This window comes from Nocardia sp. NPDC051750 (genome assembly GCF_044453135.1).
In the GTDB taxonomy this organism is placed as follows: domain Bacteria; phylum Actinomycetota; class Actinomycetes; order Mycobacteriales; family Mycobacteriaceae; genus Nocardia.
In genome coordinates, this window is sequence record NZ_JBITCK010000004.1 from 1 (window position 1) to 115,343 (window position 115,343).

The 115,343-nt window shown below is 65.7% G+C and carries 72 protein-coding genes and 2 pseudogenes (1 of these 74 running past the window's edge); 43 read left to right on the forward strand and 31 right to left on the reverse strand.

The genetic code is table 11. The features are described 5' to 3' along the window. Nucleotides 1-313 precede the first annotated feature (313 nt). The 5 genes from ACIA75_RS18495 to ACIA75_RS18515 all read left to right on the forward strand — a co-directional run bounded on the left by ACIA75_RS18495 (nt 314) and on the right by ACIA75_RS18515 (nt 4,354). The gene (locus tag ACIA75_RS18495; protein WP_397105437.1) at nt 314-799 is read left to right on the forward strand and encodes a hypothetical protein; all 486 of its coding nucleotides are present in this window, start codon (nt 314-316) and stop codon (nt 797-799) included. Between the two features lie 326 nt (nt 800-1,125). Next, on the forward strand, nt 1,126-1,488 hold the full coding sequence (locus ACIA75_RS18500) for a nuclear transport factor 2 family protein (RefSeq protein WP_397105439.1): 363 nt from the start codon (nt 1,126-1,128) through the stop codon (nt 1,486-1,488). A 261-nt stretch (nt 1,489-1,749) separates the two neighbouring features. Then, nucleotides 1,750-2,301, forward strand: coding sequence for a TetR/AcrR family transcriptional regulator (locus ACIA75_RS18505; RefSeq protein WP_397105441.1), 552 nt, complete (start codon nt 1,750-1,752; stop codon nt 2,299-2,301). Between the two features lie 451 nt (nt 2,302-2,752). Then, nucleotides 2,753-3,586 carry an NAD(P)H-binding protein gene (locus ACIA75_RS18510; protein WP_397105443.1) on the forward strand — a complete coding sequence of 278 codons (834 nt, stop codon included), beginning with the start codon at nt 2,753-2,755 and terminating at the stop codon, nt 3,584-3,586. A 402-nt stretch (nt 3,587-3,988) separates the two neighbouring features. Beyond that, nucleotides 3,989-4,354 carry a hypothetical protein gene (locus tag ACIA75_RS18515; protein WP_397105445.1) on the forward strand — a complete coding sequence of 122 codons (366 nt, stop codon included), beginning with the start codon at nt 3,989-3,991 and terminating at the stop codon, nt 4,352-4,354. Nucleotides 4,355-4,517: 163 nt separating this feature from the next. Here the strand turns inward: ACIA75_RS18515 and ACIA75_RS18520 are convergent, their stop codons facing one another. Both ACIA75_RS18520 and ACIA75_RS18525 read right to left on the reverse strand, forming a co-directional pair. After that, nucleotides 4,518-5,237 (reverse strand): response regulator, encoded by a 720-nt coding sequence (locus ACIA75_RS18520; protein WP_397105447.1) that lies wholly within the window; start codon nt 5,235-5,237, stop codon nt 4,518-4,520. Further along, nucleotides 5,234-6,340 carry a sensor histidine kinase gene (locus ACIA75_RS18525; protein WP_397105449.1) on the reverse strand — a complete coding sequence of 369 codons (1,107 nt, stop codon included), beginning with the start codon at nt 6,338-6,340 and terminating at the stop codon, nt 5,234-5,236. Before ACIA75_RS18525 ends, ACIA75_RS18520 begins: the two co-directional genes overlap by 4 nt. A gap of 121 nt (nt 6,341-6,461) precedes the next feature. On the opposite strand from ACIA75_RS18525, the gene ACIA75_RS18530 reads away from it, so the two are divergent. Continuing rightward, complete coding sequence (locus tag ACIA75_RS18530) at nt 6,462-6,968, forward strand: DUF6223 family protein (protein ID WP_397105451.1); 507 nt, start codon at nt 6,462-6,464, stop codon at nt 6,966-6,968. Nucleotides 6,969-7,347: 379 nt separating this feature from the next. Here the strand turns inward: ACIA75_RS18530 and ACIA75_RS18535 are convergent. Together ACIA75_RS18535 and ACIA75_RS18540 are read right to left on the reverse strand one after the other, a co-directional pair. Beyond that, nucleotides 7,348-7,560, reverse strand: a pseudogene (locus ACIA75_RS18535) (MFS transporter); the annotation flags it as partial. 97 nt (nt 7,561-7,657) lie between these two features. Further along, entirely contained in the window at nt 7,658-8,764 is a 1,107-nt protein-coding gene (locus ACIA75_RS18540; protein WP_397105453.1) for a winged helix DNA-binding domain-containing protein, read from the reverse strand. 236 nt (nt 8,765-9,000) lie between these two features. On the opposite strand from ACIA75_RS18540, the gene ACIA75_RS18545 reads away from it, so the two are divergent. The 4 genes and pseudogenes from ACIA75_RS18545 to ACIA75_RS18560 all read left to right on the forward strand — a co-directional run. Further along, nucleotides 9,001-9,243, forward strand: coding sequence for a hypothetical protein (locus ACIA75_RS18545; protein WP_397105454.1), 243 nt, complete (start codon nt 9,001-9,003; stop codon nt 9,241-9,243). A gap of 502 nt (nt 9,244-9,745) precedes the next feature. Further along, complete coding sequence (locus ACIA75_RS18550; protein ID WP_397105456.1) at nt 9,746-10,657, forward strand: hypothetical protein; 912 nt, start codon at nt 9,746-9,748, stop codon at nt 10,655-10,657. An 82-nt stretch (nt 10,658-10,739) separates the two neighbouring features. Continuing rightward, complete coding sequence (locus ACIA75_RS18555) at nt 10,740-11,057, forward strand: helix-turn-helix domain-containing protein (RefSeq protein WP_397105458.1); 318 nt, start codon at nt 10,740-10,742, stop codon at nt 11,055-11,057. Nucleotides 11,058-11,450: 393 nt separating this feature from the next. Then, nucleotides 11,451-11,732, forward strand: a pseudogene (locus ACIA75_RS18560) (ATP-binding protein); the annotation flags it as partial. 847 nt (nt 11,733-12,579) lie between these two features. Here ACIA75_RS18560 and ACIA75_RS18565 read toward each other — a convergent pair. Both ACIA75_RS18565 and ACIA75_RS18570 read right to left on the reverse strand, forming a co-directional pair. Beyond that, nucleotides 12,580-13,833 (reverse strand): hypothetical protein, encoded by a 1,254-nt coding sequence (locus ACIA75_RS18565; protein WP_397105460.1) that lies wholly within the window; start codon nt 13,831-13,833, stop codon nt 12,580-12,582. A 51-nt stretch (nt 13,834-13,884) separates the two neighbouring features. After that, a complete protein-coding gene (locus ACIA75_RS18570; protein ID WP_397105462.1) occupies nt 13,885-14,556 on the reverse strand; it encodes a hypothetical protein in 672 nt (223 codons plus the stop codon). Between the two features lie 757 nt (nt 14,557-15,313). On the opposite strand from ACIA75_RS18570, the gene ACIA75_RS18575 reads away from it, so the two are divergent. Continuing rightward, on the forward strand, nt 15,314-15,532 hold the full coding sequence (locus ACIA75_RS18575) for a hypothetical protein (RefSeq protein WP_397106748.1): 219 nt from the start codon (nt 15,314-15,316) through the stop codon (nt 15,530-15,532). A 154-nt stretch (nt 15,533-15,686) separates the two neighbouring features. On the opposite strand, the gene ACIA75_RS18580 is transcribed toward ACIA75_RS18575, so the two are convergent. Continuing rightward, on the reverse strand, nt 15,687-16,157 hold the full coding sequence (locus ACIA75_RS18580) for an NUDIX domain-containing protein (protein ID WP_397105464.1): 471 nt from the start codon (nt 16,155-16,157) through the stop codon (nt 15,687-15,689). Between the two features lie 355 nt (nt 16,158-16,512). After that, a complete protein-coding gene (locus tag ACIA75_RS18585) occupies nt 16,513-16,815 on the reverse strand; it encodes a hypothetical protein (protein ID WP_397105466.1) in 303 nt (100 codons plus the stop codon). Between the two features lie 1,014 nt (nt 16,816-17,829). Between ACIA75_RS18585 and ACIA75_RS18590 the strand changes: the two genes are divergently transcribed. After that, nucleotides 17,830-20,322 (forward strand): tetratricopeptide repeat protein, encoded by a 2,493-nt coding sequence (locus ACIA75_RS18590; RefSeq protein ID WP_397105468.1) that lies wholly within the window; start codon nt 17,830-17,832, stop codon nt 20,320-20,322. Between the two features lie 548 nt (nt 20,323-20,870). Continuing rightward, nucleotides 20,871-21,332, forward strand: a complete 462-nt coding sequence (locus ACIA75_RS18595) for a hypothetical protein (RefSeq protein ID WP_397105470.1) — start codon at nt 20,871-20,873, stop codon at nt 21,330-21,332. A gap of 455 nt (nt 21,333-21,787) precedes the next feature. Here ACIA75_RS18595 and ACIA75_RS18600 read toward each other — a convergent pair whose 3' ends face one another. Continuing rightward, the gene (locus tag ACIA75_RS18600) at nt 21,788-22,303 is read right to left on the reverse strand and encodes an NUDIX domain-containing protein (protein ID WP_397105472.1); all 516 of its coding nucleotides are present in this window, start codon (nt 22,301-22,303) and stop codon (nt 21,788-21,790) included. 244 nt (nt 22,304-22,547) lie between these two features. On the opposite strand from ACIA75_RS18600, the gene ACIA75_RS18605 reads away from it, so the two are divergent. The 4 genes from ACIA75_RS18605 to ACIA75_RS18620 all read left to right on the forward strand — a co-directional run bounded on the left by ACIA75_RS18605 (nt 22,548) and on the right by ACIA75_RS18620 (nt 27,283). Continuing rightward, nucleotides 22,548-23,843: a helix-turn-helix domain-containing protein gene (locus ACIA75_RS18605; RefSeq protein ID WP_397105474.1), complete on the forward strand. Its 1,296-nt coding sequence runs from the start codon at nt 22,548-22,550 to the stop codon at nt 23,841-23,843. Then, a complete protein-coding gene (locus ACIA75_RS18610) occupies nt 23,836-24,384 on the forward strand; it encodes a GNAT family N-acetyltransferase (protein ID WP_397105475.1) in 549 nt (182 codons plus the stop codon). The genes ACIA75_RS18605 and ACIA75_RS18610 overlap by 8 nt, the downstream gene beginning before the upstream one ends. Nucleotides 24,385-24,913: 529 nt before the next feature. After that, a complete protein-coding gene (locus ACIA75_RS18615) occupies nt 24,914-26,146 on the forward strand; it encodes a DUF262 domain-containing protein (RefSeq protein WP_397105477.1) in 1,233 nt (410 codons plus the stop codon). 96 nt (nt 26,147-26,242) lie between these two features. Further along, a complete protein-coding gene (locus tag ACIA75_RS18620; protein WP_397105479.1) occupies nt 26,243-27,283 on the forward strand; it encodes an MAE_28990/MAE_18760 family HEPN-like nuclease in 1,041 nt (346 codons plus the stop codon). 204 nt (nt 27,284-27,487) lie between these two features. On the opposite strand, the gene ACIA75_RS18625 is transcribed toward ACIA75_RS18620, so the two are convergent. The 7 genes from ACIA75_RS18625 to ACIA75_RS18655 all read right to left on the reverse strand — a co-directional run bounded on the left by ACIA75_RS18625 (nt 27,488) and on the right by ACIA75_RS18655 (nt 36,338). Next, nucleotides 27,488-29,563: a DNA methyltransferase gene (locus tag ACIA75_RS18625; protein ID WP_397105481.1), complete on the reverse strand. Its 2,076-nt coding sequence runs from the start codon at nt 29,561-29,563 to the stop codon at nt 27,488-27,490. Continuing rightward, entirely contained in the window at nt 29,560-30,324 is a 765-nt protein-coding gene (locus ACIA75_RS18630) for a hypothetical protein (RefSeq protein WP_397105483.1), read from the reverse strand. Before ACIA75_RS18630 ends, ACIA75_RS18625 begins: the two co-directional genes overlap by 4 nt. A 312-nt stretch (nt 30,325-30,636) precedes the next feature. Next, complete coding sequence (locus tag ACIA75_RS18635) at nt 30,637-32,337, reverse strand: class I adenylate-forming enzyme family protein (RefSeq protein WP_397105485.1); 1,701 nt, start codon at nt 32,335-32,337, stop codon at nt 30,637-30,639. Then, nucleotides 32,334-33,683: an MFS transporter gene (locus tag ACIA75_RS18640; protein ID WP_397105487.1), complete on the reverse strand. Its 1,350-nt coding sequence runs from the start codon at nt 33,681-33,683 to the stop codon at nt 32,334-32,336. The genes ACIA75_RS18635 and ACIA75_RS18640 overlap by 4 nt, the downstream gene beginning before the upstream one ends. Beyond that, nucleotides 33,680-34,213, reverse strand: a complete 534-nt coding sequence (locus tag ACIA75_RS18645; protein WP_397105489.1) for a 3-isopropylmalate dehydratase — start codon at nt 34,211-34,213, stop codon at nt 33,680-33,682. The genes ACIA75_RS18640 and ACIA75_RS18645 overlap by 4 nt, the downstream gene beginning before the upstream one ends. Continuing rightward, nucleotides 34,210-35,454, reverse strand: coding sequence for an aconitase family protein (locus ACIA75_RS18650; protein WP_397106670.1), 1,245 nt, complete (start codon nt 35,452-35,454; stop codon nt 34,210-34,212). The genes ACIA75_RS18645 and ACIA75_RS18650 overlap by 4 nt, the downstream gene beginning before the upstream one ends. A gap of 17 nt (nt 35,455-35,471) precedes the next feature. Then, on the reverse strand, nt 35,472-36,338 hold the full coding sequence (locus ACIA75_RS18655; protein WP_397105491.1) for an oxaloacetate decarboxylase: 867 nt from the start codon (nt 36,336-36,338) through the stop codon (nt 35,472-35,474). A gap of 153 nt (nt 36,339-36,491) precedes the next feature. On the opposite strand from ACIA75_RS18655, the gene ACIA75_RS18660 reads away from it, so the two are divergent. Then, entirely contained in the window at nt 36,492-37,286 is a 795-nt protein-coding gene (locus tag ACIA75_RS18660) for an IclR family transcriptional regulator (protein WP_397105493.1), read from the forward strand. Nucleotides 37,287-37,331: 45 nt separating this feature from the next. Here the strand turns inward: ACIA75_RS18660 and ACIA75_RS18665 are convergent, their stop codons facing one another. The 3 genes from ACIA75_RS18665 to ACIA75_RS18675 form a co-directional block, all read right to left on the reverse strand. Further along, nucleotides 37,332-38,357 (reverse strand): 3-oxoacyl-ACP synthase III family protein, encoded by a 1,026-nt coding sequence (locus ACIA75_RS18665; RefSeq protein WP_397105495.1) that lies wholly within the window; start codon nt 38,355-38,357, stop codon nt 37,332-37,334. Continuing rightward, nucleotides 38,354-40,228, reverse strand: a complete 1,875-nt coding sequence (locus ACIA75_RS18670; protein WP_397105497.1) for a ThiF family adenylyltransferase — start codon at nt 40,226-40,228, stop codon at nt 38,354-38,356. The genes ACIA75_RS18665 and ACIA75_RS18670 overlap by 4 nt, the downstream gene beginning before the upstream one ends. A 223-nt stretch (nt 40,229-40,451) precedes the next feature. Then, nucleotides 40,452-40,826 carry a DUF4345 domain-containing protein gene (locus ACIA75_RS18675; RefSeq protein WP_397105499.1) on the reverse strand — a complete coding sequence of 125 codons (375 nt, stop codon included), beginning with the start codon at nt 40,824-40,826 and terminating at the stop codon, nt 40,452-40,454. 591 nt (nt 40,827-41,417) lie between these two features. On the opposite strand from ACIA75_RS18675, the gene ACIA75_RS18680 reads away from it, so the two are divergent. The 7 genes from ACIA75_RS18680 (at nt 41,418) to ACIA75_RS18710 (ending at nt 50,453) form a co-directional block, all read left to right on the forward strand. Further along, a complete protein-coding gene (locus tag ACIA75_RS18680) occupies nt 41,418-42,839 on the forward strand; it encodes a family 2B encapsulin nanocompartment shell protein (protein ID WP_397105501.1) in 1,422 nt (473 codons plus the stop codon). 4 nt (nt 42,840-42,843) lie between these two features. Beyond that, nucleotides 42,844-45,180, forward strand: a complete 2,337-nt coding sequence (locus tag ACIA75_RS18685; RefSeq protein ID WP_397105503.1) for a germacradienol/geosmin synthase — start codon at nt 42,844-42,846, stop codon at nt 45,178-45,180. Further along, entirely contained in the window at nt 45,177-46,574 is a 1,398-nt protein-coding gene (locus ACIA75_RS18690; protein WP_397105505.1) for a family 2B encapsulin nanocompartment shell protein, read from the forward strand. The genes ACIA75_RS18685 and ACIA75_RS18690 overlap by 4 nt, the downstream gene beginning before the upstream one ends. A 34-nt stretch (nt 46,575-46,608) precedes the next feature. Further along, a complete protein-coding gene (locus ACIA75_RS18695; protein ID WP_397105507.1) occupies nt 46,609-47,664 on the forward strand; it encodes a family 2 encapsulin nanocompartment cargo protein polyprenyl transferase in 1,056 nt (351 codons plus the stop codon). An 11-nt stretch (nt 47,665-47,675) separates the two neighbouring features. Next, on the forward strand, nt 47,676-48,260 hold the full coding sequence (idi, locus tag ACIA75_RS18700; protein ID WP_397105509.1) for an isopentenyl-diphosphate Delta-isomerase: 585 nt from the start codon (nt 47,676-47,678) through the stop codon (nt 48,258-48,260). A 294-nt stretch (nt 48,261-48,554) separates the two neighbouring features. Beyond that, nucleotides 48,555-48,743, forward strand: a complete 189-nt coding sequence (locus ACIA75_RS18705; protein WP_397105511.1) for a hypothetical protein — start codon at nt 48,555-48,557, stop codon at nt 48,741-48,743. A 165-nt stretch (nt 48,744-48,908) separates the two neighbouring features. Then, nucleotides 48,909-50,453 carry an alanine/glycine:cation symporter family protein gene (locus tag ACIA75_RS18710; RefSeq protein ID WP_397105513.1) on the forward strand — a complete coding sequence of 515 codons (1,545 nt, stop codon included), beginning with the start codon at nt 48,909-48,911 and terminating at the stop codon, nt 50,451-50,453. 86 nt (nt 50,454-50,539) lie between these two features. Here ACIA75_RS18710 and ACIA75_RS18715 read toward each other — a convergent pair whose 3' ends face one another. The 3 genes from ACIA75_RS18715 to ACIA75_RS18725 all read right to left on the reverse strand — a co-directional run bounded on the left by ACIA75_RS18715 (nt 50,540) and on the right by ACIA75_RS18725 (nt 53,796). Next, nucleotides 50,540-52,138, reverse strand: coding sequence for a GMC family oxidoreductase (locus tag ACIA75_RS18715; RefSeq protein WP_397105515.1), 1,599 nt, complete (start codon nt 52,136-52,138; stop codon nt 50,540-50,542). A gap of 96 nt (nt 52,139-52,234) precedes the next feature. Beyond that, nucleotides 52,235-52,921 carry a hypothetical protein gene (locus ACIA75_RS18720; RefSeq protein WP_397105517.1) on the reverse strand — a complete coding sequence of 229 codons (687 nt, stop codon included), beginning with the start codon at nt 52,919-52,921 and terminating at the stop codon, nt 52,235-52,237. 74 nt (nt 52,922-52,995) lie between these two features. Continuing rightward, on the reverse strand, nt 52,996-53,796 hold the full coding sequence (locus tag ACIA75_RS18725; protein ID WP_397105519.1) for a hypothetical protein: 801 nt from the start codon (nt 53,794-53,796) through the stop codon (nt 52,996-52,998). A 269-nt stretch (nt 53,797-54,065) separates the two neighbouring features. On the opposite strand from ACIA75_RS18725, the gene ACIA75_RS18730 reads away from it, so the two are divergent. Continuing rightward, nucleotides 54,066-55,061, forward strand: a complete 996-nt coding sequence (locus tag ACIA75_RS18730) for an alpha/beta hydrolase (protein ID WP_397105521.1) — start codon at nt 54,066-54,068, stop codon at nt 55,059-55,061. Nucleotides 55,062-55,133: 72 nt separating this feature from the next. Here ACIA75_RS18730 and ACIA75_RS18735 read toward each other — a convergent pair whose 3' ends face one another. The 3 genes from ACIA75_RS18735 to ACIA75_RS18745 all read right to left on the reverse strand — a co-directional run bounded on the left by ACIA75_RS18735 (nt 55,134) and on the right by ACIA75_RS18745 (nt 88,575). Next, nucleotides 55,134-86,252 (reverse strand): MFS transporter, encoded by a 31,119-nt coding sequence (locus ACIA75_RS18735; protein WP_397105523.1) that lies wholly within the window; start codon nt 86,250-86,252, stop codon nt 55,134-55,136. A 197-nt stretch (nt 86,253-86,449) separates the two neighbouring features. After that, on the reverse strand, nt 86,450-86,872 hold the full coding sequence (locus ACIA75_RS18740) for a YbaB/EbfC family nucleoid-associated protein (RefSeq protein ID WP_397105525.1): 423 nt from the start codon (nt 86,870-86,872) through the stop codon (nt 86,450-86,452). A gap of 32 nt (nt 86,873-86,904) precedes the next feature. Next, nucleotides 86,905-88,575, reverse strand: coding sequence for a hypothetical protein (locus tag ACIA75_RS18745; RefSeq protein WP_397105527.1), 1,671 nt, complete (start codon nt 88,573-88,575; stop codon nt 86,905-86,907). 264 nt (nt 88,576-88,839) lie between these two features. Between ACIA75_RS18745 and ACIA75_RS18750 the strand changes: the two genes are divergently transcribed. Continuing rightward, a complete protein-coding gene (locus ACIA75_RS18750; protein WP_397105529.1) occupies nt 88,840-89,718 on the forward strand; it encodes a TIGR03854 family LLM class F420-dependent oxidoreductase in 879 nt (292 codons plus the stop codon). 36 nt (nt 89,719-89,754) lie between these two features. Here the strand turns inward: ACIA75_RS18750 and ACIA75_RS18755 are convergent, their stop codons facing one another. The 5 genes from ACIA75_RS18755 to ACIA75_RS18775 form a co-directional block, all read right to left on the reverse strand. Beyond that, nucleotides 89,755-91,344, reverse strand: a complete 1,590-nt coding sequence (locus tag ACIA75_RS18755; RefSeq protein ID WP_397105531.1) for an ABC transporter substrate-binding protein — start codon at nt 91,342-91,344, stop codon at nt 89,755-89,757. Between the two features lie 28 nt (nt 91,345-91,372). Beyond that, nucleotides 91,373-93,310 (reverse strand): hypothetical protein, encoded by a 1,938-nt coding sequence (locus tag ACIA75_RS18760; RefSeq protein WP_397105533.1) that lies wholly within the window; start codon nt 93,308-93,310, stop codon nt 91,373-91,375. A 217-nt stretch (nt 93,311-93,527) separates the two neighbouring features. After that, nucleotides 93,528-94,355, reverse strand: a complete 828-nt coding sequence (locus ACIA75_RS18765) for an enoyl-CoA hydratase/isomerase family protein (RefSeq protein ID WP_397106673.1) — start codon at nt 94,353-94,355, stop codon at nt 93,528-93,530. A gap of 34 nt (nt 94,356-94,389) precedes the next feature. Beyond that, nucleotides 94,390-95,160, reverse strand: a complete 771-nt coding sequence (locus ACIA75_RS18770; protein WP_397105535.1) for an SDR family NAD(P)-dependent oxidoreductase — start codon at nt 95,158-95,160, stop codon at nt 94,390-94,392. 359 nt (nt 95,161-95,519) lie between these two features. Next, nucleotides 95,520-95,987, reverse strand: coding sequence for a polyketide cyclase (locus ACIA75_RS18775; RefSeq protein ID WP_397105537.1), 468 nt, complete (start codon nt 95,985-95,987; stop codon nt 95,520-95,522). A 113-nt stretch (nt 95,988-96,100) separates the two neighbouring features. Here ACIA75_RS18775 and ACIA75_RS18780 point away from each other — a divergent pair, with 113 nt between their 5' ends. The 14 genes from ACIA75_RS18780 to ACIA75_RS18845 all read left to right on the forward strand — a co-directional run bounded on the left by ACIA75_RS18780 (nt 96,101) and on the right by ACIA75_RS18845 (nt 111,704). Continuing rightward, nucleotides 96,101-96,982 (forward strand): LLM class flavin-dependent oxidoreductase, encoded by an 882-nt coding sequence (locus ACIA75_RS18780; protein WP_397105539.1) that lies wholly within the window; start codon nt 96,101-96,103, stop codon nt 96,980-96,982. 343 nt (nt 96,983-97,325) lie between these two features. Next, entirely contained in the window at nt 97,326-97,826 is a 501-nt protein-coding gene (locus ACIA75_RS18785; protein WP_397105541.1) for an NADPH-dependent FMN reductase, read from the forward strand. Next, the gene (locus ACIA75_RS18790; RefSeq protein WP_397105543.1) at nt 97,823-98,323 is read left to right on the forward strand and encodes a flavin reductase family protein; all 501 of its coding nucleotides are present in this window, start codon (nt 97,823-97,825) and stop codon (nt 98,321-98,323) included. Before ACIA75_RS18785 ends, ACIA75_RS18790 begins: the two co-directional genes overlap by 4 nt. After that, the gene (ribA, locus tag ACIA75_RS18795; protein WP_397105545.1) at nt 98,320-99,594 is read left to right on the forward strand and encodes a GTP cyclohydrolase II; all 1,275 of its coding nucleotides are present in this window, start codon (nt 98,320-98,322) and stop codon (nt 99,592-99,594) included. Before ACIA75_RS18790 ends, ribA begins: the two co-directional genes overlap by 4 nt. A 156-nt stretch (nt 99,595-99,750) precedes the next feature. After that, a complete protein-coding gene (locus ACIA75_RS18800) occupies nt 99,751-100,566 on the forward strand; it encodes a UTRA domain-containing protein (protein WP_397105547.1) in 816 nt (271 codons plus the stop codon). 43 nt (nt 100,567-100,609) lie between these two features. Further along, complete coding sequence (locus tag ACIA75_RS18805) at nt 100,610-101,278, forward strand: flavin reductase family protein (protein WP_397105549.1); 669 nt, start codon at nt 100,610-100,612, stop codon at nt 101,276-101,278. A 240-nt stretch (nt 101,279-101,518) separates the two neighbouring features. After that, nucleotides 101,519-102,436, forward strand: coding sequence for an ABC transporter permease (locus ACIA75_RS18810; protein WP_397105551.1), 918 nt, complete (start codon nt 101,519-101,521; stop codon nt 102,434-102,436). Continuing rightward, a complete protein-coding gene (locus ACIA75_RS18815; protein ID WP_397105553.1) occupies nt 102,433-103,284 on the forward strand; it encodes an ABC transporter permease in 852 nt (283 codons plus the stop codon). The genes ACIA75_RS18810 and ACIA75_RS18815 overlap by 4 nt, the downstream gene beginning before the upstream one ends. Then, the gene (locus ACIA75_RS18820; RefSeq protein WP_397105555.1) at nt 103,281-104,945 is read left to right on the forward strand and encodes an ABC transporter ATP-binding protein; all 1,665 of its coding nucleotides are present in this window, start codon (nt 103,281-103,283) and stop codon (nt 104,943-104,945) included. The genes ACIA75_RS18815 and ACIA75_RS18820 overlap by 4 nt, the downstream gene beginning before the upstream one ends. Next, nucleotides 104,942-106,486, forward strand: coding sequence for an ABC transporter substrate-binding protein (locus ACIA75_RS18825; RefSeq protein ID WP_397105557.1), 1,545 nt, complete (start codon nt 104,942-104,944; stop codon nt 106,484-106,486). The genes ACIA75_RS18820 and ACIA75_RS18825 overlap by 4 nt, the downstream gene beginning before the upstream one ends. 280 nt (nt 106,487-106,766) lie before the next feature. Further along, nucleotides 106,767-108,080, forward strand: coding sequence for an NtaA/DmoA family FMN-dependent monooxygenase (locus ACIA75_RS18830; protein ID WP_397105559.1), 1,314 nt, complete (start codon nt 106,767-106,769; stop codon nt 108,078-108,080). 53 nt (nt 108,081-108,133) lie between these two features. Beyond that, complete coding sequence (locus ACIA75_RS18835) at nt 108,134-109,444, forward strand: NtaA/DmoA family FMN-dependent monooxygenase (protein WP_397105562.1); 1,311 nt, start codon at nt 108,134-108,136, stop codon at nt 109,442-109,444. Beyond that, nucleotides 109,444-110,259 (forward strand): alpha/beta fold hydrolase, encoded by an 816-nt coding sequence (locus ACIA75_RS18840; protein WP_397105564.1) that lies wholly within the window; start codon nt 109,444-109,446, stop codon nt 110,257-110,259. The genes ACIA75_RS18835 and ACIA75_RS18840 overlap by 1 nt, the downstream gene beginning before the upstream one ends. Continuing rightward, entirely contained in the window at nt 110,256-111,704 is a 1,449-nt protein-coding gene (locus tag ACIA75_RS18845; RefSeq protein WP_397105566.1) for an MFS transporter, read from the forward strand. Before ACIA75_RS18840 ends, ACIA75_RS18845 begins: the two co-directional genes overlap by 4 nt. A gap of 8 nt (nt 111,705-111,712) precedes the next feature. On the opposite strand, the gene ACIA75_RS18850 is transcribed toward ACIA75_RS18845, so the two are convergent. After that, a complete protein-coding gene (locus tag ACIA75_RS18850) occupies nt 111,713-112,312 on the reverse strand; it encodes a TetR/AcrR family transcriptional regulator (protein WP_397105568.1) in 600 nt (199 codons plus the stop codon). Between the two features lie 97 nt (nt 112,313-112,409). Here ACIA75_RS18850 and ACIA75_RS18855 point away from each other — a divergent pair, with 97 nt between their 5' ends. Next, the gene (locus ACIA75_RS18855) at nt 112,410-114,620 is read left to right on the forward strand and encodes an MMPL family transporter (protein ID WP_397105570.1); all 2,211 of its coding nucleotides are present in this window, start codon (nt 112,410-112,412) and stop codon (nt 114,618-114,620) included. A 59-nt stretch (nt 114,621-114,679) separates the two neighbouring features. Further along, nucleotides 114,680-115,343, forward strand: partial view of a helix-turn-helix domain-containing protein gene (locus ACIA75_RS18860; protein ID WP_397105572.1) — the 5' portion only. The gene runs 146 nt beyond the window's last position; only the first 664 of its 810 coding nucleotides appear in the window; it begins with the start codon at nt 114,680-114,682; the stop codon falls past the right edge of the window.

Consider the following 115,343-nt stretch of genomic DNA (forward strand, 5'->3'; position numbering starts at 1 on the left):
TCCGTCCAGCCATGGTTCCCATAGTCCCTTCTGGCCCTGATCAGGGCCAACGAGACTCTAATTCCGGCTGGTCGCATCCATGGGGGACGGGTCAGCAGCTTAGCGGGACAAAACCGGCTACGTGATCCGCAGTAGAGGTTTATTACACTTCTTTGAGTTTCTCCCGATGTTGAAGCTCTTCGAGCTTTTCGCGCGGGAACTCGACCGCGACACGGCTGATCGTCGGGTTCATCGACGAATACCGCCAGGTCTGTGGCGTCGAGTCGATCTGCCGCGCGCCATCGGCGCATGGTGTGCGGATGACGGTCCTGTGGTGGACACCTCCCGGGACCTGGCCCAGGCCCCGATGGGTTGCGGATTGTTCGCAGAGGCCGAGATTGCGCCGTTGATCCCGGGACGGTTCACCACCGAACCGACCGCTATCTTCGGCGGCAACAAGGAATACGAGAACTCCGCGCAGTGCATGTATTCCAATCAGGACACCGCCCCCGACAGCTTGCCCACTGCATTCCTCACTGTCACCACCCGGCTCCACAAGGCCAATTCCCGCGAGTCCGGGGTCGAGAAGGCGGTGGATGATCTGCGCCGTAAGACAGGCTCGCCCGCCGGTGTTCCGGGGGCCGATGACGACAAGTTCCGGGAAATCGAGAGCAGCAAGAACCGGGTGATCGCGGCCGAGATGACGGTCCGGTACCGCAATGTCGTCATCACTCTGCACTACACCCACTACGAGCTCGGCGAGAATCAGTTCACCCAGCCGATGCCGGCCCTGTCCGCTCTGGGACTGGAGAAGCTGTGACCGCAGCTCCGGGTGAATCCGGATGTCGCCCGCGAGATGATCGAGCATCGCATCTTCGACGGCCGCATCCAGCTGGTCGAGTACAAGCCCCGCGTGCTCGATCACCCGCCGCTCTGCGCCCCTGCGTGACGTCGCCCGGCCGGGACTCTCGCAATGGCGGGTATTACCCGAGTGTGATGCTCAGCCTGGACGCCGGCACGTAGGCGCGGGTGAGGGGCGTTCCGGCTTCGGCGACATCGTTGGGCGGCCGTTGCGCCTGACAGGAGCTGTCAGCGAAACGCAAGGACCGGACCGGCACTCAGCCGGCAGCTGGCATGCTGAGTGCCATGGAGAATGACTTGCGGGAAGCTGAGCGGCGACTCCAGGCTGCGCAGCTGGCCGGGGATGTCCAGGCGCTGGACGAGTTGCTCGATGACCGGCTGATCTTCACTTTCGGCTCCGATACGTTCACCAAAGCCGATGACCTCGAACTGCACCGCACCGGGGCTCAGACCGTGAGCAAGCTCGCGGAAGAACAGCTGACGGTACTGGTGGACGGGACGACCGGGGTCACTTGGTTCCTCGGGGTCGTCGAGGGCAGCGTTCATGGATCACCATTCGCAGCCAGGATGCGCTATACCCGCGCCTGGGCGTACGACGACTCGCGTGGCTGGCGGGTCGTAGCCGCTCATGCCTCGGCGGTCGAGTAATCGAGATTCGTCGTGATCTGGGCGCGCGGCTCTACGCCGACGGCGTCCGGTGAGACCCTGATCGGTCAGGCTGCGCGGAGGCAGAAGGGGTGTCCGGCGGGGCTGGCGTATACCCGAGAGCGTTGAGGGGGGCGGTGATGGCGTCGTCCGTCGGCTGCAGCCGCCGGCCGCCGGCGTCGAGCACTCGCTGGTCCGCAGTTCTCGCGTCATCGGTAGCGAGGTCGAAGTGCATCTGCTGGGAGATTCCGTCGGGCCATTGGGGTGGCCGATGCCCGCCGCAATCGTGAAGCCTTGCTGGGCGCGGCCCGCGCGGCGCTGCTCGCCGACGGTGACGCCTACGTGGAGGAGATCGCTCGGCGAGCCGGCGTGTCTGTCGGAACGCTGTACCGCCATTTCGAAACACGCGAAGCGCTCGTCGCGGAGGTATACCGCCAGGAGGTCGCCGAACTCTGCGCAACCCCTGCCCAGTTGCTCGCGCTACACGCCCCGGACGAAGCTCTGCGCAGCTTCCTGCTACTGCTCGTGGAGCATGCGGCAGTGGGCAGAGGGATGGGCGAAGTGCTGGAGAGCATCATGGCGACCGACTCTCCGATCTACGACGACACCCGCACCGAGATGGCCCGTGCCCTCGACGAACTGCTCGCTGCGGGCGTCGACGCGGGCGTGCTGCGCGGCGGCGTCAGCGGCCGCGTCGTGCTGCGTGCCCTCGGTGGTATCTGCGGAATGCGGACCACCGGCTGGCAGGACGACGCGGTACACATCGCCACCATCCTGTACGACGGATTACGTTACGGTGCAACGAAGCACAGTTAGCCCTGCCGCCGGGTCACGATAACTCGGAATGAAACGTCCTTTATTCCGAGTTTCATCTTGAACCCGGAATAGTGGGTGACCTAATCCGACTTCCCCGGGCATACGACGCCGCGCTTCGGGCCGCTTGAAGCAGCTGCGACCAAGACCGACGATGATCCGAGTGCTGTTCGCGTTCGACCTGTGGCGGTCGCCGGTCATGATGACCGGCGGCGATAAGGCCGGGCACCGCCCTGGTGCGAGCAGGCGCGTGAAACCTGAAGTCGCTTTGTCGCGAATCTCGACATCATTCAGCGGCCTGCGTGCCGATTCTGTGCGAGAAAAGTAACCCCACCGGAAGTGGTGCGAGCCGATCGGCGCGCCTGGATCAGCGTTTCCGCTCTATCTTGACCTCCACTTAAGTTGAGGTCTTAGCGTGGGCGGCGGTTGATCACCACGCGAGAGGACATCGCTCATGATTCTGGTCACGGGAGCCACCGGGAACATCGGAAGCTCATTGCTGAAGCAGTTGCGCGCGTTGGGCGCCGATCCGATCAGGGCACTCACCCGTAACACCGCCAGAGCTGCTTTCCCGGCCGGGGTCGAGGCAGTCGAGGGCGATCTGTCCGACATCTCCTCGCTGACGGATGCGCTGGATGGGGTGCGGTCGATGTTTCTGGTGCCGCGACTCGGTCCGGATACCGAGATCATCGACCGCGCTCGCCGGGCCGGTGTCGAGCATGTGGTGCTGGTGTCGTCGATCACCGTGGCGACCCATCCCCATCTCGGTCCCGCTGCAGACAACGCGGCGGTCGAGAAGCTCCTCGAGGCCAGTGGAATGGACTGGACGATCCTGCGGCCGACGCAGTTCGCGTCCAATGCCCTGATGTGGTCATCGACAATTCAAGCGGGTCGACCCGTTCAGGTGCCTTATGCCGACACCGGGCTGCCCACGATTCACCCCGCCGACATCGCGTCGGTGGTCCGGGTCGCGCTGACCGAGCCCGGCCACCGGGGGCAACGGTATGCGCTGACCGGTCCCGCACCGGTCAGCGCGCGTCAACAGGTCGCAACCATCGCCGAGCTGCTGAACCGGGACATCGAGTTCGCCGAGATCACCCGGGAGCACGCCCGCCCGGGCATGATCGCGGCCTTCGGCGAAGACGCCGCCGACGCGGTCCTGGACGTGACCGGCGGCGACGTCAACGAGGGTCTGCTGCGGGTGCGCGACACAGTCCCGCGGGTGACGGGCTCAGCGGCCAGGACCTTCGCGCAATGGGCCGAGGAGAACATTGACGCTTTCCGATGAAGTGCTGGTGGCGTGGAAAGCGAGTTCGTCGATGCAGAGCAGGTCGACGCGTCCGTAGCGGGCGCTGGTCTTGGTCAGCTGCTACTACAGCCGCTCCGACGTCGACCGCAGTCATGAGGGCATTCCGACAGACTCGACCCGACCCCACGAGGTGCCGGCGGCCGATTCGAGAGTCGGACGGTAACTCCTTCGAGCCGACGACATTGGGGGAGGACGGAAACCGGGGTCTACCTGCGCAGGAGGGGCAGTGGGCAGCCCGGATCATCGGCGAGCACGGTTTCTGGCTTGCTCCGACCGAGATAACGGAAGCAAGCATTACACCGGCCGATACGACATTATGGTCGCAGATCTGGCTACTCAGATCGCACATTTGTTTTCGACTGATCAGGGAACTGCGCGCATATGTTGAAGATATCGACCCGCACCGTGCTCGGCAGCGCCATTGCCGGGCTGCTCATTGTCGGATCAGGGGGTGTCGCGGCGGCCGAGCCCGCCCCGGCGCCCGCACCGGTCGCGCCGGTGCAAGCACCCGATGCTCCGGGCTCCGGGGCGGTGGCGCCCATCGCGGCGTGCATGGCGCCCGGCGACACCATCGAACTCCGGGCCGGCCTGGGCGCCCTGCTCGGGACCGGGAGCGGCGCGGTCGCGGGTCTGCCCGTCTTCTTTGTCGGGGCCATCCCGTTCGGGATCATCGGCGGCGTGATCGGCGCCATGGTCGGCTCGACCACCTATGCGCAGGACGCCTGGCGGGCTCCGCAGAACTGCTGATCGGACGGGGCCGCGGGTTCCTTTACCGGGTAGGTGGCGTCGAGCCATTCGGTGAACGGAGGTCCGCCGATTCGGGCGTGCGGCCGGCCACCACCCCGCGGTTCTCCAGCAACGCCCTATACATACCGATTACGCGGATCAAAGAGCGGTTGCGCATGATGGATCACGATGGATCGCATCGATCGCGCTGAGACCGACGCCGCTCGTCCTCTGCGGGCCGGCCGCCGCGCGGATGCACCAGACCGGATTCGTAGGCGAGGACGACGAGCTGGGCCCGGTCGCGGGCGTGCAGTTTCGTCATGGCCCGATTGATGTGGGTTTTCGCGGTCAGTGGGCTGATCACCATGTGATCGGCGATCTGGTCGTTGGACAGTCCCTGCGCGACCAGGGCTACGGCTTCGCGTTCTCGATTGGTCAGATCCCGCAGCCCGGCCCGAGTACCTGCGCTCAGCGGCGGCCGGGTGACGTAGCGGTCGATGAGTCTGCGGGTGATCGACGGTGCGAGCAGTGCATCGCCCCGGGCGGCGACCCGGATGGAGTGCAGGAAGTCGTCCGGATGGATGTCTTTGACCAGGAACCCGGCCGCACCGGCGCGCAGCGCTTCGTAGACGTACTCGTCCAGCCCATAATTGGTCAGCACGACCACATGCACGCCGGTCAACGCCGGGTCAGCGGCAATACGCCGGGTGGTCTCGATACCGTCGACGACCGGCATCTGGATATCGACGAGCGCGATATCGGGCCGGTACTGCCGGACGGCCGCCAAGCCCGCGCTCCCGTCACCGGCCTCGGCCACCACCTCGATATCGTCCTCCAAGTCGAGCAACGCCCGGAAGCCACTGCGGATCAGCGGCTGGTCGTCGATCAGGATGACCCGGATCATGCCGCGTGCTCCACGGGAAGTTCGGCCAGGACGCGGAAACCTCCTTCGCTGCGCGGACCCGCCCGCAGGCTTCCACCGAGCGCGGCGACCCGCTCACGCATTCCGAGCAGCCCGACGCCGGGAACCGGCGCGGTGCCGGGTGCCGCCCTGCCGTTGTCGTCCACGCGGATCACCAGTGCATCGGGCCGGTATTCGATTCGCACCCAAGCAGATTCGGCGGCCGCGTGCCGGGCGATATTGTTCAGCGATTCCTGCACGATTCGGTAGCCGGTCCGATCTACCGTGGCCGGCAGATCCCGGTGCCGCCCGTCGATCGTCAGGGTCGCGGCCAGACCTGTCGCGCGGGCCCGCTGTACCAGGTCGGCGACTTCGGCGAGGCCGTGCGGCCGGCTTGCGCGATCATCGCGCAGAGCTTCCAGGGTCGCTCGTAGCTCCCGGGCGGCTTCGCGGCCGGCCTCCCGGATCGCCAGCAAGGCCTCCGGAACCTCCTCGCCGCGTTTTCGGGCCACATGGACGGCGGCCTCGGACTGCACCTTGATCACCGAAATTTGATGGGTGAGCGAATCGTGCAGTTCCCGCGCGATATGCAACCGCTCTTCGTCGGCGCGCCGCCGCGCCGTCTCTTCCCGGGTGCGTTCGGCCTCGTCGGCCCGCCGCTCGGCCTGGCGCAGCGCCTCACCCGCCGCCGCGGCCGCGATCAGCCAAGCCAGCTCGAGGGCGCCGCGGGCCTGCGCGAACGCATCGCCCAGGTCGTGCACCGAGACCAGCACCGCCAGTGGCAGCGCGACCACCAGAATCACCGCCCCCAGCGCGGCGGTGACCCGATGCCCGGCCCGGACCGCGGTGTAGACCGCGATGAGGAACGCGACGGCCGGCACATCGAATCCGGTGGCCTGGTAGCCCAGTGCGCAGAGCCCGGTCACGGCCAAGACCGCGTCCGGAGCCCGGTGCCGTGCGGCCAATACCAGACCGCCCGCTGCCAGCAGGAGGTAACCCCAAGGTTCGACCCTTGTGACCGAGTGCTGCTCGGAGAGCCCGGCGAACACCAGAATCGCCGCGACTGCGCCGGCGATCGCCCAGTCGCTGATGGTTCTCCGGCTCATGCGTGCACCATAATCGGATTCTCGCGGGTGCGGATCCCGCGCACGGATGATCCGCGGCCTACTGCACCCGTAGTACTTCCGCTGGTCCGCAGTGCAGTTCGAGCGGCCGGTTACTGCACCGGTGGCAGCACGCATTGTCTACCGCCGCACGATGTCCGGCGGTGCGGTCACCCCGCATGATCGGACGAGTCCCATCGACTCCACCGAGGAGCACACCATGTCCGTCCGTCACCTGCTCACCACCGTGGCAGCCACCTCGTCCGCTGCTCTCGTACTCGCGCTACCGGCTGCCGCCCATGCTTCGGCCGAGCCGGCCGTCACGGGTATGACTTCCGGTCGGGTGGGTCCCAGTCTGACCGCGCTGCTGGCACTGATCGGCGTGATCAGCGGTGTCCGGGCCCTGACCCGCTCCGGAAGGCGCAGCGGCGCCGGGCCGACCGCGGCTGTCGTGGCCGTGGTGGCGGGCCTGATCAGCGTGGTCGTCGGAGGGCTGTTCACTGCCACCGCCGGGGGCGGGCCGGGTACCGGCAACGGCATAGTCGCCGCTGCTATCGCGGTGGTGCTCGGGCTGGCCGGCACAATCCTCGGGGGTCTCGCGCTGGCTCGCTCCCGCCGCCGCACCGACTGAGATCACGGCATCCGGTGGTGGCGGGTCTGCTCCGCGGATGTTGAGCAACGCCGAAACCGAGTCGGCATTCGGGTCCGGGGCCGCAGGGTTATCCCGGGCTTGTCGGGAGTCGCGCGGTGGGCGAACAGCGAGGTGGTCATCGGGTCCTCCGCGAGTTTCGCGCGGCCACGGTGTCTCGGGTCTGTGGACCAGATCGGCGATCCAGGGCAGATCCTCCGTGGTGGACCCGCCCGGATCGGTGCCGTCGCGGCGAGTGTTGTTCGGTGACGGTGTATCCCGCCGCCCGACCGCTGTCGTGATCAGGTCCGGGTGTAGCGGGGGTGGTGCTGTCGATGCTGACTGCTCCGGTGCGGAGGTCGACGGCGACGCCATGGTGGCTGGCGGTCAATCCGGCGCCCACCAGCGCTATCGCGCCCGCTCCCAGGAAGGCCGCCGAGTAGCCGTCGGTGAGTTGCGGCAGATCGGTGAGCTGGTCTGCGCCGAACGCGGCGGCCAGCGAGGGGATGAAGGCCAGCGACATTCCGCCGGCGGCGACCAGTGAGGCGGGCAGGACGTCGATCCAGAAGCTGCCGGTCGGCCGGACCAGCGACATACGGATTGGTTCTGATCGCGAACTTCGACACCGGTTGCGCACGAATCTCGACACCGCCTGTTCCTGCAATCAACCCACGGATTTCAAGCGCGGAACACTAGGCCGCCCGCGCACGCACCGAGGCCAGCCCTGCCGCACGGGATACGCGGTCCGTTGCGGCGTCGAGCTTCTTCGGCAGCGGCGCACCGTCGAACATGCTGACGACCACCTCGTCGCCTTCCAGTTCCCAGGTGCCCGCGATCCGGCCGTCCACCACGACGATCGGGGCGATCCAGCCCGCGGTCCGGCTGACCAGCGCGCGGTGCGCCTTCGGCAGCAGTTCGGTGTCGCCGGTGCCCGGGCCCAGCACGTACTGGTCGAAGGGGCCGAGCAGGTGCACCGAGGTAGCCGGTTCGGTGGCGGCGAGCTCGTCGGCGTGTTCGGTGAGTACGTAACCGGTGCGTCCCTCGACCTCCACCGGCGTGAGCGCGTCGCCCAGCTCGGCGAACCAGCCGCGCACGGTGGTCTTGCGCAGACTGTTGCGGCTCAGCCAGGCGTCGAAGGTCTCCGGCGTCGCGGGACCGTAGGCGCCGAGATACGCGGTGATGGCGGCCGGTGCTGCGACGTCCGGTTCGGCCGGTCCCGGCCAATCGGGGATCAGCCGCGCGGGACTGGTGAAGGTCACCTTGTTGCCGCGCGCCGGCCCGTGGCAGATCGCGCCCTGCCAGGCCAGCGGCTTGAGCAGCGTGCCCCAGCCCGAGCGCAGTTCCTTGCCCAGCTTGTGAAACGCCTTGTCGGCGAGCAGCGCCTCCACCAATTCCTCGCGGGTGAGTTCGGCGTCGCCGAGTATCCCGCCCACCGCCTCGGTCAATGTGGCCACTTCCGCGGGCGTGGCGCCGAAAGTGCGTTGCCATGAGGGCTTTTCCCAGGTACGGGCGGACGCTATGAGCGGGAGCACGGCGGCGGCACCCGCAGGTGTCATGGCGTGCAGGGTGCCGCGCATGGCCCAGGTCTTGATCAGCGTGCGGTTCGACAGCGCGCTCACCACGGCACCGTCCTCGGGCGCGGTGCTGCGCAGCGCGACCGCAGTTTCCGCCGCGGAGGTGACCTGCGCTTGCACACCGCACAGGCGTCCGACGAGCTCGGGCACGCTCGACGCGGTGGGGGACGCGACGAATTGGCGGGCGAGCCGCCAGCCGAAGACCTGTTCCCACGTGACGCGCACCCAATCCTCCTGTGTCGAACGTCGATCGTGCTCCGGCACGCTACACCGGCGGTCCGACACTCCGATCCGACGCGACAACACGGTCAGGCCGCACCAGGCGCTCGGCGACCGAGTGCCCAGCGCGGTCTTCACGTGCTGCGACCAGCGGAAAAACTCGATAAGCGGCATGTGCGGATGTCTGTGATCCAGGTTTCCTGGACGGAGTGAACGACTTCTCGAAGACTAGAGTCGGATCCATGAAAGACCGACCTGTCCTCGTCGTGGGCCTGATCGGGGGCTTCATCGGCGCAATGCTGTCGAGTCCTTTCGCCGTGTACTTCGGCTTCGGTACTCCTGTGCTCGCTACCGTCATTTTCGGCGTGGGAATCTTGCTGGCTGGAGGCATGATGTTCGGCGGCCTCTGCGCTGCGCTGGTGTGGGCCGTCAGGGCTGATCGGCGTAACGGTGGTTACCGCTGTCGCGGTGAGAGCCGGGCATAACTTTTCGAAGCTACGGTCCGGCGGCGGTACGCAGCAGCCGTAGAGGACGCGGTGATCGGCAATACCGGACGCAGTCAGGTGATCTCGACAGCCATGGCATCAACCACGTGTCGAGCCGGATCCTGCCGAGATCTTCACTCGAGGCACATGGTCGATTCGCGAAACTATGCGCGGTAGCAGAGCAATCCGGTGTGGCTTACGGCCTCTGTGGTGGCCGGCCTTTCGTGCCTGGATGCCGGGCCGCTGCCGATGCTGGACGACGTTCCGCCTTCCGAGCTCCGGGAGCGCAAGTTGTCGACTTGGATAATCTAAGTGGTGGCTTGCCTGGTCCGGGCTCGGGAGAACAAGTTATGCAGTTGGGTAACGCAAGTGATGTCGCGAGCTCCGGACAGCAGTCGGGCCGGGGACATTCGGTGCGTCCCCGGCTGTCCCCGTCGGCCGCTGAATCATCACGTTGACACCGGCCGGCGGTGTTGTGTTCCTTCAGGGCAAGGAGGTCCCGGTGGATCGATCACTGCTCGCGCGAGCAGCTCGCTCGAGCCTGCTCGGCGTGTTGGTGCCGTCGCTGCTGGGCGTCGCGGCCGTGATCTGGCTGCTGACTTTCACGAGGATCATGATCAACGAGCTCGGCTGGGGGGTCCTGAGCCCGCTGGAATGGATCGCGGAGATCAGTAGGACGGCACCTGACGACAAGCAGTGGATGGGCGTGCTGTTCGGTGTTGTGATCTGGCTGTTGATGTCCACGTTCCTGGTGGTGGTCCCGGCCGTGGTCCTGGTCGTGGCGACGCCGCGGATCGTCCGCCGGATTCGTCGCGGGAACGCGCTGCGCCGCTTCGATTCGGATGCCGTGCCTGACCTGGTCTTCGTTCGGTCGGATGAGAGCTGGATGGCTTCGCGCGTCGCTGGGAACCCGCTGCGGGTCGCGGTGTTCGGTGTGCTCGAGCAGCTCGCCCCCGACAGCGCTCTGGCTGCCGCGCTTGCCGGCGAGACCCGCGTCGTCCTTCTCGGCGACCGCGCAACGGTGCCGCCCCTCATCTCCGCCCGCCTGGACGGGTATTTCCTGGACCGCAGTTCGCGGTCCAGCGCGGTCATCGTGGTCGACCGGGCGAACAACCGGTGCTGGCTCATGGGTCGCGTCGTGCCGCAGTTCGTGCTCGTTGCCGACCCGTCCGGGCCGCGGGCCTTCCGTCCCCGCGCCGCGGGAGCGGCCTCGCTCGCAACGGGCGGCGGGATCGCGCTGGTCTGGGCCGACGATGCCGGAGGCTGGGAGGGATCCGACGGCGGCTGGGGGGACGGCGGATCCGACGGTGGCTCCGATGGCGGCTCGGCCGGTGGAGGCGACGGCGGAGGGGGTGGTGGCGGCGGCGACGGAGGTGACGGCGGGGGCGGTGGCGGTGGAGGCGGCGGAGAATGAGAGAGGTCGTGGTCGATCTCGATGCCACGCTGGCACTCCAGGAGCGTGCGCTGCTCCTGCAGCGGACAGAGGAGGAAAGGCGATGAGTAGCTTCTCCAAATGGGATCGTGAAGGCTATCGCCGCCGTGTGGGCGAAGAGGAGGCCGCGCGTCGTCGTCGTTCGATCATGGCGGAGCAGTGGGGTCACCGGCTTGCTGAGGAGCGGAAGCGGCTGGGGTTCACGCGAGCGGGTTTGGCCGAGATCATGGGAGTCAGTCCGGGGCGGGTGTCGCAGATCGAGCATGGTGAGGTCGCGACGGTCGAAGCTCTTGCCGCGCATGTTTCCGCATTGGGGGAGCTGGAGCTGTTGGCGGACATCGGTGGGCATCTGTTGAAGATGCCGACCGACCCCGCAGCGTGAGGTAACTGCCTCCGACAGTGGGCTGCACCGTTGCACCCGAGTGCTACTGCCGGTGGCCTATGCGCGAGGCGACGATCGGGCCACCAAATTGTCGCCGCGATCACCAGCAGCGGTAGCCCGATCGCGATGGCGAAACCGACCACTACCAGAGCGCTCATGGTGTGGCCTGCGTGGAGGCCCAGCATGCGAAGCTGATACGCGGCAGCACGGTTCACCGGTTGGCTTTGATCGCGAACCTGGACACCGGTTGTGCGCGAATCTCGACACCGGATGTCGGAGCGGGATGTTCGTGTTCGCGAATTTCGACACCACCGAAAGACTTGTGGTGGCACGATGATCGTGCTTCACCGCTGAGGTCGGATCTGATCTGGGCGGCTCTGCTGCTCGGATGAGGTGTCCCGCTACGGACGCGTCGACCTGCTCTGCATCGACGAACTCGGCTACATGGAACTCGACCGCCGCGGCGCCGAACTACTGTTCCAGGTCCTCACCGAACGCGAAGAGAAGAACTCCGTCGCGATCGCTTCCAACGAATCCTTCGCCGGCTGGACGAAAACCTTCACAGACCCGCGGCTCTGCGCCGCGATCGTCGACCGGCTCACCTTCGGCGGCCACATCATCGAAACCGGCACCGACTCCTTCCGCCTGGCCAGCACACGCGCCAAACAGAGCTGAACGACGGTCCGCGCCCATCGCAGAGAAAGCCAGGCTCGAGAACGTCGGCAGGCACACGAAACGGTTTCCGACATCACCCTGGGATCTTTCCGTTTGGCCGACACCGCCCCGGCGAAGGGGGTGGCTCTGGCAGACGTATCTCAATAAAGATGTGACACGCCGCCCCCCGGATGATCCACGATCCGGTTCGACTACAGATCACTGTCAGGCCACCCCCTTGGTCGCGGACGCCGAGGCAGTCTGTCCGACCGAGAGCAGGTTATCGGAAAAGAGCGGGGTCGCCATCACCGGGAAGCGGTGATTTCATCCGACGGAACCGTTGCTGCATCATCCGGCGGACAGCAGATTCACCCGGCTCGCTTCCCGGACCTTCTCCCCATTCCTCAGCACCCGAACCCAAGACACCCGATACCACCCGCCGACACACCGGCCGGGTGGTGTTCATTTTCACGCACAGGAACAGCACCGCAACCGCAAACCGGTGTCGAAATTCACGACAAACCGCTGCCAGCATTCACGCGCAGAGCCAACCGGTAATAGGAAACCGCTACGCTTCCGCTCGCGATGCCGGTGCACGGCAGTACTGGTGCTGTTCTTGCGGAAGCTGCGGTGGCGTTGCGATCCTGAGATAATTGGTGACAGCCTCGCCCGTGTCCTCGCTTCCTCGGCGCGGACGTGATCCGCGCGAACCATCTCGGCGACGGGGGAATCGCCGGAGCAGCTCCGACCGAGATGCACGAGACTGGGTCACGGGATCGAGGAGGCGGCACCGGCGGTGATCGATCTCGGCCACGATAGAGTTTCGGAAAACCTTATGAGGGGGAGGTCCCATGAGCTATCCGTACGGTCAGCCTCCGCAGCAGCCGGCCTCTCCGGCTCCAGGGCCCGGCTTCCGGCCCCGGCCTATGCGGCGCCACCCAACCCATACGCGTACCCGCAGCCCGCGCCTGGCGGTGGCACCGGGATCGCCGCCGGTATCTTCGCGCTGCTCGGAGCCCTCGCCAGTGTCTTTCTGACTATCATTTTGATGATTCCCTACATTGTCGTGGCTCCGGCTCTGCTGATCGGCGGGATCGTGTTGTTGAAACGAAGCAATGTCGGCCGGATTACTGTGATAGTGGCCTGCGTCGCGTTTGTAGTCGTGTCGATAATTCCTGGGCTCGGCCTCATCCCGATCATCGCCGACCTGTTCGCCATTCTGACTCTGGTCCTGGCCGCCGTCGGCTCCACCAAACGGTGGATCGAGGCACCGCGAACCCCCGCCGTGTCCGGCGGTGATGTAGTGCCGTTGCACCTCGCGGAACAGCCCGACCGGCGCTTCGATCACCGCGCACACCCGGGTGTCCAGTTGGGCTACGGGCATGATGCGCGAGTTCTGGCGGGCAACGACCTCGTCGTCGTGATGGTGATAGGGATGGGTGCCTTCCCGCAGGTAGTGCGGGACGAACATGCGCCAGAACTGCAGCCAGGATTGTGAGCTGTAGGACTGCACGACCCGCTCGTGCAGGCTCGGTGCGGCGACGGCGTAGACGTCGCGGTAGACGAAGTAACCGTAGGGGTGGAGCACGGTCGGCAGTGTCCGCATCAACGTGTGCAGTCCGGAGTAGGCGCCACCGTAGGAGTAGACCTCGTGCATCAGGGCGGACGCGCTGATCACGTCGACCGGTTCGCGCAACAGTCGCCCGATGTCCTGAGCCCATCCGTGCACCAGCACGCACGACCCGACCGCGTTGAACCGCGCGATCGCGTCCGTGAGCGAGGTCGAGGAGACGCCGGGTCCATCCACCAGTGTGAGTTGTACAGGGCGTGGTTCCTCGGCTGTCCGCGTCGCGAGGTAGTCGACGGCAGCGCCGCCACCCGGGCCGATCTCGACGAGATGCGGTTCAGGCGATTCGACGCGTTGCAACGCCCGGTATACGAGTAGTCCCTTCTCGTCGCCGTGGTCGTTGGCGGCGACGTCGAGATAGGTCGCGGCCGACTTGTGCACATGCGCGAAGCGGTTCGGTGCTCCGATCATCACGGCCACCAGATCGTCGCCGCGATCACCAGCAGCGGTAGTCCGATCGCGATGGCGAAGCCAAACTGCCACCGGGGCGCTCATGGGCCCACCTTCGCGAAAGCCCAGCGGGCGAAGCTGAACTGCTACGCCGCATCATTTTCGGAGGTTGTCCAGGATCTTCCCGATCTGATACCGGCAGATCCGGTCGGCCTCGGCCTGGTCGAAAGCCTTGTCCGAGATGACTTCCACGTCGACGTCGACCAGGACATTGCTCTCCTTGATCGCCATTGTGTAGCCCAGATACCGGTCCGAGTCCGGAGGATTCCGGACTCCGTAGTACCCGCCCTCCCCAAGCCCGGTCACCGAACCGAACACGTAGTCATCGGGCAGTATTTCGGTATCCGACCTCTTGGCGCGATCGAGCTCCAACCCATACAGATCGGTCTCGAACGCCACATCGATCTTGAAGGTGACGTAGGCACTGTTCGGTCCGGAGTTCGTTGTACGACAGTCGATCGACGGACCGCCGTATTGCCCGGCGATATCTTCGTGGTGCACGAGTTCCGTCTGGTCCGGCGCCCATGGATCGAAGACCGTGGTATCGACCAGATGACAAGTATTCGTGACCCCTTCCGGCGAGTAGTCCCCGGCCCACGGGTCGGCTTCGTCATCGCCACCCGATCTCGATGCGACGACCCCGATGCCGACCACCGTGAGCACCAGAACCACCACCATGGCCACCACGAGCCCGATGATCAGGCCGACATTGCTACGGGAGCCCGGCGGACCGGGCATACCTGGATAGGGCGCAGGCGCGAATCCCATTGGCGACGACGGTCCTCCGTGTTGCCACAGCTGCGGCGGCGCTCCTCCCATCGGGTGTGGCTGTGGTTGCCCCGTCATGCCTGGACCGGGCGCCTGCATGTTCGGGTGGAACCGCGGACCGCCGGGAAACGGCTGCTGCCCACCGGGATACTGCTGCTGGACAGCGGGGCCATTCGGAGGCGTGGCCGCTCCGTGCGCTCCCCATGCGAAACCCTCGGCGCGGTTCTGCCCCCGCTGTCTTTCGTCGACCATCAGTACATCCCCTTTTACAGCGCGGGGCTCCCCCCGACCAGGATGGATAGTACCCATGCCGACCGGCGTTCGTGCTCGTTGGTTCCGGAGGCCGACGTGCGGAATCACCGGTATCCGGCAGGCTCGGCCGAGCGAGTCGACCGTTCACCGCCGACCACGAGGGCTTCAGTGCGCTGGGGTAGGCCGTCGCTTCGAGTAGCACCCGGCGCCGGGCCGCAGCAGCGCGCGAGCGACCGACGACACCGCGTGCGGCCGAGAAATGATCAAGACCTGTGGATGACGGGAAGGACGCACCTTCCCGGATGATCTATCAGTCCGAAGTCTTGATCATGCCGGCGCGCCAACGCCGGTCGGGAAGGTACGTCCGTGCTCACGGTAGTTCAGAACGTCGCCACTGGCGGTGAGGAGGCCGGTTCGACCCGGTCGTTGCGCGATGAGATCGTCCGCGACGGCGCCCGGCAGATGCTGACCGCAGCGTTGAAAGGTCGGTCGCCGTCTGTTCGTTGTGACGGCCGAACTCACGAAACTTGCGGGCTGGGCTGCCTACGATCTCGCGGAACATGGTCTGGCGCAGCGGTATCTGATCCAGGCACTTCGGATGGCACGAGCAGCCGGTGACGCCGCGCTGGGCGCGGAGATCCTGGCGGCGATGAGTCACCAGGCGACCTACGTGGGTCGGCCCGGCGATGCGGTGGACCTCGCACGCGCAGCGCAGATCGCGTGACCCCGACACTGCTGGAGTATTCACCGGGCTGGAGCACATCCCCGACAGCCTCTACCGGGTGGCGGGCAAGCAACACCGCCCTGCCGGCGTCGAGTCCGCATTCGGAATCAGGGTTGTTGCCGGTCCCCGCCTGACCGCGAACCAAGGGCGGTGGTCAACCGATGCGCCGCCCTTGTTCGCAGAGCACCGTCGTCCCTTCGCGCACCGCATCGAATGCCGCCGCCAAACGATCTGCCAGCAGCGGCTTCACCTTCCCGGCTGCTTCATCGAGCGTGTAGAACCCCGCAGAGCGGATCTCGCCCGGATACAGAACCATCCCCGCTACGTCACTCTCGGCCAGCACACCACCGTCGAAAAGGAACACCACGCCCTCGGGGCGGCTGTCCTGCGGGCGCACGTAGTCCACCAGCAGCAACCGGCCCACAGTTCGGTCCCAGCCGATCTCCTCGCACAGTTCGCGGCGAACCGTCTCCCACGGTGCCTCGTCTTCTTCGACGGCGCCGCCCGGTATTTCCCAGTTGGGTTTGTAGGTCGGCTCCACCAAAAGCACGCGGTCCCGCTCGTCGCGAAACAACACCCCCGCAGCCATCCGCTTGCGCGCCAGCCCGGCCACATACTGCTCCACCGGCAACACCCCAGTAGCCGACTCCGAACTCGATGGTGTGCTCACCCGCGTCACCCTATCCTCGGGTCTGCATCTCCGCGGCTTCCGCCGTGGTGAACATTGCCCGCGCCACCGAGTCGATCGATATTTTCGCCGCGGCTACCGATGGCTCGCTCACCCGCGGACTCGTCGAGATACTGACCAGGCTCCCGGCAGTCCGCGCCAAGACGTGCGAAGCGTGTGCCGAGCGTGCCGAGACTGATCCTCTGATCCGGAAGTGGCGCGGGGATCGACCGTCAGGGCCACCAGATCGTCGCCGCGATCACCAGCAGCGGTAGTCCGATCGCGATGGCGAAACCGACCACTACCAGGGCGCTCATGGTGTGTCCTGCGTGGAGGTCCAGCGTGGGAAGCTGAGCCGCGGTAGCACGGTTTCCACATCGCAGACGTCCAGTACGGCGTCGAGCTCGTGCGGGCCGAGGTGGTCGGGTGCGGGCAGGATCACCAGGTCGGCGCCGGCGTTGCGTGCCTGGTCGGCCACGCGTAGCACCGAGTGTTCGCCGGGCCAGACGAGGTGGTAGCCGAGTCGGTCGGCGAGGCGGTGTACGCGGTCGCGGTCGGTCTCGGGTGCCCGGCTGATGTCGTGGTTCATCCAGCCGAACGCGATCGAGTGGCTCATGGCGCGATATCGGCGTCGGTGGCGGGTTCCGGGACATCGCGACTGGCGCGAAGCCCGGCCGCCACTCGTGCCAATGTTGCTGTATCGGTGCAGTATTGGTCGTGCAACAGCCGGAAGGTCGCTTCCATTGCCCGGTTTCGTGCCGGTCGCTTGGGCAGAGGTGGTTGTTCGCGCACAGTGCCTCCTGGGTGGGGTGTCATGGCGTGCACCCGGCGCCGAGGAATTCCGTGGTCGGCGGCCTCGTAAGGTGCTGGCCGGCCTGGTGGTTCGACCCGGCGCCGGGGCTGGATCAAGCCTCATCGACCGGTGTTCGCGGTCCCAGGGACAGCAGTCATAGAGAACCGCTACGCTTCCGCTAAGTGCGCAGCGACAGGGGTTTTCGCGTGATCGTGGAGGTTTGGACAAGGGTCGAGGTGCGTGCGCTGCGTGACGCGGCGCTCCGGATGACGCAATAGCAGTCCGCCGAACAGGTCGGGTGAACTGTTGGTACTCGCGACCGATGCTGCGACCGAGCTGTAGGTGGAAGCAGTGGTGTCGCTGGATGTGTACCGGATCGTACTGGTCGCCATATTCGCCGCAGTCGACGGGTATTCCTGGTGGGCAGCTGTGAGGATTAGTGGGTGGATATGCGGTTCGAATCAACGGGTGGAGGCTGGAGATGAATTGGGGACAGACGCTTTCGAGGGCAGGTCTACACACTGCGGCCGGTGCCCTGGTGTCGACTGGGCTGGGGGTTGCGGTGAACCTTGCGACCAGCGGCACGTATTCCGGCTGGGTGTGGGTTGCGGTCGGTGTGTTGACCGCGGGTGTGTTCGGTGTTTCGTTATGGTCGCAGCACAACCAGTTCGTCACCCGCTCGGATGGTGTGGTTGAACTAGGGACTGTCGATGCCGGGCGTGATCTGCGGATTCACAATGTGCGGTCGCCGGGAGGGTTCCGGATCCGGAGAGCTCATTCTGGCCAGGATATGGAATTCCAAGATATCGAAACGGACCGGGGTGATGCCTCACACCCATGAGCGACTCTTGGCCGCCGCCTATCTCGCCACCCACGGCTTCGATAGGCAGGGCATCGGCGCGCCGCGATATCAACACCTACATCTACCGCTCCACCACCATCACAAACAACGTCGGTGTGGCTGGTCTGCCGGTCGTTGAAGCTGGGGCGGAAATGGCGGTGGTGGGTCGAGTACCCAGGAGAGCGCCGCACTTCGTCTCCCGCATTCAACTGCAGGTGCTCAGGGAGATATCGCGCCGGTCCGCCGTGGCAGTGGTGGTGACCGGTATGCGGGGAGCGGGTAAGACGCAGGTCGCAGCAGCCCATGCCCGTGAGGTGGCCGCCGCAGGCGGGCCTGGACTAGTGGCGTGGGTCAACGCCGAAACCATTGATTCCCTGCTAACCGGGCTCGGTGAGGTCGCCATCCGGGTCGGGGTCGCAGATCCCGAAGGCGATCCCGCCAAATCTGCGGACCGGTTGCGCGATTACCTCTCTGAACGACGAGAGCCAGCGTTGCTGGTGCTGGACAACGCCAGCAATCCCGACCTCATCGATACTGTGCTGCCGACCGGTGGGAGCACTCGGGTGGTGGTGACCACCACCGACCAAGCATTTTCCCAGATCGGTGAGTTGGTCGACGCCGGACAGGGGTTTGCTCGAGCAGAGTCGGTGCGCTACCTGCGGGAGGCGACGGGGCTGGACGACGACATCGGGGCTGACCTGATCGCGAACGATCTGGGGGACCTGCCGTTGGCGCTGTCCGCGGCGGCGGTGACCATCACTGGCCGTCGCCTAGACTATGTGCGCTACCTGCAACTACTTGCGGCCCAGCCTTTGCCGGCGGTACTGCCGCGGCCCAGAGGGAGTGGTCATCCCTTGGCGGTAGACCAAGCATTGCTGCTGGCAGTCCAGACCGCGGAAACCTCCTACGAAGACCCTGAACTCGACATGATCGTGCGGTGGTTGTTAGGTGTGATGGCGATGTTGGCCCCTGACGGCGTCGCCCACACGATACTGCCCGACCATGACGGTCGCCTGGATATGGCGTTGCAGCGATGCGTGGAGGGGTCGCTGTTGTCGTGGTCGGAGAACGGGGATGTGGTGGTGATGCACCGACTTCTGAGCCGGGTGTTACGCGAACGTGCCCACACCACCCACACTCTCGGTCAGCTCGGTGCCGATGCTGCTGCGGTGATCACGCCGCTGCTGTTCGACGAGGCCGAGGCATTTCGGCGGCGCGAGGAAGGCTCACGCCTGGTCGACCACATCGAAGCCCTGTGGGAAGCCGTCAACCGCTTCCCAGACTCAGACCTCCTTAGGGCTGCATTGTCCACACGTCGTTGGGCCACAATGCAACTCATCGAATCTGCCGCGCTGGTTCGTGCAACCACCCTAGCTCATCACACCGTTACCGCCCACGAACAAATTCTCGGCGATCACCACCCCGATACGCTCACCGCTCGCCACAACCTTGCCTACGCCTACCACTGGGCGGAGCGATTGCCGGAAGCCATTACTCTCCACGAACAGGTCCTCACTGACCGTATGCGGATCTTGGGCGCTCAGCACCCAGACACTCTGACCGCACGCCACCACCTCGCTAACACCTACGAATCTGCAGGACAACTGACCCAAGCGATAGCCCTCTATGAGCTGACCCTCGCCGACCGTGTGCGGGTTCTTGGTCCAGACCACCCCGAGACCCTGCATTCGCGGAACAACCTTGCAAACACCTACAGATCAGCAGGACGGCTGTCCGAGGCGACAACCTTATACGAGCGCAACCTCGCTGAGCGGGAACGGGTTCTGGGCCTTAACCACCTCGACACTCTGACCGCACGCCACAACCTCGCCAACGCCTACCACTCCACCGGTCGACTATCCGAGGCGATCGCCCTGCACGAACAGGTCCTCGACGACCGGATTCGAGTCCTGGGCCCGGACCATCCCCACTCCCTGGTGTCCAGGGGTAGCCTCGCCAATGCGTACAGGTCATCAGGGCAAGCTGCCCAAGCGGTCACACTGTGCGAACGTAACCTCACTGACCGTGTGCGAATTCTCGGCCCCGATCACCCCGACACCCTGGCCTCCCGTAATAGCCTCGCCAGATCCTACGAGTTAGCAGGTCGGCTTGTTGAGGCGATCGCGCTGTACGAGCAGAACCTCATTGACACCGAGCGAACCCTCGGTGCCGACCATCCCTACTTGTTCGCGGCCCGCAACCACCTCGCCGATGCCTACGGGTCAGTCGGGCGGCTGGACGAGGCGATCACGCTGTACGAGTGGACTCTCGCCGAGCGAGAGCGAGTGCTCGGCGCTGAGCATCCGGCGACCTTGACCTCGCGGAACAACCTTGCCTACGCGTACAGGTTGGTGGGGCGGCTGAACGAGGCGATCACGCTGTACCAGCGGGCCCTCGCCGACTGCGAGCGGTTCCTCAGCCCAGAGCATCCCACCACCAGGATTGTTCGTGGAAATCTCTCGGTGGCGCGAAATGGTGAGGTCGGCTAACCGTCGAGGTCTGTGTCACTTGTGGAAGATTCCAAGTAGACGCCAGATGCCGAGACGAAATATCAACGGCAGGCCAATTCTGAACACTTTTCGGGGCACGGCGTGTATCCCCGGTTGCTCGCGTCGCGAGGTAGTCGACGGTGCTGCTGCATGGTCAAGTGACAGCGTGACCTGCCCACCGGACGGGTTCCAACTCCGGTTGCTAACCGAAAGCTGACCCGCGTGCCACGCGCCTATTCCACCGAGTTTCGAACCCGAGCGATCACCCTGGTCTGGGCAACAAGCCCGCCAAGCAGACTGCGGTCGAGTTCGGCATCCATGCGGTCACGTTGTCGAAATGGCTGCGCCGGAACGACATCGACCAAGGACGTCTGCGCTGCCAGTTAGCCTCCATCCAGCCGGCATGCCATTTCCTCGCCTGGATAGCGACGGAGTATATTTCGGTCTAGCCATAGCCTGGGACGGAGCGTAATCTCAAACTCAAGAATCTCTGGATGGTAGCCCTCGCGAACCTGTTTTGGTCCGCTTGCCTAACGAAGGGAGAGGGTATGTTTCCACGTAATTCAGATAAACCGACAGGCTGGCCGGAGAACTCAATCGCTGCATCACACGATGAGAAAGAAGCAGTCAAGCGATGGAGGAATTCCCACCCTTCCGAAAAAGTGTTGAATCAGGCGGCCCTGCTCCGATCATGGCCTAGCTCTCGCCTCGGTCTTACTAGATACGGTCCTGTTCAGGGCGGAAACGCTGAAATTTTCGACATTGGCGCTCATAAATCGTGGACTGCGACCAGGCTTGCGGGCGGGGTAGCCACGCTGGGATTTTCTGCAACGCTGACGGGCCGTAAGAAAAAGGGGTCGTTGACCCTAAACATTGGGTTCGGCAATGGCGCCGCCCAATCGTTCAATATCAAGCTAGACAAGCAATCGATGCGCGCTGCAAACAGCTACGTGACGGCATTCAATACCCTTGCCAGACAACTTGAATCTGAAGGAAAACCCCCAGCCTAGTGAACAGTCTAAGAAGTCTCGTTACGATCAGGAAAATTTCCCGAGCATTTGCCCGGTCGGGACATTTGAACGCCGATCAAGGCTCGTTACGTCTGGTCTGGATCAGAGCCCCTGTGACACCGTAGAAAACGTTCTTCGCGGCGGCCCATGACTTAATCATCATAGAGTCTCCTTTCGTGTTCACCTTCAGGCCGGACGGTCGGGTCATGATTCCGAACAGTTTTGTTTCCAGGAAGGGGATTCCAACGATTGACGCAAGAACGAAGCACAAAGCTACGGGGCCAAGCGCCGAGTCGAACGGCGCACCAAACCCACACCACACGCAACGAACTAAGATTTGCCAGCCTTACTCCTTGCTGCAGATGAAGTTGGCCCCCGCAGTTGTGCCTCTGCGGGGAAGGTGAAGGTACAGCTCTCGATTCTGGAAAGTCAAGCCCAGTTCGGGACGGCATCGGTCAACTGATGCGTCGCCCTTGATCGCAAAGCACTGTCACTCCTTCGCGTACCGCGTCGAACGCCGCCGCCAAACGATCTGCCAGCAGCGGCTTCACCTTCCCGGCTGCTTCATCGAGCGTGTAGAACCCCGCAGAGCGGATCTCGCCCGGATGCAAGACCATTCCGGCTACGTCACTGTCGGAGAGCACACCACCGTCGAAAAGGAATACGACGCCTTCGGGACGGCCGTCCTGCGGGCGCACGTAGTCCACCAGCAGCAACCGGCCCACGGGCCGGTCCCAGCCGATCTCTTCACACAGCTCGCGGCGAACCGTCTCCCACGGCGCCTCATCCCCTTCGACCGCGCCGCCCGGGATCTCCCAGTTGGGTTTGTAGGTGGGTTCCACCAGAAGCACCCGGCCCCGCTCATCGCGGAACAACACTCCTGCGGCCATCCGTTTGCGCGCCAGCCCCGCCACGTACTGCTCCACCGGCAACACCCCGGTAGCCGACTCCGAACTCGATGGTGTGCTCACCCGCGCCACCCTAGCCTCGGGCCTGTATCTCCGCGGCGTACGACGTGCCGACGCGGCATAAGAAGACAATCCATGGTGCTGGAGCCTTTCGCTGTCGGTGGCTCCGTAATGTACTGCCCAGACCGGTGATCCGATCGAGAGCCTGCTGAGATAGAGGATCATCGACCGGGATTGCTATCTCGAGGACAGCCGTTCGGGGAGCCGATACGCTTCCGGCAGGAATGCATGGACAGGGGGCCGTCGCATGATCGTGGAGGTTTGGACAAGGGTCGAGGTGCGGGCGCTGCGTGACGCCGCGCTCCGGATGACCCAAGAGCAGTTCGCCGAACAGATCGGGTGGTCTGTTGCGACCGTGCGAAAATGGGAACGTGCCACCGAATCGCGGCCGGTGCGCGGGCAACGTGCCGCCGATCTCGATAGTTGGCTCGCCAAGCTGAGCCCGGAGCAGATGCGTCGATTCGCTCTCGCCGTATCCGCCCCGCGGGCCACAGCACAGCGACACTCGCCGTCTGGAGGCGTAGAGGATGAGGCAGACGTGAACCGCCGCGAATTCAGCAAGGCCGCCGCGCTGACCGTTGCGACGTTGCCGCAATGGAATCCGTCCCGCATCGGTATGGTGGATGTGGACCGGCTCAACGCATTCACCTCCGAACTGGGGAGGCTGGACCAAATGGTCGGCGGTGCCAATCTTCTGCCGAATGCTGTCGACTCATTGGCGCAGGCCCAGGGCCTGCTGCACAGCGGGATATTCGACGAGAAGACTGGCAGAGCGTGGATGTCGGCGGTGGGGGAGTTGGCGGTCAAAACGGGCTGGCTCGCGCATGATGCGGACCGGACCGACCTTGCTCGGCGCTGTTACGCCGATGCGCTGTCACTGGCGTCTGCGGCCGACGACGATGATCTGACCGTCCACGCGGCACTGAATGCCGCCCTGCAGACCATCCATTTGGCCCGGTCTGGTGCTGCCTCTCCCTCTTACGCCCACATGCTGATTCAGCGCGCCGGTCATCTCGTGCGGCGTCGACCGCCGGGCCGGATTCATGCACTGATCGCCGCGCGAGAGGCTGCCGTGTGCGGCGTGGCCGGCGACCGTCACGGTGTTGCGCGGGCAATGTCCACAGCCTGGCGCGAGATGGACGCCGCCGCGGAATACGAGCCCGCCTATGAATGCGCGCCCTGGCTGCGGTTTGTCACGCACGCAGAAGTACGTGGTCATGAAGCACGGGCATACGCTGACACCGGAAGCCACGGACGTGCATTGACTCTGTACGAGGTCGCGGCAGCGGAACCGGCGAGTGTCCGCAATGCTGCGCTCGCCGTCGCCTGGTTCGCGGCTACGCTTGCCCACACCGGTGACATACCAGGCGCCATTGATGCGGCGCGGCCGGTCCTCGACGTCCTGGAGGAATCGGTTGCGTCCCCGCGGACCTTGCGGGTGCTGGAGCCGATCCGGCTCGCGATAGACACCGATTCCGAGGGTGAAGAGTTTCAGGCGCGGTTCGACGCCCTCGCCACGACGAAAGGCCCGACAGTTGACTGAATTTCGTCGGTACGATCCTTCAGGCGCTCGTGAGATTCGCGACACCGTTCAGGACGCGTACGCGCGTGCCTACGCAGAATCCATCGCCAGTGGCGATCCGTTCGAGTCGCTGGAAGCGGCCATGCGCCGATTCGACGCCTACACGAACAGTGCCGGATTCGATCTGGTGGTGCTGTACTCCGATGGTGAGGCGATCGGGCAGGCGTGGGGGTGGCCGCTCAACGATAATTCCCGCTGGTGGAACGGTCTGCGACTCGACAAAGACGAACCCGAATTCACGACGGAGGACGGGACGCGGACGTTTGCGCTGTCAGAGATCATGGTCGTGCGTGAGCACACCGGCCGAGGTCACGCACGAGCCCTGCACGACGAGTTGTTGGGTGGCCGGCGGGAACGGCGGGCGACGCTGCTGGTGGACCCGACAAACGAGAACGCCTACGCGCGATATCGGAAATGGGGCTGGTCCCGGATTGGTGCGCTGCGACCCAATTGGGAGGCCGCGCCAACGTTCGACGTACTGATGCGCGCACTGCCGCTGTGATCGGAAGTACATACTGCTCGACGGACACGAGAGGATCTTGTGATTTTCTGTGAAACGCGCTTCACCGGGTGTATGCGCCGTCGGCGATCGGCACTTTGTTGCGTGAGTTTCACTTTCGGTCACGGGCGACAGACCTGTACATCAGATTTGCGTCGGAGCCATCTCCAGAATTTTGCCAGCGTAACCACCAACTATTCCAAGCGTGAATGTTACCGCCGAGGTCCAACTCTTGCCGAGTATGTCCGTGTCTGAAGGAACGGGTGGATGAGGGGGGTGAGGGGCTTTTCCAAATGGGATCGTGAAGGCTATCGCCGCAGTGTGGGCGAAGAGGGGCCGCGCGTCGTCGGTCGATCATGGCCGAGCAGTGGGGTTACCAGCTTGCCGAGGAGCGGAAGGGGCTGGGGTTCACGCAGGCGGGTTCGGCGCCGAGACGATGACGAGTGTCCAGACATCGGCCGGCTGACGCACGGGCTGGGCGCCACGAATAGTCTGTAGCGACAGCGCGACCGGATACCGAAGCGGAGGTACAGTGACCAGCCCAGTTAAGGCAACCTTGCTACCTGGTGAGGAGATAAAAGCCGTAGCGGATCCGCCCATGGGAGGCGCGGGCACCGCTACTGACGAACAGATCAACGATCGTTACATCCGCGGTGAGGTACGAATAGTCGTTGAACAGGCCCGCTATCAACTTAAACAAATCCCCACGCTCGTTGCAAGTTCGGATTACGACTTGCAGCCTAGCTTCCAGCGAAGGCCGCGCTGGTCCCGAGTCAAACAATCGCGATTAATCGAGTCGTTCATTATCAATGTTCCAGTCCCTCCCGTGTTTCTGTATGAGTCAGAATTATCGCGATATGAGGTCATGGATGGCAAACAGCGATTGACTGCAATTGAGGAATTCTATGCGGACCGGTTTCCTTTAGAGGGGTTGCGGGAATGGTCCGAGCTAAATGGGCGAAAATACAGCACATTACCTGAGCAGATTCGCCGCGGGATAGATCGACGATATCTCTCGTCAATCGTACTACTGCACGAGACTGGGAAATCTGAAGCGCAGGCCGAAGAGCTTAAACAGCTGGTATTTGAGCGCATTAATACGGGAGGTGAGGATCTCTCCGATCAGGAGACTCGGAATGCCCTTCACAGCGGTCCTTTTAATAGTCTTTGCATTGAGCTGTCTCGCTATCCTTCATTTTGTCAACTTTGGCAAATACCGCAGCCGGATGCGGATGAACTGTCGAAAAATCCTGACTGGCTGCCTTCGCGTGAACTATCCGATAATAGTATGTATCGCACAATGGAGGATGTTCAGACGGTGCTTCGGTTCTTCGCTCATCGGCAGCGAGATAAGCTTTGGAAGGGTGGTTCCAACTTGGACAGCTACCTGACAAGCTATTTAGTAGCTGCAAATAGGTTTTCTCCAGAAGTGCTCGTTGGTCTGAAGAGTGTATTTCAAAAAACCATGGATACAATCGTGGAAGTGCTAGACGAATATGCATTTCTCCCGTACCGCAAGCGGGGAGACGACTGGTATTACTTGGCGAAGCCATCATTTGTATTGTACGAGCCGCTCTCATTCGCGTTTTCTCAGCTTCTTGGCTATCGATCAGAACTTTATGCGAATCGCTCGTTAATTATGGACAGATTGCCGCAATTCTATATTGAGAATGCAAGTGCATTTGATGGGAGAAAAGTGAACTCATCAGATGTTCGAGAGCGTGATCGGTTGGCTCTTGATTTCCTGTCAGGGTTTGTGAGCTGATCGATGTCGTCGGACTTGCGTGCTCTTAGCACCCGCTTGTATCGCGAGACGGAAACTTGTCTTCAATACTTAGAACTTGCGGAGGCTTTGGATGGGATGAGGACCGATTCTAATTTCGCAAGCTCTGAGCATATTCGGCAAGCGGCTAGCATCTCTAAAGCGTTGGCCGCGCCGTCGTGGCGTGTATTTGTGTACAAAACGGCCATTGTTCAACTATATGGAATGCATGAGCGGTTCATGCGTGAGCTTTCGGATGCGCTGGCGGAGACTATTTCGCAAGCATATGCGAGTTACGATGAGCTTCCGGAGGCGATTCAGAACAGTCACCTGAGGCTGAGCCTTGAACATTTTCAAACGATTATGCGGTCCAGGACTGCTGACGATCCGATCATGCAGTTGAAGTCTGCCATGTCGAGCCTGGTTGGTTGCCTGTCGGGATCGGTTGCCCTAACAAAAGATGCAATGCGCTCCCACGGAGCAAACTTCAGGCATGACATGGTTCGGGACCTCGTGAGTCGGTATGCCGTAGAAATACCAAAATGGTCGGTTGATATGTACTGGAAGGGGTTTCCCTTTGGATCACTGCATGGGATATACGCTTCGCCTACCAGTCTAATCGATGAACTTGCCGACCGACGTAATGACGTTGCGCATGGGGGTGACATCGACGGAGTATTGGATAATGCAATGCTATCCGACATGGCTCGCGCCGTGTATTTGTACGATCTTTGGATTCTTCGAGTCGCGGCGCGTTCATTGCTGACACGTCTGGTCGACAAATATGGTATGCAGATTGCGTCGGTGGACCATTATTGGCCCAGTACCGGAGCTTCCAGGCTTGTCGATGTCGGATCGAAAATATCGGTCGGAAGCATGGTGTTCATTCAGTCGAAAGGCGTAGAGCTGACTACGGTAAAGTCGCTCCAAAAAGAGAAGACGACTATCCATTCCGCTGAGCCGGGTGGGGGCCCTTTCGGGGCTGTGTTTGGAGTCGCCGCCCGAAGAGGGAACCGTATTCTTGCTCTGCCCCTACGTTTGGCAGGTACGCAGGAGTCGCTGTGGAGTGCAGCAACCGTGGAGCCCCACCCGGGCATTGCTTCAGCAACAGAGAGTATGGTGATGGCCAGCGGCGCTTAAAGACGTGAGCGAAGGTCGTTGAATATTAGTGGAAGTGGCCGTTCCCCGATAACGAGACCACCCGGTTTCGCAGTCGGTCATCGTTTGGCGATGTTCAGTGGACGCCGCAGACGATCGGGGGTGTGGGTTATTTTGCATGGTCCGATCCCAATTATGCGGAATAGTTGGGGCGCAGGCAGCAACAAGCGCTCCTGAAGCGTTGACTCAAGCAAGTACCGTTTTGATGCTCTGCGTAGCTAGTTCGTCCACAGACGCTTCGACGGCGGGGTCCAGTTCTTCGCCGGCTGAAGCGAGGTACGCCAATAGCGAGCCCCGAACCACCGACCGAACATCCCCCGAACCCACATCAACCCCAGCGTGTCGAAGACTCGCCAACTCCTTCTGAGCCGTCGCGAGGGCCTCTTTCAGCGAACGGTTCGGATTATTCGCACCGTCCACGGCGCGTCGGCAGACAACTATGCTATCCAGGTTTGATGGCTCACGCGCACCCGACTTTACGACGCTGGTTGCCATCTCGCCTTTGACTGGCTGAACGGCCGTCACCACGAACCCGGCGCGGCGAAGTGAATTGATAACTTGGACCCATCCGCTGATGCGAGCCTGGTGGAACGTGAATGCGAGTAGCCCGCCAGGCTTTAGTACGCGAGCGCACTCGGCCCAGACCGCTTCGATCGCTTTTCCGAACTCAGCGGGGTCGGCGTGCTGAACCTCTCCCGAGCGGCGCGTGCTTACCGCTTCGGGATAGCCGGGGTAGGGTTCCATACTCCGCAGCCAGGCGTGGAAAAAGTCCGCGAGTTCGGCGTAGTGGACGTTGTCCATGTACGGCGGGTCGGTCACAATCAGGTCCACCGACGCGTCGGGCAGATCAGTGTCGGCCGAGTTCCTGGTAGCGACATAGGCTGCTGGTCCCTCGGTGGACGTGAACGATTTCCACGAGCCAGCAACCCGTGTGCCAAATGGCTTCGAAATGCCGGTTACACGCTCGATCTCATTGTCGTTGCTGATTAGATCAGCCGGGTTCGTTTTATATTCGTGCGCACGAAGCAAGCGACTCTTCAGCAGCGTCGAAAAGGAACCGGAGGACTGTGGAGTGCCCCAAGGGTGAGCCTCAAGCGGTGTTCGCTCCGGCTTCAGGATGTGGTGGCTGAACATGTGCCTGACCGCGCCGGTGCCTTCACCCTTGAACGAGGTGAATAGGTTGTTGAACTCCAGCGTCCCAGAGAACAGAGCACAGAGAGCTTCACGCTCTGGGGTTGGACTGGGCAGATCCCGGATAGCCGTCGCTATTAGGGATAACGACACCAGTTGACGAGCATTGAAGAAGTCTCGCCAATAACGGAAGTTCCACTTCAGCGCCTGGTTGGTGTTGTTGCCGTGCACGAGTTCACCGTGGGGTAGCACAACCGAATCCGGCAGCGAGTCGAGCATCGTTTCGCAATCGGCGTAGAGGCCCCGGTCCCAATCAGTGATGGCCTCGTAGCTCTTCGAGCCGTCCGGATTGGCGACCATCTTGGCGTACATCTCATACCCGGGCCGCTCGTCCTTCAGCGCTTTCAGTGTCTTGAATGTGTGTCCGTGTGGGCACGTGGCAAGCTGCCTGTCAACGGCGCCCTGCTGCCTGATGACATGCCCGTTCGGGCATGTCTCGGTGACGAAGTCGTACCGGCTCTCCTTAACCGCGAGGCATTCGGGGCACACGACCTGGGCCTTGGGGACGCGCTTCGGGTAGGCGTTCTTGGAGAAGACAGGTGAATCGAACAGACGAACTTTAGTCATGCACTCTGGACAGTCGACAGTTGCGACCCAGAAGTAGTAGAGGACGGTTCGGCCGTCCTCTGTCTGGTGGAGGCGGTCGACTTCTTCGCGACAGCTCGACTCGACGGTCTGATAAGCGGCTTGCAGTGCATCAAGGTCCCAGGGTTGTAACGCCTGACGTTCCACGAGAGTTGCCACAGGGTTGATGTCGAAGCATACGGCGTTGGCTCCAAGCTTGAGGGCCTCCACTCCTGTTACGCCCGAGCCGGAAAACGGATCAAGCACAACCATCCCGGATAGATCGAGTGGTGCTCCATAAGATTCCAGGGGGCTGGCTCCTTCGGGTGTCACCGCCGAGGTCAGGATCCCGCGGAACACCGTGCCAAGACGCTTCGCCCACCACTTGTGGGTGCTCGTCGCTGGGCGATGGACCTCTTTACGCCAGGACTCCTTGGTACCGACCGCGCTCAGCATTGCGGCCGGGAATGAGCCTTCCAGGCTCGACATCTTGGGTACTGCGGTCATGAGCGTCGGCCCTCAGCCAAACCAACCGCTTTAGAGTCGCCAGCACCGCGAGACCGATAGGCACAGAACCTGTGCGTCTTCCCGGCGTTCGGGTTCGGCTTCTTCCGCGTGAGCATCTCGTTTGTCTGGAGATTGAACTCATAGGAAACGAGCACTTCGTCGGCTTCGATGCGGTCCAATTCTCCTACGCGCACGAGCTGACTCGACTCGGGTTGGAAGTCGGCCGGGACAATAAGCGTCGACAGGCCAGCAGTACCAGCAGCTAACGCGTACGGCGTCGGCACGACGTACATCTTGCGATCACGGACTTGGATATCGCCGTAGGCTCCAAAGCCGCGGAATGACTTGTTCTTGTGCACGTACTCAGAATCTGCGTTGAGGAAGCTGCCGTGACAGACGACCAGGTCCACGACCGGGTACTCATCGACGCCTTTCTCGGACTTCGGATAGCGACCGAATACGTAGTACACCTCGCGGCCGTTGTGGTTCCCGGCCGGAACCTGAGAGTTCGAGTCATAGGTAGCATCCCGCCCGGGGAACTCCAAACCTTTGACTTCATAGCCCTCAGGGTGGTGGACGAGGCGGAAGTCCGGGTATGTGTTACGCCCCGGCTCGTCGTACGCCAGGGTGCACGCCTCGAGGCGCGCCTGCACCCAGTTCTGAAAATGAAACTCCTTATCGCGAGCTGAGACGCGCTTGACCAGATCGCCGTCTGCTCGCGCACGCTCGCACTCGAGAAACACCTGTTCAACTGCGCTCATTACCACCCTCTATAAGCCCCATCCGCATCGCTCGGACATGAGCGATGCTCTGAGGTTACTGGTGGCTGCAGAGCCGCCTCGCTGAACCCCACCCAACGACGGCCCTGCCTTTTGGGCCTGAGCGAGCCAGGGGGGTGCTGCCGTGCCTGTTTGAGGCGGCTCGTGGGTCGAAACGCGGTCTGTGCCTGGCCGATCAGTAGATGGAATCCGAGGCCGGTTGACTGCGTCAACAGTGCTCCGGGAATGAGCCGGGCCTGTTTGGCGGTCTATTTGGGCTCAGAATTTGCCCGGTTGGCAAACAGCGAACTCTAGTTATCCGGTTTGCGCGTCGGTATGTCGATCACGTAGCGTTCGTCGTCGAATCTTGCCGGTCTGTGTTTTCGGCAGGTCCGTAAGGATCTCCACCACCCTGGGCCGCTTATAGGGTGCGAGGCGGTCTCGGGCGAACGAGATCAGCTCGTCGGCTTGCGTGTTGCGTCCGTCCTTAAGAGATACATAGGCGGCGACCGATTCACCCCGGTACTCGTCGGGAATGCCCACGACCGCTGCTTCGAGCACTGCTGGATGCTCGTAGAGGACATCCTCGACCTCTCGCGGCCAGACCTTGTACCCGGAGACGTTGATCTGGTCTTTGATCCGGTCGACCAGGTAGACCCAGCCCCGTTCGTCCACGATCGCGCTATCGCCAGTTCGGAGGTGACCATCGGGTAGCGCAGCGCCGGATTCTTCTGGTTTGCGCCAGTATCCACGGATGACCTGAGGGCCGGTGACCACGAGTTCGCCTTGGTTGCCGCGTGGGACGGGGTGGCCTTCGGGGTCGACCACCGCGACGTTTACTCCCGGGAGCGGTAGTCCGATGGACAGGGTGCCGCTGTCCGGGTCGACCGGTGCGCTCGTCCCGGGCGGAACAGCGGTGACCGCTGACGAGGTTTCGGTCATGCCGTAGGCGTTGTGGATGTAGCGGCCGAAGCGTTCCTGGAATCGGGCGACCGTGCTCGGCGGGACCGGCGCACCCCCGCTGAACAGCGTTTTGATGGTGGAGAAGTGTTCGGCGGTGGCGTATTCCGAGTTCATCATCGCGTTGAAGGCGGTGATGGAGCCGATGGTGTAGGTGACGCCGTGTTCGCGGAGGGCGTCGACGGCTACGTCGGTGTTGAAGCGGCCGGTGAAGAGCAGGGAGGTGCGTTCGGTGAGGGCGAGGGCGCCGATGACGACGGCTCCGGTGATGTGGAACAGCGGGGCCAGGGCGAAGACGACGTCGCCGGGGGCGATGTCGGCGAGTTCGGCGAAGCTGGTGGTTACCGCGCGGACGTTGGCGTGCGAGTTCATCGCGCCCTTGGGTGGGCCGGTGGTGCCGGAGGTGTAGGCGAGGAAAGCGAGGTCGTCGCCGTGTACCTGGACCGTTGGGGGTTTCCGGTCGGCGTACTCGTGGGCCAAAGTGAGTAGGTCGGGTGAGTTTGCGGACCCCTCAGTGGCAGCAGCGGTTTCGGGTTTGAAGACGCGGGGGTCGTTGCGGGACTGGAGGTCCGACTCCGCGGTGCCGAGTACCCACGCGACTGTGGTGCCCTCGACGTCCTCCCGGACCTGCCGCACATCCCGGTCGGTGGTGATGATCCCGACCGGTTCGGCATCGCTGACCAGTTCGCGGAGTTCCCGCCCGCGATACATCGGGTTGAGTAGCAGGGCGATCGCGCCGAGTTTCCACAGGGCGAGCAGGACGAGCGCGTATTGCGGGATGTTCTGGAGGTGGACGCCCACCCGCTCACCGTGGCCCACACCGCGGTCGGCGAAAGCGGCCGCGAGTGCGTCGGCGAGGTCGTCGGCCTGGCGCACGGTGAGTGTGGTGTCGAAGTAGACGAGGGCCGGGGCGTCGGGTTCGTGCCGGACCCGGTCATTCCATGCCGCCACGAGGGTGGCGAACTGTTCGGTTACCTCTCGCGGGCGGGACGCCCCGCCCGCCGCACCCTCATCAAATGCGGCGGACGGGGCATTCCCGGTATTACCGGTGGTCATGCGGGCAGTTCCTTGCGGCTGGTTTCGCGGATGGTGGCGACGGTGAGCAGGCCGATGGCGCAGACGCCCATCACCCAGTAGGCGGGCGACATCGCGTTGCCGGTCGATTCGACGAGCTGGGCGGCGACGTAGGGGGCGGTGCCGCCGGCGGCGATGGTGCCGATATTGAAGCCCAGGGAGACGCCGGTGTAGCGGACCGTGCGGGGGAAGAGTTCGGTGAACAGCGGGAACGCGGGGACCTGGACTACGCCGTTGAGCACCATGTAGACGAAGTAGACGAGGCCGATCACGAGGATGCTGCTCGTCGCGCCCATGATCATGAAGGCGGGCAGGGCGATCACGACGTAGGCGAGGTAGCCGGCGATGAGGACCGGTTTGCGGCCCCACCTGTCGGTGGCCATACCGCTGAGCGGGAAGGTGGCGCAGGCCAGGGCGATGGCGATGGCGGAGGTCCAGTAGACGGAGTCTTTGGAGAAGCCGAGGTCGTTGATCAGGTAGACGCTGAAGTACGTGAGGCCGATATAGCCGGAGCCGTTCATGGCGATGGCGACGCCGACGACGCGGGCGACGGACCACGGGTTCTTGGTGACGGTGTCGAGCAGCGGGCTCTTGGTGACCTGGTCCTTCTCGGCCATCTCCTCGAACTCGGGGGTGTCCTCGAGCTTCATCCGGACGCGCAGGCACACGTAGGCGAGGGGGAGGGCGAGCAGGAACGGGATACGCCAGCCCCACGATTCCATCTGCTCATCGGTGGTGATGAGGGCTACGACGCCCACGACGGCGGCGGCCACGGCGAAGCCGAGGGTGGAGCCGACGGGGGTGAAGGAGCCGAAGAAACCACGCTTACGTGGGGGTGCCGACTCGGCGATATAGGTGGCCGCGCCACCGACTTCGCCGCCGGCCGAGAAGCCCTGGGCGAGACGGACCAGCACCAGCAGGATGGGGGCGAGGACGCCGACGGCCGAATGGGTGGGGAGCAGGCCGAGGATGCCGCAGGCCACGCCCATGCTGACGACGGTGATGACCAGGGCTTGGCGGCGGCCGCGGCGGTCGCCGAAGCGGCCGAAGAAGATGCCGCCGAGGGGGCGGGCCACGTAGGCGACACCGAAGACGGCGAGGGTCGACAGGACCGAGACCGCGGAATTCTCGGAGGGGAAGAACAGGGGGGCGATGGTGACGGCCAGGAAGCCGTAGACCGCGAAGTCGTAGTACTCGATGAGGGTGCCGACGCCGCCGGCGATGGCGGCGCGGCGGGCTACCGAGTTCGACTTCTTGGCTGCTGTCGCCGGCAGCGGTCCGGAGGGGTGGAGGTCACGGGACCCGACGCGAGGTGCTGTGTTCGTCATTGAATCTGTCTTTCGCGTGCGTGCTCGGCGAGCAGGAGTTCATACGAACCACCGGCTTCGATGACCTTGATGGTCCGCGGGCTCGGTGGGGTTCCGACCAGGTCGGTTCCCTCGGGCAGGCGCAGGGTGGCGGTGCGCCAGTCGAGGGCCACGGCGTCGTCGACCTTTACCGAGGTCGAGACGCCGGGGATCGTGATCAACGGCATGCCGTTGAAGGTCTCGCCGCGCCAGAAGCCGGGCGAGAAGGATTCCGCGACGATGGCCGAGATCCCCGCATTGCGGAGGGCGACCATCGGTGGATAGTGCGGATGACCGTAGCCGAAGTTGCGACCGCCGACGATGATATCGCCGGGGCGGACGCGGTCGGTGAAGGTGGGGTCGTAGGCCTGCATACACACCGAGCGCAGGTGGTCGGGGTCGTAGGACTTGATGTTGGAGACGCCGACGACGAGATCGATATCGAAATCGTCGCCGAAGATCCAGGCGACCTTGCCTTCGATGATGTCGGGCGGTGGGGGATAGGCGCTCACTGGACCGACTCCTGGATCGTGCCGGTGAGGGCGCTGGCGGCGACGGTGTAGGGGGAGCCCATGTAGATGTTGGCGTCGGGGCTGCCCATGCGTCCGGAAATGTTCAGGACGCCGGTGGAGATGCAGTTCTCGCCGGGTTGCAGGGGTTTCTGGTAGCCGAAGCAGAAATCACAGCTCGATATGTTGATATGTGCACCTGCGGCGCGGAGGACGTCGAGGATGCCTTCTTGTTCGGCCTGCTCGTACACCTTCTGCGAGGTGGGGACGACATTGAGTTCGACGCCGGGGGCGACCTTGCGGCCGTCGAGCACCAGGGCGGCGGCGCGCAGGTCTTCGATGCGGCCGCTGGCGCAGGAGCCGATGAAGGCTTTCGTGATCGGGGTGCCGGCGAGTTCCTGGGCTGTCTTGGTGTTGACGGCGCGGGCCGAGCCGGGCAGCACGACGCGAGGGGTGAGGGTCGCGAGGTCGATCTCGTAGCGGGCCGCGTAGGTGGCGTCGGCGTCGGGATACACCGGGTCGAAGCTGCGGCGGGCGACATTGTTCGCGTAGGCCAGCGACATCTCGTCGGGTTCGAAGATGGCGGAGACGGCGCCGGTGAACATGGCCATCCCGCACAGGCCCTGGCGGTGGTCGATGGCCATGGAGCGGGCGCCGGGGCCGCCGAACTCCATCACCTGATGGGCGCAGCCGTCGGCGCCGACCATATCGATGATGGTGTGCACGAGGTCGCGGCTGTCGACGCCGGGCGGGAACTCGCCGACCAGGTCGAAACGGGTGGTGGCGGGGATATCGACGAAGACCTGGCCGGTGACCCAGGCTTCGATGAGGTCGCGGCGGATGCCCCAGCCGAGGGCGCCGAAGGCGCCGATACCGCTGATATGGCCATCGAAGTGGACGAGGAATTCGCCGGGGATGGCGAGGCCCAGCTCGGCGGTGAGCTGGTGGCCGATACCGCGACCCTCGTGCAGCTCGATGCCGTAGAACTCGCACCAGTCGCGGGTGACCTGGTGGACCTCGGTTTCCTTGTCGTTGCGCTTCGTCAGCATGTGATCGATGAAGACGATGTAGCGGCTCGGGTCTTTCAGTTCGGTGATCCCGAAGTCTTCGCGCATCTGGCGGAACATGACGTCGGTGTAGCCGGGGAAGTCGTAGGCGATCATGCGTGCCGGCTGCACCGGGTGGTTCTCGCCGGCGCGGACCGTTTTCTGATCCGAGGCGCGGCCCAGGATCTTCTCCGTCATCGTGTAGCCCACGACGGTCACTGCTCCTTCGCGGGTAGGTACTTGTTCTGCATGGCCTCGACCTCGGGGAAACCGATCAGCTCGACGAACTCGTGGTGCTGTAGCGCGTCGGCGCTGACCTGGGCGGGGGCCTCGCCCGCGGCCAGGCGCTTCAAGGTGGTCTGGGCCGCCCCGGCCACCGCCATCAGGACCTGGGTCGGCAACAGGGCCAGCCGGACGCCGATCTGGTCGAGGATCTCGGGGGTGAAATCGCGTTCGGTCCAGGTCGACGCGGTGAGGGTGGCCATGAGCGGGACCCCGACCTCCTCGTGGCAGCGCTGCCATTCCTCGACGGTCGTGAAGGTCTTGGTGACCGGCATGATCATGTCGGCGCCGGCTTCGACGTAGGCCTGGGCGCGGCGGATGGCGTCGTCGCCGCGGGCGTCGGTGCGGGCGATCAGGAGGACGTCGTCGGGGATCGAATCGCGGACGGCGCGGATCTTGCCGGTGGCCTCGTCGACGGTGATCAGGTCGACGGGGTCGCCCACGCAGATGGGGCAGGACTTGGGGGAGACCTGATCCTCCATGAACATGCCGCCGACGCCCGCGTCCACGAACTTGGTGGCGGTGCGGGCGGCGTTGACGGCGTTGCCATAGCCGGTGTCTATATCGGCGACCAGGGGCAGCTTCGAGGATTCGCGGATCGTGCGGACCGCCTGGAGGTTCTCGGTCTGGGTGTAGAGCTCGGCGTCGGGCAGGCCCAGGGCGGCCGAGACGGCGAAGCCCGAGGCGCACAGGGCGCTGAACCCGGCCTGTTCGGCGAGGCGGGCGGTGAGGCCGTCCCATACGCCGGGGGCGTAGACGAGTCCGTTGGACGTGAGGTCTTTCAAGGTCGGGCTGCGCACCAGTCCACTCTCCGTTTCGCAATGCGGAATGCGTTTCATTTTCCGATATGCAGACGGTAAGGTGGTCCCAGTCACAAAGTCAACCCCGATCGGCCGATGTGTTCGTAAGGTGGCGGCATCGATCGCACGAACCGTGGAAGCGAGTGAGTATCAGTGGCTGTGCCGGTGGAGTCCGAGGCGCCGGGAGGGCGCGATGTCGTGGGCGCCGTCCTCAAGGCATGCATGCTGCTCGGTCAGTTCAGCGCCGACCGGCCCGTCTGGACGCTGAACGACCTCACCACGGCCAGCGGGATGAACAAGACCACGGTTTTCCGCCTGATGGCCACGCTTGTTCAGGCCGGGTGGGTGAACCGCACCGACGAGGGCGCCTATCGGGTGGCGATGCCGGTGTTCGAGATCGGTTCCGCGGCGCTGGCGAAGCTCGATATACGTTCCGCGGCAAAGCCGTTCATGTCCGATCTGGCAACCACCTTCGGTAATACGGCGTACCTGATGGTGCCCGCGGAGCAGGGCGCGGTCTGCATCGACCTGCTCGAAGGACGGAACTCGCTCGTTGTCGCCGGAATCAACGTCGGATCTGTCATGCCCTATCACGCCGCCGCGGGGCCGATAGTCATGCTCGCTCACTCGAAAGAGCTGCGAGACAGATGGATAAAGCCCGGACTGCCGGCGATCACCGAGCAGACCATCACCGACGTGAACCTGCTCGTCGAACATCTGGACGAGATCGAGGACGCCGGATATTCACTCAGCGTCTCCGATTACCTGCCAGGCGTTGCCGCGGTGGCGGCGCCGATCCTCGGGTCCGACGGCGCGGTGCTCGCATCGATCAGTGTGGGCGGCCGGGCCGAGGAGTTCGAAGGTGCCGCACTTGCCGCGAAGATCGAAAAGGTGTGTGCGGCCGGAGCCAGGATCACCAGAATCGTTCGAGCAATGCCACGCGCCTGAGCGAACCTCTCAACGTCGGTCGGCCCGTGCCGGCAACGGCCGGGGTCACGGGTGGCGCATGTACAGGGTTCCCCATTGGAATCCCGCGCCGATGGCCGAGAGAACGAAGGTATCGCCGGAGTGGATGCGCCCCTGTGACATGAGGGTGTGCAGGGCCGTGAAAGCGCCGGCGGAACCGGTGTTGCCCAGCCGGTCCACGGTGACCGGCGCGCGATCCATCGACACGGCGATGCGGTCCATGGCTGCGGTGACTATCCGGAGATTGGCCTGGTGCAGGAAGAAATGATCCACCGAGTTCACGGTCGATCCCGCCCGGCGAACCGCATTCTCGATGCTGCGCGGCAACTGTTCGGTGGCCATCTCCCACACCGCGCGACCGTCCATGTGCAGATAGTGGGCACCTTCGGCCACGGTGCGCGCACTGGCCGGCAATCGTGAGCCGCCGGCGGGGATCTGCACGCTGTCCGATAGTTCGGCGCCGAAATCCCATGACAAAAGGCCGGTTCCGGGCTCGGTGCCGCGGGTGAGGACGATCGCTACCGCTGCGTCGCCGAAGAAGACTCGCGTGGTGCGGTCGGCCGGGTCGGTGACGCGCGAGGCGCAGTCGGCCGCCACGACCAGCACGGTCCGCGCTGTGCTCTGTAGTAGATGGGCGGCAAGCAGCATCGCCTGCAGGCCGTTCGCGCAGGCGGCCTGGGTGATATCGATCGGCAGGGCGCGGCGGGCGCCGAGCCGGTCGGCGACCATCAGGGCCGTGGACGGCAGGATCTGATCGCCGGTGTAGGTGGCGATCAGAACTGCGTCCAGGTCTACGGCACGGACCCCGGATGCGGCGATCGCGTCCTCGGCGGCCGCGACGGCCATATCCGAGACTGCCAGCTCGGGTGAAAGGTGCCGCCTTTCGCGGATACCGGTGTGCTCGACGATCCACTCGTCGCTGGTGTCCAGGGTCTCGGTGAGCTGCTGGTTGGAGATGACGGCCGGCGGCAGGTGCAGTCCGGTTCCGGCGATGGCGACCGGTACAGCCAGCGGGGTGTGCATCGAGAGCCGAGTGTCGGGCAGCGTTGTCACCGGGTCACTCCGCCCGGCACCGCGGTGTTGTGTTCCGGTGCGATGAGTTCGGCCAGGTCCACGTAGAAGCGCCCGGATTCGCATGCCAGTCCCAGCAGGATGCGGCGTGCGGCATCGGCCACCAGTGCGCCGCCCAATGCCACATCGGCGGCCAGCTGGGGCCAAGTGCTCAGCGTGACGCCGATCTGCCCGAAGGCCGCGGCGAGCTCCGGGCTGATCCGTTCGGGGTCTACCATCGCCAGCATCACCTCCGCGCGCTCGGCCGGAGTCGAACTGTCCAGTTCGGCGGAGCCGACGGCTCCCAGGCGGCCGTGCAGCAGCGGACGGTCCGGCTCGAGATCGAACCGTTCGATATCGAGCATGCCGCGGTCGTTGCAGTCCATGACCACCGGAATGCGGCGCTCACGGGCGTATTCGCGGGCAGCGAGTTTGATTTTCGGGGTATCGCATTCCTCGACCATGAGATCCAGGCCGTCGAAGAAACGGTCGATGTTCTCCTCGGTCAGTCCACCGGTGAAGATCTCGATATCCAGGTAGGGATCGACCTCGAACATCTGCCGTGCGCTCAGTACGGCTTTGTTGACCCCGAGGTGGTGCAGGCCGGCCCGCAACCGGTTCAGGTTCGACAACCCCAGTTCGTCGAAGTCCGCGAGGCGGAAACGGCCCCCGATCCCGCCCGCGGCCAGGGTGAGCGCGGCGGAGTTGCCGACCGAGAGTCCGGCGATCCCGATCCGGCGGGCGAACAGCCGGCGCTGCTGGGGGCGCTGGATCTTCTCACGGTTCCGGTCGGTGCGCACCAGCCGGAATTCCTCGCACGGCAGGATGTGCACCAGGCGCCCGGACCACGGGTACCAGGCCCAGGTGCCGTAGGCCCATTGTTCGACACCGTCGAGCTGTTCGCGTACCGCGGCGGCCATCTCATCCGGGGTGAACCGGCGGTGTGGTTCCCGGCAGCGAACCAACTCGTCGAGCTGCTCGCCGATGCTGTCGAACACCGACCGCACCCGGCCCGAATCCAGCAGTTCGGTCAGGGCGGCATAATCCTGTGCCCGCACCGGCTCGAAAAGCGTTGGCTGCCATGAGGTTTCGTCCGGGACGGGCGCGCCGCTCAGCCCGGCCGGTATCGGCCGCGCAGTCTCTGTGGCGGCGGAGGGGGTGATACCGCCGGCCTCGGTGGCGGTCAGGGTCGGGTGCCGAGGGAATTCCTCCGCCATCGACGCGACCAGTTCGGTGTATTCCCCGGCACCCGACGCGGGACGGTGCACGAGAATGATCACGTCCTCGGTGTACCGCTCCGTGTAGCGGCGGGTCCCCGGCACCGGGACGAACCCGAACCGGGCATGGAACCTGTCCTGTCCATCGGCGGTCCCCGACGTGCCGATCATCAGACGTGCGCCGAGATGATGTGCGGCGCCGATGGCGACGGCGTTCAAGTACACGCCCAGCCCGAGCTTGCGTGCGCGGTGCTCGACCACCAGCCGGCTGTGTTCGAAAGTGTGGGCGGCGTCGACACCTTCGGCCGCCAGAATGCGCTGGTACTGCTCGGCGCCCAAGTAATCCAGCGACTGGAACAGATGCCCGGTGGCCGGAGTCGACAGCCTGATATATCCCAGTGGCGGCCCGTCCGGATCCCGGCGGGCCAGAAAATGCCAAGCACCGTAATCCAACTGTTGATCATCCGCGGAATCCTCGTCGGCACCGAACGCCGGGCGGCGGCCTCGGTCGAACAGAATGCGGGCACGCAACTCACGCAGGCCGGCAAGGAGCTTCTCGTGATCGTCGCCGCCCTGTGCCGGTATCCGGACCGCGCAGATATGCCAGCGAGAGCCATCGAAATCGGTGGTTCGGGGCTCGGCGGGACGACTGGTCACGAGAGAACTCCTTGAAGGACGAGGCGCCGGATCATAGTGTCGGAAGCGCTTTTTCGTGGTGAGGCGAACTCATCCTTCAGGTAAAAACCGAACCCGGCTCGCTTCGGCGACCGATTCGGCGCGGTCCGCACCACTTCCGGCGGGTGCAGCCCTGGCGTTCGCCGGACGCACGGGCCCGGCTGTCAGTCGGCGATCCACGGGGCGGTCGGCGCGACTCCCCGATTCAGTGGGCCGGACGGTCCAGTCTGCCGAGGACCTCCACCACGACCGGTGCCGCAAGTTCCACACCGAGGAGTAGATCGTGGAAGCGGTGTGGCCGGCCCACGGTGGCTCGGGTGACAAGCCGGCTTGCTCCGCCGAGGGCCATCAGCCCGGAAAGCAGCCTCATCCGCTGCAGGTTCGGGGTCGGGGAAGCCGCGGCCTCGACCCAGCCCAGACCGTAGGCAACGAAGGCGGAACCCATGAAGCGTACGTGCGAATCGACCGTCGCGTCTGTGTTCATCCCAGGCTCCGCACGCGTTCCGGCCACCAGCTGAACCGCCCCGATCGCGACACACGACCATCCGGCAACACGTCCCATAACTCCGAGCTTCGACATGCAGCCATTCTGGCATCAGACGTCAGGCAGGACGCCGGTATTTCCGCTCGGGCCCGTCTCACTCGTGAACCCGGCCGGAACCTCCGGAGGTAGCTGCGGTTGTCGATTGTTCATCGGTCGATGCCCTGTCGGCCTCGGTGCAGTCGAATCCCAGCCGTCGATCGGTGAACCGGTTGGCTGCAAATCCCTTCCTCCCAGATCTTTTCGGCACCACCAACGCCGGTCCGCGACCGGGAAACCGAGTCGGTGAACCGCGGTACGGGCCGGGGTGGGCATTTTGGAGCGCAGTATTCCAGCAAATCTCTGTGCGATCGATCCAGTCGCGATGTTAACAGCCGGCATCTGCGGTTGTACACCGCTGATCATCAAATCTCCTACAACACAAGGAAATTAGAGCGGACCTCTGGCGGGTCGGCGAAGACCGGGCTACCATCGCTGGTGCCACATTCAATAGCCGGGGGTTAGCTATTCGATCTCCGGCTTCGTCCCCGACTTCTGTCCGCTGACGTCATCTTCTGCAGGCACGTATCCCGCATCCGAACGCACGCAACTGCTTCTGCACGCACATACACAGCGAAACGGGAAGAAATCATGACCGAACTGGCTGAACCCATGTCTGGATCCACCGAGGCCGCGCCGCTGAGCCTGGGCACCGAGGCCGCGCGAAATCTCGCCACCACCACCAAATCCGTACCGCAGATGCAAGGTATTACCTCGCGGTGGCTGCTCCGGCTGCTGCCCTGGGTACAGGCCGACGGCGGTGTGTACCGGGTGAACCGGCGGGTCACCTACACCCTCGGGGACGGACTCATCACCTGCTTCACCACCGCCGGCCGGAACGAGATACTGGCGGCCGACCTGCGCGAACTGCACTATCTGCGGGAGTTCGCCGACGATTCCGTCCTGCAGGCGCTGGCAGATCGCTTCGTCGAACGGCAATTCCAGCCGGGCGATGTCATCGCCGAAGCCGGGCGCCCCGCACAGGAACTGGTGGTACTCGTACACGGCAAGGCCGACAAACTCGGTACGGGCCGCTACGGCGAGCCGGCGACCCTCGAGGTGATGACCGGCGGCCGGTTCTTCGGCGAGCGCATTCTCGGCGCGGATCCGGCGCCGTGGGACTTCACGGTGAAGGCCGCCACCGCCTGCACCGTCCTGGTGCTGACCGACCGCGCCCTGGCCGAGGTGGGCGATCGTATCGATTCGCTGCGTGAGCACGTGCAGGAGGCGCAACGGGCGGCGGAGCTCGAGGCCGGGCGGTCCACCGCCGACGGCGAGGCGTCGATCGACGTGGTGTCCGCGCACCAGGGGGAACCCACGCTGCCCGGTACGTTCGTCGACTACGAACTGTCGCCGCGCGAATACGAATTGAGTGTCGCGCAGACCGTCCTGCGGGTCCACAGCAGGGTCGCCGACCTCTACAACAAGCCGATGGACCAGATCGAGCAACAGTTGCGGTTGACCATCGAGGCCCTGCGCGAGCGGCAGGAAGACGAGATGATCAACAATCGCGAATTCGGGCTGCTGAATAATGCCGCACCGCGACAGCGGCTCAGCACCCGCTCCGGCCCGCCGACGCCCGACGATCTGGACGAACTTCTCGCTCTGGTGTGGAAGGAACCGGCCTTCTTCCTGGCCCACCCGAAAGCGATCGCGGCGTTCGGCGCCGAATGCAGCCGTCGGGGCGTATACCCGGCGGGCACCGATCTGAACGGCCATCAGGTGCCGTCCTGGCGTGGGGTTCCGATCCTGCCGTGCAACAAGATCGGGGTATCCGCCGAGCGCACCACCTCGATCATGCTGATGCGTACCGGCGAAGCGGCGCAGGGCGTTATCGGTCTGCGGCAGACGGGGATTCCCGATGAGTACGAGCCGGGCCTGAACGTCCGTTTCATGGGAGTCGACGACAAGGCGATCATCTCCTACCTGGTCAGCACCTACTATTCGGCGGCGGTACTGGTACCGGACGCGCTCGGCCTGCTCGACGACGTCCAGCTCGGCGCCGGAAGCTGATGTCGTGCAGCCCTTCGAACTGCCGGACTTCTACGTGGCGCATCCGGCACGGCTGAACCCACACGTGGAAGCGGCTCGCGCACATACCAAACACTGGGCCTTCGAGATGGGGATGCTCGGCGACTCGGTCGGCGGCGATGTGGTGTGGGACGAAGCGAGTTTCGACGGTATGGACTACGCGGGCCTGTGCGCCTACACCCATCCGGAGGCGCAGGCGTCGATGCTCGATACGGTGACCGATTGGTACACCTGGGTGTTCTACTTCGACGACCACTTCCTCGAAGCCTTCAAACGCACCGGCGATCTGGACGGTGCGCGCGAGTACCTCGACCGGCTGGCCACCTTCATGCCCGCCGAGGGGACGGATATGCCCGAGCCCACGAACCCCGACGAACGAGGGTTGGGCGACCTCTGGGCGCGAACGGTTCCCTCGATGTCGATCGGCTGGCGGGAGCGGTTCGCGCAGAGCACCCGGAACCTGCTGCTCGACTGTGTGTGGGAACTGCGCAATATCAACACCGCGCGGGTGCCGAATCCGATCGACTACATCGAGATGCGGCGCAAGGTCGGCGGTGCGCCGTGGTCCGCGGATCTGGTGGAGTACGCGCGCGGTACCGAGGTCCCCGAGGGGCTGGTGGGTACCCGCCCCATGCGGGTGCTGAAGGACACGTTCGCCGATGCGGTGCACCTGCGCAACGACATCTTCTCGTATCAGCGCGAGATCGAACACGAAGGTGAGGTCAACAACGGAGTCCTGGTGGTGGAGCGGTTCTTCGACTGCTCGCCCCAGCGGGCCGCCGATATCGTCAACGACCAGCTGACGTCCCGGATGCATCAGTTCGAGAACACCGTCCTGACCGAGTTGCCCCTGCTCTTCGACGAGCACGGGCTGGATCCCGCCCAGCGCGCGGCGGCCCTGTCGTATGCCCAGGGCCTGCAGGACTGGCAGTCCGGCGGGCACGAATGGCATATGCGCTCCAACCGCTATATGAACGGTTCGACCCGGTCGACCTCGCTACCGCCCGGACCCACCGGGGTGGGTACGGCGCTGTCCCGGTCCGGATTCTGGAAAGGGCTGGCCGGGCCGGGAGGCGCACGCAGTCACACCCAGCGGCCGCTGCGGTGTACCGGGCCGCTACCGCTGCCGGATTTCGACGTACCGTTCGATCTCAGCCTGAGCCCGCATCTCCCCGCAGCCCGCGCGGAAAGCATCGATTGGGCCGACCGGGTCGGGTTCCACGACCCGCTCCCCGAGCTGGGCGGCCGGCGACTGTGGACCCGCGCCGATACGGCCGGCTTCGATTTCGCCCTGTGCTCGGCGGGTCTCGATCCCGATGCGACCGCGGAGGCCTTGACGCTGTCGGCCGAATGGCTCACCTGGGGGACCTGGGGCGACGACTACTTCCCGGTCGTTTTCCATCCCGCCGGCACCGTGGGCGCGATGGCGGCCGCGAAAGCCTGCACCACCCGGCTGTCGCAATTCATGCCGCTCGATACGGAAGCGCCGCCCGCACCCGGCAACATGCTGGAGCGCGCCCTGGCCGACCTGTGGCCCCGCACTGTCGCCTCGATGGGGCCGGAAGCACGCCGGACCTTCCGGACCGCGGTGGAGTCGATGGTCGACAGCTGGCTGTGGGAGCTGGCCAACCATATTCAGCATCGGGTACCGGACCCGGTCGACTACCTCGAAATGCGCCGGCGGACCTTCGGCTCGGATCTCACCATCACCCTGTCCAAGATCGCGCACGGCGGTGCGGTGCCCGATGCGGTGTTCGAGACCAGCACCGTGCGCGGTATCGAACACGCTGCCCAGGATTACGGCTGCCTGATCAACGATCTGTTCTCCTACCAGAAGGAAATCGAATACGAGGGCGAACTCCACAACGCGGTCCTGGTCGTGGAGACCTTCTTCGCCTGCGGGCGGGAGCAGGCCGCCGCCGTGGTCGACGATCTCATGCGGGCCCGGATGCGGCAGTTCCAGCGACTCGTCGACGAAGAACTACCGGTGCTCTTCGAGCATCATCACCTCGATCCGGCGGCCCGCGCCGCACTGACCGGCTACATCGGTGAGCTGCGGGATTGGATTGCGGGGATCTTGCATTGGCATCGCGGTACCAGCCGCTACCGGCCGGAAGATCTGCGCTACCCGACCGGTCACCCGCCGAGCGGAAACGGCCGGGCGGCCACCCAGAGGGCCATCCCGGTGGACGCGGTGCGACCGTCCCGGCCCACCCGGGTATGGGGGCCCACGGGAATCGGCACCTCGGCGGCGCGCGTCCCCGCTGCCTTCCGGCGCACGGCGGCAGCCCAGCGCACCGAGACGGGAACGACTCACTCGTGACCACAGCCGACCACCTCCAGGAATCCGCCACCGCGCTCGGGACCGCGGCGGCTAGCACCCTGTCCACCACCACCAAATCCGTTCCGCAGATGCAGGGGATCACACCCCGGTGGCTGTTGCGGATGCTGCCGTGGACGGAGGTGGACAGTGGCACCTATCGGGTGAACCGGCGTCGCACCTACACCGTCGGCGACGGCCACCTCACCTGCACCCTCGCCGGTGGTGAATACCGGTTGATACCCGCGGAACTGCGGGAGATCGGCGCGCTCCGCGAGATAGACGACGACGAAGTACTACACCAGCTGGCGAATGGATTCCGGCAGCGTGAGTACCGGGCGGGCGACACGATATGCGAGTTCGGCCGCGATATCGATGCCGTCCATGTGATCGCGCACGGCCGGGTCACCACGAGCGTTCCCGGCGACTACGGCCGGCGGGCCCAGCTCGAGGTGATCGACGACGGCGGTCATCTCGGTGGCCGCATGCTCCTCGGCGGACAGCCGGGATGGGAATTCACGGCCACGACCGAAACCGATTGCACGGTACTGACATTGCCGCGCGAGCAGTTCCAATCGATTCGTGACGGCAATCCTCGCCTGGCCACCCACCTCGACAATGCGCGGGCCGCACTCGGTGCTGTGCGTGCCCGCGCCGACAAGTTCGGTCAGGCCGCGATCGGTCTCACCTCGGGGCAACGCGGCGAACCGGTGCTGCCGGGCACCTACGTCGACTACGAGCCGCGGCCCCGCGAATACGAGCTCAGCATCGCGCAGCTGCGGCTCCGGGTGCACACCCGCGTCGCCGACCTCTACAACAAGCCGATGAATCAGCTGGACCAGCAGCTACGGCTCTCTGTCGAAGCCCTGCGGGAACGACAGGAACGTGATCTGCTGACCCACCACGACTACGGGCTGCTGAACAATATCGATCCGACACAACGACTGTCCTCGGCAACGGGCAGCCCCACCCCGGAAGACCTCGACCGGCTGCTGGCCCGCCGCCGCAGAACCGCGTTCTTCCTCGCCCACCCCCGCGTGATCGCGCAATTCGGCCGGGAATGCACCGCTCGCGGTATCTACCCCGGCCATGCGGAAGTCGAGGGCCGGACGGTCCACGCGTGGCGCAATGTGCCGATGCTGCCCTCGGACAAGATCCCGATCTCATCCACCCGGACCAGCACCATCCTGGCCATGCGTATCGGTGAACGCGACGACGGCGTCATCGCCCTGCGCCAGTCGGGATTACCGGACGAATACCAGGACGGCATTTCCGTGCGTTTCGCCGGCATCGACGACCGGGCCGTGGCCTCCTACCTGATCAGCGCCAACCATGCCGCGGCGGTCCTGGTCCCCGATGCGCTCGGCGCACTCACCGGAGTGCGAGCGAGTCGCTGAAACCCATCCCTGCGAACCGATCAGGACACCGATCATGACACGGGAAATCGCTCAGGATCAGCACACACCGAACCCCTACCGTTCGCACACCGATGTGCTCGCGCAATGCCGCGAGGCCTGCGCCCCGGCGCTGCACGCGGCCGTGGACGCGATGCCCGCCGAGGTCCGCCGTATCGCGGGTTACCACTTCGGCTGGTGGGACCGGCACGGCCGGCCCGAACAACACGACGGCGGAAAGGCCCTGCGGCCCGCACTCGTCCTGTCCGCCACCAGGTTGACCGGCGGGGATATCACGGACGCACTGCGCGCCGCGGTCGCGGTCGAACTGGTCCACAACTTCTCTCTGCTGCACGACGATGTCATGGACCGCGACACCACCCGGCGGCACCGGCCGACCGCCTGGACGGTCTTCGGGATCGGACCCGCCATCCTCACCGGCGATGCCCTGGTCACCGAGGCATTCGCGCTGATCGCCGCAGCCCCGCACGCGGGCGCAGCCGAAGCATCCGCACTGTTGAGCCGCGCGGTGCTGCACCTCGTCGAGGGGCAGTGCGCGGACCTGAGTTTCGAACAACGCCGAGACGTCGGAACAGCCGAATGCCTGGCCATGACCGATCGGAAGACCGGAGCACTGTTCGGTTGCGCGACCGCACTGGGCGGACTGTTCGGCAACGCGGGACCCGGCGATATCCCGCGCCTCCGAGAGTTCGGCCGGCTCCTCGGCCGCGCTTTCCAGCACACGGACGATCTACTCGGGATCTGGGGAGATCCGCGTATCACCGGAAAACCGGTGTATTCGGACCTTCGCCGCCGCAAGAAATCCCTGCCGGTAGTGTTCGCGCTCTGTTCCGGAACCCCCGAGGCGGTGGCCCTCGCTGAGCTCTACCACCGCGAAAAGCCCCTGGACAGCCTCGAATTGACCACGGCGGCGCAGCTCGTCGAAGCCGCCGGCGGGCGAACGTGGAGCCGGAACGAGGCCGGACGACTCTATGAGCAGGCCACCGCCACACTGTCCGAAATCGGTGGCGACGCCGCCGCATATTCGGATCTGGATCTCCTGGCCGCCCTCGCCGCCGACCGGGACTGCTGAGGGGCCGGACGGTGACCGATATCCGAACCGGCCCACCGGCAAGCCGGGAAGCCTTGCCGGTCGAACTCGTCGACCGAGCGGGCCGGGCGATCGGCGTCTGCCCGGTCGCACAAGCGCACCGGTCTCCCGGCCTGCTCCATCGCGCGTTCTCGGTGCTGCTGTTCGATGCGTCCGGTCGAGTCCTGATCCAGCAACGAGCCGCGGTCAAAACGCGCTTCCCCCTGCGGTGGGCCAACACCTGTTGCGGCCATCCGGCTCCGGGGCAGCCGGTGATCGAGGCCGCGGATACCCGCCTGCACGAGGAACTCGGCCTCACTGCCGAACTCGTCGAGGCTGCGACCTTCACCTATCGGGCCGCCGACCGGCAGACCGGCCGCGTCGAATACGAGTTCGATCATGTCGTCATCGGAACCCACAGCGGCGCCGAACCCCGGCCCGACCCGGACGAAGTCGCGGCCTTCGCCTGGGCCGAGCCCGCACACCTGACCCGGATCGCACACGAACACCCCGAGCGGTACGCACCCTGGCTGGGCCGCGTCCTCGATATCGCGGTACTCGCCCATCTCGACATTCCGGGCCCCGGACAGCGGTACTGACCACCGCGATCTCGTGACCGGCGCCGATCACCGGCATCAGGGTGCCGGCGAGTTCCTGGGCGCCGAGCCGGGGCCGGGTTTGCCGGACGCGGCGAACAGCGGGCTCGTGTCCGAAGCGTTCACGGGTGACGGTGGGCCGGTGCGAGAACAATTGTGAACGTGTACGAGTGGGTCGCGAATAAATGGCTGAACAATACGGACTCGAGCGGGTTTCGGTTCCGTGCCTAATTATCGTGGTGTGATCGGATCGGTCCCGAATCCGGGCCGTATCCGAACACAACCGAGGATCACCGTATGAACTCCAGATTTGTTCGCCCGTTCGTCATTGCCGGACTCGTGCTGTCCGCGGGCGCATTCGGTGCCGGCAGTGCCGCGGCGGCCGCTCCCGCCGCTGCCCCGGCGGCCGCCGCTCCCGTCACGGGCTCGGTCGAGCTGTGCCTGAATATTCCACTGGGCCCGCTGGAGCTCGGGATCTGTCTGTAACCGGACGGACCGGGCGCTATGCGGCGGTGGCGAAGGTGCTGGTCACCGCCACCGGCCGGCCGGGCCGGTCGAGATCTCTTACACGGATGTCATCGAACGGTCATTCCTGACGTGGCCGGATATGCGACCATGCGGATCGACGCAGATTCGTAAGGAGTATCCGTTTTGGCAGAGTTCCTCGATACGGTCAATGGCTACGTATGGAGCGATGCACTGGTATATCTGTGCCTGGCGGCGGGCATATATTTCTCGGTGCGATCCCGGTTCCTGCAGTTGCGTCAGGTGCCGGAGATGATCCGATTGATGGTCAAGGGGGAGAAATCGTCGTCGGGGGTTTCGTCGTTCCAGGCGCTGGCCATATCGCTGTCCGGGCGGATCGGCACCGGGAACATCGCGGGCGTCGCGACCGCGATCGCGTTCGGCGGGCCGGGAGCCATGTTCTGGATGTGGGCGATGGCGTTCCTCGGGGCGTCGACGTCGTTCGTCGAGTGCACCCTCGGCCAGATCTACAAGACCCGCGATCGGATCACCGGCGAATACCGGGGTGGTCCTGCGTATTACCTGAGCAGGGCGATGGCGCATACCAAGGCCGCTCCGGCGTTCCGGGTCTACGGGTTCCTCTTCGCGGCGGTCACCGTGCTGTCCTGCGGTGTGCTGCTGCCCGGCGTGCAGTCCAACTCCATGGTGTCGGCGATGCAGCAGGCTTGGGGGATATCGGAATGGGTCGCGGCGGCAGTTACGGCGCTGGTGCTGGCGGTGGTCATCATCGGCGGTGTCAAGCGGATCGCAGCCTTCGCGTCCGTGGTTGTGCCGTTCATGGCCGTGGGCTACATTTTCGTCGCCCTGATCGTCGTCGTTGTCAACGCGGGCGAGATTCCCTCGGTTCTCGCCACGATTTTCGGGAGCGCTTTCGGCACGGACGCGGCGTTCGGCGCGATCATCGGCGCGGCGGTGATGTGGGGCGTCAAACGCGGTATCTACTCCAACGAGGCGGGCCAGGGCAACGGGCCCCATGCCGCGGCGGCCGCGGAGGTTTCCCACCCCGCGAAACAGGGTTTCGTCCAGGCCTTCGCGGTGTACTTCGACACCCTGTTCGTTTGTAGCGCAACGGGTTTCCTGATTCTGTCGACCGGTGCGTACCGGGTGTTCGAAGGGGAGAGCGCCGACGGGGCGACCCTCGCCGAGGGCGGTGCGCTGCCCTCCGACGTAGTCGTCGGCCCCAGTTTCGTCCAGGTCGGCTTCGATACGCTCTGGAGCGGTGCCGGTTCGACCTTTGTCGCCGTATCCCTGGCATTTTTCTGTCTGACCACGATCATCGCCTACTACTACATCGCGGAAACCAATCTGCGGTTCCTGCTGGACAAGTACGGCACCGCGACGATTCCGTTCCTCCGCCGGTCGGCCGGGTCGGCCGCCACAGTGGCGCTGCAAGCCCTCATCCTGATGGCGGTGGTGATCGGTGCGGTATCGACCGCGGAGGAAGCCTGGGCGCTGGGTGATATCGGGGTCGGCCTCATGGCTTGGCTCAATATCGTCGGGATTCTCATCCTGCAGCAGCCCGCATACAAGGCGTTGCGCGACTACGAGAAGCAGCAGCGAGCCGGAGTGGACCCGGTGTTCGACCCGAAGGCGCTGGGGATCGTCGGCGCCACCTTCTGGGAGAGCTACGAGCGGTCGGGGGATAAGGAACGGGCACCGACCAGGGCATAGGCGCCTACCGGTTCGCTCGCGGGAAGGTGCGTAGGCGGACGAACCAGCTCGCCGGATGGCGCTGAGCGGCCACGTGCCGGCCGAGTTCAGGCGTGTCCGAGGATGAAATCCGCTGCGCGCCAAGACAGCGCCGCGACAGGTCCGTTCGGGTTTCCCGAGACCATGATCGGGAGCACCGAGGCATCCACGACGCGCAGGCCGGTGACGCCGCGGACACGCAGGCGCGAATCGACCACCTCGTCATCCGGTCCCATGGCGGCGGTTCCGCCGGCGTGGTACGCGCAGGTGCCCGTGACCAGCCCGGCGTCGAGGATTTCCTGGTCGGTCCGCACCGCGGGACCGGGTGCGGTTTCGTGGTCGATGCGATTCGCGAGGGGAGCGGTGGAGAAGAGCCGGCGGATGGTGCGGAAGACCTGCGCGGAGGTTGTGCGGTCGTGCTCGGTGGCGAAATATCCCGGGTCGATATCGAGCGGTGCGTCCGGGTCCGGTGCGGTGATGCGCACGCTGCCCTCGCTGTCCGGGCGCAGCATGTAGGCGACGCACAGAATGCCCGGCTCCCGCTCGATCTCGATGCTCTTCCCGGGTTCGGGCGGGCGTATCGAATACGGCGCGATCAGCAGCTGTGCGTCGGGGCGGTCGAGCTCCGGGCGGGTTTTGAAGAAGCCGACGATATCGAAGGACGGGGCGGCCATCGTGCCACCTCCGGTCGCCTGGTATTCCGTCATCGCCTGCTGCTGCCCCTCCGGGGTACCGAGCAGACGGTTGTATCCGATGTCCTCGGTGAGCCGGAACTGACAGGTGAACCCGCGGTGCTCGTGCATCCGGGCGCCGACGTGCGGGCTGTCCACCACGACGTCGACTCCGGCGGCGGCCAGTGTCTCGGGATTGCCGATACCGGAGAGTTGCAGGATCTTCGGTGTGGCCAGTGCACCGGCGGAAAGGATCACCTCCCGGGTGGCGTGGTATTCGACGGGCTGTCCGTCGCGGCGGCCCTGGACGCCGACTGCCCGGCCGCTGTCGAGCACGATCCGGTCGACGGAGGTGCGTAGCGCGAGGGTCAGGTTGGGCCGGTCCAGCACGGGGTGCAGGAATGCGGTGGCCGCACTGTCGCGCCGGCCGTCGCGGATCGTCGCCATCGAATAGCCGATTCGTTCCTCGTCGGCTTCGTTGAGGTCCCGCACCCGCTGCCAGCCGAGTTCGGTACCGGCGGTGATCACATCTTCGAGTAGTGGGTCGGTGCTCGCGGTGGACGAGATGTGCAGGGGGCCGCCCGCACCACGCACTTCGGCGGCGCCGAACTGGTTGTCCTCGATCGCCTTGAAGACCGGGAGCATATCGTCCCAGCCCCACCCGGGGTTGCCGAGAGCGGCCAGCGCGTCGTAGTCGGCGCGATGCCCGCGGGTGTACACCATGCCGTTGACCGAGCTCGACCCGCCCAGAACTTTGCCCCGCACCCAGTATTCGACCTGCTGGGCCGGTCCGAACGGGCGGGTCGGATAGTGCCACGCCGTGGTGGGATCGCCCAGCAGCTCACCGAATCCGCGCGGTACTGCGATGAGTGGATCGGTGTCCTGCTCGCCCGCCTCGACCAGCAGTACGGTGACCCCGGAATCCGCCGAGAGACGGTTGGCGAGTACGCAACCCGCGGTCCCGGCGCCGACGATGATGTAGTCGAACTGTGCCACGGATCCCCCGATCCTGGGTGCTGTCGTCCAGAGACGGCCAGAAGTCTAATGTGCCCGTTCGACCGCGGACAGTGAAAATGCCGAGTTGCCTGCCGGTCACTTCTTGCGGCTGTCCCAAGACGTGTGGAACCAGCCGTCGAAAGAGCGCAGCAGGGCCAGCAGAGCCGCGCCCAGCCGCCAGTCGACCTCGGGTGCGCGCAGCTCCAGCCGGTCCCGGATCGGTCTGAAGTCCAGGAGCAGCCGGCCGCCGCCACGCCACTTGATGCGCCGAGGGGCGCGGGGGACATCGCTGTTCTCGAACAGCGCGGCGATGAGAACGAAGGGCATCAGCGGGAACAGCAGCCAGCAGACGAGCCACCAGAAGATCCGGCCCTTGTAGCCCACTGCTTCACCGACGCCGGGCTGGTGGACTGTCCAGCGGGTTCGGATACCTCTGCCTCGGAACGCTTTCTCGCGAACGAGAGTGCCGATGAGCTCACCGCGGGCGTCGAGTACGTGATAAGTCGCCACGCCGTGGGCTGCCGACTCGGTGACCACGGTGGCGACCCGGCTGCCCCGGAGTTCGTCGGCCCACAGGACGAACGACCGGGCGCCGGTATCGCGCGCCGCGAGGTAGGCGGGGATACCGCCGGGCGGGAGTTCGCGTTCCACATACGCCACAGCTCGGGGCGCTCCGGATCCGTCCCTGAGATCGACCACGTTCCTGACACACGGAGGGGCGCCCTCGCTCGCCAGGTCCGCGAGCATCACCGGCGGAATCCGGATGGCCAGATGGGTTGTCACCCTGTGTGCTCCTTCGTGCTGTTTCCGGTAGACGTGGCGAAGGCCGTCCCGTCGGGATCGAGTCCGGCCGGAGGTCAGGCACCTCGTTCGCGGGTGACCGTGATAGCGGCGGCATCCAGGCCCGGGGCCGCCGTCTGGGCGAGTTCGCGGGCCCCGTCCTCGTCCGCTGTGCCCGCCACGACGATCCGCACGGAGGTGGTTTCCAGAGTCGCACCGGCGACGGGGTACTCGGCAACCACCGCCTCGTACGCGGCGATCGCGTCGGCCGGGAGGGCACCGCCGGGATCGGTCAGGACCCAGAGGCCGGGCCGCGTACCACGCTTCGTGCGGACCTCGACCGAGGTCACATCCGAGAGGAGCCGGTGCCGGCCGCCGTCGCCGGTCATATCGTCGAACACCGCGAGAGCATCGACCGCGGTGATCTCGGCCTGCCAGCGGTAGCCGAGCTTCGAGGTCGAACGGCCTATCTCGCCGTCCACCACCCGTTCATCGGCCGTCAGTGACTGCCACAGCGCCATGACTTCGCGGGTGCGTGTCTCGTCCGCGTCGACGGTGACGGTGATACCTCCCGCCGTGATCCGCCCGGTGACCGACTTGTGCCGCGCGACGTACTTGCGCAACTCGTGTGCTCGCTCGACCACCCGGTCGGGCGGGGTACCGTCCGCGAGGACGAGTATCCCGGTTGCCAGTCCGGCGAAGGGCAGGGTGTTGTACCCGTGTACGTCGACCTTCTCGACGTCCGGCGCGCCGGACCAGTGCTTTTCGAAATCCGCGGCGAGCGCCGTGCCCTTGTCGATGGCGCAGCCGGTCGCCAGGGGGAGGGCCAGGACGAACGCGATGATCGGAATCGACAACCACGAGGCGTTGCTTCGCACTGCTGTCTCCTCGGAGGCGGGTGAGCAAGCCGGAGCGGATCGAGCTCCGGCCTGGCCTGCAGTAGTCGTGACAGCGGTAGCTTACGGCGATGTTCGCCGGTGGGAAGTGGTCCGCGCTGCCGGCTTTGCCCCGGAGTACCCCGGCGAGGAAATGGGGGTAATCATGTCGACTGGCTCCCACTCGTTGCCGTCCGGGTTCTCGGGGCAGAGGGCGTGCGGCGGATTCCGGATCGCTTCGGTAGCCTGCTCATGAGCACAATTCGAAACTGATGACGGGGCACGAAGTGCGAGTGGACAATCGGTGGGCTGCGCGGGGGCGGCTGCGGAAGGTCAGTGCAGTGATCGCGGCGGTGGCGCTGATGGTCTGGGTCGGCGGGGCGATGGTGAGTGCGGCGCCGATCGGTGCTCCGGTACGGGCGCCGGCCGGCGGGTACGAGGAACTCTGGGTGCCGTCCGGGATGGGCCCGGTGAAGGTCCAGGTGCAGTGGGCGGCGCGCGGCGGCAGTTCGGCGCTGTATGTGCTCGACGGGCTCCGGGCGCCGCACGATCACAGCCAGTGGACCAGCGATACCGATGTGCTGCAGCGGTTCGCGGGTGACAATGTGACGCTGGTGTTCCCGGTGGGCGGGCATTCCAGTTTCTATGCCGACTGGTACCGGCCGAGCAGTACCAACGGTCAGGTCAACACGTACAAGTGGGAAACCTTCCTCACCGAGGAGCTACCGGCCTTCCTCGCGGGATACGGGGTTTCGCGGACGAACAATGCGATCGTGGGCGCGTCCATGGGCGGCGGGGCGGCCCTGACGCTGGCCGCGCATCACCGCGATCAGTTCAAGTTCGCCGGATCGTTCTCCGGATTCGTCAATCCGACCTTTCCGATGTGGAACGAGGCGGTCCGGGCCGCGATGTGGGACGAGGGCCGGTACAACGTGGACGATATGTGGGGCCCGGTAGGTGATCCGGCCTGGCGGCGCAACGATCCGACGGTGCAGGCGGAACTGCTGCGCGGCCTGCCGATATATGTCTCGGCCGGCAACGGCGTGCCCGGGGTTCCGGATGTGCCGTACTGGTTCGGCGATACCGTGAACGCGATGGGCCTGGAGGCGATGGCCATGACAGCCACGCGCATCTTCGGTGATCGGGTCGCGGCGCTGGGAATCCCGGCCCGGGTCGAGATCGTCAACGGCACCCACACCTGGCCCTACTGGGAGCAGGCGATCGCCACGGCCCGCCCGATGATTCTCGACGCCCTCGGCGTCAACTGACGCCGGTCCCGGCTCGTTCGATCCGACAGCGCTCCCGCTGCGAAGGGCCGGCCCGATGGCGCAGATCGAAGGTCAGGCGGTAGGACCGAAGTTCAATTTCCTCTTGAGGAAGTTGATCGTGAGCGCCATCTCGTATGCGGTCTGATCGGCGTCTCCCGAGTATTGATGGCCGCCCTTATCGCTCTCGTAGAACCACACCTCGTACCCCATCTCCTCGAGGCGCGCAGCCAGCTTGCGAGCGTGACCGGGATGGACGCGGAGGTCGTGCGCCGAAGTCCGGATCAAGATCGGTGGGTACTGCCGGCCGGGGCCGATCTCGTGATAGGCGGAGATGATGTCCGCGGCTTCGTCGGGCTTGCGGGGGTCCCCGTACTCGGACACCCAGCTCGAACCCGAGCCCAGCAGGTGGTAGCGCAGCATATCCGCCAGGGGCATCTGAGCTACCAGTGCACCGAACAGATCCGGATAGCGGGCGAGCATCTCACCCATCAGCAAACCGCCGTTGCTGTTTCCGATGGCACCCAACTGTGCGTGCGTGGTGATGCCGCTCCGCACGAGATCCTTTGCTACAGCAGCAAAATCCTCGTACACCTTGTGCCGATCGGCTTTGACGACACTGGTGTGCCAATCGGGGCCGTACTCGCCGCCGCCGCGAATATTGGCCAATACGAGGATCCCGCCCTCCTCGAGCCATGTCTTGCCCAGAACGGGATCGTATTCGGGGGTCTGCGAGATCTCGAATCCGCCGTAGCCACGCATGAGCGTGGGCCCGGTGGCACCTCGTTTCCGGACCACGAAGTACGGAACCCGGGTCCCGTCGTCCGACGTGGCGAAGAACTGCTCGGTGACGATATCGGTGGCATCGAACCCTGGCGGTTCCTGCTCGACTACCTGCAGGACTCCGTCGGCAGACCCGCTGTGTACTACACGAGGCGTGGTGAAACCGGTGGACGAGACCAAGAAGGTGTCGTCACCGGCTTGCGGATCCAGTCCGAACACAGTCGACGTCGTATTCTCCGGCAGGTTCTCCAGAGGACGGCGAGTCCAGCCGTCGGCGCCGCGGGTGAGGATCTCGATCTTGGTGTGTACGTCGGACAGCGTGGTCAACAGCAGGTGTCCCGCTGTCCAGCCGTAGTCGAGCAGTGCGGTGTGACTTTCGGGAGTGAACAACGGCTCGAACTCCCGGCCGCCGGCCAGGAAATCGTCGAGAGCAGTAGCCAGTAGTGACCCCGCCGGAAAATGGCGGCCACCGACAGACCAGGGACTCGCGAGTTTCACCACCATCTGATTGTCGAACCATTGGGCCTTCGCATCGGCGGGCAGGTCGAGCAGTTGCTTCGAACCGTCCGGGTGCAGCACGTACGCCTCATGGTCGAAGAAACTGGTGAACCGCTGGATCTGTCGCGGGTTGGTACCCCGGGGCAGACAGTCCGCGGCATGCACGATCCCATCGCCGGCCGCACCCTCCAACAGAGTCTCCGCTTCGTGCAGTGCGGTGCCCCGCCGCCAGCGTTTGACGACAAGTGGGGAACCGCCCGGGCTGGTTGTTCCCGGGCCGAAATCCGTTGCTATGTCGATGCAGTCCGGACCGACCCATTCGAACCGGACCTTCGCATGCGGAGCGTGGAATCCGCCGTCCTCGGGCCGAACGAACTGCTTTTTCCGAAGGTCGAATTCGTGGAGCTCGTATGCGTCACCACCGCCCCTGGACAGCGTGATCAATGCACGGTGCTGCCCTTCGTCTTGCGCCTTGAAACGCCCCCAGACCCAATTGGCGTTCCCCGGCCGGAAACCCGTCGCCCCAGGGAAAGCCGGTGCTCCGTTCTCGTCCTCGCCCAACGTGCTTACATCGAGCAGAACCTCCCAGGTCGCGGCACCGCTGCGATAGTCCGCGAACGGTGTGCGTCGCCATACCCCCTTCGGATGTTCGGCGTCATAGCGGAATTCGAAGAACCAGTCGCCGCTGCGTTCCGGCCGGGCACCCTCGTTGTCCTCTTTCCCCGTGGCTTCGAGGACCTTCTGCTTCATAACGGCGAATTCCGGGCCGGAGGCAAACTCGGCGATGGTCCGGTCGGTGTGCTCGCTCACCCAGGCCGACTGGCGCTCGCCGTAGATCTCTTCCAGCCACTGATGTGGATCTTCGACTGTCTCGATGCCGGTAGATCTCGGCCGGGGTTCAACCGCCGGGGCACCCGTATCGGATCCCGGACTTCGCTGCCATGGTGCGGTCGGCGCACCGGCCGCACGATCCTCGTTGTGCGGCGTGGAACCCACCGCGGCTGTTCGTTGCCAGGGCGACGGCCGGGGCGCGGTCTCGGGCGGCTCCTCGGACGACGGCTCGTCGGCGAGTGCTCGCCGGCTCCACGGATTCGACGGGGCCGAATCCTGCGACGCGTCGGATTCGGTATCGCTCCGGTCAGGATCGGCAATGGCCGGGGTCGAGGGCCCTTCGGCGGACCGAGGTGCCTGCGGGTCTCGAGAACGGGACCCGCTGAACGCGTTCGGCTGATCGTCGCCGGGTCCGGAGGCGAACCACAGCGCACCCGGCAGGGCGTGGCGCTGCTTCATCCCGGGCAGGATCCCCACGGTCGGATCAGGATGGGCGAGCGGATCACTTCGAGACGAACTCGCCTCGATCGGCGCGTCCGGCGGACGCGGGACCGCGGTTCTGTTGTGGTTGAACTGTTCCCGCTTCAGCTGGGCGAGTGGGAGCATCGCATTCAGCGCGTCGAGCCTGTCGAGAGCCGCGAGCAGGTTTTCGAAGCGTTCGGGGTTTCGGGACGGACGCTCTCTCAGGCCCGCAGTAGCCGAAAGCCACTGCGGCAACGCCCAATCGTCCGATGAGCGAATCCCGAACTCGCCGGAAATTCTGTCGCGCAGTTGTTTCAGCCTCTGTAGAACAGCAGGCGGCGTTGTTCTCGGTTTCTCGCTCTTTCTCTCCTGCTCCACCCAGGCGAACTCGTCCATCACGACCTGGAACCACCTCTGTCGGTTCAGCGCCGCAAATCTGCTCTCCAATACCGAAAGTCGTTGGCGGTCGGCCTCGAGCTCGGCCCGGGGCACATCGTGCTCTATCGAGTGGATCCGACCGTTCGTGCGAGCCACGAAATGTCTGCTGAATCCGCCCGGTGGCACCATCTGCTGGAATCCGTTGCTGAAGTCGATGAGAACTTCGAGGAAATCATGTACGAGCCTCCAGTTCTTGCCCTCGTACTGGTCCCAGGTTCTCATCAGGAGACTTGCCAGGCCGGCCCGCCGTGCGCCCGGAGTGTGGAAGAAGCGTCGCCACTGATCTTTCGTCACCCCCTCTACCAGCGTATTCGCGTCTTTTCCCGGCACGTACTCGACGAGAACGACCCGCTTGCTGACTCGGAGGATCGCCGGAGCCCTCCCCCCGACGGCTTTGGTGACCATCGACCCGAGCTGCTCGGCGTCGGCCTGTGTGGAGTTCCGGACGGTTTTCTCGACCACTCGGTAGCCGTTGTTGTAGGTGATCAGCACAACCCGCTCGGACATCGTTCTGTCGCCCTGGTCGCCTTTGAGGACTTTGCGCGGCCCTTTCTCGCCCGAAGCCTGAGCCACCCTGAGCTTCTCGGCGAACTGCCGCCGGTCGGCGAGGTCGATCATCCAGTGGATGGCATCGTCGTCGAAGTAGTAGCGCATGCTCGGCTCGGGACGGTCGTATCTGCCGGAAACCCGCGTAACGGCCAACTGATCGCTCTCGTCGATGCGAACGTGCCAGTAATCGATCGGAATACCCTCCACTGCCGCCCGCTCGCGGTCCCGGGGATCGACGAGTTTCCACGATCCGTGCAGCGGCGAGATGACCACAATGCGTTCACCCGGCACAAGCCCGACCCCGCGGCCGATCGGGATCGCCCCGATCTCCGCGAGCATGGCGTGGCCGCTCAGCACAGCGCAGGCCTCGCGAACGTCGGCGGCATACCGCCGTGCGTCCCGGATGTTGTGACGCATCTCTGCCATCTTGCGAACGGCTTCCTCGACAGCCTGCTGGTCGGCCAGTACTTGCGCGGTCTCTTGACCGGGCATTCCGCCCCGGCGCAGGACCTCGTCGAGCCGGGCCTCCTGGCGTTCCTCCAGCCGCTTCATCGCCTCCTCGATGACACCGGCCGCCTTCCAGGACAGATCGGTGGTGTTCACGCCCAGATGCGAGACCCCACGTAAGGCCTCGGCCACCACCTCTTCCGCTTCACGCTCGGCGATCTCCAGTGCCCGAACCAGATTCGGCGCCAGCGCCCGTCGGCCCGGCCGCAATTCCTGGTCGGGACTCGGCGTGCTGCGCTCGGCCGAGTCGCCCGGTATGGGTGCGGCCGCGCGCTGATTCGGCTGCTGGTGGGCGTGCGTGCCCTCCTGTTCACCCTCTCCGAAGGCATACAGCACATCGGGGCGTTGCCGGCGTGGATGGGGCATCGCGGTAGGGGCCGGTCCGGCATACCGCCGATCCGGAGCCCGCGTGCCACCGGCAGGCCCCGGTGTTTCGGCACGCGGTCCGGGCCCGGCGGTGGCATTCGGTCGACCGGTGCCGGGAACCGACCGGGCAGCACCGGGCCCGGGATCCGGGTCCGAGTGTGTGTCGGGGGCCGGTAGCAGGATGGTGCCCGATTCGGCGAGCCAGGGGGCGACCACCTCGGTATGGAACTTGTCGACAGCCGAATCGATCGGGTCCGGGTGTTCGCCGGGCCGTGTATCCCGGGTGTATTGCGCTGTGTCGCCGCCATTGCCGTGCCGCAGTACCAGGGTGAGCTCCCTGGACTCACCGAATACTACGTTCACCCGAAACGTGAGGGTCAAACGATCGGGACCCGCTTCTTTGTGCAGGAAATCGACCCAGAAATCTTCGATGCCACCTCGGAACATATCTTCTGCTCCGAACGTTGCCCGGCTGGTCGCCACACCCCGCTGGGTGATCAGTTCACCGACTGTGGGCACCCCGGGTGGTGTGTTCTGCCGCCAGAGCGGGTCGTCCATCGTGGTGGTGAATTCGATATCGCCGAATCCGAGAACGACCCGTCCGATGGCACTGTGCATGGCATGTGTCTTCGGGTCCGAGAACAACCCGCTGCCGAATTCGACGCGTCGCCGGCCACCCTCGTCCATCCACCAGTGCCCGAAGGCTATCGGATACTTCTCGTTGCCGTGGACGCCGTGCGGATTCGCGGCTGTTCGGTCGGTCGGTTTGTTCTGCGGAAACGTGCTGTGCAGCTTCTCGTGTGAGGTCGGGTACGGCGCCGTGATTATTTCGTCGGGGTAGACCAAGAAGTAGTCGCCGCCCGGACCGGTGGTATATCGAGACTCGTCGGGTCCGCGGAGCACACCTCGGTTGTCGAAATGAACGCGCTGATAGTCGATGCTCTCCTCGACATATGCGTACGTTCTGGGCAGCGCCACCGGGAGTTCCCCGGCTCGTGGATGCAGGAGGGGCCGGGAGGAGGGGGGATCCGGTGCCTCGGCACCGGTCGTGATTCCTCGCCTCCACGGTGTTCCCGGATCGATCGGTCGTGGATCGGGTTGTCCGGCCGGTGGCTGGGCCTCCGGCGGTTCGTTTCGCTGATGGGCGACCTCGATCAGGCGGTGATATGCCAGGCGGACGTCGTGCAGGATTGCTTGCCCGACGAGATCGCCTTCGTCGGGAACGTCCTTCAGGGCCGCTCTGATATCGGCCAGGATCGCTCGGACGACAGCCTCCGGAGTCGGGGCCTCGGCGTGTCGTTCGTGATCGAATGTCCAGGTCGGATGGTCGCGGAGGAACTGCAAGACCGTGCGCAGGTCGGCCTCGATCCGATCGGTGCCGATCCCACGGGCTCGGAGCCCGTGCAGCCACACGGTGAAGCTGTCGGCGATGAATTCGGCCGGCGTCAGGAATCGGGCGGGCAGCGATCCGGGGTCCGGGGACGGCTCCGCGTCCGGAGTTTCTTGTGTGGCGTCGTCGCGGGCGGCACCTCGAGTGGGGGTCGGCTCCGTGGCGCGTGCCGGTGGCGCGCCCTGTGCCGGTTCGGCGGACCGGGGATCGCGTGCGGATACCGAGGGTTCCGCGGTGCGCGCCGGTGTGATTGCGGAACCGGCCGTGCGCTGTGCGGGACCGGTACCCGGCCGGTTTCCGGACGATTCCTCGGTCGTGACCGGGTGCGGGTCTCCTGCTCGGGTCCGAGCGCGGGAGCGTCGGGCGGCGTATGGGCTCCGTTCGGCATAGTTGTCGGTGAAATAGGCGACGAAGGTCTTGTCGACATCTCGGAACTCGGGTCGCCACGCATTCTCGCCGTTGTCGTCGCCGTCGTAATTGCGCACCCGAGGGATGGAATCATCTTCGATCAGTGTGTCGTAGACGAGGAGTTGTCCTTCGATATTGCTGATTATGTAACCGGTTGTCTCGGTGCCCTTTTGAACGACGACAATCGCGGTGGTAATACCGTTGGTCCCGCGCCGGAGCGTCTCCACGATCTCGTCCAGGGCGGCGTCGCCCTTGGTCGGATGCTGTTTCAGCTGGCTCCCGAGTCCGGCCTCGATGGGCTTCCAGTTTCCCGGGGTGGTCCATTGTTCGTCGGTGTAATCGGGCACGGGGGTTCTGCCACCCCCGAGTGCGCGGAAGAAACGATCGAGTTGAACAGCGAAGTTCTCGACGACCACGGGGTCGGGGCTTTCGGCCGATTCCTCCTCCGTCGATGTTCCGCTCTTCTTTCGGCCGGTCAACCAGCCGAGCAGTCCCGCCGCGATGGTCGACAATCCGAAGATTCCGGCATTCGTCCACCCCGTTACCTGGGAAGTGTAGTTGGACAGCAGGTAACCGCCGACCGCGCCGCCGAGTGCACCGCCCCCGGCGGCGGCAATGTCGATGACCGACCAGGCGCCATTGCGGGCGTTCTTCCTGACCACGCTCTGCAGGCGCTTCTGAAAGGTCTTGTTGTTGAAATTGCTGGCTATACCGATGGACACCGCCGTCGGCCAGATGAATGCCGGGTTCGTGGTGGTCGCCATCGTGGCCATCATGCCTCCCGGAACTGCCAGGGAGATCGGGTAGGTCCATTCCAGGGTGGTGCGTTCGTACCATTTCTTCGGAATGAAATTGGCCAGCAGGATTCCGGTGCTGATTCCCGACATGAGTATTCCGGCGGCCAGTGTCGAAGCATCACTGGCGATATTCACCAGATGCACTCCGCCGGCCGTGGTCGCGAGGACCGCGGGAATACTCAGCATGAGATACCAGCGCATAAAGGTATCCCGCCACAGATCGCGGAGTCCGTCCGAGAGGCGGGCCTGCTCCGCCTTGTTCGGCGGCGCCACGGTCGGAGTCTTGCGGAGCACCAGGAGATTTGCGAGGTGGCCGAGAGCGTTTGCCAGGAACGGCAGGACCAGGGAGACCCGCCCGAGCATCGGGCCGAGCGATTTGCCGAATGCGGCGCCGAACGCACGCTCCCGCAGGTTGTACTCGTTGGCGATCGCGAGCTCTTCCTCGGACCGCGCCAATCCTTCGCCGTAGCCCCGGCTGGCTGCTTTGGTGATGGCGTCGGTGACCGCGATCATGGTCGAGGCGCCCATCACGGCCATCAGAGCGCCGGGCCAGCTGAACTGCATCCAGAGACCGCTGGCCACCATCATCGTGAGACCGCTCGCCGACATCATCCGCAGCGTCCGGCGGTTGTCGCCGCGATCCGCGATCGGCCCGGCCGCGAAACTCCCTGCCGCCGTGGCGACAGCGACGGCGGATGCCAGCATCCCGACCATGGCGTCCGAACCACCCAGCTGGCTGATCGCGAGTTGGGAGGCAGCCATCCAGCCGGCGCTCAAGGCAGAGGAGACGGAGGAGCCGGAGTACTTGAGGGTGAGGATCGGGTTCTTGGGCCGCTTGCTCCGGATCCACTGCAGAAACCGTTTCCGGCGTGGTTCACCGGGGTCCGGCGCCGGCTTGCGGGACCCGAGAATGTCATGCTGTCGTTCTGCCGTGCTCGGCGGATCGACCTGCTCGGGGATCAGCGGCTGGAGCCGGCCCGCGGTGTCCTTGGTGAACTCGAGAACAAAGGCGGTTTCGACCGACTCAGCGTCGGGAGGGACCCAGTCTTCGAGGGCACGGACACGGGCAATGTGCCGGTGGCCGGCCTTCTTGTCGGCATCGGTGAGCGGTTGCGGGATATCGGTATCGAAGACGTAGGTCTTGTCGCCGATGGTGGTGACGGTGAAGCTGTGGGCGTGCGTGCCGTAGTCGACGACGATGACCGCGGTATCGATGCCTTTGCCGGATTTCGCGACTCGCTCGAGTACGTGGGCAACGGGGTCGCCGGCCGATCGGGGAACACGGGTGAAGGGGGCGTGCAGGCCGGCTACCAGCTCGTCCCAGGACTTGGCGTTCTCGACGGGGGTGGTGGCACCGTCGTAGCCGAGGGCGTAGGTGGCGACGGTGGAGTGGAACAGGCAGGTCCGTACGTGTTCGGGGAGGACGGTGGTTCTGTTGATGATTTCGGTGCCGTCGATGGTTTCCCGGACGGCGGTCGACGATTCGGCGGTCTTGACGGAGGCTGGGACCGCTGCTGTCTCCGCTACGTTTCCGGTCGACTCCGGACGGGGCAACACCGTCCGAAGCCTTTCGCCGGCTTGCGCGGCCAACCGGCCGACAGCCTCGGGCGTGATCTTCAGCAGTTTACCGACCGTTTCGAGGTCCATCCCACGAGCGAGGTGGAGCAGCACAACAGCTTTCGCCGTCGCCGGATCGTCCAGATCGGCAAGGGCTTCCTCGATGATCTGCTGGACTGCCTGGGGCAGTCCGACACTCAGTGATTCCACGACCGGATTCGCGAATTCGCGGTCGAAGTAATCACCGTCGCCGGTCGGCGCCTGCATCGACTCCTCCCGCAGCCCGAGCAGTCTCGCGGCCTCGGTGGCTTCGGCCGGCGTGAGGTCCAGGTCCCGAATGATCTCGGCCTTGGTGGGTGCGGTGCCCGTCGCTTCCGTACGCCGGTTGATGTAGGCACCGACCCGGATGAGAAGTTTGCGCGTCGGACCGTCGACGTTCGGATACAGGTTCTCGAAGTAAATTCTGCGCATGGCGTTTCGAGCGGCCGACCACGCAGCGGGGCCGAAATTTCCTGGAGGAACGAAGTTTCGAGTCGCCAGCATGATTGCCACGTATGCCGCCTGGGCGAGATCGTGCTGCTGTTGACCGGGTATTTTCCAGCGGCGCGCCTCCACCTCTGCAATCCAGCCGAATTCTTCGACGATCCTGCTCCGGATCGCTTTTTCCTCGGCGGATCCCGGTCGTGTGGCGATCAGATCCCAGAACTCGAGATCCCAGGTCTCGTTGTCTACGACGGGCTCGTACACAGAGTAGAAGCGCTGTAATGCCGCTACCAGCGTATCGTTCGGCATGTCCAGGGCATCGCGAATCTTCCGAAGGGTTGTGACCAGCGGCTTGCTACGGAATTCTGTTTCTATCGTAGTCGCGATCGACATTCCCACTCGCCTGCTGAACTCGGCCTTGGTGAGCCTGTAATACAGCCGGACTGCCCCGACGAATTCCTGGATCGAGTCGTGCTTCTGTGGGTCGGGTATTCTTTCACCGTCGGGATCCATCCGGTAGCGGAATCCCCAGGATTCCGCCAGAGAATTCCACGGTCCGACGCGGTGCAGGAGACGATCATATATCTTCAGCATCCGGAGTTCGTCGACCGGCTCTGCGTCGGCCTCGAGCCTCCGTATTGTCCAGCGCGCGACCCCGAGCAGGTTCGCTGCTGTCGCCATACTCATATCGTTGAGTTGCCGGAAGTGGGCCAGGTACTTGCCGAATGAGGTGGCGATATCAAAGGCTGGGAGTACGGGGGCTTCTCGGGCCAGCTTGTCGAACTGCTTGGCGAATTCGTCGCCGTAGTATTTTCGGAGGGCGCGGGTCAGTATCTTCTGTGGTGTGTGGTACGCCTCACGGAGTTCCAGGAAGAACTCTATTCCTGGGCGGGTGCGTCCCAGTTCGGTCCTGGAAATCGATGTCTTGGTTCTTCCGAGTGCCGCGCCGAATTCTTGCTGACTCTTGCGGTGAAACAGGCGGATTGCCTTGGTGAATTCGGGTAAGGATGGGTAATCGTCGAATGTCGGGTGCTTTTCACCGCCGGGGTCCATCCGGTAGCTGTATCCCCAGGCTGTGGCAAGGTCGTTCCAAGGGCCCGCGCGGTGCAAGGCGGTATCGTAGACCGACAGTAAGAATAGTTCCGACGCGTCATTTTCGGTACCGGCTTCATGATGTTCGATCGTAGATTCGGATGTTCCCAAGAGGCGCGCCGCCTCCGCTTTCAGGAGCCCATTTTCTTTCCGGAGTTTCGGTAGGTAATCTCGGAAAGAGTCAGCCACTCGGAAATCCGGAAATATCGGCGACCGGCCGGGGTCGGTGGAGATCCCGGCAAGTGTCCGGTACCGTGCGGCGAACTCGTGAGGGCAAAACTTGTCGAGCGCTTTTCCGAGCGCTTCACGGGAATTCTCCAACGTATTTCCGAATTGCACAAAGAATTGGACGTCAGGTCGGTAACGTCCCTCCTCTGCGCGTCTGATGGCATGCGAATTCATGCCTGTACGTGACGACAATTCCTCCTGGGTCATTCGATAGTACAGACGTATCGCCTTCATGAAATCCGGCAAAGATTCGTAATGATCCGGATCGGGCGCCTTTTCCCCGGTCGGATCCATTCGGTAATCGTAGCCCCATTTATCGGCCAGATCGTTCCACGGGCCCGCCCTATGCAGGGCGCGGTCCCAGGTTTTGAGCATCAAAAGTTCGGTGAGTGCCTTACCTTCACTGGACTCGTGGCGTTTGAGTGTCGGCTCGGGTAACCCGAACAATCGCACTGCAGCCGGACGCTTGAGACCGTTTGCCTCCCGGAACAGTCGACTGTATTGACCGAAATAATCAGCGTTCTGAAAGCTCGGGAACACCAATGATTCGGCGGCGTGGCCGCCGGACTCGGTCGATGCCGAGCCGGTCTGCCGCGTAGCCGGCGTCGCGCGCTCTGCCGATTTCATATCGGCTGCGGTTCGTTGCCATGGTGTCGGGGCGGCCCGTTCGTCCGTGTCGTCGATGTCGAGCGCTGACGGCGGCTCTATCCGTGCTGCGCGTGCGTAGGTGAGTGAAGTCCGCTGGCGCTCGGTTGCGGCGGATACGGTCTCCGGGGCATGGGTGAAACCCATGGACAGCACCTCGCTCGGGAAGGCGTGGGTAAGCGCTGCCCGTTCATCCTCGGTCAGCTGGGTGTTCCACCACGAGGCGAGGTCGGTTCCCGGTGGGTGCAGGGCCGGGGTGGTGAGCCATTCGGGGGTGGCGTCCGGACTGAGTTTTACCAGCGCGTTCGCCCAGAGGAGACCTTCGGCGGCGAGGAACGGTCCGACCGACGGGTCCGATCCGATCAGCCGGTGGACCGCCCCAGCCAAGTCGGTCTCTTCAGGATGGAAGATCAGTTTCCGGAGGATATCTCCGGTCTCGGGCGACATTCCGTGCTGCGCGACGGCAGGGTCGATATGTCGGGCGAAAACGATCTGGGCGAGCACATCGCTGAGCAGGTACGCCGAGTACTGGCCGAAATAGGTCCCGAACCCGCCCATCTGACCGAACAGGTGACGGAACCACTGGGACGGATAGAGGTTGCCGATCTCGGGAAGATAGACGCCTGCTTTTTCCAGCACGTCCTTCTCGAACCGGGCCACGACCTCCCGGGCCTCCACGCCGGACGGCACCTCCGGAACCTGTCCGGGAGACAGCGAACTCCATGCTTTGTCGATGAGGGCCCCGGTCAGGCGGAAGACAGTGGTGGTGCCCCGGTACGCCGACTGCCATTCGCCGAGTTTTGCCAGCTCTTCGGCGGGCATCGGTTCCCCGGTCTCGTGATGCGCCGCGAACCGGGGGAGTACGTCCGGGTGTATCCACAGTTGCTGGAACACCTTGGCCACGAACTCGATCCAGCCGAATACCACATGCCGCTCGGCCGGTTCGTAGACGCCTTCGCTCAACAACGCGTGCAGAGCATGCCCGAACTCGTGGAACATGGTGCTCACCTCGTGGGGAGCCAGCAGGGTCGGCGCGCCGTCCACCGGTTTCTCGAGGTTCAGGTGTACACCGACCAGCGGAGGCTGTCCGCTCGGTGCGTGTTTCAACCGGATCGGATCGGTCCACTCGCCACCGTTCTTGCCGTCACGGGAGTACGGATCGAAGTAGAAATAGGTGAGGTGAGTTCCCTTTCCGTCGGTGACAGCGAAGACACGGACATCCTCGTGCCAGACCGGCGGCTTTTCGGCCGCGCCGACCTCGCTGATGGTCAGCCCGAACAAGTCCTCTGCTACACCGAATACGCCGTCCTCGAGTGTGCGGTCGAGCTCGAAGAACTCACGCATACGCTGGGTATCGATGCCGATTCGTTCCGCCACCAGCGCCTCGACCGCCCGGTGCCGGTTCCACGGCTGGATCGCCTCTTCGCCGATGGCCGCGGCAAGAAGTGGGAGCTCGACCTTGGCGGCGGTGGCCGCTGCCGGCGCGATCCGCTCGAGGATTTTCTCGATCGTGCGCACCGAATCGAAGATCCCGCCCGACAGCACGTAATCGGCATGGTTCTCGTGTCCGGTCAGCCGGGCCCGCAGGGCCAGATCCCTGACCTGGTCGAGCACATTCGCCGAATTATCGTATTCGCCGCCGACGGCCAAGCCGGCGACCTTCTCGTAGAGCTCCCGGCCCAGCGCGGGGTCCTTCAGATACGCCAGATATGGATGCCAGATGGAGCTGGCCCCATTGGGTTTGGGCAGGACATATCCCCCGAAGGCACCGGCCCGCTCGCGGGCGCCGGCGATCTGTTCCGGTGTCAAGCCCTCGAGCTTTTCGACATCGGTGACGCCGACCAGGAATTCCTTGGCCGCGTTCTCCTGATTGTCCTTGTACACGGTCTGCAGGTCCGACACTTCGCTGTTGAGCGCGGCGAGAGCGCGCCGGTCGCGGTCGGAGGTGAGGTAGGCGCCCGCGTGCACGAACGCCCGGTGCTTGCGCTCCAGATATCCGCGGTCGCGCTCACTCAGCCCGAGGTCCCCGCGGCGTTCGTGGAGGTAGGCGAAGATTGTCGCCAGGGCGGGGTCGGCGAGTACGCGGCTGGTATGGGCTGCCAGCAACTCGGCGATCCGCGGTTCCAGCTGGGCGGTCGCGTCATCGCGGTCCACCGCGGCCTTGTGACTGAACAGTCCCTTCACCGCGCCCAGCAACCGTCCCGACTCGATGAACGGGCGCAGCGCGTTATCCGGGGTCCACGGACCCGGGTTCGCGGTAATGGTTTCGATGGCGGCCCACTGCGCCTGTATGGCGTGTTTGAAGACGGGCAGGAAATGCTCCGCCTCCATCCGGTCGAATGCCGGAGCCGCAGTGGGATTCAGTACCTCCGCGAGTACCGGATTCGATGCCGGAACGGCGCCGTCGGCCGTGCCGGGAGCGCGGATCGCATGGTCGGCATCGTCGGGATCGAGGTCGATGGCGACAGTGTCCGGTCCGCGGGGTGTGGGCGGATCGGTGTCTTCGGGAGGTGTCGATGATCGGAGGTCGCTCTCGTCGAGACCGAACGCGGCGAGGTCGAAGTCTTCGAACCCCGGCAGTGTTTCCTCGTCGTCGGTGGCAGTTTCGCTGGGGGGCCGGAGTTCGAACCACTGCTCGATGGTGTTGCGGTGCAGGCCGAAGGTGAGAATCCGCCCGCAGCTGTCGCTCATCGCGTGGGTGAGCCGCGTTCCGCGCCCGCCCTGGCGGTTCACGTCCTGTTGTTGTGCGGACCATTCGGGCAGGTTCTCGGCGTCCCCCGGGGCGATCTCGTTGCGGAACGCGATCCGGACGCTGCGCGGGTCCTCAGTGTTCGTGCTCGGGGTATCGACGTCCTGCTCCGGAGTACCGCGGAGATCGATTTCGGGCTCCGCGGTAGTGCGGATTTCGATCTCGGGCTCCGGATTCAGCCCGCGTTCGGACGCGAAATTGTGCAGGTACCCCAAGGCGTTGGTCAGGAGTTCGGAGGTAATGGTTTTGATCGCATCGGCCTGGTCGTCGGACACCCAGGAGTTTTCGTCTTGTACGCGGCCGGCGATCGCCCTGCGCGTGGGTCCGATTTCGGCTTGATATGCGGGTTGGCTGTCCGAGGAATCCGCGAGCAGCCGCGCCGCGCGGTCGTCGCCGTCTTGTCGCGGCTCCGAATCCTGCCGGACGGGGCTCTCCCGGGGTGGCCCGGCGACACGTTCGACCGGCCGCGGCGTCGGGCCGAAATACCAGTTGACCTCGACCTGGCTGGTTTCGCCGGCTGCATCGACGACTTGGACGTGGAGTACTCCTTCGTCGCTCATTCCGGCCGTCACGGTCAGCGTGCCGGCTCCCCAGAGGACCGATGCGGAGACGGCGTCGGCGATCTCCCGGACGTAGTCGGAATCCGGCCGGCCGGTCAGCATGGCTTCGAGGTTGTGGGCTACGCGGGCGGCTGCGTGGGCGTCGCCGGGCGCGATGCCGGTCAGCTGGAATCCGTTCGCGGTCAGCCACTCTCGTTCGAGCAGCGATGAGGCGAAGCGGTCTCGTCCGGCACCGTCCGCTCCGGCAGGTTGTCGCCCCTCATCGCCGGGAGGGCGCTGTTCGTTCGTGCCCGGCCATTCTCGGCCGGCGGCGGGTGTGCGGCCGGGATATATGAGATCTGCCGTGCGATCCACCGCACCGCGTATCAGCTTCCCGATCCAGCCGGAGGCCGCGGAGACCGGACCCGCGGCCGCGCGCAATTGCTCCTGGGCCTTCTCCGGAAGAAGCCCGATACCCCCTGCGACAAGGTCCTTTCCGGTGTCCAGCACCAGATTCGGGGATTCCCGCAGGACCGTGCTGGCCAGGTACCGGTCGACGACCTTCATCATGAATTCTTCGGCCGCTCGACTCCCCATCCTCGACCAGATGAAGGCGGCCAGATACCGTGCCCGCAGATATTCGGGGCTCTGGGCCTCGAGCGCGCGACAACCCGGGAAGTGCAGCGCCGACCACAGATCGTCCTTCAGGAATCGGTCCCAGAACCAGTACTCCATGTCGGTGAGCTCGTCGCCCATCAGCTCGAGATCGTTGCTCAGCAGCGGCCTACCTGCGTAGTACTCCATTTTGCCGAACAGGATCGACACCAGCTGCGGTAATTCGTCGAGCGAGGTCGCCCGCAGGAATCTCGCCCACGGCGTGGTCCGGTCCTTGACATCGCGGGTGCTGGCTTTCTGCGGCTCGTTCACCGGCAGCGTGCGCAGCTTCCAGACGGTAATGGTCCGGCCGTCGCCCGTCGTTTTCTGCTGCTGGATGAACAGCGATTTCCAACTGAGGGAGCCGTTGTGGACGATCTGGTCGATCGATAGACCGGTCACGGCCAGCAAACCGAGCGCCGCATACATCGGCGCACGTTTCATGACCCGGTCCAGTTCGAGGAAATCCTTGTCCGTGAACTCGTGCGCGAGGTCCGTCTCGCGCACCTTGCCGGCCCCCCACGAGACCAGCGAGGAGATCATCGAACCCAGCTGCCGGGCGCTCATATCCTGGAAGTCTGTGTTCGGCAGCTCCAGCTCGTGCAGCTTGCCGACAACCTCCGACATCACGGCGTCGAACCATTTGCCCCGCTTACTGACCCAGTCGGCGCCGAACGGCTCCCCGGGCTCGGGCTTGGGGAGGTACTTCAGGTACCAGTACGCCTTGGGATCGATCGCGTACAGCTCGGCGATGGCCGTATCGGTTTCGGCCCAATATCGTTCCCAGTAGTGAGGGTCGGCCGTGTTGTTCTGGTCCGTCGGCGGCGCAGTGGGGCCCGGCGGTCCGGCGTCCTCGGGATCGAGGTCGATGGCGACGGTATCGGGCCGGTTGCCGGCCGCCGAGTCGGATTGTTCGCCGGGTCGAGCAGTGTGCTCCGCGGACGTGGAATCCGCATCTCGATGCAGTTCCAGGTACTGGAGAACGGTGTCGATGAGGTGCGCTGCCCCCGACGTTTTGTCGGCTTGCCGGGCCAATGCCCGCAGGTCCTCGGGATTCCAGTCGGGTCGGCGGAAGGAGGAGCTGGGAACCTCGCTACCGAAGAGATCCCTTATCTGATGTGCGAGCTCTCTTCTTTTGGTGTTGCTTTCAGTTTTCTCCTGGTTGGTCGGCCCGATGGCGTCGATAGGTATGTCGATGGTGATCCACTCACCGATCAGCCCTGCCAGCCGGCCCTGTTTCTCCGCGTCGGCGATCATCGACCATTCGCTGACCGGCATCCGGTTGAACTGTTCGCACACGCGCGCAATCGGTTCGATCAGTCGTTCGGGGTCGGCGATCAGCTCCGGATCGATTCCCAGTAGTGCGGCCACCACGGTGCGGGGATCTTCGACAGCATGTTGCTGCACGCTGGAGGCTGTGGCCCGGTCGTGGTCACCATCGAGGCGGCTTGCCGAGTCGGCGCTTGGGTTGTTGAGAGCTGCGAGTGCGTCGGTAATACGTTGGAACATCTGCTCGGCGTTGCGGAGCTTGACGCGGTCAGCCGCAACCTTGTTGTTCCATTCTTGCTCGATCAGTCGACGGAGGGTCGCGACTTCCTCGCCGACCACTGCCAGGTCCTCCGCCAGGCGGAGTTTTTCGGCAGCGATAGCTTGCCGGACGCCACTGCCGGCGATGGTTCGACTGTTGAGGACACGCCAGTTCACTCCTGCTCGTGCCAGTTCGGCGCGTAGTTGTGGCCCGGGTTCTTCCGGCAGAATGACGTGGTCGATATCGGCGAGTGTGACGCCGCCATGGATTTGGGCTTCGACGAATTGATGTTGCCGGAAGGGCTGACTCCGGTAGTTCCTGTCGATGCCGTCCAGCGGCAGATCTCTGGGATTGGAAGGTAGTTTGTCCGCAATGCCGAAGGATTCGGGTATGGGGTCCGTCAATGGTGACGGAAGTGTCCGCAGGATTCCTCCGCCGAAAATGCTCCCGGAATTGTACAGCGAATCACCGACAGAGACCGTCGCTCGCCGACGTACATCGTCTTTCAGGACGATGTCGATTCGTCCATACATTGCCAGTTGTTCGGTGTGCAAGGGGAGGCTGGCGTCGGACAGTCCGGCCGGGTGGTCGTCGAGGCGGACGTATCCGTAGACCGGCCGGAGCTGCGGATCCAGATCCTCGGTGTAGCCGAACCACTGCCTCTCCTTATACAGGACGGCCGATTTATGGCCGGCGCCCCAGCCTGTCTCGAATTGTGTTTTGAAGCGACCGGATCCGAGGATTCCGAACAGGCTTTCCTGGGAAACTCTGATCGCCAGCGGTTTGCCTTCGACCAGATCGGTTATCTCGCCCTTCATCTGTGCTCGAAGTTCTTCGGTGCTCATCGCGAACCTGCGGGCAAGATTATCGATCATCTCGGCAAGGAGTCGATAATTTTCGAGGTGAGAGCGGGTGTCACCCCTTCGTGCTTCCGGATACCGGGTGTAGAAATCCTCGTGGCGCCGGTCGAGATCGGCAATCCAGGCGGCCGCGGCGTCAGGGCTCAGACCCGGCGGACGCCCCGGGCTGCTGTGCTTCCATAGTTCGAGGTACGCGGTGTACATCGCAGTGTCGAGTGCGCGGAAGGCCGGTTGTGCCGGTGGTGGTTGTCTCTGATCGCTGTGCCGGGGTGACGCGGGCTGCGGCAGCTGATCCGGTGCGGCTCGATCGCCCGCCGTGGGCTCGACCAGGTCGAGGACATCGGTGATGTTGCGGGCCAATGCCGACTGCAGCTCCCGGCCGGCGGCCATGGTCCGCAGTTCGGCGCGGGTTACCCAGCGCGCCTCCGCGGTTTCCTCACCGTCGACGATCGGGTCGAACATGTGCGGGGCGTCGGCGACGAGGACATGGTATTTCCAGCCCTCGGGTCCGTCGATCACGTGGGTGCCCACATGGGTGAGGCTGTTCAGGTATTCGGGTGTCGCGGCCAGTTCTTCGTGCATTTCGCGTGCCGCACCCTCGGCCGGCTTCTCCAGTGAGTGCAATGCGCCACCGGGCAGCTGCCAATTGCCCTGCGAGTAACCCGTTTTCGACTTGGCGATCAAGAACCGTTCGGTGCCGTCGGTGTCGATGTGCCGGACCAGCACGCCCGCGGCACCGTAATGCCCCCAGTATCCGCTGTCGACCTCGCGGTCGCCGGACATCCCGGGGTCCGCGAGAATGCGAAATGGGTGCGATGGGGCGGGGTCCGGTGTGCCGGCTTCGTCGGGGTCGAGGTCGAGCGGCGGCGGTATCGCCTCGCGCGGGGGGCGGGCAACATCCTGGCTGTCGGCGCGCTCTTCGGGCGCCGGGTCGAGGCGGGCCGGCCCGGGCAGCCCGACGAAGGCGAGAACGAGTCCGTCACGGACCCGCCAGCGGCCGTCCATCGGTTTCGCCGGAAGGCCGAATTCCCGGGCGGCGGCCGCGTCCAGCTGGGCGCGGAAGGTGCCGGATTCCAGGTCGACGGTCACATGTAGTCGGGAGTCGGCGGGGCTGCGCGCGACCCGGCCGGTCTCGGGGTCGGTGAGCAGGGTCTGGTGGACGTCGGCTACCGCGTCCTTGATCGCGCGCAGCACCTGCAGCCGGTGGACGTCCGCCCGGACCGTCTCGCTGCCACGGGCCTGCTGCGCCCAGGCGAATTCGTCGGCGTCGACGAACCCTGGCCGGTCCTCGGTGGTCAGCGCAATGTTCTGCGCCAGACCGAGGCCGACCGCACGGAACCGGTCGGCGGGCGCGGCGATCGCCGCGGCGTAGGTGGCCGATTCGGCACCGGATGTCGGGTCGACGGTGATGGCGCCGACCGTGTCCGCCGGCCAGGGCAGCGGTTGCGGGTACGGCGGGCGGTGGGTCTGTTCGAAACCCGGAGTTCGCTCCGGCGGGAGCCCGAGACGGTGCAGGGCCATGCGCGCGCACCGGAATTCGGCGTCGGGGGCGAACCCGTCCAAAGTCCGCGCACCCAATACCTCATAGGCGGCGATACCCGGTGGCAGAAGTGGGGAGAGCATCGCCTCGCCGAACAGGAACCAGGTGGATTTCACGGTGTCGAACCGGATCACCCCGGTCTCGTAATCCACCCCGAGGTGCCGCACGTCCGCGGTATCCGGGTTGTTGTCGATGATCTCGACTACCAGAGCGCGTTCGCCGTAGAATCCGCCGCCCATCCGGGCGACCACCCGGACTTCACCGGTGCTGGTCGCCAGCGCGGCGCGCACCTGTGATTCGACCGTGGCCGCCGCTGTTGCGGCTCCGTCGATACTGCGCCATTGGTACCGGGTGGTCAGCCAGTGGCTGAAGCGTTCCCGTGCCAGTGCCGCCGTGGCGGTCTGTTCGGTCTCGGTCTGCGGCGTTCCGCCGACTCCGCGTGGACCCAGTGAGATATCGAAATCGTGGCCGGGTTGGCCGCCGTGCCGCCGGCCCGGATGCGCCGCCGTGACACCGTCGCCGGGGCCCGGTTCGAAAAGACGGTCCACCCAGGTGAAGTCGTCGGGGCCGACGCGCAAGGTCCAGAACGGGGAGTGCTCGATCTCGGTATCGGCCAGCGCGTACCCGACGAGGCTGATGAGGCTCTCCGGGTCGAATTGCAGCAGGGTCACCGTGAAACCGGGCTCGGCGCGCTGCTCGGCGCGGACGAGATCGCCCCAGAGCCGGCGCGCGTAATCCAGTAGCTGGCGTTCGGGGGTATCCAGTTCGGCGGAGGGGCGCGCGGAAAGATCTGCCACGACCCGGCGCAGTATCAGCTCGCTCGCCGCGTTCGAATGGTCGCGGTAAACGACCGGTACTCTGCCGTTGCGCTGCACAGCTTCCGGCGCATCCCGGATGACCGCGCGCCGCTGGTCCGAAGACAGCTGTTCCCACCAGTCCTGGATCGCACGCCGTTTCCGCATTTCGCCACTCGGGTCGCGCGCCGGCCCGAAAATCGACTCGGCAGTCGCCCGCGATCCCGCAGCGCGATAGGCCGCTGCGGCCGATCCGCGCTCGGCTTCCGTCGGTCCGGCAAACGGTTCCGGTAGAGAAGGTCTAAGGGTGTGGCTCGCAGCAAAGGCCGCATCGAGGAACTGGGATACCGCCGTGACGAAAGCGGTGACCTGCTGGTTCCCGCTCGCCGCCGCGAGCCCGCGTATTCCGTACAGCAGATCGTTGCTCGGTTCGGCCACGCCGGCGACATCCCGCCTCGGCGGTAGCACCGTGTCACTCGGCGTTGTGCTCACCTGCGGCGTTGCCGGAGCCGTGGGGCCGTTCCCCGAGATGGTGCTCGGCGCGCCCGCGGGAGTGCTCAGCTCCTCCAGCAGTCCGGGCAGGTCACCATCCATCCGCATGATCCGGCCGTTCAGGTCCACTATCCGGAGTATCGGTTCGCGGTCTTCTTTTGCCCGGTGGAGCTCCCAGGCCAGCGTGATTCGCGCGCGAAGCCAATCCCGCAGAGCCGGTACGCCGCTGTCCTCGGCCACACGGCGCTGCGCCGCTCCGTCGAGAGTCCGCAGGGCCCGCTGGATCGGGTTGATCGAGTTCAACACCGTCGCCGCGGTGATCAGCTCGGGGGCCAGATCCAGAAGTCCGGCCACTTCCAATGCCTCCGGCAGGAGCCCCGAAACGATGGGTTCGGACGGTGCCGCGTTATGTGCGGCTGCTCTGTCGACCGCGCGTTCCTGCTGCTGCAGTGGGGCCGCGATGGGCTGCTGGACGCTCGACTGCGTCGGCATTGGGTCGGGTTCCCCGTCCTCGTCGCCGAGGTCGATGGCGACCGGATCGCCGCCGTTTACCGGTTTCGGCGTGTGTGCCGGGCCGGTGGTCGGTTGCGGAGTTGTGGTGGGGTCGGCAGTTCCCATCGGTCCGTCCGGGTGGTACCAGAACCCGACCTTGTCGGCCGCTTCGCGGATCAGACGCAGATCGTGGGGTGTGGCGGCTCCTTTTACTGCGTCCCGGACCATCGCTTTGGCGGCGCCCGCGGCTGCGGCCAACGTTTCCCGGCTCGGTTGCGGTTTGATCTGCGCCGGGACGAACTCGTTTCCGACCCACCGCCCCGGCCGGATACGTTGGGTGACGTAGGTCCGATCGATAAGGGCTGTTACGTCGTGACGATCGGGCAGCACGCCGAGATGCTGGGCCGCGGCGAGAACGCGCTGGGTGGTCTCGCCGTGCCACGGTTGCTTCTCATTGAATTTGCCGTTGAAGACCTTGCTGATGTACGCCGTGCCGACGCCTGCCAGCCAGGCGATATCGGTGCGGGTGGGTTTCTGCCTCGTTGCGGCCGGGGACAGTTCACGATATCGCTCGGCCAAGCGTCGGATCTGCGGAGTGACAGTGCTGTCGGAGGCCAACCCGGCGGCAAGTTCGCGGGTCACCGCGCCGGGTTCGACACCCGAGGCCCGGCCCAGCTGGTTGCGCATCGCGTGTATCTGTATCGCGTTCAACGAGCCGGTGAGCGGGGTGTGCTGCTCGGTGCCGCTGTGCAGGAGGATCTCGCCATGGTCGGCAAGTTGTGCGAGCTCCGATGAGCCCATCAGGTCGGCGGCCCAGTGCAGCTCTGCCAGTAGCTCACCGGTGGTAGCCGGATGAGGAGGGCCCAGTTCTTGTAGTCCGAGTAGCTGTTGGAGTTCGCGGTCGAGTGCTGCCCGGCGGTCACTGAATCCTTTCTGGTTCAGCGGATCTGGTTGTTGCCCGGCTTCTTTCGGAGTGGCGGTGGCCGGGGCGCCCTCGAACATATCGAGATTGATGGACGAACCCGCGCTGGTCGTCGCCTTCTCCTGATCGGCGTGCAGCCGGAGCTGTTCGCCGAGCCACAGTGCGAGTTCGCTTCCGTCGAGGGCGGCCACTACGCCTGGCTGGGCGACTCGAACCTGTTCCACGAGAAGCGAAATTGCAAGGCGCAGCGATCCCGGCGTCACCGCGCTCGGCGGCAGGCCGAGCTGGTCCGCAAGGGCTGTCTGCACGGACTTCGGTGCGTCGAGGTCGATGGCGGCCGTATCGGGACCGCGGGGGGCAGGCGAGGTAATGCCTTCGTCGGCGCGGGAGGTGCCGGCCTGCTGGATCTCGGTCTGCTGCTCATCCCACAGCCGGGCCGCCTCGTCGAGAACGTATTTCGGTGCACCGTAGTCATCGAAGTACTCGAGTTCGGGGTCGGCCGCCCGTGGTTTTGCCTGGTCAGCGGCGCTCATTCCGCGCCACTTCCGGACGAGCGAAGCAACGACACCGTCGGGCGCGGTACTTGCGGCGAATCCCGAAGTGGCCGGAACGGGGTCTCTGGCATCCGGAATGCCGGTGGCGTGACCAGGCCCGTCCCGTAATGCTTCGGCGACGGTGCGACCGTTCAGCAATGCCTGCAGGGCGTAAACGGGATGTGTACGGTCTGCCGCTGTGCTGTTCCCGAAAGAGATTTCCGCCTCGGCCAGTGCCTCCGCGGGATTGAAGACCGGCAACTCGCCGAAATGTGGAACGGATTCTGCGTCTTCGGGGTCCCACACCGTGTGGTATTTCTCTTCGCCGGGGCGAAGCTGCTTTTTCTCGAAGCTGTAACCGTTGAGCTGAGCCAGCCATTCATCGAATCGAGCGTCCGGTGCAAGATCTCCCGCGTGGCGCAGTCCTTCGAAGTATTCATGGAGGAAGCCGAATGCTTTCGGTGCCAGCTGATTGTGGTATTCCAGCCGTCTGTCGAACCGGGTATCCGACGGTAGACGCCCCAGACTCCTCAGCTCCTGAAGCGTGGCATATCGCTCCGCTGACATCGGGGGAGCATGCTGCGATATCAGTTCGGCAAGATCCCGGAGGTGGGCCATTTCGTGGCGAACAGTGTCGTATGCGGGGTCACCGGTCGGTGCCGCCCGGTATCCGGCTCGGACATTTCGTTCCAGGTCGCTGCGGAAGGAGTCCGTATCGGTGAAGTAGTCCTCATTGAGGAACAGGACCGGATCCTGCCCGCCCAGCGGTGTGTCCGCAGCGGCGTAGGTTCCGAACCCCATCGGTGTCACGACTACTGCCGCCAGATAGATACTCGGGTCTGCATCCAGGGCGTCGGCGATCGCGTTCCGGACGGATAGTGCCGTCTCGACGGAAACCTTGTCCAGCCCCAATACCTCGATACCGGTGGCCGTGAACAGCTGTGCCGCGATCGCCTGCTGGACACTCTCACCGTTCTGCGCGATACCGGCCCCCGGGCGGGCCGAGGGGATAGAACCAGGACCCTCGTCGGCATCGTCGAGATCGATGGCGACGGGGCCGCTGGGGTTTTTGTGGTGATCCGGTTGGTCGGTGCCGCGAGCAGAATTTGCTTTGTAGTCGCGGAACTCGCTGCGTACCTGCTCGGCCGCTGCGAGGAGGCTCGACTTCTCGCTGTATTCCTCGACCAGCGGAAGTGCCCGCGCCTGGTTCGGGTTCAGCTTGCCCTGCCGGCTCAGACTCAGCAGTGCCCCCAGCAACGTCGACACCGCGGCCGGAGTCGACAGGTCGGCGCGTCCGTTGCTGAGTTCGGACAGTTGCTGCCGCAGCGCATCACACTGCTGCCGCAGCCGGCGCAGACTTTCCGGGTCGGCCACCAGGTCTCGAACGCTGGGTAGCGGCGCGGCACCGTCCGGTTCCGAGCCGGTTCCGTCGGAACGGCCGAGGTCGGTGGCGACCGGAACAACTTCCCGCGTGCGGGACCACGGCACCGTTGTCGGTGAACCCTCTGGTGCTGCGGTACTGCCGGGCTCATCCGTGGTGGGGTGTGCGGCACGCTCCTGCTGCGCGGCCAGGTCGGCACGCTGTTGCTCCTCCAGCCGGACCAGTTCGTCGAGCACGAAACCGGGTTTGTCGCCTCTCTCAGGGTTCAGATACGCGACTTGCTGTTTCACGTAGCCGGCCCGCTCGGCGGGGGTCTTCGAGCGCCATGCCTCGGATACGGAAACAGCCGGACCCTTCGGAGCGATGCTCGCGCCGTACTCGGACGCAGCCGGGACCGGCCCGCGATAGTCCGCCTGCACCAGGGCATTACGTATTTCGGCGTCCTTCAACACCTGGGCATAGGAAACGCCGCGGAGCAGGGCCTGCAAGGCGTACGCAGGGTGGGTGGGGTCTGCCGGGGCGGATTTGCCGAAGGCGTTCTTCGCTTCGGCCAGGGCTTCCGCCGGGTTGAATACTTTGAGTGCGCCCAGCTGGAGTTTCGCCGCGTCGAGCCCGAGTCGCTCCGCGTCCGGATCCCGGTAGGTGGGGGGTGGGCCGTCATCCTTGCCCGCGCGTATTCGCCGGCGGGTGTCAGCGTCCAGCTTGTTCAGCCAGGTCTTGTATACGGTTTCCAGATCTACCCAGCTCGATCCGCCGGCAAGCTCGGTGCCGGATCGACGCCGGTCGTCGATCCCTCCCCGTGCGATTCCGGACCCCCGGAGCCATTCGTCGAAATTCGCGCGACTCTCGAATCCGCTCAGCCAAGAGTCGAAGGCCCGGAACAGGCGATCTTCCTCCGGATTCATCGACTTCTTCTTGCTGCTGCTGTACGCATCCAGCTGACCCAACCAGTCGTCGAACCTGGTTTCCGGCGGCAGCGAACCGAATGTCTTCAGCTCGGTGAAATGTGCGAACAGGTAGCCGAAAGCACGTGCTTCTTTCGAGTCCTGGCTGCTCTCTTTCCCGACGGGACCGATACGCGAATGGTCCATCGGGTGGACGGCGTAGATGCCCTGCCGGGCGTTCTTGTCCTGCAGATGGCCCATCTCGTGGCTGACGGTGTCGTACGCGGGATCGCCGGTCGGGGCCATCAGGCGGCCCGCCTCCACCGCTTCGCGCATGGTCTCCCGGAATTTCGCCGGGTCGCCGAAGAGGTCCTCGTTGAGGACCATGAAGGTCCGGGCGGTCTCCTCGCCGATATGAGGACTCCAGATACAGCCACCGATATTGCCGACCAGGGGAGCAATGAGTACAACGTCGAGCTGAATATCGTCGAGGTCGTTTCTCGCGGCGTAGCCGTCGACTATCGCATTCCTGATCGACAGTGCCGTATCGACGGAAATCCCCGGCTTGTCCAGCCCGAGCACCTCGACCCCGTACGTTTCGAACAACTGCCGGGCGATGGCCTGCTTGGTATTTCGTTCGGACTCGGCTTTCTCCGCCGCATTCACCCGGGTTGTCCGGTCCTCGGCCGAGGACCGCTGTCGCTGGATTGTCGAACCGCCTGCCTGTACGACGATCTCCTGCGCCACCCACCCGAACAACGCGACCTGAGCGGCGGTGAAATCGTCGCGGGACTGCGAAGTCAGCGCATCGGTGACCAGCCGACGGGCGGCGGGATTCAGCAGATTGAGGCCGTCGAGCCACGTGTCTCGTGCTTCGCCGAGCAGCCAGTCGCCGATGTCCACGCCCGGGGGAACCTGCCAGCCACCGGCATCGGCGGCGCCGAGCGTGGCACGGGTGACTGCGTGTGCCAGGACTTGGATCGGCGCGGGGGGTGTGCCGAGCTCCGCGTTCCAGCCGAGTACGGCAGATATGCGCTGGGCGGTGGCGGGGCCGAAATGCCGGTCCAGAGCCTGGGCGGCGGAGCGGTCGCCCTGCTGCGCCCGCTGCAGCGTTTCGGTGCGGTCCTGGGCGGGCAACAGGTCGAACGGAACGGTGGTGTCCGGTGTGTTCGCAAGGAGGGGCTGGGGGGTCCGCACCTGCTCGGCCAACTGGGTGACAGCAGCGGCCTGCGCGGGCGCGAGAGCGCGGCCCTGCTGCAGTGCCGTCCCGGCGTCGGTAACGAGCTGACGCTGCGCCGGATCGAGTTGATCGACATGGGTGTCCAGCAGGTTCCGTGCGGTCTCGCGCAGGTGGTCGGCGACATTCGTGCCGATGGGAATGCCCTGCGCCTCGACCTGGGCGATTGCTGCGTCGCGCACAGCCTGTGCCACCGGGAGCAACGGCGCGGCGGCCTGTCCGCCCGGTGCGTCCAGCAACTGCAGTAGGTGGCGGAGGGTGCTGTCGCCGTGCTCTTCGCGCAAGTTCGGCGCGGCGGGCGGGTTGCCGGAAACCATGTTGGCCGCGGTCCCGGCAGCGAGGCCGGCCACGGTCGGCACGGAGGTGTCGTGGTGGGCGGCGGCCGCGGCGGGCTGTGCCTGCGGGGTCACGTGTGGAGCGGGCCCGGTCGTGTGTGGTGCCGCCGTGTCCGCGCTCTGGGGCGGCGGATGCTGGGGTTGCTGGGTCGCAGTGCCGGGTGCGTCGGCGGGAGGGGCGTTGGCCTGCTTCGCGCTCGCGTACTTGGAGGCGAGTTGATCCTGCTCGACGGCGTCCTTCATCGCCGGGACGGCCCTCTCCAAGAGGTCTGTCCGGGCCTGCTCCAAGAACCGTTTGGCGTTGTTCAGCTCGATTCGGGTGGTCTCGGTGTTGAGCTGTGCATGCCGCTCCAGCGCAAGCTGGTGTGCCTCGACGGCATTCGTGTACTTGACGATCTGTTGCGTGACGCCGTGGTCGGTGACCCGGCCGCGGAAGTCCTCGGGCGAGATGTAGTGAACCGTTTTCCCGGGCGTACCGCCGTTCTCGCGGTCGTCGCCCGACCCGCCGCGGGCAACGCGGCCGTCGACCTGGTCGTTGACCCGGTCCGAGAACGCCGGTCCGCCGCTGGTTTTGCCGAGTACACCGCCGAGCTCGATCGATTCCTTCGTCGGTGTGGGGTCGGCGCCGCGGCCGCCCTCCTTGTTGATGATGAAGATATCGCCGGGCTTTCCGAACTTCTCGATCATCCCGCGGACGAGTGCCTCGGAATGGACGTTGCTCCCGCCGTGCTCGGCGTAGAACTCCGCATCGACTATCTGGAATTTCAGTTCGAAATCGTCCCCGTACCGTTCGCGCGCCATCGTGTGGAGATGGTCGATCAGGCCGGGCTGCCCTGCTTCCGGGTTGCCCCGGGCTTCGCCGTTGTCCATCAAGGTGATCCACTGCGGCTGACCGGTCTGCACGCCGTCGACAATGTTGGCGTCCGTAACGATATCGCGGGCCAGGCCCATGAGTTTGGCTTGCGTGTTCGCGAAGTCCAGCGGCATCTCGACTGTCCGGTTCGATGTGTAGAAGGTCGGTAGTTCCGGCACCGGCCCGACACCGTACAGGTCGTAGGTGATACCTTCGACGCCCTTCATGGTCCCCGACAAACCGGACGGGTCGAACAGCAACTCACTGCCGATCAATTGCTGATCCGACATCCGCAGCGAATGTTCCTGATTCGCCCGGACGGGCAGTCCTTCCTTGAGATCGACGAACTGCCCGACATCCTGCCACCGGACCTCGGTCGACTTCGTCCTGTCCCACATCGCCTTGTCGTTGGTTTCGTGCGCCAGGACGCCGATCTTTCCGCCCTCGCCCTCGTCCGGTCTCGTGATGTAATGGGTCCCCTTCTCCAAGCCCCAGCGGGCGTTGGCGGCATCGGCGAACTGCTTCAGCTCCGAGACGGTGACAGGGGAACCCGCTACCTTGTCGAGTTTGGCGACAGCCGCGGGGGTTGTTTCCGCGGCCCACATTCCGCGGGTGTTCTCGGGCCGTTTGAAATCTGCTGCGGTCAAGCCGTGTTCGCGTTCGGCGGTCGTCAGACGTTCCCAGATCCCCTCCAGCTGGGCGACTACCTCGGGTGGGGCTTCCTCGGCTGCCCCCGGCGAGAGCACGCATTCGGAGTTGCCGTCGTAGATGGTGTCGAACTCATCGATGGTGAGCTTTCCCGCCGGGAACGGTTCGAACCGGACGTCCAGTCCGTGCTCGGCGGCGGCGGTATCCAGCCGTGCTTTGATCAGATCGATCGACGGTTTCGTATTGAGGAACTCCCGCAGTGCCGTCACCTCCGGATGCGGCATGCCTCTGGCTGTGAGGTCGGTCATCATCGAATCGGCGACCTTCAACGCGCGGAACATGTAGTCCTCTTTGGTACCCACGATGATCCGCCGGCGGCCGGGCTCCGGTTCCGGCAGCGGACCGTCCTGGTCCATCCGGACCACATCGACACCGGTATCCGATTCCGGCCGCGCGACGAACGCGTGCAACTCGCCGGCCAGCTCCCCGGCGAGCAGATCACTGCTGGTCCATGCGTGCGCCGTCCCGTGATCGACGGCATCGCTGACCATTTTCATGACCATGACGATGGTTTTACCCTCGCCGGTCTTCATATCGACCGGACCGTGCTCCAGCAGCAGGAACGCCGCGGCCTGCGTTTCTCGTACCAGGCGATGTCGATCATCACCGCGGCGGATCCACTCCGTCATCGCCGCGACCCGCTCCTCCCTGGAGCCCCGCACCATGGTCTCGACCAATGACTCCGGTGAGGCAGCGGCCATCGGGCTGGTGCCGTCGGCCGTGCTGCCCGGGTCTCGCAATTCCCCGATCGCGCGACCGGCCGCCAAGGCTGTACGGACCCGCTCCTGGGCGACCACGTCGAACACCGCGTCGCGATCGGTGAGGATCCCCGCCTCGAAGTCGTTCATGAGCGAAACCCCGGACTTGTCCGAGATTTCCACCAGGTCACGGGCTTGCGCGCGCATTGCGGTGTCGTGCGCTGCCACCGCCGCCTCGTATACCTCCCGGTTCTCGGACAACTTCGCATGGGCCTGCCGGAGCTGTTCCTGGGCAGCATGCGAGGCTTCGACGGCCACTCGATCCGTTGCCGTGCCCTGCCCGGACAGCTCCCGCATCCGGTCGTCGGAGCTGAGACGGGTGGCCCGCTCGTGCGCCTCCGCCACGCGCACGGCCTTCTCCTGACGCGTCAGCTCGGCATGGGCCGCCCGTTCGCGCTCGGCGGCTTCCGCGACCCGCTGCCGGTGGTGCTCCCGCACCAGTTCGTTCTGCTGCCGCTCACCCGCAATGCGCTGCTCTACTTCGGCTCTCGCCTGCGCCCGTGCGGCCGCGGCGGGGTCTTCGCTGCCGGCCGCGGGCGGCGGATCCGAGTCATCCTGTGCGCGAGCATGTTCAGGCCGAGACGGCGTGCCATCGTTTCCGGTGGTATCCGGTTCGTTCTTCGCTTGTTGCTGGTTGGTGCTGTCATCGCCCGGACGTCCGGATTCCGGGTCGTTGGACCGCGCCGGCGTCTTGCCGTTGTTTTCGTCAGTGGGTAGCGGCTGCTTGGGGGCTTCCGTTTCCTTGCCGTGCGATCCGGGCGCTGTTCCACTGTCCTTGTCGGCGCCCGCCGGCTTCTGCTGGACAACCACATCTTCAGCACTTCCCCGAACGGGACCGTCCGGCCCGACCGGCGGGGGTGTCTCCGCGGCAGCGGTTTTCGGAGCAGACACCGCCGGTGGCTGCTTACCTCCACCCGCCGCGGGCTGCTCACCGCGCCCGGCGGGGGCGGGCGAAGCTTCACCGCTCGCCGGATGCGGTGCGGGCCGTGGCCCGGGACCGCCCCCGGCGCCGGCGGGTTGAGCAGGTGCGCCGGCGGGCGGGGCCGGCGTTTCGGGACTGATGACCGTCATCACCGGCCCGGCGTTCTGGTCCGCCGGCTCGGGAGTCGGAGCGCTGCGTGGCCCGGGCGCGACCGGCTCGGGAGCGGGGACCGGTCCGGCCTCGGCTACCGTCGTGGGACTCTGCTGTGCGCGGTCGGCCGCGGCAGTCGCCATCGAAACAAGAGGCTCTGGTTCGCTGTTCACCGGCGGTGCCGGATCGTCCCCTGAAGTGGCGGCCACGCGGGGTGGGCTCTCCGGCGGCAGCTCTCCGGCCTCCTGCTTGCCGGGGCGGGGCAGTGCCTCGGCCTGTTCGCCGTCGGCGAGGTGCGGCTTGTTCGCAACCATCGCGGGTTCCTGGGAGCCGGCAGCAGCCTGCTGAGGCCCGTCGGGAGTCCCGGGCTGCGGTGGACCTGTGACCGATTCCGCGCTCTTGACAGGCGCAATGGGATCTCCCACCGTGGGCGGCCCACTGTTGACACCGTTGTCGGCCGCTGACTGAACACTGCCCGCCGCCTTGGAATCGGCGGGTGTGGTCGGAGCATCCCCGAGGTCGGTCGCAAACTTGTCCGGCTTCGGTGCCGCCGCGATCGGTTCCACAGTGGAGGTGACACCGGATGGGAGATCGATGCTGACGGGGCCGGTGAGCCTCGGGCTGCTGCTGTTGTTTGTCGCCGGTGCCGGGGGCGGTGCGCTCAGCGCCTCGTTGCCGTGTTGTAGTGCCGAAGTGAACTGGTCCATCTGCTGCCGGTGGACAGTGGGATTGTTCGGATCGAAGTCTCTGGTGACGAGTCCTTGTGCGGCCAGCCTGTCGAAGAGGCCGGCGGCCGAAGTCTCGGACCCGCGGAGATTCGGATCGTGGCTGCTGACGATGGCCCTGTCCCCGCTTGCTGTCGCTGGAGCAGCTGACATCGAAGCGCGGATATCGCGTGCGGCAAACCCTGCCGAGCCGAGAAGGCTACCCGTGACAGCCGGCATCAGCCCTTCGATGAAGGCATCCTTGGTGAAGCCCTCACCGGACAACCCGATCGCCGTCCCGACGCCGACGATGCCACCGACCAGTCCGCTGGGGACAGCGACCGCCACGGTGCCGCCGATTTGGATCATGGCGCGTGTTGCTGTGCTGCCGGCGCGTTCGGCCAGCGCCGCCGTCGCCGGGATGACGTGTTTCCCGAACCACATGCCGAACGCCACCCCGAAGAGGCCACCGAACCCGCCTGCGGCAGTGGCGATCCCGGCGCTCTTTCCGTCGAATTCCTTCCGGTCACCGTCGTGGATCTGCTCCAGCTGCGCCAGTGCGTTGATTCCGCCGCCTTGGAGCACACCCAATCCGGTCCCGATACCGACCATCCGCAAGGCGCCGCGTTCGGCATTGAGCCTCGCACTTTGCCCGGACAGGTACTGCAGGAGCTTCTGCCAGGCGATCCGCAGCGCGGTATCGGTGCGAATTTTGGCGGCAGCCAGTTCGATCCCGCCACCGAAGCCGAACATGACAACGGCGCGAATCATCACGATGCCCAGGATCACTGCGAACGATACGACCGTGATCTTCTGCAGCTCTATCTGGTTGGCGCCGTCGTACAGCTGTTCGGCCTGGCTGTCACAGTGGGCGGCCCGGTCGAGGAAACTATCCCTCGTATCCTCGTATTTGCGGGCGAGCCCCTCGCCCCCCTTGCCCTCGAGGGCGACCGGAAGGTGGCGGATCCGGTCGTCCAGATGCCGGGCCATCTCGCGGGCCTTCTCGGCCTTTTCCGACCAGCGGTCGGCCTCCGCGCGCATGGTGGTCTCGTCGCCGAGTGGGAAGTGTCCCACCGTCCAATCGACTACCTGCGTGGGCAGCCATTCGGGCATCGTCACTGCCATCGTGGGGCTACCTCATCAATGAGACCGTCTCGGGTAGATCCCCGGCCGGCCTTCTCGTCGATGAACCACGAAATCCGCTGCCTCCAACTGATAGGCCCGGATTATCCCGCATCGACAGCGCCCTCCTCATCGATGGGAAGTAGGGGGCGCGGAGGTCCGAAAGGCAGGTCACAGCTCGGTTCACAGGCTCTGGGAGATCAGGCGGCGGGGCCGCGATCGCCCCGGAGATAGGAGCGGATATCAGCGAGTGCGGGGGCCTCCTGCATGAAGTCGGGGAGGTCGTACCTATCGGTCTCCTCGGGGGCGGCGACGGTCTCGCCGTGTTCTTTCGCATGATGGGCGGCGGCCTGTACCGCCTCGACGATGGTGCGGGCGAGTTCCTCGGGGGATTTTCGCAGCGCGTAGGCGGTGAGCGAGAGATCGGTGAGTACGCCGCCGGCATCGACCGTCACCTCCACCGACTTGTCCGGCGAAACGGATTGCAGGCGGAAGGTCTCCAGCCCCTGATAGACCTCGGCCAGCCGAGCCTGCTCCCGTTCGGCCGCGTCGAGAAGTCGCCCGAGCTGGTTACTCAGTCCGGTATTGGTCGAGCGCAGAGCCTCTTGCCGGGCTCGGTCCATAACGGGTCTCCTCTGCGAATGTGTGACCGGATCTACTTTCGAACCACCGCGGGATCTTCTCGCGGTAGGTGCCCCCGTGAATCCGGTGCCGCCATCACCGACAGCACGCGGTGCAGCACCTTCCCCGGCCCGCTCGCCCTGCTTCCGTGGCTCTCGACATCGGCGAACCCTTCTGCCAGTGCGTGGCCGGGAGAGAGCAGGCGGTGGTCGAAGCAATAATCGGTGAGCTCGGACCGCCACTGTTTGTATCCGTGCACCACCCGCGCCAGCGTTTCGCCCTGTGCACCGCTGATCCGGAGATATTCGGTGATCAGGGCACGCTGCGCCTCGCGCCGGGCCCGGAAACCGCCGAGGAGATCGAGAACGTGACCGAACTCGAGCAACATCGTCGTGTACATCGGATCGCGAAGAGCCCCGGTCGCATCACGTGCTTCGATCCGTGGTCGTCCGGCGAACAGGGCCGGTGTGGTGCAGGCGGAGCTGTCGAGCACGATCCACGGCTGCGGCGAGTACGACGCAAGTTTCTCTGTGGGTGGCGGTGATCCGTGATCCGCGCGGTGCTCGACTCGGGCCGGCACCGGGCATTTCTCCTCGATCGCGATGCCGCGCAGTATCGCCGGATATGTCGCGAGGACGCTGTCGACCGCATCGGCCATCGCCTGCACGGTCGGGACCCCTATACCGGCCGATTCGAAGCCGGAGATCTCGAGACCGTGCCGCAGCGCCATCTCCCGCGCGATACGCATGGCCTCGTCGTCGGTCACCGGTCTGGATGGTGTGGCAACGGCACGCCGCGGTGGTGGCTTCGAGGCCGGGCCCTTCTTGTCGCCGGGCCGGGCGGGGCCGTCCGGTCGCCGGGGCGGTACGGGTGGCTGACCCCGGGGCGGGATCTCGGGTGCGGATACGCGGCCGGGTGGTTTCGCCCACGGTGTTCCCGGTGGATTTGCCGCTGCGCCGGGGGCAGGGCGTGGGGAAGGACCGGCGCCGGGCAATGATGTGGCGCTGGGTGCCGCGGCTCGGGGAACCCCGGCGCCCCGGACCACGGGCCCTGGCGGTGCGGCCTGTGGGGCCGCCCCGGACGGCCTGGGGACGCCGGGGGCTCCCGGCGCGGCGGCCTGTTCCGGCCCGGGGGCGCCGCGAACCGGATCGCTCGGACCGTTTCCCGGACTTTCGGAGGTAGGAGAATCGGCAGGTGATTTCGGTGGGTCGGCGGCGGAGGGGCTCGCCCCGGTGCCCGCGCCCGCGGCCGTATCGGCGGGCCGGCCGCCGGGGTCCGGATCGGCCGGAGCCGGGGCCGATCTTGCTGGTTGTGCGTTGTACCGGCCGATCGGATCGGCGCTCGGGGGAGAATAGACCGGGCTGCTCGCGGGCGCGTCCACACCGTACGGGTTGCTGTTGTCGACCGCTCGGGCCCCGGCAGCGTCCGTATTCTGGAACGCTTCGTCGGCACGGCTCATCTGGGCCTGCAATTGCCGGAGGCTCGCCGCGAGATCCTCGAAGTCGCGAATGGCCTGTTCCGCGCCGGGCTCATAACTTTCACCGAAGATCTTGCCCGGCTTGTCATCGCCCCAGAACGTTCCGGCGACGGCGTGAGCCTCCCGCAATTCTGCCGCGATCTGCGCTGTTTCCGTGGCGATCCGCTCCAGGTCCTCGCGCTCGGCGCGCAGCCTCTCGGAATCGATCGAAAACCGCGGCTCGGTCATACTCTTTCGCTCAAGGTGCGTGTCCAGGCTCGACTGGAGCGTCGAGAGTGTTCCGGTCAATATTGCATATACGTCAATATTGCATACACGGACCCGGCAGGACCCCGCGGAGCTTCCCGTTCTTGGGGATCCCGGCGGTTCCGGTTACCGCATGAGCGGCCCCGAACCTGCCTGGACGGGGTCGCGCGGCCCGGCCGGAATGCCCGCCACCGGGCGTGCGTTTGTCGGAAGAACTGTCGTCGACGGCTTCGTGAGGAGATCCAGGTGAAGATCCGGTTCGGTATCGGGACGGGTGCGGATGCCGATCCGATGGCTCTGCCCGCGCTGGTCGATCGGCTCGAGGACGCGGGCGTCGATTCGCTGTGGTTCTCCGAACTGGTCTACTCACCGGCGGTCGACCCGGTGGTGGGGATGGCCGTGGCGCTGGCCCGCACCGAACGGCTCAAGGTGGGTACATCGGTGGCGATCCTGCCGGGCCGGCACCCGGTGCTGGTGGCCAAGCAGCTGGCGTCGCTGGCGGTGCTCGCCCCCAAACGGGTGCTGCCGGTGTTCGGGTTGCGGCCGGCAAGTGCGGGCGAACTCGATCTGTTCCCGGTGGCGGGCCGGCGCGGTGACGTGTTCGACGAGTCGCTGCGGCTGTTGCGTGCCGTGCTGCGCGACGACGAGGTGGATTTCACCGGCGACTATTTCTCGGTCCGTGGCGCGGGGGTGGGGACGCGGCCCGCACGACCGTTGGATATCTGGCTCGGTGGCCGGGCGCCGGGTGCGTTCCGCCGCATCGGCCGCTACGGCGACGGCTGGCTGGGCAGTTTCCTCACCCCGGACGAGGCCGCGGCCGGGGTGGCCGCGATCAACGCCGAGGCGGCCGGCGCCGGTCGCGAGATCGAGGACGACCATTTCGGTATCACCCTGCTGCTCGCCGAGGAGGGCGTGCCCACGCAGTTCGCGGCACGGATCCGGCAGCAGCGCCCCGAGATCGACCCAGCGGACTTGGTGGCGGGCAGTTGGCCGGAGCTGCACCGGTTGATCGACCGCTACATCGCGGCCGGGCTCAGCAAATTCGTGGTGGTACCCGCCGGTGGCGAGCCGTCGGACGGATTCCTGGATCGTTTCGTCACCGAGCTGCTACCGCGCCAGAACTGATCGTGGCCGATGCGCGCTGTACGGCGCCTGCCGCTGTCAGGCCGCGCACTCGGGCATCGGTTTGCCCGGCTCCGCCACCACAACGGGTACGTACGAGATCGTGTCCGATCCCGTAGCAGGCGGGCACACCCGCACGACGGCCGGGCCTGGGTCGGTGCGGTTACCACTGTTGTCGAAGACGATCGGGCCGCCGGCGCCGGGCACCGCGTGTTCTGGATCGGTGAAACCGCTGATGACGGTGTTCACTTCACTGCTCTGGACGGCCTGGTTCGCCGGCAGGGCCTGGACGGCGGTGGCGACGGTGGTGAGCGCGTCGTAGGCATTGATCGCCCAGCCGTCGTCGGCGTGCGCGAGGTCGAAGCCCGCGGCCCGGAACGCCTCGCTGAAATCGGCCCAGTTCGGATTGTCCGACTGCATACTGGCCTCGCCGCTGACCATGGTGAACAGCAGCCGGATGCGGCCGTCGCGGAGCGCATCGGAACGCAATGCCTGATTGCGCAGGTCTTCGAGTGCAGGATCGGCCTCGACGGTGCGCATCCGGTTGCCGTCCGAGGTGCTCACCACCGTCACCGACGGGGCCGCGCACTGACCGTTCGAGTAGGCCTCGTCGAAACTGTAGAGCAGCCGGCCGAGGTCGCGGCCACGCGCAAGATAGATCACCGTGGAATCGGCCGGGGTGGCGCAGATTCGCCGTGCGGTGTGTGGCACCGTGGTCGGCTCGGCCGAATCGAATTTCACCTCCGGCACGTCGTTTCCGTATGCGCGGTGGATCAGCGGCAGTGCCGTGCAGGTGTACGGATCCGACCCACCGGTGGGCACAGCGATGAAATCGGGCGGGTCGGGGAGCGCGGCCGTGATCTGGTCCACCTGTTTCGCGGCCCGGAACGCAACCCGGTAGAAGTAGCCTTTCCCGACTCCCCGGGGGTAGGTGATATCCGAATCGCAGGATGCGAAGTCGGGCGTATCCTGGTGGGAGCCGGTCTGGTCGAAACCTTCGGCCGTGACCACATCGGAAACCATCGGAATCTTCTGCTGCGCCAAGTGATCCGCGATATCGGCGGTAGTCTGCTGACTCAATCCCACACCGGCCACCGCGACGACATCGCCACGGGCGGCCAGTTCCCGCGCCACGGCGAGGGCGTCCCCGCTGCCGTTGTAGTCGCCGAGGTTGCCGACCACGAGGCGTATCGGATGGATACAGCCGGTGCCGTTGGCCCGGCGCTGCGCGGTGGCCATACCCTCGAGTTCGTGGACGGCGCGCCCCCCGGCCTGCTCATCGGTCATGGTGAGCAGCACACCGACCGTGACCGGTGTGCCGGGGCATTGGGCACCGGACGAGTCGTTCTGGCGGGCGATCACCTGCATCACGCCGGCAAAGGCAGGGAGGTCGAAGGCATACGGGCCTTCGGACAACCCTACGCAGTTATCGCCCGCGGCCCAGGTCGCGGTGGAGGGGCCACCGGCGTTGCAGGTGGCCATCCGGTGCAGGGTCGCCCGGTTGTACCAGGCCGTCGCTGCCAGGAACACCAGCAGCGCCGCCACTACGACTCGCAGCCAGCGCGTCCACTTGTGCGGTAAGTCCGCGTCGGGATTAGGCCAGATGAACCATATATACGACGATGCCACGGGAGCGCTCCTAGTTCGGCCGGCCGGATCATTGGAATTCGGCCGCGAGGTTCTGGTACCGGCCGGAGCGGTCACGGAACGGATCGCCATCGGTGGCGGGTGCGGCCAACTCCCAGTAACTGCCTGAGATTCGGCCGCACAACTGTGCCTTCTGCTCCCTGGTGGTGACCCGCGGATCGGATTCGAACGCCGCCGTGGCCGCCAAGAGCACGGTGATCCGATACTTCGCGGTGGTGCCCTGATCGGGCGCGGCCAGCACCGCATGGTCGGTCCGGCGTGGATCGAAAGCCGAGGCGATCTGGTCGAACTCCGACAGCCACTGCCGGCTCGGCAGCTGCCCGAGCGATTGCGCCAGCTCGTCCGCGATCGCGGCGGAACCCTGCAGCAGCCGTTTGTAATACAGCTTCGCGACCCGATCGTCCGGTTCTGCCGCCGCATACAACAGTCGGAACATCCGGTCCCAGCTCTTCGCCGGCGGTGTCGTGCGTGCAGCGAGGATCCGCAGTCCGAGCGCACGAACCACCGGAGGAAGTACCGCTGCGGACTCGTCCGCGGTGGGTGTCCACAGCGAGGACGATTCGAACAGAACAGATCCGTGGTCGATGCCCGGCGGAAGGGCCGGCAGCAGCAGCTTCGCTTCGCGTTTGTTGCGGGCCGCCGATATGGTCACCAGCGCCTCGCTGAGATCGCTGTTAACGGTGCGCTGGGGACTCAGGGCACGCACGAACGGCTCCAGCAGATACTGCTGGAAGGTCGGCGCCGATCCCGGACCCGGTGCGTCCAGCACCGAGTCGAGGTCGGCGACCAGCCGTGGATCGTCGCGGATCCGGTCCAGGACCGCACTCGTTGTCGCAGGATGGCCGTCGGTCAGCCGGTGGACCGGTCCGGAGATCCGCACGGGAGTCACCGAATCGACCTGTCGCGCCACGGATTCCGTTTCCACAGGCGAAAGATCCGGGAGCCCGAGTCGCAGCCAAGCCGGATCCGGGACGGCGCTGGGGCCCGGGTTCGGCGGTCGCTGGGATACCTCCGGTGCCAGAAAATCTCTGGCGAGTTCCTTCGCCAGCAGACCGGAGCTGCCGGCGACTACTGCCAACGGGTCGGTATCGCGGACGCCGACCGCCGCCAGTGAGCGTCGGATCCGCAGTAGCGAACCCAGGAACGCCACCGATGCCCGTGCATCCCCGTCGTCGAGTAGTACCAGCACTTTGGGTCGCCGGCCTCGTATCCGGGCCGCGCTCTCCCGCAAGTCGGCGAGGAATGCGCCGAGTACCAGATCGTCCATTCCTCTGCGGGTTACGGCATCGGAGCTCGCCGCCTCGAGCGCGAGCCGGATCAGCACATCCTCCGGATCGTTGTGCAGGCCCAGGTCCTGATGGCCGAACCAGGGGACCGCCGCCTGCCAGGTGATCCGGGTGAGCCAGGTACCGTGCACGAGACGCCGCACGACGAATTCGTTGATGTGCTGGACAACAGCCGGAGCCACGATGGCAACGCCGGGGATGCCGATCCCGGCTGCCTGGTCACCGACCACGGCGACCAGACCGTCGACGAGTGCGACGAGAGTCCTGCCGTGGCGGTGCCGGTTGAGTTCCGCGCGCAGATGTGCGCGATGGTCGGCGACCGGTACCTGCGAGAAATCGAGGTCGATCGCGATCTGCGCAACCATCGTTCGCGGGAAGGCCAGCGAGTACCCGGGCATACCGGGGGTCAGTCCCAGCATGATCGCGGCCAGGACCGGGCGTATCGGATCCCCACTGTCGTAAGGGCGTTCGAGCGGGCGGACCAGCACAGTGGGTGTTCGGCCACGCCACGACGAATAGATCCGGTTCAGCATCGCGGTGCGTCCGGATCCGCCGCATCCTTCCACGGTGAGCAGCGGACGGACCGAGGGTGCTTCTTCGCCCTCGGGAGCGTCGACCAGCTGGTCGACGAATTGCAGCAGATCCGTGCGTCCGACGAACATGCACCCCTCCTGCGAACCGAGCGAACCACCGGTGGCCGGGCGGACGCGGCCCGGATTGTCGCCTGCCGCCGTCCCCTCATCGGAACATATCGGGCACAAACCCTTTCGGCATTAACGGATTACCGCAGATTACTCGCCGGACGTCCGCCTGCAGCGGAAACTCGTCGCACGGTCAGCTCCCGGCAGCCACCCGGCATCGACTCGAGAGGGGGCGGGTTCACAACGGTCCCCACGCGGTGTCGTTTCCGTCGCGGAAGGCGGCGAAGGAGGTGGCGAGGTCGCCGGTGGCGCTGCACATCACCTGGGTCCGGTTCTCGATATCGAGGGCGTGGCGAAGGCTGGGGGAGTCCACGGTCTGCCACATCGTTTCCTTGGTCATCCACACCGCGAGCGGGGAGTGCTGAGCGATTTCCTCGGCCTTGGCGACGGCACGGTCCAGGAGGTCGTCGGTGCCGGTCACCTCGAGTACCAGCCCGATCCGCTCGGCCTCCCGGGCGTCGAAGATGCGGCCGGTGAGCAGCAGTTCGGCCGAACGTGAGGCGCCGACGAGCCGCGGTAGGTGGTAGCTGGTGCCCATATCGCAGGCCGAGATCCCGTGCCGGATGAACACGGCGCCGAAACTCGCCGCGGGGCTCGCGTAGCGGATATCGCAGGCCAGTGCCAGCGCGAAACCGCCGCCGACCGCCGCGCCGTTCACCGCGGCGATCACGGGCTGGCGGAGGCGGTGGATCTTCTCGAACGCCGAAGCCATCAACTCCTGCGCGGCCAGGATCTGGGCGACGGGGGAGCGGGCCGATCCCACCAGTGCCGCGATCGGTGTGGCGTCGGTGGCCGTGAAATCCTCCGGCTGCGCCTTCAGGTCGGCGCCGGAGCTGAAGCCCGCGCCGGCGCCGGTGATCACCAGGGCTCGGACCTCCGGTTTACCGTTCACCTCGTCGAGCACGGTGTGCAATTCGGCGACCGTTTGATTATCGAGTGCGTTACGCCGATGCGGGCGGTCGATCGTCAGGACGACGACGCCGGAGGGCAGGTATTCGGTGGACAGTTCGGGCACGGATCGGACCTTTCCGGAGTCGGGCTCAGCGGGCGACGGTACCGCCGTCGACCAGGAATGTCTGGCCGGTGATGAAACTGCCGGCGTCGGAACACAGCAGCAGCGCGGTCCCGACCATTTCGTCGGGCCGGGCGATACGGCCCAGCAGTGCGGCCCCGGCCATCGCCTCGATGAATTCCGGTGGGTTCTTACGCACCATATCGGTGTCGACCGCGCCGGGAGCCATGGCATTCACCCGGATCCCGTCGGCGGCGAATTCCGCGGCCATGGAACGGGTGAACGACAGCAGTGCGGCCTTGCCCGCCGCGTACATCGACAGCGCGGGAGCGAACTGCATCGCCGCGACCGAGCCGAAGTTGAGCACGGCCGCGTGCTTGCTCGCCCGCAGGTGCGGCAGCGCCGCCTGGACCAGGAACAACGGTCCTTGCACATTCACCCCGAACGATTTCTCGACGGCTCCCGGCTCCATACTGTCCAGCGGCTGCGCGAGGGCGTTGGCGGCATTGTTGACGACGATATCGATACCACCGAATGCCTCGACGGCGGTCTCCACCAGGCCCCGGAGGGCATCGACCTCGCCGAGGTGGACCGGGACACCGATCGCTTGCGCGCCGAGTTCCCGCAGCCGGGCCGCAGCGCGTTCGCAGGCCTCCGGTTTCCGGCTCGCCACCACGATGTTCGCACCCGCGCAGGCGAAGCCCTCGGCGATCGCGAGCCCGATACCGCGGGTCCCGCCGGTGATGATCGCGGTCCGCCCGCTCAGGTCGAACAACTTCTGGTAGGAGTCCTTGTCCACGGGACCACCCTCTCGGTCGGCGGGCGGTACCGCTCCGCGTCTGACAACGGCCGCTGTCAGTTGTATCAGCACGCGAAGCTGTTCGAGTGGCACTTCGGAATCGGAGGGTTGCTCGGCGGCGCCGGTCCGGACGGCCGACCACAGCGCGTGCGCTGCGCCGGAACGTATCCGGCAAGCGAAGCAGCTTTCGGTCGGTAAGGGTGCGAGCTCAGCCGACCGGTACCGGGCCGGGTAGCGCGAAACGCTGCCGCACGGTCGGCTCCGGATAGCCGAGGGGCACGGAAGCATTGCCCCGAATCCGGTTCCCGGGCTACCGCCCTGACCAGGATGATTCGAACTCCTGCCGGCGCGGCGGCGGGCTACCGGTTCTCGACGGTTCGGGCGAGAATGCCGAGGGTGGCCCGCAGACCCGATTCGGGAATGATCGGGAAGATGCCCGCTTCCCGGTAGGGCGCCGCGATCCGGCTCCAGTCGTAGTACGACGTCACCAGGGTGCCGGTCTCGCTCGGCGCCAGACGGTAGCCGTAGAGGTGTTCGATCGGCGGCTGGATCGTCCCGGAGATCGTCCATTCGATCTGCGCGTCCTGCTCGAACGCGGTGATGATCACCGTGACGTCGTACTTGCCCATCGGGAAGTCGTTGAGCGATTCACGGTCCATATGCACCAGGAAGGTGTCTCCCACAGCGGTGACGGGTTCGCCCTCCGCGGATTGCAGCATGCCCGAGCTGTCGATCGCCACGTGCCCGGCGGGCGAGCACAGCAGGGCGAAAATCTCGGCCGGTTTCGCCGCGATCTCCCGGTGGACCTCGAACCGTTCTTCACTCATGCCGTTCACCTTCGCACAGTGGCCGGGTGGGCGTCGGGCACCGACCACTGTTCCTGCGGCAAAAACTGGAACGTGTTCTTGCGAAGTTCGGCGTCGTGCCCGATGCTGGGGCGATGGATATCGGGATCGCGCTGCCCACCATGTGCCGGGACTACAACCGGGCGGCCACCGTCGAGTGGTCGCGACTCGCGGATCAGGGCCCGGTCTCGAGTATCTCCTGTGGCGAACGGATGACCTACCACAACCAGGAGATGTGGACGACGCTGGCGGCCGCCGCCGCGGTGACCGAGCGCGTGCGGATCATCGCGAATGTGTCGGTGGTTCCCGCGCATCCGGTGGCCCTGGTGGCCAAACAAGCCGCGACGATCGATGTCCTGTCCGAAGGCCGCTTCACCCTCGGTGTCGGCGTCGGCGGGCGGGGCGGCGACTACCGCAGCCTCGGAGCGCGTGCCGACCACCGCCATGAACGGCTGGATCGGGCGGTCGCCGAACTCCGGTCGCTGTGGGCGGGGGAGTCGCCGTCCGACGGCGGCGATCCCGTCGGACCGCCGTGTGTCCAGCCCGGTGGCCCGCCGCTGCTCGCCGGGGCACTCGGCCCCAAATCGCTGGCCCGCGCCGCGCGGTGGGCCGACGGGGTGGTCGCCTTCAGTGTGGGTGGCGTGCCGGATGAGATCGCCTGGTCCGCCGGTGCCGCGCGCCGGGCCTGGACCGACGCGGGCCGCGGATCGCCCCGGCTGGTGAGCGGTTGCTTCTACGTCCTCGGAATTCCCGACCCCCAGACCGTCCTGCACAGTTTCACCGCGGAATACCTGGATTTCCTCGGCTCGAACAACGCCGCGGCGGCCGCGGGGGCCATGAAGACCTGCGACGCCGACGCGCTGCACCGGACGCTGGACGCGGCGGAAGCAGCCGGCCTGGACGAGTTCATCCTGGTCCCCGGCTCGGCCGACCGCGCCGTCCTGGACGCGACACTGGAACTGATCGCCGCCCGCTGATCTCCTCGCGGATCTCCGCCAGGACACCGTCACCACGGACGCGCCTCGAGGCCCGGACGAGCGCCGCCGAATACCGAATGATCGAGTGCCGGCCGCGCAGCGACACGGCGGCGTGAACGCCGAAGAATCCACTTCTCCGGCGCTGCTGTGGTGCCGTAGTACGGCGGCGATTTGGCGGGCCGAGGAAATTTCTCGTGGCGGCCAGGGGTCGCTATCCCGCCCCTGCCTGGCGGTACGCCATGCGCCGACCGGCGAAATAGTGCCGCTATGGGCAGGTTTCCTCGCGGACACGACGCCCGTGCACTGTTGCCGGGAGGCAGTTCGAAGGCACCGAGGAGGGGTTGTGAAGGTAACCGTCGTGGCGGGTAACCCGAAACCACAGTCGCGGACGTTGGATGCGGCGCGAATTCTGGCGGCGGCGATAGCTGCCCGGGACGCCGATGAGATCGTCGATGTGATCACCTTGGGCCCCGGTCTGCTGGGGTGGGGCGACGACGGTGTGAAAGCCGCCGTGGACAAGGTTCGGGCGGCCGACCTGGTGATCGTCGCCAGCCCGACGTACAAGGGCACCTATACCGGGGTCCTGAAGCTCTTCTTGGATCAGTTCGCGACCGATACCGGCCTGCAGGATGTGATCGCGGTGCCGCTCATGCTCGGCGCCGGCCCGGGACACGCGATGGCCCCGATATTTCTCGAGCAGGTGCTGCGTGAACTGGGAGCGACCCTGCCCGCGCCCGGCCTCTACGTAATGGATTCGGAATATACGACGGGTACGGCGATCGCGGACTACGCGTCGCGGTGGGGCGCGGCGCTGTCGGCATCGGATCGGGCGGGTGTGCGATGACGGCGGCGGCAGTTCCGTTCGACCAGGTCGCGCTGCGCCGGGCCTATGGCCGCTTTCCCAGCGGTGTGGTGGCGTTGTGTGCCGTAGTCGACGGCGAGTACGTCGGGATGGCGGCCAGCAGTTTCGTGACCGTCTCACTGGACCCGGCGCTGGTGGCGTTCTGCGTTCAGCACACGTCGACAACATGGCCGAAGCTGCGCGCCGGCGGCCGGCTCGGTATCAGCGTCCTGGGCGAAGACCATCACGACGCGGCCCGTGCGCTGGCCGCCAAAGGCCGGGACCGGTTCGCGGGCCTGGCCACTCGGGCCACGGGCGCCGGGGCGCTGTTCATCGAAGGCGCGAGCCTGTGGCTGGAGGCGGTGGTGACCGAGCAGGTCGCCGCCGGCGACCACGACATCGTGCTGATGGCGGTGCGTGATTTCGAGATCGCCGAGGAGATCGCGCCGATGGTGTTCCACAGCAGCAAGTTCCGCCGGCTGGTTCAGGAGAACGAATGACTGCGCTCGATGCCGCCCTCGCCGCCCTGCGTGCGGGGCGACCTGTGCTCGTGACCGACGCGGCGGACCGGGAGAACGAGGGCGATGTCATCCTGGCCGCCGACCGGGTCAGCACGGAGTGGGTCGCCTGGACGGTGCGCAATACCTCGGGGCTGCTCTGTGCGCCGATGACCGCGGAACGCGCCGACACGCTCGAACTCCCGGCGATGGTGACGCGTAACGAAGATCCCAAGGCGACCGCGTACACGGTGACGGTCGATGCCGCGCAGGGGGTGTCGACCGGGATCTCGGCCGACGATCGAGGCCATACGCTGCGGCTTCTCGGTTCGGCGGCGGCCGGGCCGGCGGACTTCACGCGCCCCGGGCATGTGCTGCCGTTACGGGCCCGGCCCGGCGGCGTGCTCGAACGTCCCGGGCACACCGAGGCCGCGGTGGACCTGTGCACGCTCGCCGGGGTCGCGCCGGTGGGCGTGATCGCCGAACTCGTCGCCGATGACGGGTCGATGATGCGTTATCCGGAGGTCGCGGCGCTGGGGTCGCGGATGGGGCTGCCCGTCCTGACGATCGAGGAATTGGCCGATTACCGCCGCCACCACGATCCCGAACGCCGGCAGGTGGCCCCGCGGGTCCGGCGCGGCGCGGAAACCGTCCTCCCGACGCCCGCCGGGGAGCTGCGGGCGATCGGGTACCGGGACACCGAAACCGGCGCCGAACACATCGCTCTCCTCGCCGGCGAGGTACACCGGAGTGCACCGCTGGTGCGGGTGCATTCGGAATGCCTCACGGGCGAGGCCTTCCACTCCCGGCGATGTGACTGCGGGCCGCAGCTCGATACCGCGCTCGAGCGGATCCGTCGTGACGGCGGTGTGGTGGTGTACCTGCGTGGTCACGAGGGCCGCGGTATCGGACTGCTGAAGAAGCTCGCGGCCTACCGGCTCCAGGACAGTGGACTGGATACGGTCGAGGCGAATATCGAACTGGACGAGCCGATCGATGGCCGCGAGTACGGCGCTGCCGCGGCCATTCTGCGAGATCTCGGGATCGATCGGGCGCGCCTGCTGACCAACAATCCGGACAAGGTGCGGGGCCTGCACGCCGCCGGAATCGATATCGCCGAGCGGATCCCCTTGGTGGCCGGGGCGGTGGCGGCGAACGTGCGGTATCTCGATGCCAAGCGACGGCGAATGGGACATCTGCTGGATCTCCCGGCGGCCGGAGAATTTGACCTGCGTCACTCCGCCGTGTCCGGTGCGGGCCTTCCGGGGAACTGACAACTCGGAGGTCAGAGCATTATCGGCGGGTGGCTGTGGACATTTTCCCCCTGCGTCACGCGGCGTAATGCTTCTGTCACTCGATGTCGAAAGACTGCGTTGTGTCGACGCTTCCCGGGCCGGGGCCGCGGACGACACACACGAGAGGGGCCGGTCATGACCGTGTCGTCGCATGATGAACTCACCGAGGCGCTCGGACGCGCTCGTTCGGGCAGCAGCAAACGGGTCAAGGAACTGCTCCAGTCGTCCCCACGCCGCGCTCATGTGCTGCTCCGTGCCGGAATCCGGCGGCGTCTGCTCACCGGCCGCGACGCCTTCGCCGAACAGAACCTCGTCATGTCGATGATGATGACGCGGAACTCGATCCGGTCCGCCCTGCAGATGCTGGGCAGTGAGGGCCTGATCGAGCGACGTCAGAAGATCGGGACCAAGGTCGTCGCCGGTATCTCCGAACTCCCGCTCCTCGAAATGCTCCCGGTCGGCAGCTGGCGATCCGCGGCCGGCGATATCGAGCACCCCGCCCTGGGCGTCGAACTCGAACACGTCGAGCGGACGACCGTACTCGCCGACCAGTACATCCGCACCCGTCTCCAACTCGACGATTCCCGGGTCATCCTGCAGGAAGACCTCGTGCACCGGGGTGGTGAGGTGATCGGCATCATCGTCGGCTACCACCGGCCGGAATCACCGGACCCCCGCGACGACCTGGAAACCCAGATTTCGGAGTTGCGGGCGATGTCGGAATCGCATATCGAGGCCACGGTAGAAGCCGTCAACTGCGATGAGCGGACGGCCAAGGCGCTCGGTATCGAACCGGGTTCGGCGCTGCTGGTCCGCGAAACGCTTGTGCGTGACCCCTCCGGCAAGCCCCGCATGCTGGCCTACGGGCACTATCGCGGGGATCGCGTCGCGCTGTGGGCCCGTGACGACAGCGTGCGCGGTATGCGCCGGGTCGGGGCCGAATCCCCCTGAGACCCCGCATCGCGCGGGACTTCTGCTCTGAACTAGGAGAGCCATGTACCTCGACGTGTCCTGCGACCGGACCGATTTCACCTGGATGATCAAGAATTCCGTGGTGCCCCGTCCGATCGCCTGGGTGAGCACCACCTCGTCGGCCGGTGTGGGAAATCTTGCGCCGTACAGCTATTTCTCACTGGTCACGATGGACCCGCCCATTCTGATGGTGTCGTTCACCGGCCGGAAGGACACGCTGGACAATATTCGGGAGACCGGCGATTTCGTCGTCAACCTCGTGACGGAGGGGCTGGCCGGTATCCAGACCGACTCCGCCGCCGTTCTCCCACCGGAGATCGACGAGGCCGAACTGCTCGGCCTGGAGACGATTCCGGGGACCGCGGTCGGCGCGCCCCGGCTCGCGCGGGCGAAGGCCGCGCTCGAATGCCGGGTGATCGAGGAAAAGCCCATGCCCGGAACGGTGCTGGTGTTCGCCGAGGTGGTCGCGATCCATGTGGACGACGCGGTGCTCGACGAGCGCGGCCGGATCGACGTCGCGGTCTATCGTCCGGTGGGCCGCCTGGGTGGTTCGCTGTACACGACCGTTGCCGAGTCGTACCGGATTCCGGTCCCGGCCGCGGCGGATGTCCTGTCCGGGAAACGGTCGGTCGAACTGGCCGGCAGCCACGCCGACCGCACCACCGGTGTCCCGGTGACGGACCTGCGCTGATTGCCGAACCGGAACCGTGGCCGGCTGACGGCGAATACCGCTGGAAAGCAGTGAAAAGACCAGGTCATGGCGGCTTATCCCGGAACCGGGACAGCGAAATCAAAACATGACGGCTCGGACCAGGTCGCGAAACAGGCGGCAGGTGAAATCTCTACAGGTCACATCGTGGCCCGGGCACACCCACCCACTGATTGCGCGGGGTGCCATATCAACCCGAGACGTGTGAAAAGGAGGTCTCTGGTGCCCCGATATCTGGCTCGCCGCATCGTGCAGAGCCTCGTGACGATCTTCGGAGTCGTCACGGTCGCCTTCTTCTTGGTCAGGCTCTCCGGCAACCCCGCCGCGCTGCTGCTGGGACCGGACGCATCCGCCGAAGACGTCGACGAACTCTCGAAAACCCTGGGATTCGACGATCCACTGGTGGTGCAGTACGGCCGTTTCCTCGGTGATGCTCTCACCGGTGATCTGGGCATGTCGTTGAAGCAGAACATGCCGAGCCTGGACCTCGTCCTGCAGCGGCTGCCGGCGACCTTGGAGCTGGCGATGACCGGCTTCGCCCTCGGTCTCCTCGTGGCATTCGCGGTGGTGATGATTCTGCAGTACACGGATTCCGACCGGTTGCGTTCGGCGGTGTTGTGGTTCGCGAGTGCGCGCCAAGCGATCCCGTCGTTCTGGCTCGCCGTCATGCTGGTCATGGTGTTCGCGGTGACGTTGCGCATGTTCCCGGCGCTGGGCAACAACAGTCCGCTGTCCCTCGTGCTGCCGGCGATCACTATCGCCACCCTCGAATGTGCTCTGTACATCAGGCTTCTCGATACCGCGTTCATCGAGCAGCAGAGTGCCGACTATGTCCGCACCGCGTATGCGAAAGGACAGCGGCGCAGCGTGGTGGTGCTGCGGCATATGCTGCCCAACGCCGTCCTGCCGGTGATCACGGTGGCCGGTATCAATCTCGGGGTCCTGCTGGGCGGCTCCATCGTCGTGGAGCTGGTGTTCAACTGGCCCGGAGTCGGCCAGTTGCTGATCCAGTCCATCGCCGGACGCGACTACACCGTGGTGCAGACCTCGATTCTGGTGATCGCACTGTTCTTTGTCGTGGTCAACCTGGCGGTCGACCTGCTGTATTCGGTCATCGACCCGCGAGTGAGGCTGAAATGACTTCTGTTGCCCTCGGATCGCGGCGGCGCCGCACGCTCGATCCCAGTGTGGCTATTGCCGCCACCATGCTCGCGGTGGTCCTGCTCGTCGTGGTTCTCACGCCGCTGCTGCCGTTCTACGATTCGACCGGGCAGGATCTCGGGAACCGATTCCAGCCGATCTTCGCCGACCCGGCGCATCCGCTCGGCACCGATGATCTGGGCCGGGACATGCTGTCCCGGCTGGCGGTGGCGGGACGGATGTGTCTGCTGGTCGCCGTCCCCGCGGTGCTCATCAGCGTGGTACTGGGCGTGCTCCTCGGACTGTTCGCCGGATATTTCGGTGGGCGGCTCGACAACATCATCTCGGCGTTGTCGGACATCCAGCTGGCCATGCCCGTGATGCTGCTGCTCATCGCGATCGTCTCGGCGCTCGGGCCGTCGATTCCGGTTCTGGTCATCGTGATCGGACTCGCCAACTGGGTGCAATATGCCCGCGTATCCCGGGCCGCCGCCTGGTCGCTGCGGGAACGGGAGTTCATCTGGGCACCAAAAACACACGGGGCCGGCACCGCGTGGATCCTGCGGCGGCACCTGCTGCCCAATGTGCTGCCGACGGTGCTGATCATGATCCCGTTCGATGTGGGCACCATCGTCCTCTACGAGGCGGCCATGTCGTATCTGGGGCTCGGAATCCAGGCGCCCACCCCCAGCCTCGGCGGGATGATCAGGGACGGCCAGTCGTTCCTGCGGTCCGAGCCGATGCTCACCGTTCTGCCCGGCGTGCTGCTGTTCATGCTCATCGCCGGCCTCCAATTCCTCAGCAAACGACTGACGAGCGCGCAGCCGCCGGAAACGAGTGACCGATGACCGACAGAAAACCAGTGATCAGTGTGCGTGATCTCGTGATCGAAGCCGGTCCCGCCGAGGCGCCGAACCGGCTGGTGGACGGGGTCTCGTTCGATGTTCATCCCGGTGAGGCCGTCGCGCTCGTGGGGGAGTCCGGGTCCGGGAAATCGATGACGATGCTGGCCACCATGGGACTGTTGCCGCGCGGGGTACGGGTCACCGGCGGCAGCATCCGGCTCGGTGATCTCGACCTGCTGACGGCGGCCGGCACGTCGCTGCGTGCGGTGCGCGGCGCCGATCTGGCCATGGTCTTCCAGGACCCGATGATGTCGCTGAATCCGGTGATGCGCATCCACACGCAGCTGGCCGAGATGATCGAGCTGCATACCGGCGGGCTCACCAAGGACGAGATCCGGGCGCGGTGTATCGAACTGCTCGAATCGGTGAATATGCCCGACCCCGAACGGAAGCTGCGGTCCTATCCGCACGAGCTCTCGGGCGGGCAGCGGCAGCGGGTGATGATCGCCATGGCGATGGCCCACGACCCGCGGATGCTCATCGCCGACGAGCCGACCACCGCATTGGATGTCACGGTCCAGGCGCAGGTGATGCGGATCATGCAGGAGGTGCGCGAACGGGTGGGCTCCTCGCTCGTCCTGGTCACCCACGACCTCGGGCTGGTCGCCGAGAACGCCGACCGGGTGCTGGTCATGTACCGCGGCAAGCTGGTGGAAGAGGGCAGCACAGCGGATATCTTCAGGAACCCGCGCGACGACTACACCCGCCGACTGCTGTCCGCGGTGCTCTCACTCGGCGACGAGCGCGTGGCCGGGAAGGATGCGGAGGTGTCCGCGGAGAAGCCCGGCCGGCCGGTGATCGATGTCGACGATGTCCACGTGCACTACCCCGTCCGGAACTCCTGGCGCGCGAAACCGGAGCAGTTCCGGGCGGTGGACGGCGTGAGCCTGCGCTTGGACAGGGGTGTCACCGTCGGCCTGGTGGGCGAATCAGGATGCGGGAAGAGCACTTTGGTGAAGACGATCCTGGGCATCCAGACACCGACATCGGGACAGGTGTACGTGCACGGCCGCGAGGTCAACCGGTTGTCCGACCGCGCTCGCCGCCCGCTGCGGCGCACGGTGCAGGCGGTGTTCCAGGACCCGTACTCCAGTCTCGACCCGCGGCTGACCGTGCACGAGATCGTCGCCGAACCGTTGCGTATCAACAAATGCTATTCGGCCGGCCGCGTCGCCGAGGTACTCGAACAGGTGGGTCTGACCACGACGATGGCGCGGCGGCGTCCCGCCGAGTTCTCGGGCGGACAGCGTCAGCGGATCGGTATCGCGCGGGCACTGGCCCTGAAGCCGGAGGCCCTGATCCTGGACGAGCCGACATCGGCGCTCGACGTCTCCATCCAGGCCCAGGTGATCGAACTGCTGCGGGATCTACAGCGGGAATTGGGGTTGGCGTACCTGTTCGTCTCCCATGACCTGGCCGTGGTACGCAGCCTCGCCGATGAGGTGGCGGTGATGCGGCAGGGCCGGTTCGTCGAATACGGCTCCGCCGTCCAGGTTTTCGACGACCCGCAGCACGAATACACACAGATGCTGCTCGCCTCGGCGCCGGTTCCGGACCCCGCACGTCGTGCGCGGCGTCTCGTACCAGAGGCGGCCGTGGCATGAGCGAGTCAGGTGGACGCCCTCTGCGGTTCCACGCGCTCCGGGGCCGCGCGGCCGGGGTGATCGCCGCTCTGGCAGTGGGCGCACTGGTGCTCGCCGGTTGTTCCACGCCCACCGGCGCGGAAACTAGTTCGATCACCGTCGCCCAGCCCATGGACCTGAAATCGCCGGACCCGGTGATCGACAACAGCCTGTATTCGACGAATATCTTCCGGTCCGTCTTCGACCAGCTGAACGAGGTCATGCCGGACGGGAGCCTCGCACCCCGCCTCGCCACCGGATGGACGGCGTCCGGTGACGCGCGGACCTGGACTTTCCCGCTCCGCCGGGATTCGACGTTCCATGACGGGACACCCGTGACCGCCGCCGATGTGGTGTTCAGCTTCCAGGCGGTCATGGGCAATCCGAGATCGCTGAACCGGATCTATACGAACAACATCGAAAATGTCGCCGCCGACCGGCAGGGCGGTGTGGTATTCACGTTGAAGAAGGCCGATGCGGCGTTCCCGCGGATCGCCTACTACATCTCGATCGTGCCGCAGCAGTACTACGAGCGGGTGGGGCCGGAAGGGTTCGCCGACAATCCGATCGGCTCCGGACCGTACCGATTCGTGAGCTGGACACCCGGTGTCTCGGTGGAACTCACGTCCTACCCGGAGTACTGGGGCGGGGCGCCGTCGATCCGGAACGTCACGGTGCTACCGGTCGCCGATCCGGAAGCGCGGATCAACGGTCTGCTCGCCGGCGATATCGACCTGACCTCGCTCACCCCCGCGCAGATCAGCGCGGTCCAGGGGGCCGCCGAACCGGTCGAGAAACAGGCCAACCAGCTCGTGTACCTGTCCGGGAACGCCGAGGCAGGTGGTCCGCTCGCGGATCAGAAGTTGCGCAACGCGATCAGTATGGCGATCGACCGCACGACGATCATCGACACGGTGCTCTACGGGTACGGCGCCGTGGCGAGCGGTTCCGCTGTGGCGCCGGATGTCGAAGGCTACGACGGATCGCTGGCGCCGCTCGATCACGATATTGCGGAAGCCACCAGGCTGGTGGCCGAGAGCAACTACCGCGGGACGCCGATTCCGCTGGATTACCCGACCGACGGGAATGTCCCGATGTCGAATCAGCTCGCCCAGGCCGTGGCCGCGCAACTCTCCCGGATCGGGATACGGGTGGAACTGCGAGGTTCGGACGCGGCCAGTTTCGACCTCAAATGGACCTCGCACGAATTCCGCGGTCTGTACCTGTCGCAGTTCTCGCCGTCGATGATGGATGCTTCGACCACGTTGAACTACCTGTTCGGCCCCACCGGTAACGCCCTGTTCTCGGACCCGGAGATCGACGCGTTGATCGTGCAGGCCGGTACCACCGTGGACGAGCGGAAACGGCGGGCGGTGATGTCGGAGATCTGGTTGCTGAACCAGCAGCGTTCCTGGGTGATCAATCTCGACTACACGGTCTCGACGTACGGCAAGACCATCGGTCTGCGGTGGCAACCGCGCGCCGACGGTCATGTGGATTGGCGCACCGCATCCTGGCAGTGAACCCGCACCGCTGTGGCATCGGGTCCGCACCGGCGAATTGCCGGGGCGGAACCGATGTGGGTTCCGGACCGGGCCGCCGCAGGCGGCGAATTGGGTCGCGACCCTCGCCTCAGCCCTGCTCAGCGCCCGCTTCGCCGCTGTTTCGTATGCGAAAAGAAACCCTTACCGCAGCCACCTCCGGCCGAAATCACCGCAACGTCGAATAGAGGAGCCGACCGAATTGCCGCGCCGCCGAGCGCGTTCCGCGGCAGTCCATCCCCGCGTGAAGGAGAGAATTCCGATGGCCGACCCGTTCCACCTCGCCTGGTTCACGCCGTTCAAGACTCCGGCGTGGAAGAGCCCGTGGGCTTCCGGCACCGCCACCGAATGGCTCAACGGCGACTACTACATCGATATGGCCCGAGCTCTCGAACGCGCCGGATTCGATTTCATGATGTTCGAAGATTCCACCCTCGTCTCCGACACCTACGGCGGCACCCAGGAGAACGACCTCAAACACGGCCTGCACTCCCCGAAGGGGGATCCGGTCCCGCTGCTGCCCGTCCTGGCCCAGCACACGAAGCACATGGGCTTCATCGCCACCATGTCGACCTCGTTCTATCCGCCGTTCATCGTCGCCCGCACCATGGCGACCATGGACCATCTGACTCGCGGTCGCGTCGGCTGGAACGTGGTGACCTCCTCGGAGAATCTCGCCGCCCAGAACTACGGAATCGAGAAACTGCTCGAACACGACGAGCGTTATGTGATGGCCGAGGAATTCATCACGGTGGTGAAAGGACTCTGGGACTCCTGGGAGCCGGGCGCCGTCATCGCCGACCGCGAGACCGGCGTACTCGTAGACCACACGAAGGTCCATCCGCTCCACCACAAGGGCAAATATTTCGATGTGCGGGGCCCGCTGAACCTTCCGGCCGGTCCGCAGGGGCATCCGGTGATCTGCCAGGCGGGCGGTTCACCCGCGGGACGGAACTTCGCGTCGAAGCACGCGAATGTGCTGCTCTGCCAGCCGTCGGGCCTGGACGAGATGAGGGAGTACCGCGACGACATCCGCGCCCGCGCCGCCGCGCACGGTCGCAATCCCGACGACATCAAGGTCATGTACATCATCCAGCCGGTGCTCGGGGAGACCGCTCAGGAAGCCAAGGAACTCGCCGCCCGCCGGGACGAGCTCACCCAGGATCAGATCGAAACCCAGCTGGGCATCATGTCGATCACCACCGAGGTCGATTTCAAGCAGTTCGACCTGGATTCGCCCCTCCCCGACGACATCCACACCAACGGCCATGCCTCCAGCTTGAAAGGGTTCGTCAAGGCCGCCGCGGGCAAAACGCTGCGGGAAGCTCTGCTCGGCCGCACCAACCCGGCCGTGCCGCTGGTCGGCACCCCCGACTCGGTCGCCGAACAGATGGAAGAGGTCGCCGAGGCCATCGGCGGTGACGGATTCCTGGTGCGCGGTGAACCCGTGCGCACCCATTCACGGCGCTATGTCGACGAGATCGCCTCGGGTCTGGCGCCGGCGCTGCGGCGGCGCGGCCTGATCCGCAGTGCGTACGACAAGCCGACCTTCAAGGCGAATCTGTCGGCCTTCTGACCACCCCGGAGTCGGACCGATCCGTCGCAGCCGGTCCAGCAAGGAGTTCTGATATGACCAAGCCGTTCCATCTCGGCTGGTTTCTCAACGGCACCAGTGTTCCGGCCTGGAACAAGCCGTTCAGCGGTTCGATCGGCACCCAGTGGCAACAGGCCGATATCTTCGTCGACCTGGCCCGGGCGATGGAACGCGCCTGTTTCGACTATGTCCTGATCGAGGACAACACCTTTGTCGGCGACACCTACGGGGATTCGATGGAGGTGTATCTGAAACACGCGTTCCAGGCTCCCCGGCAGGACCCGATGATCGTGGCGACCCTGCTCGCGCAGGCCACCGAAAGACTCGGGATCATCGCCACCGCAGGCACATTCGCCTACCATCCGTACATGCTGGCCCGTCTCGGCGCCAGTATCGATCAGGTCTCGCGGGGGCGGATGGGCATCAATTTCGTCACCGGCACCTCGGACCGTGCCCTGCAGAACTACGGCTACGCCGGAATGGACGAGCACGACCGGCGCTACGACGTCGCCGAGGATTTCGTGGCGGCGACCACGGCCCTGTGGGACACCTGGGACGCGGATTCGGTGGTCGCCGACCCGCGGACCGGCTACTGGGCCGATCACACGAAGGTCCGCCGCGCCGATCACGCCGGGCCGTACTTTTCCACGCGCGGGCCGCTCAACACGGGGCCGATGCCCCAGGGCCGGCCGGTTATCGCCCAGGCCGGTGGTTCACCGCGCGGTATCGCGTTCGCCGCGAAGCACGCCGATACGATTGTCGCCATCCAGCCGACCGCGGCGAAGATGAAGGACTATCGCGACCAGGTCCGGGCGGCGGCGATCGACGCGGGCCGCAAACCCGACGAGATCAAGGTGCTGTTCGGAATCGGGCCGATCGTCGCGGCAAGCGAGCGTGAGGCGCAGGAGCGGATCGCGCAGCGCCGGGCCGAGATGTCCTCGAATATCGAGGTGGAACTGGCCAAGCTGGCGAAATCCACCGATATCGACTTCGCCGCGGTGCCGCTCGACGAACCGCTCGGCGAGCTGTCCCTGCGCACCAACGGCACCCAGCAGTTCGCCGAGTTCGCCCGTCGCAACGCGGACAAGACGCTGCGGGAGGCGGTACTCGGCCGCGGTATCGGCAACGGCGCGATGGTGGCCGGCACTCCGGAATCGGTGGCCGACCAGCTGGCGCAGACCATGGAAACCGTTGGTGGTGACGGCTTCCTGGTCTGCTCCGACGGTGTCACCCGGCGTTTCATCGCGGAGATCTGCGACGGATTGGTCCCTGAGCTGCAGCGCCGTGGGCTCACCCGTGACCACTACTCGTTCGCGCAACTGCGCGACAACCTCCTGGAGTTCTGATGCGTGGATACGTCGATACCGACTGGGGGCAGCTGCATTACCGGCACTCCGGACCCACCGCCGCGGCGGCCCGCGACGTCGTCGTACTCCTGCACGAGTCACCCAGATCGTCGATCGTGTACCAGCCGGTCCTGGACAGGCTGGGGGAGAAGGCGGCGGTCTACGCCTTCGACACCCCGGGATTCGGATCGAGCGATTCCGCGCCCGCGGGCGCGGTGCTCGCCGACTATGCCCGGATCTTCGTCCAGGCGCTGGATGCGCTCGGCGTGGAGTCGTTCGTACCGGTGGGAATGAAGACGGGGAGCTCGCTGGCCACCGCCATTGCCGCGACCGTGCGCGGCACCGGGCGGGTGGAGCGGATGGTCCTGTACGGGCTGTCGGAGCCGTCGACCCGGGACAGCGAACACTGGGCCCAGAACTGGGCGCCGGAACTCGAGGTGACCGCCGACGGTGCGATCTTCGGTCACCTCTGGCGTAAGAACGTCGGCATCTACGGCATCGAATGTCCCGGACAGCTCGCCCAATGCGTCGCCGAGACCGTGGTCAACCTGGACCGCTACAACTCCATCTATCCGGCGGTGTTCCGGGGACACCAGCAGACCTGGGACGACAATCTGGCGCTGATCGCCGACGGTGTCGCGGTGACGGTGCTCGAACCCACCGAGGCGCAGATGACCCCGGACGTGCCGATCGAATTCGTGCACGTACCGGGCACGAAGGTGGTGAAAATGCCGGTGAACGGGCAGTTCGCCGTGCGGGCACCGGACGCGTTCGTCGAGGCCGTGCTCGACGCCGCGCTCGCTGCCCGGGCATGACACGTGTAATACCTGCGACGGCGCCCGGCCGGCGCGGGCCGAGTTCGCTGCGGCCCGTGCTGGCCCCGCTGTCGGGGTTGATGGCGGCGCAGTTCGCGTCCGGGCTGTCCGCGACCATCGTCGCCACCGCGGTACCCACTGTCGTGACGGATCTGGCGGCGCCGGGGTCGGTGTCGACCTGGCTGGTCGCCGCTACCATCCTGGGCAACACCGCGAGCGCCGCGATCTGGGGACGCCTGTGCGATCTCGTGGCCCGCCGAGCCGTGCTGGTGGCCGCGATTCTGATCTTCGTCGCCGGGTCTGTGCTTGCGGTCTTCGCGCCCCAGATGTGGGTCCTGCTGGTCGCTCGCGCTGTCCAGGGCATCGGCTTGGGCGGGATCGGGTCGACGGTGCTGGTGGTGGCGGCCGGTCTGGTGGCGCCCCGCGACCGCGGCCGGGCCAACGGGCTGCTGCAGAGCACCATGACGACAGCGATGGTGCTGGGACCGCTGGCGGGTGGCGTTGTCGTCGAATGGGCAAGCTGGCGATGGTGTTTCGCCGTCGCGGTCCCGTTCGCGGTGGCGTCGATCGTTCTGATCGGGTTCTGGTTACGAGAAGCGCCGGGAACGCGCGCCGGCAGGACCGAGATCGACTACCTCGGAGCCGTCCTGGCCGCAGCGGGACTACCCGCCTGCCTGGTCGCACTCACCCTCGCCACCAACGGGTCGGTACTTCTCGCCACGGGATTCGCGGTTCTCGGGTCCGCCGCACTGGTGGCGCTCGTGCGGGTGGAGAACCGTGCCGCGGATCCGTTGATCCCGGTGCGCCTGCTGCGTCACCGGACCCTCGCCCGCACCGTGTTCGCGGCATTCTGTTTCGGGTCGACCCTTTTCGGCGGAACCGTCTTCGCCACGCAGTACCTGCAGTGGGGCCTGGGAATCGGTCCTGCTGCCGCGGGCATGATGCTGGCGCCGATGGCTGTGGGCACAATCGGCGCGTCGTGGATCGTCGGCCGCTCGATCAGCCTCAACGGCCGGTTACGGCCCGTTCTTGTCACCACGGGTGTGCTGCTGATGGCGGGCAATATCGCGATGACCACGGCGAACGTGTCACCGATTGCCTTCGTGCTGCTGGGATCGCTGCTGATATCCGCCGGCGTCGGGCTGGCACTCCCGAACCTGGTGCTGACGGGGCAGACCCTCGCCGCCTCCGACCGGATCGGCTCGGTGTCGTCGCTGGTGTCCCTGGTGTTCACGCTCGGCGGGACAGTCGGTCTCGTGGGTTACGGTGCGGCGCTCGACCTTCGCGTGGACGCACTGTCGGCCGGCGGGGCCTCGCGCGCCGAGGCATATGCGCACGGATTGCCGATCGTCTTTCTGCTCGCCACCGCGGTGGTGGCGGTCGGGCTGCTCACCGTGGCGCGATTACCTCAGGTCACCGTCGACCTCCCGCCCGCCGGGCGGTGACGGCGGGGTCAGCGGCCCGCGCGGGCGAGTAGGTAGGAGCGGAGGACGAGGCGGAGTTCTTCGACCAGGGCGGGGCGGTCGGATTCGGGGGCGTCGACGATCATCGGCATCATGCCGCGCAGGGTTTGGATGGCGACCGCGGTGGTGCGGGAGCGGTCCTCGGGGGAGAGTTCGGGGAAGATCGCGCCGATGAGGGTTTCGACCTGGCGGTGGATGGCCTCGTGTGCGGGGGCTACAGCGACACGCATGGCGGCGGGCATATCGGTGCGCGCGAACAGCGCTTTGAAGCCCGGGTTGGCCAGGTTGAATTCGACCAGGGGTCCGAGGATCTGATTCAGCAGCACGTCCAGATCCGCTGGGCCGTCGCCGGTTTCGAAGGCACCGCGGAAGGCTACGAGCCGCTCCCGGTAGAGCTCGGCGAGGGCGGCGGCCAGTTCCTCCTTGTTGCGGAAGTACTGGTAGAGCGAGCCCGGGGAGATACCCGCGGCGGCGGCGATCGCGTTGGTGGTCGCGTTCTCGTAGCCGCGTTCGGCGAAGACCTCCGCCGTCGCGAGCAGGATCTGCTCGATGCGTCGGCGACCCCGTTCCTGGCGGCGCACCTCGGCCACACGCCCTCCTCTTGTAAATACGAGTATTCGCTCGTATTATTGCCTCAACTTACGAGCACTTGCTCGTATAGTTCGCAGATTACCAGAGGGGCCAGCCATGCTCGGACGGTTAGTCACCAACCATCCCCGCACACTGATCGCCGCCGCGCTGGCGGCATTCTTCCTGTTCGCGGTCGTGGCGAGTGGTGCGATGAACGCGCTGTCGCTGAACAGGTTCGAGGACCCGGACGCCGAATCGGCCGCTGCCGCCGCTGCACTCGCGGAACTGTTCGACACCGGAACGGCCAATGTCGCGATCCTGGTCACCGCCACCGGCGGCGATGTGCGCGACGCCGCCGTGGCCGCGGCCGGCACGCGGCTCACCGACGATCTGGCCCGGTACCCGGGCGTCGGCGACGCGTGGTCGTTCTGGCAGGTAGCCGCACCGGACACATTGGCCAGCAGCGACTTCCGGCATGCACTGGTGCTGGCCTGGGTGCCCGGCGACGCCGACGAGGTGCGCGCCCGGATTCTGCCCGGTATCGAGACACAGATCATCGACGCCTTCGCCGATCCCGCGGTGACACTCACGCTGGGCGGTGCCGACCAGGTCTTCCGCGAGGTCGCCGCGCAGTCGTCGGCGGATTTCCTGCGCGCGGAACTGATCGTGCTGCCCCTGGTCGTCGCGCTGCTGGCGCTGGTGCTGCGGCGCGTCGTGCTGGCCCTGATCACCGTCGGCATCGGGTTGTTCTGCGTGGTCGGAACGCTGGCGGCCCTGCGCATGATCACCGGTTTCGCCGATGTGTCGACCTTCGCCGCGAATATCGCGCTCGTCATGGGTATCGGCCTCGGCGTCGACTACGGGCTGTTCGTCATCTACCGGTTCCGGGAGGAACTGACAGCCGGCCACGACGTACCCGTCGCGGTGCGCCGGGCGCTGGCGAGTGCGGGGCGCACCGTGGCGTTCAGCGCCGCGACGGTGGGTATCAGCCTCGCGGTGCTGTTCGCCTTCCCGTTTCCGTTCCTGTCCTCGTTCGCCTACGCGGGTATCGCGGTCGCACTGACGGCCGTGATCGGGGCGGTGGTGATCCTGCCCGCCGCGCTGATGCTGCTGGGCCGTCGCGCGCTGCCGAAGCGGCCGGTACCCGTTCCCGAACAGGGCTTCTGGTTCCGCACCGCCCAGTACGTGATGCGCAGGCCCGTCCTGACCGGTGGTTCGGCCCTGCTGGTCCTGCTACTGCTCGGCGCGCCCGCGCTCGGCGTGAACTTCGGCCCGCCGGATGACCGGGTGGTCGGCACCGAACAGCCCGTCCGTGTCATGTACGACACGATTCGCGCCGATTTCGCCACCGAAGAAGCCGACGCGATCCATGTGGTGGCCCGGCAGGCCGAAGCTGCCGAGATCGCCGTGTATGCCGAGCGGTTGTCCGGGATAACCGGTGTGCTGCGGGTGGATTCGGCCGCGGGCGCGTTCGGTCCGGGGACGTCCGGTGCGGAAGGTCTGGATCCCGCACGTTTCGTGAGCGGCGACAGTATGTGGTTGCGCGTGGTGCCGACCGGTGAGCGGCTGGGCCACGACCCCGGTGGGCTGGTACGCGAAGTGCGCGCCACCGCCGCGCCTTTCGATGTTCTGGTGGGCGGCTATCCGGCCGAACTCACCGACTATCGAGACGGTGTCGTAGGGCGTCTCCCGCTGGTCGCCGTGCTCATCATGCTGGTCACATTCGCCGTGCTGTTCCTGATGACCGGCAGCGTGCTCGCGCCGCTGAAAGCGTCACTGCTGAACCTGCTGTCGATGACGATCATGTTCGGCGTGCTGGTATGGGGATTCCAGAACGGCGCACTGTCCGGCCTGCTCGGCGTCACCCCGACCGGCGTCATCGAACCGAGCATCCCCATCCTGATGTTCTGCATCGCCTACGGCCTGTCCATGGACTACGAGGTCTTCCTGCTGGCCCGGATCAAAGAGGACTACGACCGCACCGGCGACCCGATAGGTTCCGTCCCCCGCGGTATTGCCCGGTCCGCCCCGCTGATCACCGCCGCCGCATTGATCCTGGCCGCTTCGTTCGCCGTGTACGCCACCGGCGGTGTCGCCTTCCTGCAGCAGCTCGGTATCGGCATGGCGCTCACCGTCGCCCTCGATGCCACCCTGGTACGCGGCGTCCTCGCCCCCGCCCTCATGCGCCTCGCCGGCCATGCGAACTGGTGGGCGCCCGGTCCGCTGCGCCGCTTCCACAACCGGTTCGGCCTGCGCGAAGACACAGAGCCGGAAGCGCTTCCGGCCGCTGCGGCGCCGGTCGTCACCAGTGCCGGGTCTCGCGGATGAGCAGCCAGACCAGGTACGCGCCACCGAGACAGACCGTGACAGCACCTACCGGGAGATCCGTGTCCGGAATCGCGTGCGGGGTTGTGCGGGGTCCGATGCTGCCACCCGCGACCCGGCCGCAGGAACGGGTCCAGCGGCTCGGCGTCGTCCCCGCGATCACCGACCTGATGACGACGGTGCTCGCGGCCGGCCCGGCGACCCGCGAGCAGATCCAGCCGCGCCGCGGCGCGCTCGACGGTCTGCTGCGATCGCTCGGCACGCGGTACTTCGCGCTCACGCTGCCCGCGCATCCGGTCGCGCACGAAGCTGTCGCCTCCAGCCGGACACTCGACGAGTTGGCCGCGCTACGGCATATCAGCGTCCGCCATGTGCAGCGGCTCTTCCTGGCCGAGACGGGATTGCCGTTCACCCGGTGGCGGGCACGCGCGCGGCTCGATATCGCGATCACCCGGTTGCGCGGCGGCGACTCGCGCACCGTCGCGGCTCACCTGGCCGGTTACGTCACCCGCGGTGGGCCTGCTCGGGGCCTTGCATCGGGAGACGGGGATTCCGGTGACTCTGCTGTCGCGTGCGCCGCTGTCCGCACTCGCCCCCCGAACAGAGCAGTCCCCGGTAGTCTCCATCGAATCCATGAGGCTCAGTCGTCGCTGACCGCTCCGATATTCGACTGGCTTGCCGGGGGCCTGGCCGGAATCCTCGGAAATGGCGCCGTCGTTGTCCGAA

What these genes read in the sequence shown, in the direction of transcription:
- ACIA75_RS18500 (WP_397105439.1), top strand. Translation starts at nt 1,126, where the DNA reads ATGGAGAATGACTTGCGGGAAGCTGAGCGGCGACTCCAGGCTGCGCAG.
- ACIA75_RS18510 (WP_397105443.1), top strand. Translation starts at nt 2,753, where the DNA reads ATGATTCTGGTCACGGGAGCCACCGGGAACATCGGAAGCTCATTGCTG.
- ACIA75_RS18515 (WP_397105445.1), top strand. Translation starts at nt 3,989, where the DNA reads ATGTTGAAGATATCGACCCGCACCGTGCTCGGCAGCGCCATTGCCGGG.
- ACIA75_RS18520 (WP_397105447.1), bottom strand. Translation starts at nt 5,237, where the DNA reads ATGATCCGGGTCATCCTGATCGACGACCAGCCGCTGATCCGCAGTGGC.
- ACIA75_RS18525 (WP_397105449.1), bottom strand. Translation starts at nt 6,340, where the DNA reads ATGAGCCGGAGAACCATCAGCGACTGGGCGATCGCCGGCGCAGTCGCG.
- ACIA75_RS18545 (WP_397105454.1), top strand. Translation starts at nt 9,001, where the DNA reads ATGAAAGACCGACCTGTCCTCGTCGTGGGCCTGATCGGGGGCTTCATC.
- ACIA75_RS18555 (WP_397105458.1), top strand. Translation starts at nt 10,740, where the DNA reads ATGAGTAGCTTCTCCAAATGGGATCGTGAAGGCTATCGCCGCCGTGTG.
- ACIA75_RS18565 (WP_397105460.1), bottom strand. Translation starts at nt 13,833, where the DNA reads ATGAGCGCCCCGGTGGCAGTTTGGCTTCGCCATCGCGATCGGACTACC.
- ACIA75_RS18570 (WP_397105462.1), bottom strand. Translation starts at nt 14,556, where the DNA reads ATGGGATTCGCGCCTGCGCCCTATCCAGGTATGCCCGGTCCGCCGGGC.
- ACIA75_RS18585 (WP_397105466.1), bottom strand. Translation starts at nt 16,815, where the DNA reads ATGAGCCACTCGATCGCGTTCGGCTGGATGAACCACGACATCAGCCGG.
- ACIA75_RS18590 (WP_397105468.1), top strand. Translation starts at nt 17,830, where the DNA reads ATGAGCGACTCTTGGCCGCCGCCTATCTCGCCACCCACGGCTTCGATA.
- ACIA75_RS18595 (WP_397105470.1), top strand. Translation starts at nt 20,871, where the DNA reads ATGTTTCCACGTAATTCAGATAAACCGACAGGCTGGCCGGAGAACTCA.
- ACIA75_RS18605 (WP_397105474.1), top strand. Translation starts at nt 22,548, where the DNA reads ATGATCGTGGAGGTTTGGACAAGGGTCGAGGTGCGGGCGCTGCGTGAC.
- ACIA75_RS18620 (WP_397105479.1), top strand. Translation starts at nt 26,243, where the DNA reads ATGAGGACCGATTCTAATTTCGCAAGCTCTGAGCATATTCGGCAAGCG.
- ACIA75_RS18625 (WP_397105481.1), bottom strand. Translation starts at nt 29,563, where the DNA reads ATGACCGCAGTACCCAAGATGTCGAGCCTGGAAGGCTCATTCCCGGCC.
- ACIA75_RS18630 (WP_397105483.1), bottom strand. Translation starts at nt 30,324, where the DNA reads ATGAGCGCAGTTGAACAGGTGTTTCTCGAGTGCGAGCGTGCGCGAGCA.
- ACIA75_RS18635 (WP_397105485.1), bottom strand. Translation starts at nt 32,337, where the DNA reads ATGACCACCGGTAATACCGGGAATGCCCCGTCCGCCGCATTTGATGAG.
- ACIA75_RS18640 (WP_397105487.1), bottom strand. Translation starts at nt 33,683, where the DNA reads ATGACGAACACAGCACCTCGCGTCGGGTCCCGTGACCTCCACCCCTCC.
- ACIA75_RS18650 (WP_397106670.1), bottom strand. Translation starts at nt 35,454, where the DNA reads ATGACGGAGAAGATCCTGGGCCGCGCCTCGGATCAGAAAACGGTCCGC.
- ACIA75_RS18675 (WP_397105499.1), bottom strand. Translation starts at nt 40,826, where the DNA reads ATGTCGAAGCTCGGAGTTATGGGACGTGTTGCCGGATGGTCGTGTGTC.
- ACIA75_RS18680 (WP_397105501.1), top strand. Translation starts at nt 41,418, where the DNA reads ATGACCGAACTGGCTGAACCCATGTCTGGATCCACCGAGGCCGCGCCG.
- ACIA75_RS18695 (WP_397105507.1), top strand. Translation starts at nt 46,609, where the DNA reads ATGACACGGGAAATCGCTCAGGATCAGCACACACCGAACCCCTACCGT.
- ACIA75_RS18705 (WP_397105511.1), top strand. Translation starts at nt 48,555, where the DNA reads ATGAACTCCAGATTTGTTCGCCCGTTCGTCATTGCCGGACTCGTGCTG.
- ACIA75_RS18730 (WP_397105521.1), top strand. Translation starts at nt 54,066, where the DNA reads ATGACGGGGCACGAAGTGCGAGTGGACAATCGGTGGGCTGCGCGGGGG.
- ACIA75_RS18735 (WP_397105523.1), bottom strand. Translation starts at nt 86,252, where the DNA reads ATGGCAGTGACGATGCCCGAATGGCTGCCCACGCAGGTAGTCGATTGG.
- ACIA75_RS18740 (WP_397105525.1), bottom strand. Translation starts at nt 86,872, where the DNA reads ATGGACCGAGCCCGGCAAGAGGCTCTGCGCTCGACCAATACCGGACTG.
- ACIA75_RS18745 (WP_397105527.1), bottom strand. Translation starts at nt 88,575, where the DNA reads ATGACCGAGCCGCGGTTTTCGATCGATTCCGAGAGGCTGCGCGCCGAG.
- ACIA75_RS18760 (WP_397105533.1), bottom strand. Translation starts at nt 93,310, where the DNA reads ATGTTCGTCGGACGCACGGATCTGCTGCAATTCGTCGACCAGCTGGTC.
- ACIA75_RS18775 (WP_397105537.1), bottom strand. Translation starts at nt 95,987, where the DNA reads ATGAGTGAAGAACGGTTCGAGGTCCACCGGGAGATCGCGGCGAAACCG.
- ACIA75_RS18780 (WP_397105539.1), top strand. Translation starts at nt 96,101, where the DNA reads ATGGATATCGGGATCGCGCTGCCCACCATGTGCCGGGACTACAACCGG.
- ACIA75_RS18790 (WP_397105543.1), top strand. Translation starts at nt 97,823, where the DNA reads ATGACGGCGGCGGCAGTTCCGTTCGACCAGGTCGCGCTGCGCCGGGCC.
- ribA (WP_397105545.1), top strand. Translation starts at nt 98,320, where the DNA reads ATGACTGCGCTCGATGCCGCCCTCGCCGCCCTGCGTGCGGGGCGACCT.
- ACIA75_RS18800 (WP_397105547.1), top strand. Translation starts at nt 99,751, where the DNA reads ATGACCGTGTCGTCGCATGATGAACTCACCGAGGCGCTCGGACGCGCT.
- ACIA75_RS18805 (WP_397105549.1), top strand. Translation starts at nt 100,610, where the DNA reads ATGTACCTCGACGTGTCCTGCGACCGGACCGATTTCACCTGGATGATC.
- ACIA75_RS18815 (WP_397105553.1), top strand. Translation starts at nt 102,433, where the DNA reads ATGACTTCTGTTGCCCTCGGATCGCGGCGGCGCCGCACGCTCGATCCC.
- ACIA75_RS18820 (WP_397105555.1), top strand. Translation starts at nt 103,281, where the DNA reads ATGACCGACAGAAAACCAGTGATCAGTGTGCGTGATCTCGTGATCGAA.
- ACIA75_RS18825 (WP_397105557.1), top strand. Translation starts at nt 104,942, where the DNA reads ATGAGCGAGTCAGGTGGACGCCCTCTGCGGTTCCACGCGCTCCGGGGC.
- ACIA75_RS18830 (WP_397105559.1), top strand. Translation starts at nt 106,767, where the DNA reads ATGGCCGACCCGTTCCACCTCGCCTGGTTCACGCCGTTCAAGACTCCG.
- ACIA75_RS18835 (WP_397105562.1), top strand. Translation starts at nt 108,134, where the DNA reads ATGACCAAGCCGTTCCATCTCGGCTGGTTTCTCAACGGCACCAGTGTT.
- ACIA75_RS18840 (WP_397105564.1), top strand. Translation starts at nt 109,444, where the DNA reads ATGCGTGGATACGTCGATACCGACTGGGGGCAGCTGCATTACCGGCAC.
- ACIA75_RS18845 (WP_397105566.1), top strand. Translation starts at nt 110,256, where the DNA reads ATGACACGTGTAATACCTGCGACGGCGCCCGGCCGGCGCGGGCCGAGT.
- ACIA75_RS18855 (WP_397105570.1), top strand. Translation starts at nt 112,410, where the DNA reads ATGCTCGGACGGTTAGTCACCAACCATCCCCGCACACTGATCGCCGCC.